The sequence below is a fragment of the Caballeronia sp. 11_S32 genome (genome assembly GCF_056930355.1).
On record NZ_JBXOWH010000003.1, the window covers coordinates 2884277 to 2995935 of the forward strand.

Annotated in this window: 109 protein-coding genes, 1 tRNA gene, 2 pseudogenes and 1 riboswitch (1 of these 113 cut by a window edge); of the genes and pseudogenes, 45 read left to right on the plus strand and 67 right to left on the minus strand. The window is 64.1% G+C overall.

Annotation, left to right across the window (positions count from 1 at the left end; translation table 11 throughout):
* The first annotated feature begins 157 nt into the window (after window positions 1-157).
* Window positions 158-820 carry an adenylate kinase gene (gene adk / locus AC1Z32_RS25180; protein ID WP_483481460.1) on the plus strand — a complete coding sequence of 221 codons (663 nt, stop codon included), beginning with the start codon at window positions 158-160 and terminating at the stop codon, window positions 818-820.
* Window positions 821-1019: 199 nt separating this feature from the next.
* Complete coding sequence (locus AC1Z32_RS25185) at window positions 1020-1778, plus strand: 3-hydroxyacyl-CoA dehydrogenase (RefSeq protein ID WP_483481461.1); 759 nt, start codon at window positions 1020-1022, stop codon at window positions 1776-1778.
* Between the two features lie 51 nt (window positions 1779-1829).
* Here AC1Z32_RS25185 and AC1Z32_RS25190 read toward each other — a convergent pair whose 3' ends face one another.
* A complete protein-coding gene (locus tag AC1Z32_RS25190) occupies window positions 1830-2675 on the minus strand; it encodes a SirB1 family protein (RefSeq protein ID WP_483481462.1) in 846 nt (281 codons plus the stop codon).
* Window positions 2675-4225 (minus strand): murein biosynthesis integral membrane protein MurJ, encoded by a 1551-nt coding sequence (gene murJ, locus AC1Z32_RS25195; protein ID WP_483481463.1) that lies wholly within the window; start codon window positions 4223-4225, stop codon window positions 2675-2677. The genes AC1Z32_RS25190 and murJ overlap by 1 nt, the downstream gene beginning before the upstream one ends.
* Window positions 4226-4581: 356 nt before the next feature.
* Between murJ and rpsT the strand changes: the two genes are divergently transcribed.
* Window positions 4582-4860: a 30S ribosomal protein S20 gene (gene rpsT / locus AC1Z32_RS25200; RefSeq protein WP_483481464.1), complete on the plus strand. Its 279-nt coding sequence runs from the start codon at window positions 4582-4584 to the stop codon at window positions 4858-4860.
* A gap of 137 nt (window positions 4861-4997) precedes the next feature.
* Here the strand turns inward: rpsT and AC1Z32_RS25205 are convergent, their stop codons facing one another.
* Window positions 4998-5333 (minus strand): DUF3579 domain-containing protein, encoded by a 336-nt coding sequence (locus AC1Z32_RS25205; RefSeq protein WP_483481465.1) that lies wholly within the window; start codon window positions 5331-5333, stop codon window positions 4998-5000.
* A 519-nt stretch (window positions 5334-5852) separates the two neighbouring features.
* Between AC1Z32_RS25205 and argF the strand changes: the two genes are divergently transcribed.
* Window positions 5853-6782, plus strand: a complete 930-nt coding sequence (gene argF, locus AC1Z32_RS25210) for an ornithine carbamoyltransferase (protein WP_483481466.1) — start codon at window positions 5853-5855, stop codon at window positions 6780-6782.
* A 173-nt stretch (window positions 6783-6955) separates the two neighbouring features.
* Window positions 6956-8185: an argininosuccinate synthase gene (locus AC1Z32_RS25215; protein WP_483481467.1), complete on the plus strand. Its 1230-nt coding sequence runs from the start codon at window positions 6956-6958 to the stop codon at window positions 8183-8185.
* Window positions 8186-8278: 93 nt separating this feature from the next.
* Here AC1Z32_RS25215 and murB read toward each other — a convergent pair whose 3' ends face one another.
* Window positions 8279-9295, minus strand: coding sequence for a UDP-N-acetylmuramate dehydrogenase (gene murB / locus AC1Z32_RS25220; protein ID WP_483481468.1), 1017 nt, complete (start codon window positions 9293-9295; stop codon window positions 8279-8281).
* A gap of 98 nt (window positions 9296-9393) precedes the next feature.
* Between murB and AC1Z32_RS25225 the strand changes: the two genes are divergently transcribed.
* Entirely contained in the window at window positions 9394-9879 is a 486-nt protein-coding gene (locus AC1Z32_RS25225) for a YajQ family cyclic di-GMP-binding protein (protein WP_008342740.1), read from the plus strand.
* 60 nt (window positions 9880-9939) lie between these two features.
* Here the strand turns inward: AC1Z32_RS25225 and plsY are convergent, their stop codons facing one another.
* The 5 genes from plsY to queG all read right to left on the minus strand — a co-directional run bounded on the left by plsY (window position 9940) and on the right by queG (window position 13866).
* Window positions 9940-10566, minus strand: coding sequence for a glycerol-3-phosphate 1-O-acyltransferase PlsY (plsY, locus tag AC1Z32_RS25230; protein ID WP_483481469.1), 627 nt, complete (start codon window positions 10564-10566; stop codon window positions 9940-9942).
* A gap of 36 nt (window positions 10567-10602) precedes the next feature.
* The gene (ybaK, locus tag AC1Z32_RS25235) at window positions 10603-11094 is read right to left on the minus strand and encodes a Cys-tRNA(Pro) deacylase (RefSeq protein WP_483481470.1); all 492 of its coding nucleotides are present in this window, start codon (window positions 11092-11094) and stop codon (window positions 10603-10605) included.
* A gap of 131 nt (window positions 11095-11225) precedes the next feature.
* The gene (gene xerD, locus AC1Z32_RS25240; protein WP_483481471.1) at window positions 11226-12155 is read right to left on the minus strand and encodes a site-specific tyrosine recombinase XerD; all 930 of its coding nucleotides are present in this window, start codon (window positions 12153-12155) and stop codon (window positions 11226-11228) included.
* Entirely contained in the window at window positions 12152-12628 is a 477-nt protein-coding gene (locus tag AC1Z32_RS25245) for a methylated-DNA--[protein]-cysteine S-methyltransferase (RefSeq protein ID WP_483481472.1), read from the minus strand. Before AC1Z32_RS25245 ends, xerD begins: the two co-directional genes overlap by 4 nt.
* A complete protein-coding gene (gene queG / locus AC1Z32_RS25250) occupies window positions 12625-13866 on the minus strand; it encodes a tRNA epoxyqueuosine(34) reductase QueG (protein ID WP_483481473.1) in 1242 nt (413 codons plus the stop codon). The genes AC1Z32_RS25245 and queG overlap by 4 nt, the downstream gene beginning before the upstream one ends.
* A gap of 18 nt (window positions 13867-13884) precedes the next feature.
* Here queG and tsaE point away from each other — a divergent pair, with 18 nt between their 5' ends.
* Window positions 13885-14463 carry a tRNA (adenosine(37)-N6)-threonylcarbamoyltransferase complex ATPase subunit type 1 TsaE gene (gene tsaE / locus AC1Z32_RS25255; protein WP_483481474.1) on the plus strand — a complete coding sequence of 193 codons (579 nt, stop codon included), beginning with the start codon at window positions 13885-13887 and terminating at the stop codon, window positions 14461-14463.
* Window positions 14445-15965, plus strand: a complete 1521-nt coding sequence (locus AC1Z32_RS25260) for an N-acetylmuramoyl-L-alanine amidase (protein WP_483481475.1) — start codon at window positions 14445-14447, stop codon at window positions 15963-15965. The genes tsaE and AC1Z32_RS25260 overlap by 19 nt, the downstream gene beginning before the upstream one ends.
* Before the next feature lie 18 nt (window positions 15966-15983).
* On the opposite strand, the gene AC1Z32_RS25265 is transcribed toward AC1Z32_RS25260, so the two are convergent.
* Both AC1Z32_RS25265 and AC1Z32_RS25270 read right to left on the minus strand, forming a co-directional pair.
* Window positions 15984-16865 carry an EamA family transporter gene (locus AC1Z32_RS25265; protein WP_483481476.1) on the minus strand — a complete coding sequence of 294 codons (882 nt, stop codon included), beginning with the start codon at window positions 16863-16865 and terminating at the stop codon, window positions 15984-15986.
* Window positions 16866-17040: 175 nt separating this feature from the next.
* A complete protein-coding gene (locus AC1Z32_RS25270) occupies window positions 17041-17310 on the minus strand; it encodes a hypothetical protein (RefSeq protein WP_483481477.1) in 270 nt (89 codons plus the stop codon).
* A gap of 180 nt (window positions 17311-17490) precedes the next feature.
* On the opposite strand from AC1Z32_RS25270, the gene AC1Z32_RS25275 reads away from it, so the two are divergent.
* Window positions 17491-18390 (plus strand): pirin family protein, encoded by a 900-nt coding sequence (locus AC1Z32_RS25275; protein ID WP_483481478.1) that lies wholly within the window; start codon window positions 17491-17493, stop codon window positions 18388-18390.
* 78 nt (window positions 18391-18468) lie between these two features.
* Window positions 18469-19317: a thioredoxin gene (trxA, locus tag AC1Z32_RS25280; RefSeq protein ID WP_483481479.1), complete on the plus strand. Its 849-nt coding sequence runs from the start codon at window positions 18469-18471 to the stop codon at window positions 19315-19317.
* A 52-nt stretch (window positions 19318-19369) separates the two neighbouring features.
* Here the strand turns inward: trxA and AC1Z32_RS25285 are convergent, their stop codons facing one another.
* The gene (locus AC1Z32_RS25285) at window positions 19370-20212 is read right to left on the minus strand and encodes a tRNA threonylcarbamoyladenosine dehydratase (protein ID WP_483481480.1); all 843 of its coding nucleotides are present in this window, start codon (window positions 20210-20212) and stop codon (window positions 19370-19372) included.
* Window positions 20213-20525: 313 nt separating this feature from the next.
* On the opposite strand from AC1Z32_RS25285, the gene pdxH reads away from it, so the two are divergent.
* The 3 genes and pseudogenes from pdxH (at window position 20526) to AC1Z32_RS25300 (ending at window position 23575) form a co-directional block, all read left to right on the plus strand.
* Entirely contained in the window at window positions 20526-21167 is a 642-nt protein-coding gene (gene pdxH, locus AC1Z32_RS25290; protein WP_483481481.1) for a pyridoxamine 5'-phosphate oxidase, read from the plus strand.
* A gap of 106 nt (window positions 21168-21273) precedes the next feature.
* The gene (locus AC1Z32_RS25295; RefSeq protein WP_483481482.1) at window positions 21274-22488 is read left to right on the plus strand and encodes a class I SAM-dependent methyltransferase; all 1215 of its coding nucleotides are present in this window, start codon (window positions 21274-21276) and stop codon (window positions 22486-22488) included.
* Window positions 22485-23575, plus strand: a pseudogene (locus AC1Z32_RS25300) (DUF72 domain-containing protein). The gene AC1Z32_RS25295 and the pseudogene AC1Z32_RS25300 overlap by 4 nt, the downstream one beginning before the upstream one ends.
* A 7-nt stretch (window positions 23576-23582) precedes the next feature.
* Here the strand turns inward: AC1Z32_RS25300 and msrA are convergent.
* On the minus strand, window positions 23583-24152 hold the full coding sequence (gene msrA / locus AC1Z32_RS25305) for a peptide-methionine (S)-S-oxide reductase MsrA (RefSeq protein ID WP_483481483.1): 570 nt from the start codon (window positions 24150-24152) through the stop codon (window positions 23583-23585).
* A 335-nt stretch (window positions 24153-24487) separates the two neighbouring features.
* Here msrA and AC1Z32_RS25310 point away from each other — a divergent pair, with 335 nt between their 5' ends.
* Window positions 24488-25000: a flavin reductase family protein gene (locus AC1Z32_RS25310; protein ID WP_483481484.1), complete on the plus strand. Its 513-nt coding sequence runs from the start codon at window positions 24488-24490 to the stop codon at window positions 24998-25000.
* Window positions 25001-25016: 16 nt separating this feature from the next.
* Here AC1Z32_RS25310 and AC1Z32_RS25315 read toward each other — a convergent pair whose 3' ends face one another.
* Entirely contained in the window at window positions 25017-25520 is a 504-nt protein-coding gene (locus AC1Z32_RS25315) for an Lrp/AsnC family transcriptional regulator (RefSeq protein WP_483481485.1), read from the minus strand.
* A 133-nt stretch (window positions 25521-25653) separates the two neighbouring features.
* On the opposite strand from AC1Z32_RS25315, the gene kynB reads away from it, so the two are divergent.
* Genes kynB through kynA form a run of 3 tightly spaced genes read left to right on the plus strand, consistent with a single transcriptional unit; the run spans window position 25654 to window position 28456 of the window.
* Window positions 25654-26280, plus strand: a complete 627-nt coding sequence (gene kynB / locus AC1Z32_RS25320; RefSeq protein WP_483481486.1) for an arylformamidase — start codon at window positions 25654-25656, stop codon at window positions 26278-26280.
* Between the two features lie 26 nt (window positions 26281-26306).
* Window positions 26307-27566 carry a kynureninase gene (gene kynU / locus AC1Z32_RS25325; protein ID WP_483481487.1) on the plus strand — a complete coding sequence of 420 codons (1260 nt, stop codon included), beginning with the start codon at window positions 26307-26309 and terminating at the stop codon, window positions 27564-27566.
* 14 nt (window positions 27567-27580) lie between these two features.
* A complete protein-coding gene (gene kynA, locus AC1Z32_RS25330; protein WP_483481488.1) occupies window positions 27581-28456 on the plus strand; it encodes a tryptophan 2,3-dioxygenase in 876 nt (291 codons plus the stop codon).
* A gap of 6 nt (window positions 28457-28462) precedes the next feature.
* On the opposite strand, the gene AC1Z32_RS25335 is transcribed toward kynA, so the two are convergent.
* Complete coding sequence (locus AC1Z32_RS25335; protein WP_483481489.1) at window positions 28463-29263, minus strand: IclR family transcriptional regulator; 801 nt, start codon at window positions 29261-29263, stop codon at window positions 28463-28465.
* Between the two features lie 145 nt (window positions 29264-29408).
* Between AC1Z32_RS25335 and AC1Z32_RS25340 the strand changes: the two genes are divergently transcribed.
* The 4 genes from AC1Z32_RS25340 to AC1Z32_RS25355 all read left to right on the plus strand — a co-directional run bounded on the left by AC1Z32_RS25340 (window position 29409) and on the right by AC1Z32_RS25355 (window position 32271).
* Window positions 29409-30599: an acyl-CoA dehydrogenase gene (locus AC1Z32_RS25340; RefSeq protein ID WP_483481490.1), complete on the plus strand. Its 1191-nt coding sequence runs from the start codon at window positions 29409-29411 to the stop codon at window positions 30597-30599.
* A 291-nt stretch (window positions 30600-30890) separates the two neighbouring features.
* A complete protein-coding gene (locus AC1Z32_RS25345; RefSeq protein ID WP_483481491.1) occupies window positions 30891-31193 on the plus strand; it encodes an ElaB/YgaM/YqjD family protein in 303 nt (100 codons plus the stop codon).
* Between the two features lie 182 nt (window positions 31194-31375).
* A complete protein-coding gene (locus tag AC1Z32_RS25350) occupies window positions 31376-31756 on the plus strand; it encodes a phage holin family protein (protein ID WP_483481492.1) in 381 nt (126 codons plus the stop codon).
* A 20-nt stretch (window positions 31757-31776) separates the two neighbouring features.
* Entirely contained in the window at window positions 31777-32271 is a 495-nt protein-coding gene (locus AC1Z32_RS25355) for a DUF3318 domain-containing protein (protein WP_483481493.1), read from the plus strand.
* An 8-nt stretch (window positions 32272-32279) separates the two neighbouring features.
* Here the strand turns inward: AC1Z32_RS25355 and AC1Z32_RS25360 are convergent, their stop codons facing one another.
* The 7 genes from AC1Z32_RS25360 to glyA all read right to left on the minus strand — a co-directional run bounded on the left by AC1Z32_RS25360 (window position 32280) and on the right by glyA (window position 36872).
* Window positions 32280-32747 (minus strand): type IV pilin protein, encoded by a 468-nt coding sequence (locus AC1Z32_RS25360; protein ID WP_483481494.1) that lies wholly within the window; start codon window positions 32745-32747, stop codon window positions 32280-32282.
* A gap of 9 nt (window positions 32748-32756) precedes the next feature.
* Window positions 32757-33209: a pilus assembly PilX family protein gene (locus tag AC1Z32_RS25365; protein WP_483481495.1), complete on the minus strand. Its 453-nt coding sequence runs from the start codon at window positions 33207-33209 to the stop codon at window positions 32757-32759.
* 29 nt (window positions 33210-33238) lie between these two features.
* Window positions 33239-34027: a PilW family protein gene (locus tag AC1Z32_RS25370; RefSeq protein WP_483481496.1), complete on the minus strand. Its 789-nt coding sequence runs from the start codon at window positions 34025-34027 to the stop codon at window positions 33239-33241.
* Window positions 34024-34419 carry a type IV pilus modification PilV family protein gene (locus AC1Z32_RS25375; protein WP_483481497.1) on the minus strand — a complete coding sequence of 132 codons (396 nt, stop codon included), beginning with the start codon at window positions 34417-34419 and terminating at the stop codon, window positions 34024-34026. Before AC1Z32_RS25375 ends, AC1Z32_RS25370 begins: the two co-directional genes overlap by 4 nt.
* On the minus strand, window positions 34416-34964 hold the full coding sequence (locus tag AC1Z32_RS25380; protein WP_483481498.1) for a GspH/FimT family pseudopilin: 549 nt from the start codon (window positions 34962-34964) through the stop codon (window positions 34416-34418). The genes AC1Z32_RS25375 and AC1Z32_RS25380 overlap by 4 nt, the downstream gene beginning before the upstream one ends.
* A 159-nt stretch (window positions 34965-35123) precedes the next feature.
* Window positions 35124-35606, minus strand: a complete 483-nt coding sequence (gene nrdR, locus AC1Z32_RS25385) for a transcriptional regulator NrdR (protein ID WP_062605329.1) — start codon at window positions 35604-35606, stop codon at window positions 35124-35126.
* 18 nt (window positions 35607-35624) lie between these two features.
* The gene (gene glyA, locus AC1Z32_RS25390) at window positions 35625-36872 is read right to left on the minus strand and encodes a serine hydroxymethyltransferase (protein WP_483481499.1); all 1248 of its coding nucleotides are present in this window, start codon (window positions 36870-36872) and stop codon (window positions 35625-35627) included.
* A 166-nt stretch (window positions 36873-37038) separates the two neighbouring features.
* A riboswitch (ZMP/ZTP riboswitch) is annotated at window positions 37039-37137 on the minus strand.
* Between the two features lie 194 nt (window positions 37138-37331).
* On the opposite strand from glyA, the gene ydfG reads away from it, so the two are divergent.
* From ydfG to AC1Z32_RS25445, 11 genes are all read left to right on the plus strand, one after another.
* Window positions 37332-38078, plus strand: a complete 747-nt coding sequence (gene ydfG / locus AC1Z32_RS25395) for a bifunctional NADP-dependent 3-hydroxy acid dehydrogenase/3-hydroxypropionate dehydrogenase YdfG (RefSeq protein WP_483481500.1) — start codon at window positions 37332-37334, stop codon at window positions 38076-38078.
* 127 nt (window positions 38079-38205) lie between these two features.
* A complete protein-coding gene (ybgC, locus tag AC1Z32_RS25400) occupies window positions 38206-38664 on the plus strand; it encodes a tol-pal system-associated acyl-CoA thioesterase (RefSeq protein ID WP_483481501.1) in 459 nt (152 codons plus the stop codon).
* A 164-nt stretch (window positions 38665-38828) separates the two neighbouring features.
* A complete protein-coding gene (tolQ, locus tag AC1Z32_RS25405) occupies window positions 38829-39506 on the plus strand; it encodes a protein TolQ (RefSeq protein ID WP_008342801.1) in 678 nt (225 codons plus the stop codon).
* A gap of 16 nt (window positions 39507-39522) precedes the next feature.
* The gene (tolR, locus tag AC1Z32_RS25410; protein WP_483481502.1) at window positions 39523-39966 is read left to right on the plus strand and encodes a protein TolR; all 444 of its coding nucleotides are present in this window, start codon (window positions 39523-39525) and stop codon (window positions 39964-39966) included.
* Entirely contained in the window at window positions 39963-41066 is a 1104-nt protein-coding gene (tolA, locus tag AC1Z32_RS25415; RefSeq protein ID WP_483481503.1) for a cell envelope integrity protein TolA, read from the plus strand. The genes tolR and tolA overlap by 4 nt, the downstream gene beginning before the upstream one ends.
* Before the next feature lie 137 nt (window positions 41067-41203).
* Window positions 41204-42496, plus strand: a complete 1293-nt coding sequence (gene tolB / locus AC1Z32_RS25420; protein ID WP_062605318.1) for a Tol-Pal system beta propeller repeat protein TolB — start codon at window positions 41204-41206, stop codon at window positions 42494-42496.
* Window positions 42497-42551: 55 nt separating this feature from the next.
* Complete coding sequence (gene pal, locus AC1Z32_RS25425; protein ID WP_062605315.1) at window positions 42552-43058, plus strand: peptidoglycan-associated lipoprotein Pal; 507 nt, start codon at window positions 42552-42554, stop codon at window positions 43056-43058.
* 27 nt (window positions 43059-43085) lie between these two features.
* Window positions 43086-43835, plus strand: coding sequence for a tol-pal system protein YbgF (ybgF, locus tag AC1Z32_RS25430; protein WP_483481504.1), 750 nt, complete (start codon window positions 43086-43088; stop codon window positions 43833-43835).
* A 149-nt stretch (window positions 43836-43984) separates the two neighbouring features.
* A tRNA-Lys gene (locus tag AC1Z32_RS25435) sits at window positions 43985-44060 on the plus strand.
* A gap of 399 nt (window positions 44061-44459) precedes the next feature.
* A complete protein-coding gene (locus AC1Z32_RS25440; protein WP_483481505.1) occupies window positions 44460-45533 on the plus strand; it encodes a helix-turn-helix transcriptional regulator in 1074 nt (357 codons plus the stop codon).
* On the plus strand, window positions 45530-46345 hold the full coding sequence (locus AC1Z32_RS25445) for an SIR2 family NAD-dependent protein deacylase (RefSeq protein WP_483481506.1): 816 nt from the start codon (window positions 45530-45532) through the stop codon (window positions 46343-46345). The genes AC1Z32_RS25440 and AC1Z32_RS25445 overlap by 4 nt, the downstream gene beginning before the upstream one ends.
* 6 nt (window positions 46346-46351) lie before the next feature.
* Here AC1Z32_RS25445 and AC1Z32_RS25450 read toward each other — a convergent pair whose 3' ends face one another.
* Both AC1Z32_RS25450 and AC1Z32_RS25455 read right to left on the minus strand, forming a co-directional pair.
* Window positions 46352-49813, minus strand: a complete 3462-nt coding sequence (locus AC1Z32_RS25450) for an ATP-binding protein (protein ID WP_483481507.1) — start codon at window positions 49811-49813, stop codon at window positions 46352-46354.
* Window positions 49814-49816: 3 nt separating this feature from the next.
* Window positions 49817-51073, minus strand: a complete 1257-nt coding sequence (locus AC1Z32_RS25455; protein WP_483481508.1) for a metallophosphoesterase family protein — start codon at window positions 51071-51073, stop codon at window positions 49817-49819.
* Between the two features lie 173 nt (window positions 51074-51246).
* Between AC1Z32_RS25455 and AC1Z32_RS25460 the strand changes: the two genes are divergently transcribed.
* On the plus strand, window positions 51247-51501 hold the full coding sequence (locus AC1Z32_RS25460; RefSeq protein ID WP_483481509.1) for a hypothetical protein: 255 nt from the start codon (window positions 51247-51249) through the stop codon (window positions 51499-51501).
* On the opposite strand, the gene rsmA is transcribed toward AC1Z32_RS25460, so the two are convergent.
* From rsmA to AC1Z32_RS25480, 4 genes are all read right to left on the minus strand, one after another.
* On the minus strand, window positions 51483-52298 hold the full coding sequence (gene rsmA / locus AC1Z32_RS25465) for a 16S rRNA (adenine(1518)-N(6)/adenine(1519)-N(6))-dimethyltransferase RsmA (RefSeq protein ID WP_062605298.1): 816 nt from the start codon (window positions 52296-52298) through the stop codon (window positions 51483-51485). The genes AC1Z32_RS25460 and rsmA overlap by 19 nt on opposite strands.
* 26 nt (window positions 52299-52324) lie before the next feature.
* On the minus strand, window positions 52325-53308 hold the full coding sequence (gene pdxA / locus AC1Z32_RS25470; protein WP_483481510.1) for a 4-hydroxythreonine-4-phosphate dehydrogenase PdxA: 984 nt from the start codon (window positions 53306-53308) through the stop codon (window positions 52325-52327).
* A gap of 7 nt (window positions 53309-53315) precedes the next feature.
* Window positions 53316-54677, minus strand: a complete 1362-nt coding sequence (locus AC1Z32_RS25475) for a peptidylprolyl isomerase (protein WP_483481511.1) — start codon at window positions 54675-54677, stop codon at window positions 53316-53318.
* 127 nt (window positions 54678-54804) lie between these two features.
* Window positions 54805-57195, minus strand: a complete 2391-nt coding sequence (locus AC1Z32_RS25480) for an LPS-assembly protein LptD (RefSeq protein ID WP_483481512.1) — start codon at window positions 57193-57195, stop codon at window positions 54805-54807.
* 227 nt (window positions 57196-57422) lie between these two features.
* On the opposite strand from AC1Z32_RS25480, the gene AC1Z32_RS25485 reads away from it, so the two are divergent.
* The 3 genes from AC1Z32_RS25485 to purB all read left to right on the plus strand — a co-directional run bounded on the left by AC1Z32_RS25485 (window position 57423) and on the right by purB (window position 60619).
* A complete protein-coding gene (locus AC1Z32_RS25485) occupies window positions 57423-58448 on the plus strand; it encodes an aminoglycoside phosphotransferase family protein (RefSeq protein WP_483481513.1) in 1026 nt (341 codons plus the stop codon).
* Between the two features lie 6 nt (window positions 58449-58454).
* Window positions 58455-59156, plus strand: a complete 702-nt coding sequence (gene murU / locus AC1Z32_RS25490; protein ID WP_483481514.1) for an N-acetylmuramate alpha-1-phosphate uridylyltransferase MurU — start codon at window positions 58455-58457, stop codon at window positions 59154-59156.
* A gap of 74 nt (window positions 59157-59230) precedes the next feature.
* Complete coding sequence (gene purB, locus AC1Z32_RS25495; RefSeq protein WP_483481515.1) at window positions 59231-60619, plus strand: adenylosuccinate lyase; 1389 nt, start codon at window positions 59231-59233, stop codon at window positions 60617-60619.
* Window positions 60620-60696: 77 nt separating this feature from the next.
* Here the strand turns inward: purB and AC1Z32_RS25500 are convergent, their stop codons facing one another.
* The 7 genes and pseudogenes from AC1Z32_RS25500 to edd form a co-directional block, all read right to left on the minus strand.
* Window positions 60697-61194, minus strand: a complete 498-nt coding sequence (locus tag AC1Z32_RS25500) for a gluconokinase (protein WP_062605291.1) — start codon at window positions 61192-61194, stop codon at window positions 60697-60699.
* A 10-nt stretch (window positions 61195-61204) separates the two neighbouring features.
* Window positions 61205-62569, minus strand: coding sequence for a GntP family permease (locus AC1Z32_RS25505; protein WP_062605290.1), 1365 nt, complete (start codon window positions 62567-62569; stop codon window positions 61205-61207).
* Window positions 62570-63136: 567 nt separating this feature from the next.
* Window positions 63137-64258 (minus strand): annotated as a pseudogene (locus AC1Z32_RS25510) (DUF2827 family protein).
* Between the two features lie 54 nt (window positions 64259-64312).
* Window positions 64313-65464 (minus strand): DUF2827 domain-containing protein, encoded by a 1152-nt coding sequence (locus AC1Z32_RS25515; protein WP_483481516.1) that lies wholly within the window; start codon window positions 65462-65464, stop codon window positions 64313-64315.
* A complete protein-coding gene (locus tag AC1Z32_RS25520; RefSeq protein ID WP_483481517.1) occupies window positions 65461-66618 on the minus strand; it encodes a DUF2827 domain-containing protein in 1158 nt (385 codons plus the stop codon). Before AC1Z32_RS25520 ends, AC1Z32_RS25515 begins: the two co-directional genes overlap by 4 nt.
* A 612-nt stretch (window positions 66619-67230) precedes the next feature.
* Entirely contained in the window at window positions 67231-67863 is a 633-nt protein-coding gene (eda, locus tag AC1Z32_RS25525; protein WP_062605285.1) for a bifunctional 4-hydroxy-2-oxoglutarate aldolase/2-dehydro-3-deoxy-phosphogluconate aldolase, read from the minus strand.
* 79 nt (window positions 67864-67942) lie between these two features.
* Entirely contained in the window at window positions 67943-69892 is a 1950-nt protein-coding gene (gene edd / locus AC1Z32_RS25530; protein ID WP_062605284.1) for a phosphogluconate dehydratase, read from the minus strand.
* 314 nt (window positions 69893-70206) lie between these two features.
* On the opposite strand from edd, the gene AC1Z32_RS25535 reads away from it, so the two are divergent.
* Window positions 70207-71046, plus strand: coding sequence for a MurR/RpiR family transcriptional regulator (locus tag AC1Z32_RS25535; RefSeq protein ID WP_062605283.1), 840 nt, complete (start codon window positions 70207-70209; stop codon window positions 71044-71046).
* A gap of 53 nt (window positions 71047-71099) precedes the next feature.
* Here the strand turns inward: AC1Z32_RS25535 and AC1Z32_RS25540 are convergent, their stop codons facing one another.
* The 9 genes from AC1Z32_RS25540 to AC1Z32_RS25580 form a co-directional block, all read right to left on the minus strand.
* Entirely contained in the window at window positions 71100-71516 is a 417-nt protein-coding gene (locus AC1Z32_RS25540) for a CopD family protein (protein WP_062605282.1), read from the minus strand.
* A 32-nt stretch (window positions 71517-71548) separates the two neighbouring features.
* Window positions 71549-72820 (minus strand): glutamate-5-semialdehyde dehydrogenase, encoded by a 1272-nt coding sequence (locus AC1Z32_RS25545; RefSeq protein WP_483481518.1) that lies wholly within the window; start codon window positions 72818-72820, stop codon window positions 71549-71551.
* A gap of 97 nt (window positions 72821-72917) precedes the next feature.
* Complete coding sequence (gene holA, locus AC1Z32_RS25550) at window positions 72918-74009, minus strand: DNA polymerase III subunit delta (RefSeq protein WP_062605280.1); 1092 nt, start codon at window positions 74007-74009, stop codon at window positions 72918-72920.
* Window positions 74010-74031: 22 nt separating this feature from the next.
* Window positions 74032-74634, minus strand: a complete 603-nt coding sequence (locus AC1Z32_RS25555; protein WP_483481519.1) for an LPS-assembly lipoprotein LptE — start codon at window positions 74632-74634, stop codon at window positions 74032-74034.
* Window positions 74634-77228 (minus strand): leucine--tRNA ligase, encoded by a 2595-nt coding sequence (gene leuS, locus AC1Z32_RS25560; RefSeq protein ID WP_483481520.1) that lies wholly within the window; start codon window positions 77226-77228, stop codon window positions 74634-74636. The genes AC1Z32_RS25555 and leuS overlap by 1 nt, the downstream gene beginning before the upstream one ends.
* Window positions 77229-77524: 296 nt before the next feature.
* A complete protein-coding gene (locus AC1Z32_RS25565; RefSeq protein ID WP_483481521.1) occupies window positions 77525-77968 on the minus strand; it encodes an ExbD/TolR family protein in 444 nt (147 codons plus the stop codon).
* 10 nt (window positions 77969-77978) lie between these two features.
* Window positions 77979-78644, minus strand: a complete 666-nt coding sequence (locus AC1Z32_RS25570; RefSeq protein WP_483481522.1) for a MotA/TolQ/ExbB proton channel family protein — start codon at window positions 78642-78644, stop codon at window positions 77979-77981.
* A 14-nt stretch (window positions 78645-78658) separates the two neighbouring features.
* Complete coding sequence (gene dapB, locus AC1Z32_RS25575; protein ID WP_483481523.1) at window positions 78659-79456, minus strand: 4-hydroxy-tetrahydrodipicolinate reductase; 798 nt, start codon at window positions 79454-79456, stop codon at window positions 78659-78661.
* Window positions 79457-79576: 120 nt separating this feature from the next.
* Complete coding sequence (locus AC1Z32_RS25580) at window positions 79577-80377, minus strand: outer membrane protein assembly factor BamE (protein ID WP_483481524.1); 801 nt, start codon at window positions 80375-80377, stop codon at window positions 79577-79579.
* Window positions 80378-80552: 175 nt separating this feature from the next.
* On the opposite strand from AC1Z32_RS25580, the gene fur reads away from it, so the two are divergent.
* Complete coding sequence (gene fur, locus AC1Z32_RS25585) at window positions 80553-80981, plus strand: ferric iron uptake transcriptional regulator (protein ID WP_483481525.1); 429 nt, start codon at window positions 80553-80555, stop codon at window positions 80979-80981.
* Window positions 80982-81126: 145 nt separating this feature from the next.
* Here the strand turns inward: fur and AC1Z32_RS25590 are convergent, their stop codons facing one another.
* Genes AC1Z32_RS25590 through AC1Z32_RS25600 form a run of 3 tightly spaced genes read right to left on the minus strand, consistent with a single transcriptional unit; the run spans window position 81127 to window position 84029 of the window.
* Window positions 81127-81636 carry an ureidoglycolate lyase gene (locus AC1Z32_RS25590; protein ID WP_483481526.1) on the minus strand — a complete coding sequence of 170 codons (510 nt, stop codon included), beginning with the start codon at window positions 81634-81636 and terminating at the stop codon, window positions 81127-81129.
* An 8-nt stretch (window positions 81637-81644) separates the two neighbouring features.
* Window positions 81645-82655 (minus strand): allantoicase, encoded by a 1011-nt coding sequence (alc, locus tag AC1Z32_RS25595; protein WP_483481527.1) that lies wholly within the window; start codon window positions 82653-82655, stop codon window positions 81645-81647.
* Between the two features lie 48 nt (window positions 82656-82703).
* Window positions 82704-84029, minus strand: coding sequence for a C4-dicarboxylate transporter DctA (locus tag AC1Z32_RS25600; RefSeq protein ID WP_483481528.1), 1326 nt, complete (start codon window positions 84027-84029; stop codon window positions 82704-82706).
* Between the two features lie 228 nt (window positions 84030-84257).
* On the opposite strand from AC1Z32_RS25600, the gene AC1Z32_RS25605 reads away from it, so the two are divergent.
* On the plus strand, window positions 84258-84950 hold the full coding sequence (locus tag AC1Z32_RS25605) for a FadR/GntR family transcriptional regulator (protein WP_062605269.1): 693 nt from the start codon (window positions 84258-84260) through the stop codon (window positions 84948-84950).
* A 111-nt stretch (window positions 84951-85061) separates the two neighbouring features.
* Window positions 85062-85451, plus strand: a complete 390-nt coding sequence (locus tag AC1Z32_RS25610) for a hypothetical protein (RefSeq protein ID WP_483481529.1) — start codon at window positions 85062-85064, stop codon at window positions 85449-85451.
* An 82-nt stretch (window positions 85452-85533) separates the two neighbouring features.
* On the opposite strand, the gene gap is transcribed toward AC1Z32_RS25610, so the two are convergent.
* From gap to AC1Z32_RS25625, 3 genes are all read right to left on the minus strand, one after another.
* Window positions 85534-86544: a type I glyceraldehyde-3-phosphate dehydrogenase gene (gene gap, locus AC1Z32_RS25615; protein WP_483481530.1), complete on the minus strand. Its 1011-nt coding sequence runs from the start codon at window positions 86542-86544 to the stop codon at window positions 85534-85536.
* A gap of 48 nt (window positions 86545-86592) precedes the next feature.
* Window positions 86593-88644 (minus strand): transketolase, encoded by a 2052-nt coding sequence (gene tkt, locus AC1Z32_RS25620; protein ID WP_483481531.1) that lies wholly within the window; start codon window positions 88642-88644, stop codon window positions 86593-86595.
* 286 nt (window positions 88645-88930) lie between these two features.
* Complete coding sequence (locus AC1Z32_RS25625; RefSeq protein ID WP_483481532.1) at window positions 88931-89113, minus strand: hypothetical protein; 183 nt, start codon at window positions 89111-89113, stop codon at window positions 88931-88933.
* Here AC1Z32_RS25625 and AC1Z32_RS25630 point away from each other — a divergent pair.
* Complete coding sequence (locus tag AC1Z32_RS25630) at window positions 89113-89526, plus strand: VOC family protein (protein WP_483481533.1); 414 nt, start codon at window positions 89113-89115, stop codon at window positions 89524-89526. The genes AC1Z32_RS25625 and AC1Z32_RS25630 overlap by 1 nt on opposite strands.
* 63 nt (window positions 89527-89589) lie before the next feature.
* A complete protein-coding gene (locus AC1Z32_RS25635; protein ID WP_483481534.1) occupies window positions 89590-90327 on the plus strand; it encodes a 16S rRNA (uracil(1498)-N(3))-methyltransferase in 738 nt (245 codons plus the stop codon).
* Window positions 90328-90431: 104 nt separating this feature from the next.
* On the opposite strand, the gene AC1Z32_RS25640 is transcribed toward AC1Z32_RS25635, so the two are convergent.
* From AC1Z32_RS25640 to AC1Z32_RS25650, 3 genes are all read right to left on the minus strand, one after another.
* Window positions 90432-90995 carry a barstar family protein gene (locus AC1Z32_RS25640; RefSeq protein WP_062605263.1) on the minus strand — a complete coding sequence of 188 codons (564 nt, stop codon included), beginning with the start codon at window positions 90993-90995 and terminating at the stop codon, window positions 90432-90434.
* Between the two features lie 16 nt (window positions 90996-91011).
* A complete protein-coding gene (locus AC1Z32_RS25645) occupies window positions 91012-91494 on the minus strand; it encodes a guanyl-specific ribonuclease (protein ID WP_483481535.1) in 483 nt (160 codons plus the stop codon).
* Window positions 91495-91912: 418 nt separating this feature from the next.
* Window positions 91913-94210, minus strand: coding sequence for an NADP-dependent malic enzyme (locus AC1Z32_RS25650; RefSeq protein ID WP_483481537.1), 2298 nt, complete (start codon window positions 94208-94210; stop codon window positions 91913-91915).
* 254 nt (window positions 94211-94464) lie between these two features.
* Between AC1Z32_RS25650 and thiL the strand changes: the two genes are divergently transcribed.
* From thiL to AC1Z32_RS25665, 3 genes are read left to right on the plus strand one after another with little or no spacing between them, the layout of a single operon-like run.
* Window positions 94465-95463, plus strand: a complete 999-nt coding sequence (thiL, locus tag AC1Z32_RS25655; RefSeq protein ID WP_483481739.1) for a thiamine-phosphate kinase — start codon at window positions 94465-94467, stop codon at window positions 95461-95463.
* Complete coding sequence (locus AC1Z32_RS25660; protein ID WP_483481538.1) at window positions 95453-95986, plus strand: phosphatidylglycerophosphatase A family protein; 534 nt, start codon at window positions 95453-95455, stop codon at window positions 95984-95986. Before thiL ends, AC1Z32_RS25660 begins: the two co-directional genes overlap by 11 nt.
* Before the next feature lie 31 nt (window positions 95987-96017).
* On the plus strand, window positions 96018-96518 hold the full coding sequence (locus AC1Z32_RS25665) for a CinA family protein (protein WP_483481539.1): 501 nt from the start codon (window positions 96018-96020) through the stop codon (window positions 96516-96518).
* A gap of 63 nt (window positions 96519-96581) precedes the next feature.
* Here the strand turns inward: AC1Z32_RS25665 and pyrF are convergent, their stop codons facing one another.
* The 14 genes from pyrF to AC1Z32_RS25735 form a co-directional block, all read right to left on the minus strand.
* Window positions 96582-97394: an orotidine-5'-phosphate decarboxylase gene (gene pyrF / locus AC1Z32_RS25670; RefSeq protein WP_062605258.1), complete on the minus strand. Its 813-nt coding sequence runs from the start codon at window positions 97392-97394 to the stop codon at window positions 96582-96584.
* A gap of 69 nt (window positions 97395-97463) precedes the next feature.
* On the minus strand, window positions 97464-98567 hold the full coding sequence (locus tag AC1Z32_RS25675) for an aldose 1-epimerase (protein ID WP_483481540.1): 1104 nt from the start codon (window positions 98565-98567) through the stop codon (window positions 97464-97466).
* 90 nt (window positions 98568-98657) lie between these two features.
* Complete coding sequence (locus tag AC1Z32_RS25680) at window positions 98658-99545, minus strand: SMP-30/gluconolactonase/LRE family protein (protein WP_483481541.1); 888 nt, start codon at window positions 99543-99545, stop codon at window positions 98658-98660.
* Window positions 99536-100324, minus strand: coding sequence for an SDR family NAD(P)-dependent oxidoreductase (locus tag AC1Z32_RS25685; RefSeq protein WP_483481542.1), 789 nt, complete (start codon window positions 100322-100324; stop codon window positions 99536-99538). Before AC1Z32_RS25685 ends, AC1Z32_RS25680 begins: the two co-directional genes overlap by 10 nt.
* 923 nt (window positions 100325-101247) lie before the next feature.
* Window positions 101248-102264 carry an L-arabinose ABC transporter permease AraH gene (gene araH / locus AC1Z32_RS25690; protein ID WP_483481543.1) on the minus strand — a complete coding sequence of 339 codons (1017 nt, stop codon included), beginning with the start codon at window positions 102262-102264 and terminating at the stop codon, window positions 101248-101250.
* A 17-nt stretch (window positions 102265-102281) separates the two neighbouring features.
* Window positions 102282-103796, minus strand: a complete 1515-nt coding sequence (gene araG / locus AC1Z32_RS25695) for an L-arabinose ABC transporter ATP-binding protein AraG (protein ID WP_483481544.1) — start codon at window positions 103794-103796, stop codon at window positions 102282-102284.
* Between the two features lie 57 nt (window positions 103797-103853).
* A complete protein-coding gene (locus AC1Z32_RS25700; RefSeq protein WP_483481545.1) occupies window positions 103854-104861 on the minus strand; it encodes an arabinose ABC transporter substrate-binding protein in 1008 nt (335 codons plus the stop codon).
* Window positions 104862-104981: 120 nt separating this feature from the next.
* Window positions 104982-105761, minus strand: coding sequence for an SDR family oxidoreductase (locus AC1Z32_RS25705; RefSeq protein ID WP_483481546.1), 780 nt, complete (start codon window positions 105759-105761; stop codon window positions 104982-104984).
* Window positions 105758-106435 (minus strand): 2-dehydro-3-deoxy-6-phosphogalactonate aldolase, encoded by a 678-nt coding sequence (locus tag AC1Z32_RS25710; protein WP_483481547.1) that lies wholly within the window; start codon window positions 106433-106435, stop codon window positions 105758-105760. The genes AC1Z32_RS25705 and AC1Z32_RS25710 overlap by 4 nt, the downstream gene beginning before the upstream one ends.
* A 15-nt stretch (window positions 106436-106450) precedes the next feature.
* Entirely contained in the window at window positions 106451-107449 is a 999-nt protein-coding gene (locus AC1Z32_RS25715; RefSeq protein WP_483481548.1) for a 2-dehydro-3-deoxygalactonokinase, read from the minus strand.
* Complete coding sequence (locus AC1Z32_RS25720; protein WP_483481549.1) at window positions 107446-108390, minus strand: IclR family transcriptional regulator; 945 nt, start codon at window positions 108388-108390, stop codon at window positions 107446-107448. The genes AC1Z32_RS25715 and AC1Z32_RS25720 overlap by 4 nt, the downstream gene beginning before the upstream one ends.
* Before the next feature lie 363 nt (window positions 108391-108753).
* Window positions 108754-109503: a monofunctional biosynthetic peptidoglycan transglycosylase gene (gene mtgA, locus AC1Z32_RS25725; RefSeq protein WP_483481550.1), complete on the minus strand. Its 750-nt coding sequence runs from the start codon at window positions 109501-109503 to the stop codon at window positions 108754-108756.
* Window positions 109503-110351 carry a shikimate dehydrogenase gene (gene aroE, locus AC1Z32_RS25730; protein WP_483481551.1) on the minus strand — a complete coding sequence of 283 codons (849 nt, stop codon included), beginning with the start codon at window positions 110349-110351 and terminating at the stop codon, window positions 109503-109505. Before aroE ends, mtgA begins: the two co-directional genes overlap by 1 nt.
* Window positions 110348-111659, minus strand: partial view of a ribonuclease catalytic domain-containing protein gene (locus AC1Z32_RS25735; RefSeq protein WP_483481552.1) — the 3' portion only. Its footprint extends 764 nt past the window's final position; the window shows 1312 of its 2076 coding nt (coding positions 765-2076); its start codon lies beyond the right edge, outside the window; it ends in the stop codon at window positions 110348-110350. Before AC1Z32_RS25735 ends, aroE begins: the two co-directional genes overlap by 4 nt.

Below are 111659 nucleotides of genomic sequence, written 5' to 3' on the forward strand. Positions count from 1 at the left end.
GGTCAGCGCCACGCTCAACGTTGCGCCGCTGTCCGCAGGTGCCCGCCGTCTCCTTTCGGCTGCGCGCCCTGTCGTCGACGCCGCACGAGCCAGGTCACCGGATGTCAAATCAGCCTCGCGGCTTGAAGCGGTTTCTAGACGATTCGGAGAGATCACCATGCGTTTGATCCTGTTGGGCGCACCCGGTGCGGGCAAGGGCACCCAGGCAAACTTCATCAAGGAGAAATTTGGCATTCCGCAGATTTCGACCGGCGACATGCTGCGCGCGGCCGTCAAGGCAGGCTCGCCGCTCGGCGTCGAGGCGAAGCGCTACATGGACGCGGGCGAGCTGGTGCCGGATTCGCTCATCATCAATCTCGTGAAGGAACGCCTTCTCGCCGACGACTGCAAGAACGGCTATCTCTTCGATGGCTTCCCGCGCACCCTGCCGCAGGCCGAGGCCATGAAAGACGCGGGCGTCGCGATCGACTACGTGCTCGAGATCGATGTCCCCTTCGACGAAATCATCTCCCGCATGAGCGGCCGCCGCGTGCATGCGGCATCGGGTCGCACGTATCACGTCAAGTTCAATCCGCCGAAGGTCGAGATGACCGACGACGTCACCGGCGAGCCGCTGATCCAGCGCGACGACGACAAGGAAGAGACCGTGAAGAAGCGTCTCGACGTGTATGTCGCACAGACCAAGCCGCTGATCGCGTACTACAACGACTGGGCGCAGAACGGTGTGTCGAATGGCCTGAAGGCGCCGGAGTATCGCAAGATCTCGGGCCTCGGCACCGTCGATGAAATCCGCGCGCGCGTGTTCGACGCGCTGAAGTAAAGCGCGCTCCGGCTTCGCTCGAGACAGAAACCCGCTCACCACGAGCGGGTTTTTTTATGCCGTGAATTCGCATGACCATCGTGCGAATTTGCAGCGAGCGGCTTCGCTACAATCGACGCGTTTCCCACAAGGACAGTCATCGGCGCGAGCGGCCTTACCCCGCCCTCGCGCGCACGAATCACACAAAAGGAGAAGAGACATGGAGATGCAAGGTAACGTCGTTCTGATCACCGGCGGCGCATCGGGACTCGGCGCGGCGACCGCGCGGCTCGTCGCAGCGCAAGGCGGAAAGGTCGTGCTCGCCGACATGAACGAGGCCGCCGGAGAAGCGCTCGCGAAGGAACTGTCCGGCGCGTTCGTGAAATGCGACGTGAGCCAGGAAAGCGACGGCCAACGCGCCGTCGATGCCGCTCTGAGCCTCGGCACGCTGCGCGGCCTCGTGAACTGCGCGGGCATCGCGCCAGCGGCGAAGACGGTCGGACGCGACGGCCCGCACGCGCTCGATCTCTTCTCGAAGGTGATCTCGGTGAATCTCATCGGCACGTTCAACATGATCCGGCTCGCGGCAAACGTGATGTCGAACAACGAAGCGAACGATGCGGGCGAGCGCGGCGTGATCGTGAACACGGCATCGGTGGCGGCGTACGACGGGCAAATCGGCCAGGCGGCGTATGCGGCGTCGAAGAGCGGCGTCGCGGGCATGACGCTGCCGATCGCGCGCGATCTGAGCAAGAGCGGCATCCGCGTGATGACGATCGCGCCGGGCCTCTTCGAAACGCCGATGCTGCTCGGCATGCCGAAGGAAGTGCAGGATGCGCTCGGCGCGATGGTGCCGTTCCCGTCGCGCCTCGGCAAGCCGGACGAATACGCGATGCTCGTCAAGCAGATCTTCGACAACCCGATGCTGAACGGCGAAGTGATCCGCCTCGACGGCGCGATCCGCATGCAGCCGAAGTAACGCCTCACAGGTGAAAACGGCGGGCTTCTTCTCGAAGTCCGCCGTTTTCTTTTAATCGCCGTTGTGCTGGGTGCGCTGCCGCAACTCGTGCAGTTCGGTTTCGACGACCGTAGCGTCCTCGGCATCGGGACGAATCTCGATGTAACGCTGCAAATCTTCGAGCGCCGGGCGCAGATAATCGAGCCGCGCATAGGCGAAGCCGCGATCGCGCACCTCCTCGATGCTGTTCGGCAGCGCGATCACGAGCCGCTGCTGAACCGCGAGCAGACGCTGCCAGCGCTCCGTTTGCAGATAAATGCCCTTGAGATTGCGCAGCATGCGCGCAACGATCTCGCGCCGCGTCGCGGGCTGCAAAAGCACGCGCAGTGCACTGCCGATCGATTCGCCCACGCGCTGCACATAGGGCTCCAGCATCTCGACCATCTGCGCTTCGGAGAGCGTCTGACCGGTCGTCGGATCGAGCATGAGATCCTGGCCGGGTGTCGCGACACGCAACAGGAAATGCCCGGGAAACGACACGCCGCGCACCGGCAAGCCGAGTTGCTCGGCCATTTCCAGATAGACCACCGCGAGCGAGATCGGAATGCCGCGCCGGCGCCGCAGCACGACATTCAGATGGCTGTTGTCCGGATCGTAGTAATCGTTGAGGTTGCTGGAGAAACCCAGCTCGCGGAAGAAATAACGATTGAGCGCATCGACCTTCTGCTTTACGTCCGCTTCGTCCCGCACGCGGCGGCGGGCGCGCACGACGAGTTCGTCGATTTCCGCGAGAGCCGCCTGCATGTCGAGATCGGGGTACGCGTCCTGCGCGAGCGACAAGGCCGCTTCCGTGAGCGGAAGCGTGTCGTCCTCCGCCATCAGCGAAGAGAAGTAATCGAGGATACGCGTTGTCGTCATCAAAGCGTGCGTCTCTTGAAATAGGCGTACTTGAAGCCCATCGCGGACAGAATACCGAAATATAGCGCCGCGAACACGACCAGGCTTGCGCCCAGCAGCGCGATGCGCAGCATCGGCGTCGCGCGCATGCCGATCCAGTCGAAGTTGATCGCGACCCAATGCATCGTGCCGGCAAGAGCCAGGCACGCGCCGATCAGCTGCACGAAAAAGCGCAGCCAGCCCGGCGACGGCCGATAGATCTTGCGGCGGCGCAGACCGGCGAACAACAGCAATGCGTTGGTGAGCGCGCCGAGGCCGATGGAAAGCGTCAGGCCCGCGTGAGAGAAGATCGGCACGAAGACGTAGTTGCTCACCTGCGTCATGATCAGCACGAACACCGCGATCTTCACCGGCGTCTTGATGTCCTGCTTCGCGTAAAAGCCGGGCGCGAGAATCTTGATGAGGATGAGGCCGACCAGCCCGATGCCGTATGCCGACAGCGCGCGGCCGACCATCACGACGGAATGGTTGTCGAACTTGCCGTAGTGAAAGAGCGTCGCCGTTAGCGGCTCGGCGAAGAAAAACAGCGCGATCGCGCTCGGCGCGGCCAGCAGGAACGTGATGCGCAGGCCCCAGTCGAGCAGCGCGGAGTATTCGACGTTGTCCGCATCGACGTGCGCTTTCGAGAGGCTCGGCAGCAGGATCGTGCCGAGCGCCGCGCCCAGCAGCGCGGTGGGAAATTCCATCAGACGGTCGGCGTAATTGATCCACGACACCGCGCCCTGCCCGATGTTCGACGCGATATTCGTATTGATGATGAGGCTCAGCTGCCCGACCGACACCGCGAACATCGCCGGCACCATCTTCAGCAGCACGCGCTTGACGCCCGGATGCGCGAGCGCGCGCCGGAAGTTCAGCCCGATGCGCGGCGTCATGTCGATCTTCTTCAGGCCGGGCAGTTGCACGAGCAACTGCAGAACGCCGCCGGCGATCACCGCATACGCGAGCGCATAGACCGGCACCTTCAGATGCGGCGCCACGAACACCGCCGCGAAAATGAACGACACGTTCAGCAGCACCGGCGCGAACGCGGGCAGCGAGAACTGCTTGTACGTGTTGAGCACGCCCGAGGCGAGCGTCGTCATCGAAATGAGGACGATGTACGGGAACATGATGCGCGTCATCTCGACCGCGAGCGCGTAGCCGATGCCCTCGTGCCGCAGCCCCGATGCGACCGCATAGACCACCCAGCTCGCGCCCAGCATGCCGAGCACCGAAAGCACGATGAGGAACCACGTGAGCACGGTCGACATCGCATCGACGAGCGCCTTGGTCGGATCGTGGCCCTTGCTGTTCTTGAACTCGGCGAGGATCGGCACGAACGCCTGCGCGAACGCGCCCTCGGCGGACAGACGCCGCAGCAGGTTGGGTATGCGGAACGCGACGTAGAACGCGTCGGTGTAAAGACTGGCGCCGAAAGCTCGGGCGATCAGCGTTTCGCGGATCAGGCCGGTCACGCGCGACAGCAGCGTGAAGCCGCTGACCGTCAGGAGGGCTCGGAATAGATTCATGGGGCGCTTATTATACGGGGCGCGTGCTGCGCGCCCACCAGACACGGCTCATTGCTGGCGGGCAACGGCGCAAGATTGACTGATTGCATCAAATCGTTGTCCACCGGCGCGCCCGACGCCGCGCTTGTCACGTCTCATATTCCCTTGCTATAATCGCGGGTTTCGAAGCTCCGCTTTGCGCTGCTTCTCGTCTTTTCCGGTTCCGGCCGGCGATGTATCAAGGTTCTCGGGCAATCGCTCCCGAGATTTCAGATTAAAGGCAGCGCGCATCAGTCACCGCTTCCGGGCTCGTTCCGGTCGAGACGGTGAAGCCCGCTCCTGACAAGTAACAGCAGAAACAGGACAAGGAAACCGTCATGGCAAATTCCGCACAAGCTCGCAAGCGCGCCCGTCAGGCCGCCAAAGCCAACTCGCACAACTCGGCGCTGCGCTCGAAGTTCCGCACGGCCATCAAGGCTGTTCGCAAGGCTATCGAAGCCGGCGATCAGGCCAAGGCCGCCGAAGTGTTCAAGTCGTCGGTCAAGACGATGGACATCATCGCGGACAAGAAGATCATCCACAAGAACAAGGCCGCTCGTCACAAGAGCCGCCTGGCTGCAGCCGTCAAGGGCCTGCAAGCCCCCGCTGCCCAGTAATTCCGGCTCGCTTCAGGCGAGCGCTTTTGATCGCACGGTCGGGCGCTTGCCGAAGCAGCTTCCTGTTTCCGCTGCGCAGTAACGAAAAAGCCCGCTTCGGCGGGCTTTTTTGCGTCTGCGCTTCCTGTTTTACAGCGTCAGGACTGCTGTTGCGTCTGTGTACCGTGATGCGGCGGCAGCTCGCACGCTTCGGTCACGACGAGATCGTTATCTTTCGCGAAATTGAGCACGAAGTCGAATGCCATCGGTTCGATGTCGCGCAGGCGCGAATCGACGATCACGACCTTGATGTCGCCGATCATCGTCGGACGCACGTAGATGGAATATTGGAGGCGCGCGTTCGGCCCTTTCGCTTTGGGCCCGAAGCCCGACATCACGCCGCACAGACGCTCGGACCAATCGCTCGGCCGAAATTTCCTCCCGCTCTTGGTGATGCCTTGTATGAAGTATTCGGTAGGGGATGATTCAGCCATGTAGCAATACCTTTTGACGGCCGGTGACGCGCACCGGAACGCACATGCCTGACACGGGGAACCGCAAGGGCCGGCGCAGCGAAGGCGCCGGGGCGGTCTTGCGCGGGCCGATTCTGCGAGAACCGTCCGCGCCCGCGACAGAAATGGCGGACTCGACAGCACTGGGCAATCCACCGCGGAATCGGAACGCACGAAGTCACGCCGACCGGATTCTTGCGAACCCCTCGCCGCAGATGCGCGTGAAACGGTGCTGAATGTTGCAGAACTGTTGAAACGAGCGACCGTAATTATACAGCAGCGGTCTCCATTCCGCAGCGCACACGGACATCGGGCGCGTCCATTGGGGACATTCCGAAGCCGCTGGCCGGGCTCGCGCGCGCCCGATCGTGCTTTTGGCCAGCCTCGTCAAACATCGCAAAATCCTTTATGCTCAAATGCGATACCACTCACGACGGCGGCGCCGTCCGGCCCTGACGCTTCCAGCGCAGCGCGCCGGTTCGTAGCCGCCGCTTGCGTTTCATGACCGCCAAGAAAATTCGCCACTATCTTCAGTTCAAGGATTTTTCGCTCGACGACTACGAGTACGTGCTCGAACGCGCGCGCATCCTGAAGCGCAAGTTCAAGAACTACGAGACCTATCATCCGCTGCACGACCGCACGCTCGCGATGATCTTCGAGAAGAGCTCGACGCGCACGCGCCTCTCCTTCGAGGCGGGCATCTTTCAGCTCGGCGGCCACGCGGTGTTCATGAACACGCGCGACACGCAGCTCGGGCGCGGCGAGCCCATCGAGGATTCGGCGCAGGTCATCTCGCGCATGGTCGACATCATCATGATCCGCACGTTCGGCCAAGACATCATCCGGCGCTTTGCCGAAAGCTCGCGCGTGCCGGTCATCAACGGGCTGACGAACGAATATCACCCGTGCCAGGTGCTCGCGGACATCTTCACGTTCTACGAGCATCGCGGGCCGATTCACGGCAAGACCGTCGCGTGGGTCGGCGACGCGAACAACATGCTCTACACGTGGATCGAGGCCGCGCACATTCTCGGATTCAAGCTGCGCCTGTCTACGCCGCTGGGCTACAAGCTCGACCCCGCGCTGGTCGCCGAGGAAAGCAAGCCGTTCTACGAAGAGTTCGACGATCCGAACGAAGCCTGCGCGGGCGCGGATCTCGTCACCACGGACGTCTGGACCAGCATGGGCTTCGAGGCCGAGAACGAAGCGCGCATGAAAGCGTTCGCAGACTATTGCGTCGATGCCGAGATGATGGCGCGCGCCAATCCCGATGCGCTTTTCATGCACTGCCTGCCCGCGCATCGCGGCGAGGAAGTGAGCGCGGAGGTCATCGACGGTCCGCAGAGCGTGGTCTGGGACGAGGCGGAGAACCGTCTGCACGTCCAGAAGGCGCTGATGGAGTATCTCCTGCTCGGCAAGCTCAATCACTGAGCGAATACGAGCGAATCGGCACCGTGCACGAGCCGCGCATCCCAAATTTTCGGAAACGCGGCTTTTTAATGTCAAAATAGTGTCCTTTCCGCGCACTTCATGCCCGTCACGCGCCCGGCGGACGCGAAGCGGCGCACAACCGCCGCACCGGCTTTTCAGCACACAAGTTCATCATGAGCGACATCAAGAAAGTCGTGCTCGCCTATTCGGGCGGCCTCGACACCTCCGTCATCCTGAAGTGGTTGCAGGACAACTACGACGCCGAAGTCGTCACCTTCACGGCCGACATCGGGCAGGGCGAAGAACTGGAGCCCGCGCGCAAGAAGGCGCTCCAGCTCGGCATCAAGCAGGAAAACATCTTCATCGAAGACCTGCGTGAAGAGTTCGTCCGCGATTTCGTGTTCCCGATGTTCCGCGCGAACACCATCTATGAAGGCGAGTATCTGCTAGGCACGTCGATCGCGCGTCCGCTGATCGCGAAGCGCCAGATCGAGATCGCGCGAGCGTCCGGCGCGCAGGCCGTCTCGCACGGCGCGACTGGCAAGGGCAACGACCAGGTGCGCTTCGAGCTCGGCTATTACGCGCTCGAACCCGGCATCAAGGTGATCGCGCCGTGGCGCGAATGGGACCTGCTCTCGCGCGAAAAGCTGCTCGCGTACGCCGAGAAGGCTGGCATTCCGATCGAAATGAAGCACAAGCAAGGCGGCGCGCCCTACTCGATGGACGCGAACCTGCTGCACATTTCGTTCGAAGGCCGCCATCTTGAAGACCCGAAAGCCGAGGCCGAAGCCGAAATGTGGCGCTGGACCGTATCGCCGGAAGCGGCGCCGGATCAGCCGGAATACATCGATATCGAATATGAGCATGGCGACCCGGTCGCGCTGAACGGCAAGCGCCTGTCGCCGGCCGAGATGCTGACCGAGCTGAACCGCCTCGGCGGTAAGCACGGCATCGGCCGTCTGGATCTGGTCGAGAACCGCTATGTCGGCATGAAGTCGCGCGGCTGCTATGAAACGCCGGGCGGCACGATCATGCTGAAGGCGCACCGCGGCATCGAGTCGATCACGCTCGATCGCGAAGTGGCGCACCTGAAGGACGATCTGATGGCCCGCTACGCGTCGCTGATCTACAACGGCTACTGGTGGAGCCCGGAGCGCCGCGCGCTGCAAGTGCTGATCGACCACACGCAGGAAAAGGTCAACGGCTGGGTGCGCGTGAAGCTGTACAAGGGCAGCGTGTCGGTCGTCGCGCGCGATTCGAAGGAAACGCTGTTCGACAAGACCATCGCGACCTTCGACGACGACGGCGGCGCCTACAACCAGGCCGACGCCGGCGGCTTCATCAAGCTCAACGCGTTGCGCATGCGTATCGCGGAGAACGCACGCCGCACGCGCGGTTCGTAATTCGCGCTTCTGATTCCGCTGCGAGCGCAAAAAAACCCGCCGGACTTCGGTTCGGCGGGTTTTTGCTTTTTGCGGCCTGCGTTCGCGATCAATTCAGAGGCAGACCGGCTCCATCTCCAGTTCGACTTCAAAGCGCGCGAGCACGTCCCGCTTGATGGCCTCGGCCAGTTCGAGCACTTGGGCGCCCGTAGCGCCGCCGCGATTCACTAGCACGAGCGCCTGCCGGTCGTGCACCGCCGCGCCGCCGATGCCGCGCCCTTTCCAGCCGCATCGGTCGATGAGCCAGCCCGCCGCGAGCTTCACTTGCCCGTCCGTCTGCGGGTACGACACGACGCCGGGTTCGCGAGCCTTCAACGCCTCGAACGCCTGCGCGCTCACAACCGGATTCTTGAAGAAGCTGCCCGCGTTGCCGAGCACGGTCCAGTCGGGCAGCTTGGCGCGCCGCACGGCGACGACCGCGTCGAAAATCGCCTGCGCGTCGGGCGTGGCGGCGCCGTCGAGCGCGCGCGCGACATCGGCGTATTCGGCGCGCGGCGTCCACGCCTTCGGCAGCCTGAACACCACCGACGTGATCATGAAGCGCCCGCGCCCTGCCCGCTTGAAAAAGCTGTCGCGATAACCGAACGCGCATGCGGCGCGATCGAATTCCACGCGTTCGCCGGTTGCGAGTTCGACCGCGCTCAGGCGCTCGAAGCGCTCGCCCATTTCGAGCCCGTATGCGCCGATGTTCTGAATCGGGGCCGCGCCGACCGTGCCCGGAATCAGCGCGAGATTCTCCAGCCCCGGCATGCCGTGTGCGAGCGTCCAGGCGACGAAATCGTGCCAGTTCTCGCCCGCGCCGGCCTCGACGAGCCACGCGTCGCCGGTCTCGCCGATCACGCGCCTGGCCGACATGCCGACGATGAGCGCGACACCGTCGAAATCGCGCGTCAGCACGATATTGCTGCCGCCGCCGAGCACGAGCCGCGGCATGTTCGCAATGCGCGCATCGGACGGGAGCGCGACGGCCGCATCGACGGAATCGATGTGCATGGCGTAACGCGCACGCACGTCGAAACCGAACGTGTTGCGGGGAAGCAGCGAGAAATCAGTGAGAAGCTGAAGCGACATGAAGGAAGCGCGTCGGTAGAATGACGTCAGGTCCGTGATTATAGCGATTGCGCGAGCCGCGTCCGAGGCGCGCTCGCATCAATGAAGGAGAAAGACAGATGCCATCGTTTGACGTCGTCAGCGAAGCAAACATGATCGAAGTGAAGAACGCGATTGAACAATCGAACAAGGAAATTTCCACGCGCTTCGACTTCAAGGGTTCGGATTCACGCGTCGAGCAGAAGGAGCGCGAACTCACGCTCTACGCCGACGACGATTTCAAGCTCGGCCAGGTGAAGGACGTTCTACTGAACAAGATGGCCAAGCGCGGCGTCGACGTGCGCTTCCTCGACTACGGCAAGCAGGAGAAAATCGGCGGCGACAAGCTGAAGCAGGTCGTCACGGTGAAGAAAGGCGTGTCGGGCGATCTGGCGAAGAAGATCGTCAAGATCGTGAAGGACAGCAAGATCAAGGTGCAGGCGAGCATTCAGGGCGACGCGGTGCGCGTGCAGGGCGCGAAGCGTGACGATCTGCAGAGCGCCATCGCGCTCCTGAAGAAGGAAGTCACCGATACGCCACTCGACTTCAACAACTTCCGCGACTGATCCATCGTCGCCTGAGATGCTGAAAAGCCGTTCCGGCCAGCGCCGGAACGGCTTTTTGCATTATTCGACCGCCTTCTTCTTCTCGCCGATGCGGCTTTCCTTGCCTGCCAGCAACTTCGAGATATTCGCGCGATGCCGCCAGATGAGCAGAAGGCTCATCGCCAGCACGGCGAGCGAGATGCGGCTCGGTCCGAACAGGAACACCTGGAAGAACGGCGCGAACACGGCAGCGACGAGCGCTGCCAGGGACGAATAGCGGAAAAAGAACGCGATGATGATCCAGGTGAGCAGCGTCGCGAGACCGAGCGCCGGATGGATCGCGAGCAGCACGCCCGCTGCCGTCGCGACGCCCTTGCCGCCCTGGAACCGGAAGAAGACCGGATACAGATGCCCGAGGAACACGGCAATTGCCGCAAGCGCCGTGGCCGTGTTGACGCCGGCCTGATCCCAGCCGAAGCTCGCACCGTATTGCGCGACGATCCACACGGGCAGCCAGCCCTTGAACGCGTCGCCGATGAGCGTCAGGATCGCAGCCTTCTTGTTGCCGGTTCGCAGCACGTTGGTCGCGCCGGGATTGCCCGAGCCGTATGAACGCGGGTCGGCCAGGCCCATCGCGTGACTCACGACGACGGCGAATGAAATCGAGCCGATCAGATAGGACACGACGGCGACGATCAGAAAGATCATGGTGTTTTTTCAGTTATAGCGAGAGCGGAACGCATTCTAATCGACGCTCGCGCACTGCACGGGTTTTGCGTTCAGCAACTCGGTCAGCACCATCGGCTTCAGGCTCACGAGATATCCGCGCCGCCCGCCGTTCAGATAGATCAGGTCGAGATCGAGAATGCTCGATTCGACATACACCGGCATGGCTTTCTTCGTGCCGAACGGCGACGTCCCGCCCACGAGAAAACCCGAATGACGGTTCGCGACTTCCGGCCTGCACGGCTCGACGCGCTTCGCGCCCGTCTGCCGCGCGAGGTTCTTAGTCGACACGGTGCGATCGCCGTGCATGAGCACGATGAGCGGCTTCGCGTGCTCGTCTTCCATCACCAGCGTCTTGACGACGCTGTGCTCGTCCACGCCGAGCTGCCGCGCGGACTCCTCCGTGCCGCCGTGCTCGACGTAATCGTAGGGATGCTCGCCGAATTCGACTTTGTGGCGGCGCAGGAATTGCGTCGCGGGCGTTTCGGACACGTGTTTGATTTTCGACATGGACGCATTGTAGCGGCGCGTCCTTCGCCTCACCATCGGCCATTCGGCCGAGTGTGTAAGGGCGCGCCGCCGTGGCACGATCGTTCGCAACATCGCGCGTGGTTGCTGCGCGAGACCGCAGATCTCAAGCGCTAACCGCGCGGATGATGCTCGCGATGCAGCGTGTGCAAACGCTCGCGCGCGACGTGCGTGTAGATCTGCGTCGTCGAGATGTCCGAGTGGCCGAGCAGCAATTGCACGACGCGCAGGTCTGCGCCGTGATTGAGCAGATGCGTCGCGAACGCGTGGCGCAGCGTGTGCGGCGAGAGCGGCGCGTGCACGCCGCCGTTCATCGCATGGCGCTTGATGATGTTCCAGAACTGCTGGCGCGTCATGCCTTCGCCGCGCGTTGTGACGAAGAGCGCATCGGCGGAACGCGGACCGAGCAGCGCCGGGCGCGAATTGCGCAGATAGCGTTCGAGCCAGTCGTGCGCCGTCTCGCCGAACGGAATCAGGCGTTCTTTCGAGCCCTTGCCCATCACGCGCACGACGCCTTCATTCAGCCCGAGCTCGACTGTCTTCAGCGTGACCAGCTCCGTCACGCGCAAGCCGCTTGCGTACATCAGCTCGAGCATCGTGCGGTCGCGCAGGCCGAGCGGCGTTTCGATATCGGGCGCGCCGAGCAGCGCTTCGACTTGCGCCTCGTTGAGCGTCGACGGAAAGCGCGGCGGCTGCTTGGCGGAGCGCAGCTTGAGCGTCGGATCGGCGGTCGTGCGGTGCTCGCGCAAAGCCCACGCGTAGTAGCGTCGAAACACGGACAAGCGCCGGTTCGCGGATGTCGCCTTGTCGCCGCGGCGCGCGGCCATGTAGCCGTTCATGTCGGCTTCGCTGGCGGCGTCGAGCGGCGCGCCGCGCATCTTGCCGAGCCATTCGGCGAAGAGCTTCAGGTCGCGCCGGTACGCTTCGAGGGAATTCTTCGCGAGCCCGTGCTCCAGCCAGAGCGCGTCGCAAAAGAGATCGATGGAGTCGTGGCTCGCGGCGAGTCCCGGCGTTTCTATTTGTTCGGTCGTTGCGCTCGTCATGCGATCGATACACCTTCGTGCGCCAGCAGCCAGCGCTTCACGTTGCGATAAAAACCCTCGCCGGGATGATGCGCGAAGCCGCCGATCCCGCCCGATGCCACTACCCGGTGGCACGGTATCACGATCGGCAGCGGATTGGAGCCGCACGCCTGCCCGACCGCGCGCGGCACGCTGCCGATCGCGCGCGCGAGCTGGCCATAGGTCCACACGCTTCCCGGCGCGATGCCGCTGATACCCTGCCACACGCGCTGCTGAAACGCCGTGCCGTGGATCGCGAGCGGCAGATCGAAGCGCATCGACGGCGTCTCGAAGTATTCGCGGATCTGCGCGGCGGCCTCTATCGCCAACGGATTCTCCGGCTCGATGCCCGGCGTATCGCCCGGCAAGTACACGATCTCGCGCACGCACTGCTGGTCGGCGCGAATGCCGACCTTGCCGAACGGCGCGTCGATGACGGCATCGAATGCACTCATGTCTGACTCCGTTGCGCGAGCGCCCATTGCACATGCTCGCGAACCAGCGCGGACGCGTCGTCCACGCGCGCTTCCAGTGCCTCGACGATCGCCTCGCGTTCGCTCGCATCCAGCTCGGAAGAACGCAACGCATTGCCCATCGCCACCGCGATATTGCGCAGCCACCGCTCGTGCCCGATGCGGCGGATCGCGCTGCCCTGCATGCGCGTATCGAAATCCTCGGCGCTCCACGCGAACAGCTCGACGAGCGTCGCGCGATCGAGCCCGTGCCGCACATCGAAATCCGCGACGGGCGCGGCCTGCGCGAACTTGTTCCACGGACAGACGAGCTGACAATCGTCGCAGCCATACACACGATTGCCGATCAGCGGACGCATCTCCGCGGGAATGCTGCCATGCAGTTCGATCGTCAGATACGAGATGCAGCGCCGCGCATCGACACGATACGGCGCGACGATCGCGCCCGTCGGACACGCACCGATGCAGCGCGTGCACTGGCCGCAATGCGCGCCTTCGTGCTCGGGATGCGGATCGACGGGCAGCGGCACATCGACGAATATTTCGCCGAGGAAGAAGAGCGAACCGGCGTCGCGATCGAGCAGCAAGGTGTGCTTGCCGCGCCAGCCGTTGCCCGCTTTCTGCGCGAGCGCGACTTCGAGAACGGGCGCGGAATCCGTGAAGGCGCGATGCCCGAACGGCCCGATTGCCTTCTCGATGCGCTCGGCCAGTTGCTGCAGACGATTGCGCATGACCTTGTGATAATCGCGACCGCGCGCGTAGATCGAGACCAGCGCCTGCTCCGGCTTCGCGAGCCGCTTCCATTCGATCGCGCGCCAGTCGTTCTTCTGACCATCGGCTGTCGCGACACTTTCATCGCCCTTTTTCGCGAGCGTCGCGGCGGGCAGATAGGCCATGCGCGCGGTGATGACGCGTCGCGTTCCGGCCACAAGCTCGGCCGGTCTTGCGCGTTTCATCCCATGTTTCGCCATATAATCCATTTCGCCGTGATAGCCTGCTTCGAGCCAGTCAGTCAGGCCTTTCTCGGCATCCGTCAGGTCGATATCGCTGATGCCGACCGCACCGAACCCCAGTTCGCGCCCCCACACCTTGATGCGTTGCGCGAGTTCCGCCAGCGCGTTTTCATCGAGTTCGATGACGCGAGACTCTGAGACGGACTCAGCGGCGGCGTCGCTGGACGCGGTCGTGATTTCAACGGAATGTTCCGGCAATCGGTTCATCACGACATTTTACGAGCAATGCCCGAAAGCCCCGCACGAACGACGCAAGACTTAACCCCCGCGCTTCTCGAACGCCGCTTCGACCTGCGCGACGAAGCCGCGACGCTCGCCTTCGGAAAACGCTTCGCGCTTGCCATCGACGCAACCCGGAAACACGCTTCATCTGAACGATTTCACGGTCTGCAAGTCCAGTTGATCGGAGATCTGGGCGCGGGCAAGACCACGCTCGTGCGCGCTACGCTGCGCGCGCTCGGCCACGAAGGCCGCGTGAAGAGTCCGACTTACACGCTCGTCGAGCCGTACTCGCTCGTCATCGAAAGCGGTCCGCTCGACGTTTACCATTTCGATCTCTATCGCTTCGCCGATCCGGCCGAATGGGCCGATGCCGGCTTCCGCGAATACTTCGATGCGGGCGCGGTGTGCCTCGTCGAGTGGCCGCAACAGGCGGGCGGCCTGCTCGGCGTGCCCGACCTCGTGTTCCAGCTATCGCTGCCGAACGAGCACGGCTCGCCAGGCGATTCGAACGAAGAAGAAGGCCGCGTCCTGACCGCGCGGGCGTTCAGCGAAACAGGAAAGTCATGTCTCGAAAGATGTTGATCAAGCCATTTGCGTCGATTGAAGCGGGCGCCACCGCGCCGCACAACTGGCGCCGCCGCCAGGTGTTGCGCGCCGGCGCTTCGACGCTCGTGCTCGCGCTCGCCGGACCGAAGCTCGCATATGCGGGCAGCGTGCTCGGCGTGCGCGTGTGGCCCGCACGCGATTACACCCGCGTGACGATCGAATCGGATCAGCCGCTTCAGAACAGCAACCAGATGCTGCAGGGACCGGACCGCCTCGTCGTCGATCTCTCCGGCATCGACCTCGATCAGGCGCTGCGGGAGCTCGTCTCGAAGATCGCGCCGAACGACCCGCAGATTCAGGCGGTGCGCATCGGGCAATATCAGCCGCACGTCGTGCGGATGGTTTTCGACCTGAAGGGCTCGGTGAAGCCGCAGGTGTTCACGCTGGGGCCCATCGGCAGCTACAAGTACCGGCTCGTGTTCGACCTGTACCCGGCCGTCGCACCCGATCCGCTGATGGAGCTGCTCGCGCAGACCGAGCGCAAGCAGGAAGCGCTCGACCGCGCGAATCCGAATCCGTCCGCGCCACCGCCCGCGACGCTTTCCGGTCCGACGACCGCGCAAAAGCCGACGACCCCCGATTCCACCGACGAGTTCTTTCAGAAGTACGCGCAGAACGATGCGCCGGTCCAAGTGGCACCGTCAGCGCCGTCCGCACCCGTTGCAAAGCCCGCCGCGAAGCCGCACGTCCCGCCCGCGCCGCCGGTCATCGCGAAGAAGGATGACGACGACCAGTACACCTTCTCCACGCCCAAGCAAGCCGGCACGACGCGCCTGCTCACCGTCGCGATCGATCCGGGTCACGGCGGCGAAGATCCGGGCGCGATCGGCGGCCAGGGCACGTACGAGAAGCACGTCGCGCTCGACATCGCAAAGAAGCTGCGCGCGAAGATCGACGCCCAGCCGAACATGCGCGCGATGATGACGCGCGACGCCGATTTCTTCGTGCCGCTCAACGTGCGCGTGCAGAAGGCGCAGCGCGTCTCGGCGGACCTGTTCGTGTCGATTCACGCGGATGCGTTCACCTCGCCCGATGCGCGCGGCTCGTCGGTGTTCGCCCTGTCGGAGCATGGCGCGTCGAGCGCGGCCGCGCGCTGGATGGCGGCCAAGGAGAACTCGTCGGATCAGGTCGGCGGCATCAACGTGAAGTCGCAGGACGCGAGCGTGAATCGCGCGCTCTTCGACATGTCGACGACCGCGCAGATCCGCGATTCGATGCGCTACGGCAGCTTCGTGCTGAATGAGATCGGCGGCATCAACAAGCTGCACAAGGGCTCGGTCGAGCAGGCGGGCTTCGCCGTGCTGAAGGCGCCGGACATTCCGTCGATCCTGGTGGAGACCGCGTTCATCAGCAACCCGGAAGAGGAAGCGCGCCTGAACGACGACGCCTATCGCGACAAGATGGCCAACGCGATCATGAAGGGCATCAAGCGCTACTTCGCGGCGAACCCACCGCTCGCGAAGAGCCGCATGACGTAAGAACGCGGACGCGAACGTTCAGCGCGCCGTAGGCAGGATGTGCCGCACGAGCCGTCCGCCGAACACGTTGACCACGAGTCCCGCCATCACGAGCGCCGCGCCCGCCACTTGCGCGGCGCTCAGTCCCTCGCCGAGAAACGCCGCCGCCGACGCGAGCCCGATCACCGGGACGAGCAGCGAAAACGGCGCGACGCTCCCCGCCGGATAGCGCGCGAGCAACTTCCCCCACAAGCTGTAACCGACGATCGTCGCGACGAACGAGAGGTACAGAATCGCGAACACCGACACGAGCGGAATGTGCGCGAGACTCGCTTCGATGCGCGCCGGGCCTTCGAAGATCAGCGACAGCGCAAGGAACGGCAGCGGCGGAATCAGGCTGCCCCACACGACGAGCGAAAGCAGATCGACCTTGCCCATGCGCTTCGTCACGACATTGCCGAGCGCCCACATCGCGGAGGCCGCGAGCGTGAAGAGAAAACCGGTGATGGTCATCGCCTGGCCGCCGCGCACGCCGATCAGCGCGAGTCCCGCCGCCGCGATCACGAGCCCGGCGACATTCGCCGCGCGGATGCGCTCGCCGAGGATCATCGCAGCGAAGACGAGCGTGAAGAACGCCTGCGCCTGCAGCACGAGCGACGCAAGCCCGGCCGGCATGCCGACATACATGCCGTAGAAGAGCAGCGCGAACTGCCCGAGGGAAATGGTGAGGCCGTAGGCGAACAGCCAGCGCATCGGGATCTGCGGGCGCTTGACGAAAATGGCCGGCAGCGCGGCGAGCGCGAAGCGCAGCGCGCCGAGCAGCATCGGCGGGACGCCATGCAGCCCCAGCTTGATGACGACGAAATTCACGCCCCACGCGAAAATGACCACGGTTGCGATCAGCAAGTCCTTTGGCGACATCGCCCTTCCCCTTCTTTCGTGCACGTTGTTGGCGAGTCGGAAAGTGTAGCGGAGGGCGATGCGGCAGGCTTGTCAAATGCTACGCCACACGAATGCGCCACATGAGCACGACGCAAAAAAAAGCGCCCGCGCCGTTCGGACGGCGCGAGCGCGTCTTGCCGGAAAACCGGCGCGCTTACTTGCTCTGTCCCGATTCAGCCGCCGGGTTGTTGCCCGTTTCCGCGTCCGGCGTCTTCTTGCCCGCTGAAGGATGCGCCGTGTGCTTGTGCGTCTTGTGCTTCTTGGTCGTCGTGGTACCTGCCGAATTGTCCGAGGTCGCCGCCGCGGTATCGTTGCCCATCGCCGCCGACGAGTTGCCCGACGAAGTTTGCGCGAGCGCGCCCGTCGCGGCGGTGGCGATGAAAAGGCCGGCGGTGATGGCGATCAACAGCGTGTTCTTGCTCATTTTTCAAACTCCTATCAAGGTTGCGAAAGTTGCGCGAAGCGCCGCGCATGACAACGCGCGCGGCGACGTAAAAAACGAGGGCCGGGGCGGCGGGCGGTCTGCGGCGCGCGGCATCGGCCGGTAGAATCGACAGATCCACGCGCGCCATTCCGGCGCCCGATCATCCCTACGGAACCCGCCATGCCCTCGACGATCCGCGACCTCCTCAAGCCTCACCAACATGACGTCGGCGGCCTCATGGTGCGGCGGGTGTTACCCGCACTCGCGGCGCGCACCGTCGGACCCTTCATTTTTTTCGACCACATCGGTCCCGCAACGCTCGTGCCCGGCAAGGGGCTCGACGTGCGCCCGCATCCGCATATCGGGCTCGCGACGGTCACTTATCTGTTCGAAGGCGCGATCATGCATCGCGACAGCGTCGGCTCGGTGCAGAAGATCGTTCCCGGCGACGTCAACTGGATGACCGCGGGCCGCGGCATCGTCCATTCGGAGCGCACGCCCGATGAAGAGCGCGCCTCCGGCCAGGCGATGCACGGCATCCAGACCTGGGTTGCGCTGCCGGTGGCGAGCGAGGAGACCGAGCCGGCGTTCGAGCATCACGCGGCAGCCGCCTTGCCGCAGATCGAGCGCGGCGGCGTGACCTTGCGCGTGATCGCGGGCACGGCATTCGGAGCCAAGGCGCCGACGCGCACGTTCTCGCCCACGCTCTATGTCGCCGCGCAGTTCGCGGCCGGCAGCGGGATCACGCTCGACACCGAGCACGAGCAACGCGGCGTCTACCTCGTGAGCGGCGATCTGACCATCGACGGCGAGCCCTTGCCCGAACAGCAGATGGCCGTGCTCACGCCGGGCGCGGACGTGAAGCTGCAAAGCGCGAACGGCGCCGTCGCGATGCTGCTCGGCGGCGCGCCGCTCGATGGTCCGCGCTTCATCGAATGGAACTTCGTGTCGAGTTCGCGCGAGAAGATCGATGCCGCGAAGACCGCGTGGAGCGAGCAGCGCATGGGACACGTGCCCGGCGAGACGGAGTTCATTCCGCTGCCGCCGCCGCGTCGCGAGAATCGCACGCCCGAGGCATGAAGCGTGCGTCCGCGCTTGAGAGTTGCGCGGATCGCCCCTATCTGGTTGAGATAGACCACAAGCATTAGGAGAAAACGCATGGATACGACCCTCGCCACTTTCGAGAACGACGTGATCAACGCGTCGATGCTCGCGCCCGTTCTGGTCGATTTCTGGGCGCCCTGGTGCGGCCCCTGCAAGACGCTCGGCCCGATGCTCGAAAAGCTCGAAGACGAAGCAGCGGGCAAGTGGAAGCTCGTGAAGGTGAACGTCGACGAAAATCAGGAGCTCGCCGCTCATTTCCAGGTGCGCAGCATTCCGCACGTGATTGCATTCGCGGATGGCCGTCCCGTCGATCAGTTCGTCGGCGTGCTGCCGGAAGGCGAGTTGCGCGCATTTCTGGATCGCCTCGTGCCCGATGGCGCCGATGCCGAGCGCCAGGCCGCGCAGAACGCGTGGGCCGCGGGCCACCGCAAGCAGGCGATCGACACGATCAAGGCCGCGCTCGCGCTCGATCCGGGCTATGACGACGCGCGCCTCGATCTGATCGAGTGGCTGATCGCGGAGCGCCGCATCGACGAGGCGAAGGAAGAGGACAAGCTGCTTTCGCCGAAGACGACGCAAGGTATCGACGCGCGCTACAACGCGTTGAAAACGGAGCTGGACGCTGCCGATGCCGCAGCGGATCTGCCGCCCGCCGATGACTTGATCGGCGCGGTGAACGCGAACCCCGAGGATCTCGACGCGCGCTTCGCGCTCGCCAATCGCTTGATCGCGGGGCGCGATTACGCGGGCGCGCTGGAGCATCTGCTCGCGATCGTCGTGCGCGACCGCGCCTTCATGGACGATGTCGGCCGCAAGACGATGCTTTCCGTCTTCGACCTCGCCGCGAATCAGCCCGATCTCGTGTCGCAATGGCGGCGCAAGCTGAGCGCGGCACTCAACTGATCGGTAAGCGTGATGGAGAAACGGCCAGCTCTCGAAGCTGGCCGTTTTCGTTTTATGCCGCGCGTTTCGCCAGTTCGCGCAAGACATGCGCGGCCGCCGCGAAGCCGAAGCTCGCCGTCACGCACACGCTCGATCCGAAACCCGCGCAATTGAGCCCGACCGGCCCGGCATAGCCCGCGCCGGTTTCGAGGTGTTCCGCGCCTTCGCTGATATCGCATGCGGGCGCTTCCGGATAGATGAGCGGCTCGTCCGAATACACCGCGCTCACCTTGAAGCGCGCCTTCGGCCCGCGCGGAAAGCCATGCAGCTTGCGCAACTGGCCGCGCACCTTCGACAACAGCGGGTCCTGAATCGTGAGCGCGAGATCGTCGATACGGATGCGCGTTGGATCCAGTTGCCCGCCCGCCCCGCCCACGGTGATGAGCGCCTGCTTGCGCGCCACGCACCACGCGATGAGCGCGGTTTTCGTACGCACGCTGTCGATTGCGTCGACCACATAATCGAAACCGACGCCAAGCGTCGCGTCGAAATTGCCGGGCTCGACGAAGTCCTCGATCTGCCGCACATCGCACGCGGGATCGATCAGCCTGATGCGCTCGGCCATGGCCGCGACCTTCGCCTTGCCGTAGTTGCCGTCGAGCGCGTGGATCTGCCGGTTCGTGTTGCTTTCGGCGACGTTATCGAGATCGATCAGCGTCAGCTTGCCGACAGCGCTTCTCGCGAGCGCTTCAGCGACCCACGAGCCCACGCCGCCGATGCCGATTACCGCGACATGCGCCCTCTCGAAAGCAGCGAGCGCGGGTGCACCATACAGGCGCGCGATGCCGCCGAAGCGGCGCTCGCGGTCGGCGTCATCGACGGAAGGCGTTGCGGCGGTTTCGGATGAAGCGTTCATGTCGTGCGTGGATGAAGTCGGGATCGTTCAAGCCGATCCGTTGAAAGCGAGTCCGTTGAAAGCTAATCAAAAGCCACGAAAAACGCAGCGTCGTTGTGCGGCGTCAATCATCGCTTACGGACGGCTGTCGGGTTTGCAAACTTGGGTGTCCGATCATGCAAAATGCGATCGAATTGCGTATTCTGCCTTATCGAAACCCCGAATGTGATAGTCGCGCGCGTCATGTCCAGTCAGCGCACAGACGTCCGCCGGCAATCAGGGCAAGATCGTTTCACCTTGGCTATACTGACGCGACTGTAGCGCACGCATAAAAATGACGACCTTAGCAGACCTTCGCAGAAACTATTCGCGCGGTGCGCTCGATACCGCCGATGTCAATCCGAACCCGGTGCGCCAATTCGAAGCGTGGTTCGCCCAGGCGCTCGATGCGAAGCTGCCCGAACCGAATGCCATGACCCTTGCGACCGTTGACGCGCAAGGCCGCCCGTCCGCGCGCATCGTGCTCATCAAGGGCGTCGACGAGCGCGGGTTCGTCTTCTTCACCAATTACGAAAGCCGCAAGGGCCGCGAACTCGCCGTCAATCCCGCGGCGAGCCTGCTGTTTCACTGGATCGAGCTCGAGCGCCAGGTGCGCATCGAGGGCCGCGTCGAAAAGACGAGCGATGAGGAGAGCGACGCATATTACGCATCGCGACCGCTCGGCTCGCGCATCGGCGCGTGGGCTTCGGATCAGAGTCAGCCGCTCGAAAGCCGCGAGGCGCTGGAAGCGCGCGAACGCGAGATGGTCGCGAAGTATGGCGACGCGCCGCCGCGCCCGCCGCACTGGGGCGGATATCGCCTCGTGCCCGATACCGTCGAGTTCTGGCAGGGACGCCCCTCGCGGCTGCACGACCGCATCGTCTATACGCGTGACAGCGCGGGCGATCCGTGGCGCATCGCGAGGCTCGCGCCGTAAGCGGATCGAGCGCGCATCACGCCGGGCATTGTCGAGGCGAAGCGGCTGGCAACACGAACATGGAGGCGCAAGCCCCCTTGATTTCATCTAGCGCGGAGAAACAAGCATGTTCTGGGAGAAGAAGCTGACGCAGTGGGTTGAAGAAGTGCGCGCCCGGGCCAACCTGCCCGCGCGTCTCGTGCTGTGGGATGGTCAGCAGCACGATTTCGGCCAGTTCGCCGCGCCTCAGGTGACGCTACACGTGAAGAGCGCGACCGCGCTGCCCTATCTGCTCGAACCGAGTCTCGACAACCTCGGCGAAGCCTACGTGAAGGGCAAGATCGACATCGAGGGCAAGCTCTCCGACATCATCAACATCAGCTATTCGCTCGCGAAGAGCACGGTGACGAGCGCGAGCAAGCTCGCCCGCGTGCGACGCTACTTCAGCCACTCGAAGACGTCTGACAAGAAGGCCATTCAGTACCACTACGACGTGTCGAACGAGTTCTACAAGCTCTGGCTCGACAAGAACATGGTGTACTCCTGCGCGTACTTCGAGAACGGCGACGAGGACATCGACACCGCGCAGCTCAAGAAGATCGACCACATTCTCACGAAGATCCAGGTTCAGCCGGGACACACGCTGCTCGATATCGGCTGCGGCTGGGGCGCGCTCGTCATTCGCGCGGCGCAGAAGTTCGGCGCGAAATGCGTGGGCGTCACGCTCTCCGAGAACCAGTTCAAGCTCGCGACCGAGCGCGTGAAGGCGGCGGGACTCGAAGACCGGATCGAGATCCGGCTGCAGGATTACCGCGACATTCCGGGGCAGTTCGACCGTATCACGAGCGTCGGCATGTTCGAACACGTCGGGCGCAAGAACCTGCCTGACTACTTCGCGAAGATCCGCGATCTGCTCGTCGATGACGGCATCGCGATGAATCACGGCATCACGTCTTCGGACGCCGACAGCGGCGAAACCGCCTTCGGCGGCGGCGAATTCATCGACAAATACGTGTTCCCCGATGGCGAGCTGCCGCACATCGGCCTCGCGCTCGAATGCATGCAGCGCGGCGGGCTGGAAGCGGTCGACGTCGAGAGTCTGCGGCGGCACTACGCGCATACGCTCGATGCCTGGGCAGAACGTTTCGAGGCGCACGCCGAGGAAGCGAAGAAGCTCGTCGACGACGAACACTTCCGCATCTGGCGCGTGTATCTGGCGGGTTGCGCGTATGCGTTCGAGAACGACGACGTGTCGATCTATCAGGTGGTCTGCCGGAAGGCGGGGCGTAGTGCCAAGACGCTGCCGTGGTCGCGGCGGTATATCTACGAGAAGGCGCTCTGAATCACGATTCGACTCCTCTCGAAGCGGGCGACGCTGAAGACCAGTTCGATCTCTTCGGCGAGCTGCGCCTGCCCCGCCCGAGCCCGCGAAGCCGCAAAAGCCGGCCAGGCAGCCGAAAGCGCGCGGCGTGCTGCCCGCGCCTTTGCAACCCGAACTCGAAGCGCTGGCGCGGCGCCTGCCCGAAGCGATCCATCTCGGCACGTCGACGTGGTCGTTTCCCGGCTGGCGCAACATTGTCTACGGCGACGAGTATTCGAATACCAAACTCTCCCGCGACGGCCTCAGCGCCTACGGCGCGCATCCGCTCCTGAAGAGCGTGTCGATCGACCGCTCGTTCTACGCGCCGCTGTCGCTCGCGCAATACGCGCGCTACGCGTCGCAAGTGCCTGCGCATTTCCGCTTCATCGTGAAAGCGCCCGCCTCCGTCACCGATGCCTTCGTGCGCGGCGAGCGCGGCACGCCGGACGCGGAAAACCCCGCGTTCCTGAACGCGCAAATCGCCATCGACGAGTTCGTGACGCCGTGCATCGGCGGACTCGGCGCGAAAGCGGGCGCGCTCGTGTTCCAGTTCTCGCCGCTGCCCGACGCGATGGTCGTCGAGCCGGCGTGCTTCATCGAGCGGCTGTCGGCGTTTCTGAAGGCGCTGCCGCCGCTCGAAGGCGCGTCGTGCTACGCCGTCGAAATCCGCGACGCCGTCATGCTCACGCCGCGCTTCATCCGCGCATTGCGCGACGCGAACGTGCGCTACTGCATCGGCGTGCACGCGCGCATGCCGGATGTGCGCCGTCAGGCGAAGGCGCTCGCGTTGCTGGATGAAGAAGGGATGGGACCGCTCGTCGTGCGCTGGAGCCTGCACAGCGGCTTTCGCTATGAACAGGCGAAGGCGAAGTACGAGCCGTTCGACAAAATCGTCGATGAAGACCGCGACACGCGCGACGCGCTCGCCGAACTGGCCGCGCGTTACGCGATTGCGGGCCAGCCGGTGGTGATCGCGGCGAACAACAAGGCGGAAGGCTCCGCGCCGCTCACGTGTTTCGAGCTCGCGCGCGGCATCGTTGCGGAGATCGACCGCGCACGAGACAGCTAGAAGCGCATCATGCCTTCAGCCGATGCACGAACTTCTTGCGGAACTTGGCCACCTTCGGACCGACGACCGCCGCGCAATAGCCCTGATTCGGATGCTGCGCGAAATAGTTCTGGTGATACGCCTCGGCCGGATAATAGTCGTTGGCGAGCGGCACGACCTGCGTCACGATCTTGCCGCCGTAGACATCCTCGCGCTGCAATTCGTCGATGACTTCGAGCGTGGTCTTGCGCTGCTCGTCCGAATGCGTGAACACAGCCGATCGATACTGCGTGCCGACATCGTTGCCCTGCCGGTTGAGCTGGGTCGGATCATGTGTCGCGAAGAAGATCTCCAGAATCTCGCGATAACCGATAACGGACGGATCGAACACGACCTTCACCACCTCGGCATGACCGGTGCCGCCTTCGCAGACCTGCTCGTAAGACGGATTCGTCACCTTCCCGCCCGCATAGCCCGATTCGACCGACTCCACGCCCTGCACCGCGAGAAAAACGGCTTCGGTGCACCAGAAACATCCGCCGCCGAGCGTCGCGGTTTCAAGTCTCGCCTGCTCGTTCTGCTGGTTAGGTTGGGTCATAAGGCGCAACTCCTCATCAAGTGCATGCGGCGATGCCGCGGATCATGCATATGGATGCGTCCGGCCGCTTCTTCAACTTCCGTGACGCGAACGCCGGCGCGATCAATCGAGCTTACTGGGTTTGCCCGATCCGCGCAGAAAGCCCCGGGCGGCCGAAATCTTGCTGCATCGGTGCGCTCATTTGACGGCTGGCGACCGCCGATTCCGCTAAAATCGAGACAAATCTCCAGCTTTTACATGACTTCTGAAAAGGTTCTTCCGACTGAAGCGCGACGCGCGGCCGGCTCGGCAGCACACGACAGATTCGACCGCCCATTTGCCTGCTCATCTGCCAAATGACACGCGCCAAAACCCCGAATTTCGACCCGACCGCGTTTCGCGCCGCGCTCGGCCAGTTTGCAACCGGCGTCACGGTCATCACGACGCGCACCGAGTCCGGCCAGCTGATCGGCATCACCGCGAGCTCGTTCAACTCGGTGTCGCTCCATCCGCCGCTCGTGCTGTGGAGCCTCGCGACGAAATCAGCGTCGATGCCGGTGTTCCGCACCAACACCCACTACGTGATCAACGTGCTCGCGGCGTCGCAGCTCGACCTGTGCCGACGCTTCGCGACCGTCAAGGGCGACCGCTTCGCGGGCGTCTCCCACGCGGCCGGCGACACCGGCATGCCCGTGCTCGACGGCGCGCTCGCGTGGTTCGAATGCCACAACCGCAGCCGCTACGACGAAGGCGATCACGTGATCTTCGTCGGCGAAGTGGAGCGTTGCGGCGTGCGTGAAGACGCGTCGGAGATCGCGCCGCTCGTCTTTCAGGCGGGCGGCTTCCATACGCTGGGGCCGCTGGAGTAAGCGGTCAAGCGCCCGCTCAGGGCGCGTGGCCGCGCCCCGGCTGCTCGATCAGCGCGACCGGCACGCCCGCGTCGTCCTTCATCGTCTGAAGCACGATATTCGAGCGGATGTCGATGACGCCGGGCGCCTTGTAGAGCTTCGAAAGAATGAAATCTGAATAGTGCTTGAGGTTGTGCGCGAGCACCCGCAGCACGTAATGCGTGTCGCCGGTGACGACGAACGCGCCCACCACTTCGGGCCATTCGCGCACGGCGGCGGCGAACTTCTCGTGCCAGTTTTCCTGGTCGTTGCGCATCGAGACGTGGACGAACGCCTCCAGTTCGATGCCCAGCCGCTCGCGGTCGAGGCACGCGCGATAGCTCGCGATCACCCCTTCCTCTTCGAGCAGCCGCATTCGGCGCAGACACGCCGACGGCGAGAGCGAGATGCGCTCCGCCAGGTCCAGGTTACTGATCCGTCCATCTTCCTGCAGTACCGCCAGAATTCGGCAATCCGTTGCATCGAGCGTGAAGCCGGTCATTTTTGAGTCCCCTAGCCCGTTTCATCGAATTATGTTCTAAGCGCGACAGTTTTGGGTGGTTATTTCGCAAGCACCTTTCGAGATAACGCGACTATGATTTGACGCATCTCCACGCTTTCTGCTAGGGCGCGTCATGACGCTTCTGGACATTTCCCCGCCGATCGACACCGCGACGCCCGTATGGCCGGGCGACACGCCGGTCGGCATCGAGCGCGTGTGGCGCATGGAGGCGGGCTCGCCCGTCAACGTCGCGCGACTCACGCTTTCGCCGCACACCGGCGCCCACGCCGACGCGCCGCTTCATTACGACGAGCACGGCGCGCCGATCGGCGAAGTCGCGCTCGACACGTACATCGGTGCGTGCCGGGTCGTGCACTGCATCGGCGCGGCGCCGCTCGTGATGCCCGGGCACGTCGCCGCGCACCTCACCGACGTTCCGGCGCGCGTCCTGCTTCGCACTTATACGAACGCGCCGCTCGACGCGTGGGACAGCAGTTTTACCGCGGTCGCGCCCGAAACCATCGCGTTGCTGGCCGAGAAAGGCGTGAAGCTCATCGGCATCGATACGCCCTCGCTCGATCCGCAGGACTCGAAGACGATGGACGCCCACAAGCGCATCCGCGCGCATGGCATGGCGATCCTCGAGGGCCTCGTGCTCGATGCCGTCGCGCCCGGCGATTACGAACTCATCGCCCTGCCGCTCAAATTCTCGACGCTCGATGCGAGCCCGGTTCGCGCCGTCCTGCGTCCGCTTTCCTGATGATCTTCAAATATATGGACTTTTCGATGAAATATCGTGACGAAGCCGCGGCGCTCGACCGCGACGATCCGCTGCGCGCCCTGCGCGACCAGTTCGCACTCGCCGATGACGCGAAGCGCGTGATCTACCTCGACGGCAACTCGCTCGGCGTGCCGCCCAAAGCCGCCGCCGCGCGCGCGGCCGAGGTCATCGGCGCAGAATGGGGCGAAGGGCTGATCCGCAGCTGGAACACGGCCGGCTGGTTCGCGCTGCCCAAGCGCCTCGGCAACAAGCTCGCACCGCTGATCGGCGCGGGCGAGGACGAAGTCGTCGTGACGGACACGATCTCCGCGAATCTCTTCAAGATCCTGTCGGCGGCGCTGAAGCTCGCGAACGAACGCGATCCGAAGCGCCGCGTGATCGTCTCCGAACGTTCGAACTTTCCGACCGATCTGTATATCGCGCAGGGTTTGATCGAGCAGCTGGATCGCGGCTACGAGTTGCGTCTCGTGGACGATCCGTCTGAGCTTGCATCGGCCATCGACGAAAACACCGCGATCGCGATGATCACGCACGTCAACTACCGCAGCGGCTACATGCACGACATGGCCGCGCTCACGCAGATGATTCATCGCGCGGGCGCGCTCGCCGTCTGGGATCTCGCGCATTCGGCGGGCGCGGTGCCGGTCGATCTGAACGGCGTGGGCGCGGATTACGCGGTGGGCTGCACGTACAAGTATCTGAACGGCGGACCGGGATCGCCCGCGTTCGTCTGGGTGCCGAAGCGCCATCAGAACGCGTTCTCGCAGCCGCTCTCCGGCTGGTGGGGGCACAAGAAGCCGTTCGAGATGGAGCCGGTGTATCGCCCGGACGACGGCATCGGCCGATTCCTCTGCGGCACGCAGCCGATGGTGTCGATGTCGCTCGTCGAATGCGGACTCGACGTGTTCCTGCAAACCGACATGCAGACGCTGCGCCGTAAATCGCTCGCTTTGGGCGATCTGTTCATCGCGCTGGTCGAGGAACGCTGCGGCGATTTTCCGCTTTCGCTCGCAACGCCGCGCGAGCACGCGCAACGCGGCTCGCAGGTGAGCTTCGAGCATCCGCACGGCTATGAAGTGATGCAGGCGCTGATCGCGCGCGGCGTGATCGGCGATTATCGCGAGCCGCGCATCCTGCGTTTCGGCTTCACGCCGCTCTATACGCGTTTCGTCGATGTCTGGGACGCTGTCGAAACCCTGCGCGACGTGCTCGCGACCGAAAGCTGGCGCGCGCCCGAGTTCGCCGAGCGCGCATCGGTGACCTGAGAGGAGCGTCGATCATGAGTGAAATCAAAGGCTGTCCGTTCGGACACGGCGCGCCGGAAACCGCGCAGGAAAAAGGCTGGCACGACGCCAAGCTCGATTTCTCCGATTCGATGAGCTACGGCGACTACCTCGGCCTCGATTCGATCCTCAACGCGCAGCATCCGCTCTCGCCGGACCACAACGAGATGCTGTTCATCGTGCAGCATCAGACGAGCGAGCTGTGGATGAAGCTCGCGCTGTACGAGCTGCGCGCGGCGCTCGCGGCGGTGCATCGCGACGAGCTGCCGCCCGCGTTCAAGATGCTCGCGCGCGTGTCGCGCATCTTCGAGCAGCTGGTGCAGGCGTGGAACGTCCTCGCGACGATGACGCCCTCCGAATACACCGCGATGCGTCCGTATCTCGGGCAATCGTCGGGGTTTCAGTCGCATCAGTATCGGCAGATCGAGTTCATGCTCGGCAACAAGAACGAGCAGATGTTGAAGCCGCACGCGCATCGACCGGAGATTCTCGCGCAGGTGCGCGAGACGCTGGAGGCGCCCTCCTTCTACGACGAAGTGATCCGCCTGCTCGCGCGGCGCGGCTTCGAGATCAACCCCGAGCGGCTGAACCGCGACTGGACGCAGCCGACCTTGCACGATCCATCGGTCGAGGCGGCCTGGCTCGCGGTGTATCGCGATCCGTCGCAGCACTGGGATCTCTACGAGATGGCGGAAGAGCTTGTCGATCTGGAGGACGCGTTCCGGCAATGGCGCTTCCGGCATGTGACGACGGTGGAGCGCATCATCGGCTTCAAGGGCGGCACGGGCGGCACCGCGGGCGCGTCGTATCTGCGCAAGATGCTCGATGTCGTGCTGTTTCCGGAGCTGTGGCACGTCCGCACGGTGCTTTGATTTCTTCTATGCGAGGCGCGCGGCCAGCGCCTTGAGCTTCGGTCCGATCGTCTCGCGGAAATACGCCTCGTCCATCGACGACGCCGGTCCGCTGCTCGACAGCACGAGCCAGCGGCCGTTGCGCAGATCGCGGAACGGCGCGGCGATCGCGTTGACGTCGTCGTGCCATTCGCGGAAAGAGTAGCAGCAGCCGTCGCGCGCGAAGTCTTCGACGGCGCGGCGAGCCGCATCGACCTTTTCGGCGTCTTCGCTCTTGCCGAGTTCATCGAACAGCGCCTCGCGCGCCGCCGGCTCCTGCACGGCGAGATAGGCGCGGCCCATCGAACTCGTGAGCATCGACAGGCGTGAGCCCGGCGCGAGCCCGAGCGTCAGCGCCGTCTCGCTGCGGATGGTTTCCAGATAGATCATGTCGAGCCCGTCGCGGCAGCCGAGCGACACCGCCGCGCCGATCTCCCGCGCAAGCTCGCGCATGTGCGGACGCGCGAGTTCGAGCGTGTCCGCACCCGCGAGCAGCGTGAAGCCGAGCGACAGCACGCCAGTGTCGAGCGCGTACTTGCCAGCGGGCTCGTCGAAGCGCAGGTAGCCGAGCGTCGTCAGCGTGTAGGCGAGACGGTTGACCGTCGCCTTCGGCAAACCGGTGCGTTCGACGAAATCGCGATTGCCCAGCAGCGTTTCGCCGGGACGGAAGGCGCGCAGCAGATCGAGCCCGCGCGCGAGCGCGACGACGAACTTGCGCTCGTCGATGTCCTCGGACAACACATGGCGCGATGAAATCAGCGCGGAATTTCGGTTGGAATCGGCTGCCATCGGGTGCTAAACTCGGGACTTGATTTGCAAAACATTGTTTCGCTTAGCGGAACTCATGTCAAGCGCCGCGCGCCGGCCGGTCGCAACACGCTTTTCGAAACCGGCTCACTTCCGGCGCTTTTCGATGAAATCAGGAGACACGCACATGGCCGACGCCGCCCGCTTCAACTGGGAAGATCCGCTTTTGCTGGATCAGCAACTGACCGAAGACGAACGCATGGTGCGCGACGCCGCCCGCGCCTACGCGCAGGACAAGCTGCAACCGCGCGTCATGCAGGCGTTTCGCGAGGAAAAGACCGATCCGGCGATCTTCCGCGAAATGGGGGAACTCGGCCTGCTCGGCCCGACGATTCCCGAGCAATACGGCGGCCCCGGCCTCAATTACGTGTGCTACGGCCTGATCGCGCGTGAAGTGGAGCGCGTGGATTCGGGCTATCGCTCGATGATGTCGGTGCAGTCATCGCTCGTGATGGTGCCAATCAACACCTTCGGCAGCGACGCGCAAAAGGAAAAGTACCTGCCGAAGCTCGCGCGCGGCGAATGGATCGGCTGCTTCGGCCTGACCGAGCCGAACGCGGGCTCCGATCCGGCCAGCATGACAACGCGCGCGAAGAAGGTGCAGAACGGCTATTCGCTGTCCGGCACGAAGATGTGGATCTCGAATTCGCCTATCGCGGACGTGTTCGTCGTCTGGGCGAAGCTGGAGGAAGACGGCCGCGACGAGATTCGCGGCTTCATCCTCGAGAAAGGCTGGAAGGGTCTGTCTGCGCCCGCGATTCACGGCAAGGTCGGGCTGCGCGCATCGATCACCGGCGAGATCGTGATGGACGAAGTGTTCGTCCCCGAAGAGAACATGCTGCCGGACGTGCGCGGCCTGAAGGGTCCGTTCACCTGCCTGAACTCGGCGCGTTACGGCATCTCGTGGGGCGCGCTCGGCGCCGCCGAAGCCTGCTGGCATACGGCGCGGCAATACACGCTGGATCGCAAGCAGTTCGGCCGGCCGCTCGCGGCGAATCAGTTGATCCAGAAGAAGCTCGCCGACATGCAGACCGAAATCACGCTCGGGCTGCAAGGCGTACTGCGCCTCGGACGCATGAAGGACGAAGGCACGGCTGCCGTCGAGATCACGTCGATCATGAAGCGCAATTCGTGCGGCAAGGCGCTCGACATCGCGCGGCTCGCGCGCGACATGCTCGGTGGCAACGGCATCTCCGATGAATTCGGCGTCGCGCGTCACCTCGTGAATCTCGAGGTCGTGAATACATACGAAGGCACGCACGATATCCACGCGTTGATCCTGGGTCGTGCTCAGACGGGCATTCAGGCGTTTTTCTAAGAGCTTCGTTCAATCGACAAAGGGCCGGCGCGTGCGTCGGCCCTTTTGCGTTTCGGTCGCTGAATCTCTCCGAAGCTGTGTAACTTTCGATAAGCGCCTGAAACTTTTACGGGTCAGATCGTATCAATCCCAAACGGTGTCGATGCATTGACGAGGCATCGGCCTACAGCGCGCAAGCTCGCGCGACTGGAACGGAATCTGCGTCAATCCGCCCGGCAAGGGAAAAGGCCTCCTCGTCAGCGATCTCATCTTTGGTTACGATGCGCGTAGCCTCACCGATTGGAGCCTTTAATGTCAGAAATCAACAAGGAGCGATTCATGTCGGATATCAAAACCGTACTCGCTGACGCCGAAGATCTTTTGAAGCAAGCGGCTACCGCCACGGGTGAGCGCGCTTCCGAACTGCGCGAGTCCGCGCTCGCGCGTCTGAAGCAGGCGAAGGAAAAAGCCGCCGACGCGCAAGTCGTCGTTATCGAGCGAGGCAAGAAGGCGGCGCGCGCCACCGACGACTATGTGCACGAGCATCCGTGGGCGTCCATTGGTATCGCGGCGGGCATCGGCATGGTGATCGGCCTTCTGATCAACCGCAAGTAAGCGGCTGTCTTCTCTCATCAATGGCCCGCAGATTGCTAACCTGCTTTCCATCGCGGTCCACGTTGGATTGAACCGCGAGCGCCCTCCCCGGGCGCGCGGCTCGACACTCGCGCCGGCCGGCTGCTTCATGCGCCGACCGGACCCATAAAAAGCGGCACCAACGCGCTTCTCGCATTCAAGCCATGACGACAGAACGGTCAACGCAGCAATCGTCTCCCGGACCACTGCGACGAATTCTGAGCTCTGCCTTCGCCATCTTCGAGACGCGCCTTGAACTCATCGGCATCGAGCTTCAGGAGGAGAAGGAGCGGCTCATCGGCGTGCTGTTCCTCGGGCTCGCCGCCATGATGCTCGCGATGATGGCGCTCATCTCGCTCACGGTGCTGATCGCCATTTTCTTCTGGGACACGTATCGCTGGCAGGCGCTCGGCGGCATTACGCTGCTGTACGCACTGATCGCGCTTGCATGCGGCCTGCGCGCGCGCAGCAACTTGCGCGACGCGCCGAACATGTTCGACGACACGCTCGCCGAATTCCGCAAGGACCGCGACACGTTCCGCTGATCCCGCGCCCACTCAAAGCCATGAGCCAACACGACGACACCTTCAAGACGCCCAGGCGCCACAAGATGCAGAAGCTGCGCACGCCGCATATGCGTGCGCTGCGCAAGGAACTGTTGATCGCACGCGCGGATGTCGAGCGCATGGAACTGCGGCAGGCCACTTACGATCTGCGCGCGTCCGTCACGCACTTCAGTTTCCTGCGCTTCCTGATGCCGGGCGGCGGATCGCGCCGCTGGGGCAAGCGCCGCGCCTCGGGCGGCATCGGCGGCATCCTCGGCACGCTGCTGGGCTCGGGCAATATGGGCGTGCTGCTCAAGCAATATCCGATCATCGGCTCGGCGGTCTCGCTCCTGCTCACCAAGCCAGTGCGAACGAAGCTGCTGCGCGGCGCGAAACCCGTGCTCAAATGGGGCGGTCTCGCGCTCGCCGGATGGGAAGGCTGGCGCATTTATCAGCAGATGAAGAGCGCCGCGCCCGAAACCTCCAACGACGCTGTCGATCCCACGGTGTTCTGACTTCGCCATCAGGCCTTCCCCGCCCAGCAGGCCGCCGACTGTGCCGCATCGAGCGGCGCGGTCGAGCCGGCCGGATGATTCCAGCGCAGCCCGGTCGCATCGATGACGAACGTGCCGCAGGCATCGTCCTGCATCGCGCCGGGCGCGGCGGGCACGGCTTCGATCGCATAACCGCCGTTCGTCGGCGATTCCGCCAGCATCGTGACGCGATACACCGCCGCACCGCCCGGCGGCGCCTGATCGAGACCGGTGCCGAGCGTGATGCCCTCACTGCTTTCCGATGACTGCGCGAGCCGCGCCGTTTCGACGAATTGGACCGCACGCGTCAAAGCGGACGCGGCATCGAGGCGATGCGCCTTCGCCACGTGCGTTCGATATGCCGGAATGGCGAATGCCGCGATGATCGCGGCGACACCCAGCGCGATCATCAATTCAAGCAGGCTGAAGGCGTGTTCGTTCTTGCGCTCGTTCTTCATCAAGATTCCTCAAAATGGCCCGGCGACGACGCGCCGCCAGTGTTGCGTGCTCGCGCCATCGGCGACATCGATCCGAAGCTGGAGCCATGCTTCGGAATCCGCGGTCGCGCCGAAGCCTCGCGCGGTGACGAGATACGACGCGCCCGCCCACGCTTCGATCAGACACTGCGGTGCGCGCCGCGCATAGGGCCATGCCGAGAACGGCGCGATCGCGGCGGCGGACGGTCCTTCGAACGATGTCTTCAGGCGCCAGCGCGACGGCTCGTCCGTCGGCGATTGGCTCGTCGCGGGCAGCGCGAGCGAAAGCATCCGGCTGCATCGAATGAGCGCGCTGTCCGCCGCATGGAACGCCTGCACGCGCTCGCGCGCAGCGACCGTCGCGCGCACCGCCACGAGCGATGTCTGCAACCATGCGCTCGCGGTGACGAGCATCATCGCGGCGAGGATTAGGACTATCGGCAACGTGGCGCCCCGTGAACGTGAACGTCGCTTCACTGCGCACCTCCGGATGTCGCCGACGGCGAATTGCGTATCGCGACGCGCCGCCAGAACGCCTGGCGAACGCGGCCGTCCTCGGCATAGGCGAGCGCGCCGGTGCAATCGACGTAATTCGCTCGGTGTTTGGCCTGCGGGTTGAAGCCGCGCACGACAACGCAAATGTCAGCGGCGTAGGCATCGCGCCAGCGTTCGCGCGCGACTGCCGAAGCATCCAGCGCCGATGGAGCCCCCGTCAGCCAGTACAGCACGCGAAGCCGTTCGATGCCTTCGACGATCGGTTGCGCCTGTTTGCCGCCGCCTTCGCAGTAGAGCTCGGGTTCGCCGGTCGAACTGCTGGCCTTCGCGTAGAAGCGGTTCGTGACGAAGGCGTCGGAGACCGCCTGGCCGAGGCAGTCGGTCGGCACGCCGCCGGTCGACGGCCAGGTCGAAACGGCGTCGGCGGAATGGCGAATCTGCACGCCATCCGAGCGGCTCGTGAGCGGCTCACACGAAACAGCCGTATCCGCGCCGACGACGCGCCCTTGAGCGCAGCCGAATATCGACGCTTCGACGTTCACGGTCTGGCTCCAGTTGAGTCCGGCCATCTGGATCTGCTGGCCGAGCATGTCGAGCGCGGCCGATCCGGCATCGTGAATGCGCGCGGCATCGGCGGCGCGATCGAACGCGGCGCGCTGCGCGCGATAGAGCGACAGCGACGCGCTCACGATCAGCGTGCCGAGCGCGAGCGCGATCGTCAGTTCGAGCAACGTGTGGCCGCGCGAGGAAAGAATGCGTGGAGTCATCGCGCGAACGCCACCGCGATGCATGACGTGAGCGGCCTGGCCTGCGGCTCGGGACACGGGTCGGTGCGATCCTCCGCGCGCCAGCTTACCGTGGCGACACGCACGCCATCGGCGCGATCGGACACGGCGACATCGCCCGCGGGCAGCATCGTCGACGCCCTCGCCTGCCATTGCGACACGATCGCCGCGCGGTCCGCATCGCCGCGAATGCCTTCCGCGACCGAATCCGCGATGAGCGCCGCGCGCTCGCGCAGCAACGCCGCCCGCTCGCCGCGCGCAAGCGCACTCTGCACCGCGACGAGCCCGAGCGCGGTGACTGCCGTGAGGGAAAGCGCAATCATCACTTCGATCAGCGAGTCACCGCGCTGGATGTTCAAGAGCGCGCGCTTCATGCCGACGCTCCGCAGCCGCCCGTCGTGATGCGCGCCCGGCCGCCCGCCGCGAGCCGGATGCATCGGCGCGACGCCGCGTTCGCGGCTGGATCTGCGCCGCGCGGGGCGAAATCGAAGCTGCGGAATCCGCCGATCACTTGCCCGGAGGGCGGCGTGAATGAAAGCTCGGTCGATGTCCCGGCGATCGAAACCGACGTCATCGCCGGCTGCATGCGCAGGAGCGTCGCCGTGCCATCGCGATCGACGAACAAGCCCCAGCCGCACGACCAGTCCGTGACACCGTTGTCGCAGCTTCGTCCGGCGGCGAGGCAATGGCGCGACGCGTCGATCCGGCAGAGCGTGACGCGGGCGCCGCGCCGCACGGCTTCGGCACGCGCGAGCGAAAGCGTGGAAAAAAGCGCGCGCGAGCGCGCATCGACCTGATCGCGCGTCTGCCACGCGACGAACGACGGCGCGGCGAAGGTCGCGAGAATTGCCATCACGGCGAGCACCACGCACAGTTCGACGAGCGTGAAACCTTGATTTGAAACGCGGATCATCTGCATCCCTTATCGATCGAATCGAGCCGAAAAGCTCAATCTAGCGAGAAGGCACGCGCGCCGCCATTAGCCGAATGGACGAGTGTTCACGCAGTTCGCGGCGCGGCACACTGCGCGAGCGAACGGTAAACGATCAGGCTTGGGAGGGAAACGATGCGAAACGGATCAGCGCTTGCGCGAACTCGATTTCTTCGGCGCGGCACGCCGAAATTCATCGAGCACGTCTTCGAATTCAGAAACGTCTTCGAAGCGCTTATAGACGGAAGCGAAGCGCACGTAGGCGATGGTATCGAGCTGTCGCAGCTCGTTCATCACGAGCTCGCCGAGACGCTCGCTCTGCACTTCGCGCTCGCCGCTGCCGAGCAACTGATACTCGATGCGCGACGCGGCGGCATCGATCGCATCGGCTGCGACCGGGCGCTTTCTCAGCGCAAGCTGCATGCTCGCGACGATCTTGCGGCGGTCGAACTCGGTGCGGCTGCCGTCCTTCTTGACGACGCTCGGCAGCGCCAGTTCGACGCGCTCATACGTGGTGAAACGCTTGTCGCACGCGGGACAGCGCCGCCGCCGCCGGATGGCCGCGCCATCCTCCGACACGCGAGAATCCACGACCTGGGTATCTTCGTGTCGGCAGAATGGGCAGCGCATAGGCGTCGGGCTCGCGGGTTAGCGGTAGACCGGGAAACGCTTGGTCAGATCGGCCACTTGCACGCGCACGCGCTCGATGGTCGCCTGGTCTTCCGGGTTGTCGAGCACGTCGGCGATCAGGTTGCCGACGATCTCCGCTTCCTTCGTGCCGAAGCCGCGCGTGGTCATGGCGGGCGAACCGAGACGCACGCCGCTCGTGACGAACGGCTTTTCCGGATCGTTCGGAATCGCGTTCTTGTTGACCGTGATATGCGCGGCGCCCAGCACGGCTTCCGCGGCCTTGCCGGTGATGTTCTTCGCGCGCAGATCGACCAGCATCACGTGGCTTTCAGTGCGGCCCGACACGATGCGCAGACCGCGCTTCACCAGCGTTTCGGCGAGCACGCGCGCGTTGTCGATCACGCCTTGCTGATACGTCTTGAACTCCGGCGCCAGCGCTTCCTTGAACGCGACGGCCTTCGCGGCGATCACGTGCATGAGCGGACCGCCCTGAATACCCGGGAAGATGGCCGAGTTGATCTGCTTCTCGAACTCCGCTTTCATCAGGATGACGCCGCCGCGCGGGCCGCGCAGGCTCTTGTGCGTCGTCGTGGTGACGAAATCCGCGTGCGGAACCGGGTTCGGGTACAGGCCAGCCGCGACGAGGCCGGCGTAGTGCGCCATGTCGACCATGAAGTACGCGCCGACGCTCTTCGCGATCTTCGAGAGACGCTCGAAGTCGATGCGCAGCGCGAACGCCGACGCGCCCGCCACGATCAGCTTCGGCTTGTGTTCCTTGGCAAGCGCTTCGGTCTTTTCGTAGTCGATGTCTTCGGCCGCGTTCAGGCCGTAGCTCACGACGTTGAACCACTTGCCCGACATGTTGACGGGCGAGCCGTGCGTCAGGTGACCGCCTTCGGCGAGGCTCATGCCCATGATCGTGTCGCCCGGCTTGAGCACGGCGAAGAACACGCCCTGGTTGGCCTGCGAACCCGAGTTCGGCTGAACGTTCGCGGCTTCGGCGCCGAACAGTTGCTTCACGCGGTCGATCGCGAGCTGCTCGACGATGTCCACGTATTCGCAGCCGCCGTAATAGCGCTTGCCCGGATAGCCTTCGGCGTACTTGTTCGTGAGTTGCGAGCCTTGCGCGGCCATCACGGCGGGCGAGGTGTAGTTTTCCGACGCGATCAGCTCGATGTGATCTTCCTGACGGCGGTTTTCCTGCTCGATCGCCTTGAGCAATTCGGGATCGACGTTGGCGAGGGTACTTTCGGCTCTGTCAAACATACGTTTTCCGTGAGATCAAAACAGGTTGACCGGATCGCGCGTGCACGGCACGTCGGACGGACGCAAAGGACGCTGGAAACCGATGGAGTCCAGGCGCGACGGATGAAGGATGAATCCGGTTTCGCGGAACGGACAGCCACCGGCAACGCAGCGACGGCGCGCGGATCTCAGCTGCCCAGGCGAACGGCAAAACGACGCTCCGCGCTTCCTGGTGGGTTGCTCCACCTTGAATCCGAAGATTCTATCGCCAGTCACGCGGGGTTTGAGCGTTGTAGTGTAATGGGCGGCCATGCTTTAGGCAACCGGCTTCCCGAGCAATTCCACGGCCATGCCGACATGCTTAAAGCACGATCGTTCGCGCCCGAGATTGCTTGCCGCGCCGCATCAATGGAAGTACCCTTTGCGCCGTTGCCGGATGCGCTCCGGCTCTACTCATCGCAATTCATTCGGAGTCCGCTCATGATCGTTTTCGTCACCGGCGCGTCGGCCGGATTCGGCGCCGCCATCGCCCGCACTTTCGTCAGGGGCGGACATCGCGTGATCGCGGCCGCGCGCCGCAAGGAGCGCCTCGTCGCGCTGTCGAACGAGCTCGGCGACGCGCTCTTGCCGGTCGAGCTCGACGTGCGCGACGAAAGCGCGGTCAGGAATGCCATCGCCGCGCTGCCGGAGGCGTTCGCGCAAATCGACGTGCTCGTGAACAACGCGGGCCTCGCGCTCGGCCTCGAGCCAGCGCAACGCGCGAATCTCGATGACTGGAAAAGCATGATCGAGACGAATTGCACGGGTCTCGTGACCGTCACACATGCGATCCTGCCGGGCATGGTCGAGCGCAATCGCGGGCACGTGTTCAACATCGGATCGGTGGCGGGCACGTATCCGTACTCGGGCGGCAATGTGTATGGCGCGACCAAGGCGTTCGTGCGGCAGTTCAGCCTGAATCTGCGCGCCGACGTCGCCGGCACCGCGCTGCGCGTGACCGATATCGAGCCGGGGCTCGTCGGGGGCACCGAGTTCTCCAACGTGCGCTTCAAGGGCGACGACACGAAGGCGGCGACTGTATATAAGGACACGCAGGCGCTCACGCCCGAGGACATCGCCGATGCGATCTACTGGATCGCCACGCGCCCGGCGCACGTGAACATCAACGCAATCGAGATGATGCCGATCGCGCAGACGTTCGCACCGTTGCAAATTCACCGCGGCTGATTCCGATATCTGCCTAAGGATTTGGCGGTCGTGCTTCCGGTTCCGGTAAAATGCCGCCGATGAATATTTGTCAAAAAGCGAGCCGGAGCGGGTTTGAGAGCCTCCGCGCGAGCGGAGCGGCGCAAAGGTGAGTGATTCGTTGATTTTCGAGTGGCCGGTTCGGGTGTATTACGAGGACACCGACGCCGGCGGCATCGTCTTCTATGCGAACTACCTGAAGTTCTTCGAGCGGGCGCGCACCGAATGGCTGCGCGCGTGCGGCATCGACCAGCAGCGTCTCGCGGATTCGAACGGCATCGTGTTCGTCGTGAGACGCACGGCTGTCGAATATACGTCGCCGGCGCGCCTCGATGACGTCATTCGTGTCGTGAGCCGCATCGGCCGGCTTGGCCGCGCGTCGGTGGATTTTCATCAGGAAGCGTGGCGCGACGGCGTGCTGCTCGCGACCGGCGACATCCGCGTCGCCTCGGTGGATCGCGCGTCGATCCGCCCGGCAGCCATCCCCGACGCAGTGCTCGACGGATTGAAACGCGGCCCGCACGCGCCCGCCAGCGCATCATGCGGCGCAAACCCTGATCGAGTCTGACCGATGAGCACATCGCACCCCGAAGCGAAACTGGCATCGGGAACAGAGAAAGCATTAACGAGCATGAGCCGGGCACGGCGCGGCTTTCGTTTGATTCACATTCCTTTCACGAAAGCATGACGCTTTGACCGGACGCCCTCTTCGGGACGTAACAGCGGACCTTTATGAACAATACACAAGACCTGTCGATCATTTCTCTCGTCGTTCACGCGAGCCTGCTCGCGCAGGCCGTGATGGCGCTGCTCCTGCTGCTGTCGCTCCTGTCGTGGACTTTCATCTTCCGCAAGTGGTTCGCCATTCGCCGCGCACGAGCGCAAACCGAGCGCTTCGAGCGCGATTTCTGGTCGGGCGGCGATTTGCAGGCGCTTTACCAGAGCGCGGCGAACAATCGCCACACCATCGGCGCGCTGGAGCGTATCTTTGAATCCGGCATGCGCGAATTCCTGAAGGGCAAGGAGCGCCGCATCACCGATCCGGGCGCGATCCTCGACGGCTCCCGCCGCGCGATGCGCGCCGCCTTCCAGCGCGAGATGGACGTGCTCGAAGCGAATCTCGCGTTTCTCGCATCGGTCGGCTCGGTCAGTCCGTATATCGGTCTCTTCGGCACGGTCTGGGGGATCATGAATTCATTCCGCGGCCTGGCCAACGTCCAGCAGGCAACGCTCGCGAACGTGGCGCCGGGCATCGCCGAGGCGCTCGTCGCCACCGCGATCGGCCTCTTCGCCGCGATTCCGGCGGTGGTCGCGTACAACCGCTACGCGCACGATATCGATCGCCTGGCGATCCGCTTCGAGACCTTCATCGAAGAGTTCTCCAACATCCTGCAGCGCCAGGCGCACTAAGAGAAAGGAGTCCGCGATGGCAGGCCCCATTCGTTCCAGCATGCGCGGCAGTTCGCGCCGCGCGATGTCCGACATCAACGTCGTGCCGTATATCGACGTGATGCTCGTGCTGCTCGTCATTTTCATGGTGACGGCGCCGCTCGTTTCGCCGTCCATCATCAATCTGCCGACGGTCGGCAACGCGCAGCCGCAGGAGCAGCAGCCGCCGCTCGTCATCAACATCAAGGCGGACGGCAGCATGAACGTCCGCTACAAGGAAGAAGGCGGCGCGACGCAGGAGCAGAAAATGTCGAAGGACGAGCTCAACACCTTCGTGCTCAATCGTCAGGAGTCGCATCCGGATCAGCCCGTCGTGATCGCGGCGGACAAGACCGTGAAGTATGAAGTCGTGATGAACGTGATGTCCGATATGAAGGCGCGCGGCGTGAAGCGCGTCGGATTGCTCGTCAAATCGCAATGACCCTCTTGCACAGGCAGACACGCGCATCGTCCGCGCGACCGATCCGCCCGCCGCGCGAGCGCGGCACGGGCAAGGCGTTCGCGCTCGCGGCGTTGATGCACCTGCTGCTCGGCTGGCTGCTGTACCACGGCATCAACTGGCAGAACAACACGCCGGCGGGCGCGGAAGCCGAAATCTGGACCGAGATTCCCGATACGTCGACGCCGACGCCCCGCCCTGCCCCGCCGCCGCCGGCGCCGGTCAAGGTGCAGCCCGCCCCGCCGCCCGCGAAGGACGAGGAAGCGGACATCGCGTTGCAGGAAAAGAAGCGCAAGCAGCAGGAAGCGGCCGCGCGTGAAGCCCAGCTCGCGGAACAGCGCCGCCAGCAGGAGCAGGCTCGCCAGGAAGCGGAAGAAAAGCGCCAGCAGCAACTCGCGGCGCAGGCCGCGCAGCAGAAGGCGATGCAGGAAAAGCAGAAGCAGATCGAGCAGCAGCGTCAGGCCGAACTGCAAAAGCAGCAGCAACAGAAGGCGCAGCAGGACAAGCAGCGTCAGCAGCAAGCCGAAGCGCAGAAGCAGGAGCAGTTGAAAGAGCAGAAAGAGAAGGAAAAGGAACAGCAGGAAGCCAAGGCGAAGGCCGACGCGCAAGCCAAGGCCAAGGCTGAAGCCGACGCGAAGGCGAAAGCTGCCGCGCAGGCGAAAGCCAAGGCCGACGCGGAAGCGAAGGCCAAGCTCGATGCCGAGCGCAAGGCGCGTCTCTCCGCGCTGCAAGGTCAGTTGGGCGGCGGCACGGCCGGCAGCGGCGAAGGCCTCGCGAAGAGCGGCACCGGCAAGGGCGCGGGCGGCAATGCGACCTCGCCCGGCTATGCCGAGAAGGTGCAGCGGCGCGTGCGGCCGAACATCGTGTGGGCGGGCGAAACCGCCGGACTCGAGACCGTGGTGTCGGTCCGCTGCTCGCCAACCGGCACGCTGCTTTCTGCGAATATCACCCGCTCCAGCGGCAACGAGCAGTGGGATCAGGCTGCGTTGCGCGCGGTGCAGCGTTCGGATCCGATGCCGGTGGATATCGACGGCAAGGCGCCCGATCGCTTCACGATCACGCTGCGTCCGGCGGGTGGTTGATCGCCCGAATCCTGCGGAGTCCGGGCAAAAATGGCAGTGAAAGCGGCCATTAAGCAGCGGGAACGAATTGTGCGACCGCGGGTCTTTTCTGAAGTCCGCGGACACCTGAAAACGCTTTTATCTGGAACCTATACAGCATGAGTTTGATGACGAAGCTTGGCCTGAAAACGCTGGTCGCGTCCTGCCTGATCGCAGCCGGCACCGCCGCACACGCCCAGTTGAACGTACTCGTGACCGGCGTCGGTTCGACCCAGTTTCCGATCGCGACGGCCAATTTCGCCAACGAAGCGAGTTCGGCGCAGCAGGTCAGCGCGATCATTCGCCAGGATCTGCAGAGAAGCGGCAAGTTCACGAATATCGACGCGGGCGGCACGCCCGTCGCCGAAGGCGATTCGGTCGATCTCGGCGCGTGGAAGGCGAAAGGCGCCGACGCGTTCGTGTCGGGCAGCGTGAACAAGCTGCCGAACGGCCAGTACGAAGTGCGCTTCCGTCTCTACGACACCGTCAAGCAGCAGAACCTCGGCGGCCTGTCGCTCGTCAGCGCCGAAAGCGGCCTGCGCATGAGCGCGCACAAGATCGCGGACTACATCTACGCGAAGCTGCTCGGCGGCCGCGGCGTTTTCGCGACGCGCCTGTCCTACGTCATTCAGACGGGCGGCCGTTATCAATTGCAGATTTCGGACTCGGACGGCCAGGACGCGAAGATCGCCCTCTCCAGCCCGGAGCCGATCATCTCGCCGGCATGGTCGCCGGACGGCACGAAGGTCGCGTACGTCTCCTTCGAGAAGAAGAAGCCGGTGGTCTACATCCACGATCTGCCTACGGGCCGTCGCGTCGTCGTGTCGAACCAGAAGGGCAACAACAGTGCGCCGGCGTGGTCGCCTGACGGCCGCAAGCTCGCGGTCGCGCTCTCGCGCACCGGCAACACGCAGATTTTCGAAGTCAACGCAGACGGCTCCGGCCTGCGCCGTCTCACACAAGGCAGTTCCATCGATACCGAGCCGGCCTTCTCGCCCGATGGCAACTCCATCTACTTCACGAGCGATCGCGGCGGCCAACCGCAGATCTACAAGATGCCGGCGGCGGGGGAAAGCGCCGGCGCGGCCCAGCGGGTCACGTTTGCGGGCAGCTACAACACGAGCCCGCGCGTGAGCCCGGACGGCAAGCAACTCGCGTACATTTCGCGCACTGGCGGCGGCTTCAAGCTGTATCTGCAGGACCTTTCGTCCGGCACGGCGACGGGGCTGACCGACACGACGCATGACGAATCGCCGAGCTTCGCGGCGAATGGTCAGTACATCCTCTACGCCACCCAAGTGAACGGACGTGGCGTGTTGGCAGCCGTTTCGACCGACGGTCGTACGCGGCAAGTCTTGTCTGTTCAGGGCGGTGTGGTGCGCGAGCCGTCCTGGGGTCCGTTCATGCAATAAGTTCAGCAATAACGTTTCAAAGACAACGTTCAGCTACAACACAAGGAGAGGTACCATGATGTCGAAACTTCGTATCGGCCTGGCAGTTGCGATGGTCGGCGCATTGGCGGCGTGTCACTCGGGCGTGAAGCTCGACGAAGGCCAGAACAAGGGTGCAGTCGGCACGCAGCCGAACCCGACGGACGTGAAGCAGGTCAACATCGATCCGCTGAACGACCCGAACAGCCCGCTCGCCAAGCGCAGCATCTATTTCGACTTCGACAGCTACGCCGTGAAGGACGACTATCAGCCGCTGCTGCAGCAACACTCGTCGTACCTGAAGAGCCATCCGGAGCGTCACGTCCTGATCCAGGGCAACACCGACGAGCGTGGCACGAGCGAGTACAACCTCGCGCTCGGCCAAAAGCGTGCGGAAGCCGTGCGTCGCGCAATGTCGCTGATGGGTGTGGCCGATACGCAGATGGAAGCCGTGAGCCTCGGCAAGGAAAAGCCGATGGCGACGGGTCACGACGAATCGTCGTGGGCGCAGAATCGCCGCGCCGACCTCGTCTATCAACAGTAACGTAACCAGACACGGGTGAGTCGCCCTATGTTGTATCGCTTCCCCTTGCTGCGCGTGGCCGCAGCCGCATGCGTGCTCGGTTCGACGATGCTGAGCGTGCCCGCGCACGCCGGCGTCTTCGACGACAACGAGGCACGCAAAGCCGTGCTCGATCTGCGCACGAAGACTGATAGCCTGTCCAATCAGTTGCAGGCCGCGCAGCGAACGATCCTCGATCAGCAAAATCGTATCGACCAGCTCAATCAGCAGGTCGCCACGGTTCGCGGCCAGAACGAGGATCTGGCCAATCAGGTCGCGACGCTGCAGAAGCAGCAGAAGGACTACTACGCCGATCTCGACTCGCGCATGAAGAAATTCGAGCCGCAGCAGGAGACGATCGACGGCATGACCGGTTCGGTGCAGCCTGGCGAGACGGAAGCGTTCAACGCAGCGTCGACTCAATTCCGTAACGGTGACTACAAGAACGCCGCGGCCTCATTCAAGGCGTTCGTGGCGAAGTATCCGCAGAGCCCGTATCAGCCCACGGCGCGGTACTGGCTCGGCAATGCCTTGTACGCTCAGCGTGACTACAAGGGATCGACGGCGATCTGGCAGGACCTGGTGAAGCAGTATCCGACGCATCCGCGAGCGCCCGAGGCGTTGCTCGCTATCGCGAACAACCAGATCGAGCAAGGCCAGAAGGCGGCTGCAAAGCAGACGCTGCAGCAGATCATCTCGCAGTACGGCGGTACGGAAGTCGCGCAGACCGCGCAGAGCAAGATGTCGCAGGTGAAGTAAGCGGTGTGTCCGGCGCCTGTGTTTCGCGCCTCTCGAAGAGAATGCCCGCGGGCAATGAAAGCTGCGGGCGTTTTCTCTCGAAGTTTCGGCTGTTCTTCGGCGAAGGGTTGACAAAACTCCGAACCGCCGATTATAATTTTGCCTCTTTCGGGTCGTTAGCTCAGCTGGTAGAGCAGCGGACTTTTAATCCGTTGGTCACAGGTTCGAATCCCGTACGGCCTACCAAAAGAAACAAGTAGAAAGCCCAGTCATCGCGACTGGGCTTTTTGCTTTGTGGATTTCTTGTAGACAACCGATTAACGATGGCCGGCTTGCTTAGCGCCATATCTTCAGTAGCCGCCCGCACGCATCGGTGCGCCCTGCGCCACCGACGCTTTTCCTCAGTCCGACGTTCCCATTGCGCGCCGCACCTGCGGTTCTCAATCAATTCAATCGGCATCTAAGACGTGCCACCTTCCGCAGACGTCTAGAAAAGGCGGATAAACCACTCGCATCCACTATTACTACGGATTCCCTAGCGTCATAGCCGGATAAAAGCAGCGCGATTCACCTCCTGTGCCATCAAGACACCTTCTGTCTCGATCGTCCCTATAATCGAGATCGACACTCTTCTTTCCGAGCCCCATGACCTCCAGCCTCGACGAAGCCATCCTCCGCGTGCTGCCTACCGAACGGGACGCGACTGCCTGGCTTTCGACGCCCGAAGTGCGCCGGCGGCTTGAAGAGCGCGGCCATCGCGTCGGCTATACGAAGAAGGTGCAGCGCCACCTGAGCGCGCTCGAAGCTGACGCGCGTGTCGTGTCGATGATCAACGGGCGCGAGCTGCTCTGGCAGCGCAAGCCATGGCTGCACGGCTTGCAGGAAGGCGTGAGCGGCCTGATGAGCGCGTCGGAGGCGGTCGCGTTTCACATCCTGCAGCGCTTCGCGGGCAACAAGCTGCCGAACGCCGTCACGCGCGACATCGATCCGCTCTTCAAGGCGGCCGAAGCGCGGCTGTCGCAGGAAAAGGCCGACAGCCGCATCTACCGGGCATGGGCGGACAAGATCGATTCCGTCGATGGCGCCTTCACGCTGATTCGGCCGAAGCTGCGTCCGGAGATCTTCCAGACCGTCGCGACCGCCACCTTCTTCGAGCGCGAACTGCTCGTGCAATACCGCGCCGCCTACAAGAGCGAGCCAGGCAACGAGCCGAGAACGAGGACGCTCTGGCCGCTCGCGCTCGTCGAATCGGCCGGCGTGATGTACATGGTCGCGCAAGACCCGAATCGCGCACCGCGTCCGGAAAAGGGCGAAACGGAGTGGATGCGCACGCTCTACCGGCTCGACCGCATCCGCTCGGTGACGGAATCCGGCGCTTCGTTCACGTACCCGGAAGACTTCAAGCTGCGCAAATACATCGAAACGCAGCAGGTGTTCGACTTCCTGCCCGAGCCGCCGGTGCGTCTCGAACTCGCTTTCGACGGCAACGCCGGCAATCAGTTACGCGAATCGCCGATGTCGAAGGATCAGCAAATCGACATGCTTCCCGATGGCCGCATGAAGGTCACAGGCACCGTGACGCCGAGTCTCAAGCTGCGCTGGTGGCTGCGCGCGCTCGGCGCGGGTGTCGAGATTCTCGCGCCTCACGGTTTGCGCGACGAATTCGCCGAAGACTATCGGAAGCTCGCGCGGCGCTATGGTCAGGGCGACGCGCAATGAACCAAGCCGCGATCTTCGAGCAGGCCGCCGAATGGCTCCGCGAAGCCGATGGCTTGCTGATCACCGCCGGCGCGGGCATGGGCGTCGACTCCGGGCTGCCGGCTTTTCGCGGCCCTGAAGGGTTCTGGCGCGCCTATCCGGCGCTGCGGCATCACGGCTTTTCGTTCGAGGAAATGGCGAACCCTGAAGGCTTCGTGCGTCATCCGCGGCTCGCGTGGGGTTTTTATGGGCATCGGCTTGCGCTGTATCGCTCGATCTCGCCGCATGACGGCTTTCATGTGCTGAAGCGCTGGGCTGCGCGCATGCCGCGCGGCGCGTTCGTCTTCACGAGCAATGTCGACGGCCAGTTCCAGCGTGCGGGCTTCGCGCCCGAGCGCGTGGCCGAGTGTCACGGCGCGATCGACGCGCTGCAATGCATCGACGCCTGCATGAACGACATCTGGCCCGCCGACGGTTTCGATCCCATCGTCGACGAGCGCCGCTGCGAGCTCGTCAACGCGATGCCGCGCTGTCCGCATTGCCACGCGCTCGCGCGTCCGAACATCCTCATGTTCGGCGACTGGAGCTGGATCGAGACGCGCTCGGCGCGGCAGGCGCAGCGGCTCGACGCGTGGCTCGATGGCGTCGCAAGGCTCGTCGTCGTGGAGCTCGGCGCCGGCCGCACGCTGCCCACGGTGAGGCGCTTCAGTGAGCGCAACGGGCCGCGCGTCATCCGCATCAATCCGCGCGAGCATGCGATTGCGCCGGGCGTCGGCATCGCGGGCGGCGCGCGCGAAACCTTGCTGCGCCTCGACGGCATGCTGCGCGCCTGAAGCGTGTCAGCCCATGTAGCGCACGTTGACTTCGGGTCCGAACACGTCGCGAACGATATCGACCAGATGATCGTGGTGGCTCAGAAAGATCACCTGCGTGCGTCTTGCGATGTGCGCGAGCACGCGCAGCCCGGCGCGCGCGCGGCCATCGTCGAAATTGATGAAGAGATCGTCGGCGACGAACGGCAGCGCCGACGCCTTCTCGCCATGCTCCTCCAGCGCCGCCAGCCGCAGCGCGAGATAAAGCTGATCGCGCGTGCCTTCGCTCATGCCCGCGATCTCGACGTGCTCGCCGCTGGCGCGGATCGCGGACAGCGCCATCGGCTGACGGTCGTAATCGACGACGAGGCGTGAGAACGTGCCGAGCGTGAGTTCCGAGAAGATCGTGCTCGCGCGCGAGAGCATCGGGCCCTGACGACGCTCGCGATAACGGTCGATCGCCCACTTCAGCAGCGTCGATGCCGTCTCGACCTTCACGAAGCGCTCGGCGGCATCGGCCATGACGGCGAGCGCTTCCTGGCGCTTCGCTTCGGCGCGCGCGGCGTTCGCTTCGCCTGCGATCGCGTCGAGTTCGCGGCGCGCGGTGCCGAGCGCGGCCGCGCTTTCGCTCGCGATTCTCACCGACTCGGACAGCGCAGCGCCGATGCGCGAAAGCTCGGCCTGCACGTTCGGCATGTCGGCGTCCTCGACTTCCGCGACGAGCTCGTCGAGCGTCAGGCCGTCGCCGCCCTTGATGAGCGCGGCGCGCGCGTCGTCGACGGCGGCGGTCAGCTCGCGCTTTTTCTGCGATTGCGCGATCAGGACCGCGAGCGCGTCGGGCGCATCGACACGGGCCCGTTCGTAGAGCGGACGCAGCGTTGCGTTCGCCTCTTCGACGTCCGCACGGGCTTGGCTCACCTGCTCCGTCGCCTGTGCGTGTCGTTTCTTCAGGCGCTCCAGCTCGGTTTGCGCGGCGCACGCGCGATCCAGGCGCGCCGACAATTCCGTCGCGATCGCGTGCGCGCCGAGCGTGGCGAGGGATTCGTCGAGTTCGCGCGCAAGCTGTGACGCATCGGCGTCGAGCGCGGCGAGCGCCGCGCGCATCGTGTCGATCTGGCCGCTGCGCATCGCGTCGATCTGTGTCAGCTGCTCGCCGATCTTCTTCGCGATGTCGATGGCCGCTTCGGCCGCCGCCTGCGAATCCGCCGCGTTCGCGAGACCCGCCTTCGCGATCGCCGCCGACCACTCGCGCTGCCAGCGCTCGAATGCTTCGCGAGCCGCTTTCGCCGCGCCTTGCCGCGCGATGCGCTCGGCGTGCGCTTCGTCGAGCTGCGTCGCGACGTGGCGCCGCGTCACAGCTGCCTCGTCGATTGCGCCGATATGGGCTTCGGCCCCGTCGCACAGCATGCCGAGACCGGCGTCCGCGTCGATGCGCGCGCCCGCTTCTTCCAGATGCCGCGCGAGCTCGCTGCGGCGCGCGTCGGCATCGGCGGATTCGCGCGCGAATTCTTCCGTGCGTGCATCAAGCGTCTGCGCCGCCGCCAGCGCCTTGTCGCGCGATGCGAGCCACGACGGCGCATCGTCCAGCGACATCTCTGCGAGCTGCGTTTGTGCCGCGAGCGCGCGCCACGCTTCGTCGAACACCGTCAACGACGACTCGGCTTCGCGCACGCTTTCTTCGCGCCGCGCGAGCGTCGATTGCTCGCTCGCGATACGCCGCTTCAACGCCGCGAGCTGCGTCGCGTGGCCGACCGAGCCAAGCTGGCGATCCGCCAGGCCATCCGCCGCGTGCATCGCATGCTCGAAGCCGGGCGCGCCTTCACCGGGCGCCACGTCGCCGGATTTGATCGCGCGCCATGCCGCATCGCGTGTGGCGCGTGCATCGCGCACCTGATCGCCGGTCACGACATCGTGCGCTTCGACGAGATCGTCGAGTTCCGCGCGCGTCGCGTGGAGCGTGTCCTGCGCCTCCCTCGCACGGTCCGCCGCGAGCGTCACCCGCGACATCAGATCCAGCCGTTCCGTGCGCAACGCGGCGATGCGCTCCGCTGCCGGCAGCGTCATCGCCTTCAGCTCGGCGATCGGCCGCGACCATCGACCGAGCGACGCAATCGCTGCTTCGAGCATGTGCGCCGCGTCACGCTTCGCGTCGTCGAGGCGCTGCTTCGCCGCGCCCGCGTCGCGATACTTCTGCGCGGCACGCAACGCCGCGCGCAGGCCCGGCGATACGTCCCCGCTCGCGATCGCCGCGAGCTTCGCTTTCAGCGCGTCGATCTGCGCCGCACATGCTTCGGCTGCCTGCTCCGCGTTGCGTGCCGCGAGTTCCAGTTCGCCGCGTTCGAGCATCAGGCTCGTGACCGTCTGGAGCGCGAGCGCGCCGGGCATCGCGCGCCGCGCGCCCGCTTCGTCTTGCGGCCAGCCGAGTTGCGCGCCGTCCTGCGCGATCTGCCGCAGGCGCAGCGCGACTTCCTGTTCGAGCCGGGCGATGTCGTTCGCGTGATTCGCGCAGCGCTGTCGCATCCCGTCGAGCGCCCGAATGCGCGCTTCTGCCGCCAGCAACGCGCGATCGACGCGCACCGCCGCCAGATCCGTCTGCAATTGCTCCGCGGTTTTCGCGTGCACATCGAGCGCGCCTTGCGCCGTCGCGAGCCGCGTCAGCGCGTTTTGCAACGTCGCTTCGGCGTTCGCGGGCAGATCGACGACGTCGCCCAGTTCGCGCAGCTCCGCCGCCTTCTCGCGCCACACGTTCAGATAAGGCGCGACGCGCCTCACCCGCTCCAGCTTGCCGCGCTGCGCTTCGAGTTCCACGCGGCGCGTTTCTTGCTCGCGGCTCTTCTCCTCCGCCTCTTCAACGGCCCCATGCGCGCGACGCCACTGCGTCGTTCTCACGCTCGCGGTCTTCAGCTCGGCGGTGGCTTCGTCGTATTGCTTCAGGCCGATGTAGTACGCGCGGTCGCCCGACTTGCGCTTCGCCCAGAGCTTGTCGGCCTCGTCCGCGAGACGCTGACGCACGTCACCGAGACTCGCGATGCCCGCCGCCGACTGGAACAGCACCTGCCCGACATCGCTCGACGCATCGAGAATGGCCTCGCCGCCGCGGCGAAGCGCCTCGTGATTGAGGCAGTACATCTGCTCGAAGAAGCTCTTGTCGGCCGCGCCGAGAAACGTGGCCAGGGCATCGGCGGGCAGCGCATCGCCGTTCAGCGCACTGAGCGATGATTTGCGGCTCTTGGTGCGATGAAACGCGAACGTCTCGCCGCCCGCTTCGATCGACGCGCCGAGACGCAAATCGCTCTGCGGATGCACGAACGCGAGCGGCGAGCTGTGCGGCATGCCGAACAGCAGTTCCGATATCGCGTTCTTGATGGTCGACTTGCCGGCCTCGTTCGGACCGACGACGAAGTGGAAATCGAGCTCCGCCGTTGGAAACTCGACGGCGTGATCGGTGAACTTGCCGTAGCGGATGAGTTCGAGCTTACCGATACGCATGGCCTACTCCGCGTCCGCGAGTTGCGCGATCAGGCCCGAACGCACCTCGCTCACGAGCTTCGCGAGTTCGCCGTTGCGCACGTGGTCGAGTTCGGGCACGGACTTCTGCAATTCGCTCGGCGCCTGTGACGCCAACGCAAAGAGTCTTTCCTTCAGCATGCTCAGAAACTCCGGGTCGGATTCGGCCTCGATCAAGAGGCCATGAAGATCGGCGAGCGCATCGATGCGCCCGGTTGCCGGTTCGCTGTGCGCGAGCGGCTCGGTCGCGATCTTCACTTTTTCGAGCCAGAGGCGGTCGTGGCTGATCGCTGCGATCTGCCCGAGCACTTCGGCGCGCAGTTGCGTTGCCAGGCCGAACAGTTCGCCATGCGCCTGCGTCGCGCCAGTGATCGTCACGCGCACCGCGTGCGGCACCGGCGACGCCGCCGACTCGACGAGCGCTTCGAGCTCACGCCCGATGGCGAGCGCCACTTCATCGAGCGTGCTCGCCTGCGACGCATCCACGGTGACCGACTCCCAGCGCAGCACGTCGATGAAAAGCCGCTCGACGCTCACCTCTTCCGTGTCCGACACCGTGACGAGCACCGCGCCGCGCCGGCCCGTCTCGCGGATGTTGCGTCCTTGCAGATTGCCCGGAAACACGATGGTCGACGCTTCCTGCCAGATGGCGTAATCGTGGACGTGGCCGAGCGCCCAGTAGTGATATTCCTTCGCGTGTAGTTCGGCGACCGAGCACGGCGCGTAGCTCGCGTGCATCGAGCCGCCTTCGAGCGCGGTATGCAGCACGCCGATGTTGAAGTAGCCCGCGACCGGCGACGGATATGCGGTGACGAGATTCGTCGTGACCGCCTTCTCCTTGAAGCTGTGGCCGTGCAGCGCGACCTTCAGCGTGTCGATGCGAAAGGTCTGCGGCTTGCGCGTCGAGAACGTGTGGACGTTGTCGGGCAATTGAAGCTGGCTCGTCATTTCGCTTTCGGCGTCGTGATTGCCGAAGAGCACGTAGACAGCAATGCCCGCGCGGCGCAGCCGTCCCATCTCGCGGCAGAAGAAGATGCCCGTGTTGTGATCGCGCCAGGTGCCGTCATAGAGATCGCCTGCGATCACCATGAAATCGACCTGCTCGTCGACGGCCACCGACACGAGCTTCGAGAAGGCCTCGCGCGTGGCGTTGCGCAGCATGTCGGCAGGTGCGTCCGCGTAGGCGGAAAGGCCGTGCAACGGGCTGTCGAGATGAATATCCGCCGCGTGTATGAAGCGCATGCGCTGTCTCCCTTGAAGGATGTCTTTCTGCCCCGCATCGATGCGGACGACGATCATAGCAGCCGTTTCGGACACATCGCGTCCCGGTTTCGCCCGACGCTTCGAGACGTGAAATGTCCCGCCTCGCTCCCAGAATTCATCGCTCGGATTCAACGCGACACGAGGCCAGAACGATGAACGAAACACTCGAGCGAGACGCCACGATCACGAGCCCGTACACGCCCAGGAATATCGATGCCGCGATCGGGCATCTGGAGCGCGTGCTGTCGGCGGAAGGCGCGAATTCGCTGTTCGGGCAGACCTATTGGCGCACGCGCGTGCGGCAGGTGAGCGCGACGCGCGGCTTGCAGCGCGACCAGCGCGCGCGGCTGGAACGGTTGATGAAACTGCTCGCGGATTCCGGCTGCGTTCAGGCTTTCGAGCGCTGAACCGCCTGCGCCAGCGCGACGAATTCCGCGACCGGCACTTCCTCGGCGCGGCGCGCGAGATCGAAGCCGAGCGCATCGAAATCGATCGTGTCGCGGTACGCGCTCAGGTTGTTGCGCAGCACCTTGCGACGCTGCGCGAACGCGGCCTTCACCACGTCCGAAAGCACGGTGTCATCGACTTCGGGCAGCTCGTGCGGCGCGAACGGAATCATCCGCACGATCGCGGAATTCACCTTCGGCGGCGGATTGAACGACTCGGGCGGCACGTCGATCAGCTTGTCCATCACGTAGCGGTATTGCAGCATCACCGAAAGACGCCCGTAGTCCTTGCTCGCGGGCTCCGCGATCATGCGTTCGACCACTTCGTCCTGCAGCATGAAGTGCTGGTCGACAACCTTGTGCGCGAACGTCGTCAGGTGGAAAAGCAGCGGGCTCGAAATGTTGTACGGCAGATTCCCGACGATGCGCAGCGTGGGCTTCTCACCTTCGAGCGCGAGCACGCCGAAATCGAAGTCGAGCGCGTCCGCCGAATGCACGACGAGCCTGTCACCGAAGCGCTTCTCTAGCCGTCCGATCAGATCGCGGTCCAGTTCCACGGCATGCAGCGGCGATTCGGGCGTGGCAAGACGCTCGATCAGCGGCTCGGTGAGCGCGGCGAGCCCCGGCCCGATCTCGACCATGCGCTCGCCGCGCTTCGGCGAGATCGCATCGACGATGGAATCGATCACACCTTGATCGACGAGAAAGTTCTGCCCGAAGCGCTTGCGCGCGAAATGGCCTTGATGTTTGGTCGACATACTGATTCGAATGAATGCGCGCGAGTTCAGGCGCTGCGCTTGTGCCGCGCCATCGTGACGGCGGCGTCGATCGCGGCGATCATGCTGCCCGGATCGGCGCGGCCCGTGCCCGCGAGATCGAGCGCGGTGCCGTGATCCACCGACGTGCGGATGATCGGCAAGCCGAGCGTCACGTTGATGCCTTCGCCGAAGGTCGCGTATTTCAGCACCGGCAAGCCCTGATCGTGGAACATGGCGAGCACGCAATCGGCGTCTTTCAGATAGCGCGGCTGGAACAGCGTATCGGCGGGATACGGACCCGGCGCATCGATGCCGAGCGCGCGGGCGCGTTCCAGCGCGGGCGTGATGACGTCGATTTCCTCGCGGCCCAGATAGCCGTTTTCGCCCGCGTGCGGATTGAGCCCGGTCACGAGAATGCGCGGCGCGGGCAAGCCGAAATGCGCGCGCAGATCGTGATCGATGATGGTGAGCGTTTCGACGAGGCCGTCGATGCTGAGCGCCGCGGACACATCCTTCAGCGGCAGATGCGTGGTCGCGAGCGCGACGCGCAACGGACGCTCGCTCGAACCCGCGAGCATCATCACGACGCGCGGCGTATGCGTGCGCTCGGCGAGATATTCGGTGTGGCCGGTGAAGGGAACACCGGCATCGTTGATCGTGCTCTTTTGCAGCGGCGCGGTGACGATGGCGTCGAAGCGGCCCGAAACCGCGCCGTCGATCGCGGCATCGAGCAGACCGAGCACGTAGCGCCCGTTCGCCGCATTCAGCTTGCCCGGCTCGGCGGGCACGGCAAGCGCGTGATGCTCGATTTCGATGACATCGCCCACGGCGGGCCACGCACCGCCTGCGCGCGACGTCAGCAAGTCACGATCGCCGAGCACCGTGAAGCGCGCCGACGGCCAGCGCTCGCGCGCCTCTCTGAGCGCCGCCGCCGTCAGTTCCGGGCCGACACCGGCAGGCTCGCCAGTCGTAATGGCGATGTGAAGCGGTCGGGTGTCGACGGCACTCATGTTATTGCTATTGCGGCTGCTGGGCCGCGATGCCCTTGTACTGCACGTACGCGGTGTCGCGCAGTTCGCGCAGCCAGTCGGAATACGCCTGCTCGGCCTTGCGCTGGCCGATGGCCTGACGCGCGATATCGAGCTGCTTCGTCGCCGAGCCTTCCGCGTCGCGACGGCCGAGCACCTGGATCAGGTGATAACCGTATTCGCTTCGCACGGGATCGCTGACGGCGTTGTCCTGAAGATTGTTCATCGCGCGCTCGAACTCCGGCACCGTTTCGCCCGGGCTGATCCAGCCGAGATCGCCGCCTTGCGACGCCGAGCCGTCCTGCGAGTACGTGCGCGCGAAATTGGCGAAATCGCCGCCTGCGATCACTTGCTGCTTGATGTCGAGCAACTTTTGACGCGCGGTCTGTTCCGACATGCCGTCCGACACACGCAGCAGGATATGGCGCACGTGCGTCTGCACGAGCTTGGGCGCATCGGCGGCCGTGCCCTGACTCGCGCGGCGATCCACCAGCTTGATGATCTCAAAGCCACCGTCGGTGCGCAGAAGCGTGGGCACGACCTGACCCGGACGCAGCGTCGATACCGCATTCACGATGCCCGCAGGCAGCGAGGCCGGCGCGCGGAAGCCGAGATCGCCGCCCTTGCCTGCATCGGTGTCCTGCGAGTTCTGCTTGGCGAGCTTGCTGAAATCCTCGCCGCCTTGCGCCTGCTTGAGCACGGCGTCGGCCTGGGCCTGGACCTTCGCGACGTCGCTTTCCGGCGCATTCGGCGCGAGCTTGAACATGATGTGCTGAAGATGCAGATCGCTCGTGTTGCGCGCGCCCGGACCGCGCTGGCTCGCGATGTAGTTCGCGACTTCGCCGTCGGACACGGTGACCTTGCTGTCCACTTCCTTCTCGCGCAGCTTGGAGAGCGTGAGTTCCGTGCGCGCGTCGCGCATGAAGGTGGACCAGGGCACGCCCTGCGCCTCGATGCGTGCGCGATAGACTTCGAGCGTCATCTGATTTTGCTGCGCGAGACGCTGGAGCGTGCGGTTCACGGTCGCGTCGTCGATGTTGATGCCGTCTTCCTTCGCACGCTGGAGCTGGATGCGCTCGAGGACCATCTGATCGAGCACCTGCTGCTGCATCTGGGCCGCGGGCGGCACCGGCGCGTTCTGCTGCTGCAGACGCTTGGCGATGAGCGCGGTGCGGTCTTCGAGTTCGCGCTGCGTGATGACGCCGTCGTTCACCACCGCGACGACGGAATCGGCGACTTGCGCATTGCGATTCGACAACGCCTGCGCACCGGCCGGCGAATTCAGGATCAGCGCGGCAGCGAGCACGCCCGCTGCGATTGCCGTCGATCGAAACATATTCACGTTTGCCACAGATACTCCATCAAATACGGGCTGCACCCGATCGTGTCCTACTTGTGTGTTCCACCCTGCGTGCGGCGCCGGGGCCGCCATTCACTGCCTGTCACATTGGATACCGCGCGCGGGCGAGCGTTGCGGCTTACTCGTAATCGCTGTACCGGGCGAGCGGAGGCGCGGCCGGAGGCGGCGGCTGATAACCCTGGACGCTCGCGCGGAATGCGCTGACGAGGCCGTTGTCGACATTCGACAAGCCCTTGAACGTCAATTGCGCGAGCACGCGCGTGCCCGACGAAGGCTGGCCCTGCGTATTCACGCCGTTGGCGTAACGCTGCATGCCGAAGCCGAACGCCCAGCAGTCGGCATCGTACTGGAAGCCCAGCAGCCCGTCGACGAGACGATGGCTCGCGAGATCATAGTTTACGCGGCCGACGGCGTAGAGGCGGTTCGTGAGCGGCCACTCGCCGGACAACAGAATCTGGTTGATCGGCTCGTTCACCAGGGTGGTCTGGTTCGAACGCGTGTAGCGGTAACCGACGTTGATCACCCTGCGCTCGCCCGGACTGAACGCGAAACCGATGCTCGAGCGCACGAGCTGGTTGTTGTCGACATTATATTGGAACGCCGTCTCCGAGGCGAAACCGGCTCCGAGCTTGATAGCCGCGCCCGCGATCAGGTCGGAGTGCTTCGCCTGCTCGGGCAGTTGGCCCGGCGTGATCGTGACGCGCTGACTCTGGAAATAATACTGCTGCGCGATGACGAAACGCGCACGCTCGTCGCCCGTCGCCGGGTTGATGAAGCGCGTCGTCAGGCCCGCGGTGATGCGGTTCGCGTCGGCGATCCGGTCGTTGCCGACGAACGTGTTCGGCGTGTAGATCTCGGCCAGGCCGAAGTCGGCTTCGGCAGTATCGAAGATCGGCGCGAAGTCCTGATTGTGATACGGCGTGTAGACGTAGTAGAGCCGCGGCTCCAGCGTCTGGATGTAATCCTGCCCGAAAAGCCGCACCGAGCGGTCGAACACGAGACCCGTGTCGAAGCTGATGGTCGGAATCGATTCGGTGAAATTCTTGGGCTGCCCCGTCACCGGCGGCGACGAACCCGCCACCTGCGTCGTCGCGATATGGCTCAGGTCGTACGACGCGAAGTGCCACTGCACCTTCGGCGTGACGAAGTAGCCCGGCGCATTGATCCCGTAGCTGAGGTACGGATTGAAGTACAGCCGGTTGCCGTCGGTCGCGCCGTCGGTGGTGATCGTGAAGCGCGTCGCGTCCAGTTCCGCGCCGTAATCGAAGCCGCCGACGTTGTACTTGTTGTACTGAACGTTCACCTGCGGCTCGCGCGCGTACGGCGGAACCGACGGTTGCAGCGTCTGCCAGCGTTGCTCGCGCGCGAGCACCGACCACGGGCCGTTGTTGTAAGTGAGCCCCGCTTCCTGCTGATACAGCAGTTGCGTGCCATTCAGGAACTGGTTCGACGCGTTGCCCAGGTCTTCCGGATACTGATCGTCCGAAACCTTGTTGTAATTGATGTAGCCGCCGAACCCGTTGCCGAAATTCTGGCGATGCTGCCAGAAGATCGCATAACGGTTCGTGTGCGTCTCGCGGTCGTTCGGCAGAAAGTCGCCGGTGAACGAGCCCGAGTAAGTGGGCGACAGATAGCGGAAGGTCGCTTCGCCCAGCACGCCGCGCCGCGTCATGATGCGCGGCGTGACGGTCAGATCGCGATTCGGCGCGATGTTGAAATAGTACGGAATCGTCGCTTCGAAGCCGGTCGTCGAGCTGAGCGAGAAGGTCGGCGGCAACAGGCCGCTGCGACGATCGCCGGTGAGCGGAAACGACAGCCACGGGCTTCCGAAAACCGGCACGCCCTGGAAGAACAGCACGCCGTTATGCGCGATGCCCTCTTCGGCGCCGGTGTCGAAATCGAACGATGAGCCCTTGATGTACCAGGCCGGATCGGATTCGCACTGGCAGGCCGTGTACGTGCCGTGATCGATGCGCGCCCGCTCGTTGTCGATCATGTCGGCGCGCTCGGCGCTGCCCGATCCGCCCGTCAGGTTGAAGTGGTACTTCGGGGTGGTCATGAACCCTTCGTTCGCCTCCACCTTCAGATGCGCCTCAGGACCGACGAACGACACGCCGTTGTTGATCAGCCTGACATTGCCGAAAGCATCGGCCATGTCCGTATCCTGGTCGTAATGCAGCGCGTCGCCCTTGATGACCGTCACCGTGCGCCTGATCTCCGCCGAGCCCTTCGCCGCCATGTCCTCGTCGGTGGTGCCGGTGGCCTTGTCGCTCAGAAGGAATGTCGAAGGCTGCTGGCCGTTTTGCAGCGGGCGTTCTTCCAGTTGCGGCGCGAGGCGCAGGCTGCCGGGGCCGTCGAGCGGCTGCGGATAAGCGGCGTCGCCCCCGAGCTGGGCGTGCGCGAGAGCGGGCATCAGACCCGGAACGGACAGAAGCGCGACGACGAGCCGCCGCCTGCGTGGCTGAGCGTCGCCTTGGATTTTCGATACGGGAAACTGTCGTGGCGGCATGTATGGGTGGCGGTTCGATCCCGTTCGCGTCCCACGCGCCCGATGCCGCCGGGCAGGCGGCCGCGCCCTTCCCACAGTCACGAACTTGACGGTCCTTGCCAAGCGGGAACGACACTCCATCGAACGGTGACGCTCACAGTCGTCGGGGGCCTGGCGCCAGGCGTGAAACGGATCGCTTAAAAAAGTCGTGGGGTATTATATGGCAAGATGTTTGGCCCCTCGAATTTATGACGCACATTCCTTCCGACGCCCGCCTGAACCAACTCCGCTCGTGGCTCGACAATTTCACCGGACACTACCGGCTGAACCTCGTGAGTCTCGCTCCCGCCTCCGCCGATGCAAGCTTTCGCCGCTATTTCCGGCTGGAAAGCGATTCGACGTTCGGCAAGACCCTCATCGCCGTCGATGCGCCGCCGCCGGAAAAGTGCCGGGAGTTCGTGCAAGTCGCAGGTCTGCTCGAAGCGGCGAACGTGCACGTGCCAAAAATTCTCGAAGCCGATTTCGACGCCGGCTTCATGCTCGTGACCGATCTCGGCACGACGACTTACATTTCCGTTCTCGACGAGAAAAACGCGCGTCCTTTGATGCGCTCCGCGATCGACACGCTGATCCAATTCCAGCAAACCGCGCGCGAAGGCGTGCTGCCGGTCTTCGACCAAGCGTTTCTGCGCCGCGAGATGGAACTGCTGCCCGAGTGGTTCATCGGCCGCCATCTGGGCCGGGAAGTCACCGCCGACGAGCGCAAGACGCTCGACGAAACGTTCGCGCTGCTCGTGCAGAGCGCGCTCGCGCAGCCGCAAACCTTCATGCTGCGTGACTACATGCCGCGCAATCTGATGGTGTGCGAGCCAAATCCCGGCGTGCTGGACTTCCAGGACGCGGTGTACGGCCCGATCACCTACGACATGGCGTCGTTGATGCGCGACGCGTTCATCAGCTGGGACGAAGAGTTTCAGCTCGATTGCGTCGCCTATTACTGGGAGCGCGCGAAGAAAGCCGGGCTTCCGGTCGATCCGGATTTCGGCGAGTTCTACCGCCAGCTCGAATGGATGGGCCTGCAGCGCCATATCAAGGTGCTCGGTCTTTTCGCGCGCATTCACTATCGCGACGGCAAGCCGCGTTATCTCGCCGATCTGCCGCGCTTCATCGGCTATGCGCGCAAGGTCGCCGAGCGCTATGCGCCGCTGTGGCCGTTCGCGCGGCTGCTCGATTCGCTGGAAGGCCGCGCGGTCGAAGTCGGCTATACCTTTTAAATCACGATGACGCACGCTTTGAAAACGGCGATGATCTTCGCCGCCGGACGCGGCGAACGCATGCGCCCGCTCACCGATACCTGTCCGAAACCGTTGCTCGAAGCCGGTGGCAAGCCGCTCATCGTGTGGCAGATCGAGCGCCTCGCGGCGGCAGGCGTGCAAACGATCGTCATCAATCATGCGTGGCTCGGCGAGCAGATGGAAAAGGCGCTCGGGCGTGGCTCGCGTTGGGGCGTCGAATTGCGCTATTCGCCCGAGACCGAGGCGCTGGAAACGGCGGGCGGCATCGCGCAGGCGCTGCATCTGATCGGGGATGGCGTGTTCATCGCGGTGAGCGGCGACGTCTTCTGCGATTTCGATTACGCGACCTTGCGTGACCGCGCCACAGCGCTGGAAACACGCGACGAACCCGGCATGCATCTCGTGATGGTGCCGAACCCGCCGTTTCATCCCAAAGGCGATTTCGCTTTGCACGACGGCACGCTCGCGCTCGATGGCGAGCCGCGCTTCACCTTCGGCAACATCGGCCTCTACGACACGCGCATGTTTCGCGATCTCGCACCCGGCACGCGCCGCGCGCTCACGCCTTACTACCGCGCAGCCGTCGCGGCGGGACGCGCGAGCGGCGAGCTTTACACAGGCCGCTGGGAGAATGTCGGCACGCCCGCGCAGCTGGAAGCACTCGACCGAGAACAGCGCAGCCGCTGAGCGCCCGGGAATGGGACGCATCCGATGGTAAAATGCGCGGTTCTCCCGTCTTTTCCTTCCTGCGGCACGCAATCATGTCCGATACCCGTCCCGATACCCTCTTTGCGCTCACCGCGCTCTCGCCGCTCGACGGCCGCTACGCCGCCAAGACCGAAGCCCTGCGCGACTGGCTCTCCGAAGCCGCATTCATGCGTCATCGCGTGACGGTCGAAATTCACTGGCTGATCGCGCTGTCGCGTGCGGGCTTCGCGGAAGTGCCGCGCTTTTCCGAAGCGTCCGAGCAGTTCCTGCTGAGCCTCGCCGAGCGCTTCACCGCGCACGACGCCGCGCGCATCAAGGACATCGAGCGCGTCACGAATCACGATGTGAAGGCCGTCGAATACTGGCTCAAGGAGTCGGTCAAGGGCCAGCCGGAACTCGAACGCGCCAGCGAGTTCATCCACTTCGCGTGCACGTCGGAAGACATCAACAACACATCGCACGGACTGATGCTCGCCGGCGCGCGCGAGCGCGTGATCCTGCCCGCGCTGCGCTCGGTGCATGAACGCCTCGTGAAGCTCGCGCATGCGCACGCCGAGCAGCCGATGCTCTCGCGCACGCACGGCCAGCCCGCCAGCCCCACGACGCTCGGCAAGGAAATCGCCAACGTCGGCGCGCGTCTCGCGCGTGCGATCCAGCGCATCGAGAAAGTCGAGCTGCTCGGCAAGATGAACGGCGCGGTCGGCAACTTCAACGCGCATCTGTCGGCGTATCCGGAGTTCGACTGGGAAGCGTTCTCGAAGGATGTCGTCGAGAATCGCCTGAAGCTCACGTTCAATCCATACACGATCCAGATCGAGCCGCACGACTACATGGCCGAACTGTTCGACGCCGTCGCGCGCGCAAATACGATCCTGCTCGACCTCGATCGCGATGTCTGGGGCTATATCTCGCTCGGCTACTTCAAGCAAAAGACGAAGGCCGGTGAGATCGGTTCGTCGACGATGCCGCACAAGGTCAATCCGATCGATTTCGAAAACTCCGAAGGCAACCTCGGCCTCGCGAACGCGACGCTGCGCCATCTCTCGGAAAAGCTGCCGGTGTCGCGCTGGCAACGCGATCTGACGGATTCGACCGTGCTGCGCAACATCGGCGTGGCGTTCGGCTATTCGCTGCTTGCGTACGACGCGCTGATCCGCGGCCTCGACAAGCTGGAAGTGAACGCGGCTCGCCTGAACGAAGACCTCGACAACACGTGGGAAGTGCTCGCGGAGCCGGTTCAGACGGTGATGCGCCGCTATGGCATCGAGAATCCGTATGAGCAATTGAAGGAGCTCACGCGCGGCAAAGGCATCACGCGCGAGGCACTGCAGACTTTCATCGGCGGACTGGCGATTCCGGCCGATGCGAAGAAGCTGCTGCTTGAGATGACGCCCGGCTCGTATATCGGCAAGGCCGTCGAACTGGCGAAGCGCATCGCTTAAAGATCGCGCGGCATCGCACCAATGAGAAAGGCCCCGCGTCTCGCGACGCGGGGCCTTTTTCTTGATCGAAGCGCCAATCAGTCGCGCGTCTTGAGTTCCTCAATCACGATATCGACGATCTCCTCGGGCGTATGCTCGATGCTCACGATGATCGCCTCGTCCTCACCCGGTGGTTCGAGCGTATCGAGCTGGCTCTGCAGCAGCGACGGTTCGAAGAAGTGGCCCGTGCGCGATCCAAGCCGCTCGTGCAAAACCTCGAACGTGCCTTCGAGATAGACGAAGCACACGTCCTTGTCGCCCTCGCGCAGGATGTCGCGATACGAACGTTTCAGCGACGAACACGTGAACACGGCTGTCTCACCCGCGCGCTGCTTTTCCTCGATCGCGGCGCGAATCGTCCTCAGCCACGGCCAACGGTCGTCGTCCGTCAAAGGGATGCCCTTGTGCATCTTTTCCTTATTCGCGGCGCTGTGAAACGCGTCGCCATCGGTGAACGAACATTGCAAGCGTTCCGCCAGCAGTTCGCCGATCAAAGACTTGCCGGCGCCCGACACGCCCATCGCGATCAAAATCATCTGATTCTCCTTAGACGAACGCCGCAAGCACGAAGGTCAAACCGAGGCCCATCAGGGAAATGATGGTCTCGAGCAACGACCACGTCTTGAACGTTTGTCCGACCGTCATCCCGAAATACTCTTTGATCAGCCAGAAGCCGCCATCGTTCACGTGCGAAAAAATCAGCGAGCCGGAGCCGGTGGCGAGCACCAGCAGTTCCGGACTCGTGTGGCCGCCGGCCGCGGCGGCGATCGGCGCGACAATGCCGCAGGCGGTGGTCATCGCGACGGTCGCCGAGCCGGTGGCCAGGCGGATCAGCGCGGCGACGAACCAGCCGAGCAAGAGCGGCGACAAGTTCGCCTGCGACGCGGTGGCGACAATCTGCTGGGAGATGCCGCTATCGCGCAGAACCTGGCCGAAACCGCCGCCCGCGCCGACGATCAGCGTGATGCCCGCGATCGGCGCGAGACATTCGCCGCAGAACTTCTGGATCTGCTCGCGATTGAAGCCGCGTGCCGCGCCGAAGGTCCAGAAGCTGACCAGCACGGCGATCAGGAGCGCCATGTCCGATTGTCCGATGAAGCGCAGCAGATCGTTCGGCAGCGTCTTCGGCGCGAAGACCAGATCCGCCCAGCTTCCGACCAGCATCAGAATGACCGGCAGCAGAATGGTGAACAGCGTGATGCCGAAGCTCGGCAGATCGCGCTTCGTCTGCGTATCACCGTGCTTTTCGGTGAACTGGTCGGCGAGCGCGTTCGCATCCGGCAGCTTGATGTATTTGTGGATCAGGAGCGCGAACAGCGGACCCGCGACGATCGCTGTCGGCACGCCGACGATCAGGCCGTAGGCAATCGTCTTGCCGATATCGGCGTGATATTGCTGCACCGCGAGCAGCGCGGCCGGGTGCGGCGGAATCAGGCCATGGACGACCGAGAGGCCGGCGACCATCGGCAGGCCGATCAACAGCAGCGATTTGCCGGTGCGTTTGGCGACGTTGAACGCGATCGGAATCAGCAGCACGAAGCCGACTTCGAAGAACACCGGCAAGCCGACGATGATCGCGACGACCATCATCGCCCAGTGGATGTTCTTTTCGCCGAACAGATGGATCAGCGTATTCGCGATGCGCTCGGCGCCGCCCGATTCGGCCATCATCTTGCCGAGCATCGTACCCAGACCGACCACGACCGCAATGTGACCGAGCGTGTTGCCGTTGCCGGTTTCGAACGACTTCACGATTTTGTCCATCGGCATGCCGACCGCGAGGGCCAGCAGCACGGACACGATCATGAGAACGAGGAACGGGTAAACCTTGTAGCGCGCGATCATCAGAATTAGAACCGCGATCGCGATCACTGCGTAGAGCAGCAGCATGCTCCCGTGGACAGCCGGCATGATGCCTCCTTTGATTTCGTTGAGATTTTTTTGCGCAGGGAATGCGTTTGCCGTCGCTGCACTGCACATCTACAACGTCCGGCAAGCGCAATCACGGCGCTGGGCAACGGAATTTTACTTGTAAGCGTGGAAGTCGACTCGAAAACGCGCGCGGGGAGCGAAAGTTTCGGATGTAAGAAAGCCGACGCCCGGTTGAGACGTCGGCCCGACTTGCACAAACCGTGATGATTGTCTACGCGCCTAGCCTGGAGCCCGCGGCTGCCGGAGCGCATCGGAAGGTTATGTCGCGCGGGTTGTTGCGGCCCTGATCGCCCTGCACGCCATCGACTGCCTGGAGGAGTACGACTTGTCGATCCTTGCAGACTCGCGCGGCCGCGGCCATGCACGAGCGTTGCGATTCGAACAGGCCCGGGCACGTGCCGCGATAGGCCTCGGCGTGCCCTGCGATGTTGACTTGGCGGGTCGTGTAGGTCAAACCCACATCGGTCGAACATGCGGAGAGCACGCCGATCGCAACTGGCCGCGTCCGTGCATTGAAACTAGGATTGGGAGAAATCCGAGGAGGACTTACCGAAGAGGCTTCAAGACGAGCGATTCCAGCAAACCACCATACGCGTTCACCAACTCCGCGTTTTGAGGCAAATTGCGGTCAATCGGTACACGCTGCGCATCCCGATATTGCGCCAGTTGCGAATCGTGATTTTCTATCCCGTCAACCACGCGCCGGGCACCAGCCTTCACATCGTTATTGGCGTAGTAATAGCCGAGATCCGTGCGCAACGTAGCGTTATGCACGAGCGGATAACCTTGCCGGCACACCTCGAGGTAAAAATAGCTCACGGGTTTTCCCCCTAATGCGAAACGATGACGTCCGTGCGCTCTGCAAAGAAGGTCGCGTGTCGAATCTTCCGAGAAAAACGGCCTTTCGCTGATGAACGATATCGAGCTGGTTCATCAGCGCGATGAACTCCTTGCAGTGGGTCACTAGGTGCTGCGCATTCGTCACCTGCAACAATTCGATCATCTCTGGCCGTTCGCGAAAGGCGAGTTCCGCGATGATCGCCGAATAGAGACAGAACAGGACCACGTTGGTGATCGGCTCCATCAGCTCAGTCGCCTGCGACCGTTACGCGGCTGATACTCGCCCGAGTGCGGCAATGCAGCCGTTCGCGCGTTCAGAAACACGGGGCTCCAGATAAAGGGCACGACCTGCGCGGCCGACCTCCGCAGCACTTCGAAATACGGCTGGCTGGTGTTCTCGACCTGCGGAATTATCCAGATATCCTCGTAGCGCTGATTGGAAAAGGTCTTCGCCGGCGCTCAGGCGATCGAAGAGAATGAACTCCATCGCATGGACATATTCGAAGCCGCAGCAATACGAAACGAGATGCACGCCGCGCTGCTTGAGATACTCGGAGGCCATCGGATCGACGTGCCCGCCTAGTTCGATCAGCACGTCGAGATCGTCCTTTGCTTCCTGAAAGGTCCGGGTAGGCCAGCGATTCAGGTCCACGGCAACTTGTCGGTAATCGGAACGTGCGTGGTGTTCATGAGCACCACGCTCTGCACGTTCGGGCAATTTTTGAGTGCTTTTGCCAGAAACACGGCGCTTTGCTTGATGCCGTTGTTCCACAGCGTCTCGGCCTCATGGTGGAGACCGATTACGATACCGATACGCAGCTTCTTCATTGCACTACACTCCATTACCCTGTTGCCCGATCACTGATTCGCCGAATGTCGTCGTCATGCTCTTACGTAGACGGCTTCGATTGCTTCCGTGTACTTCCGCACGTTCTCCTCGTTCTCGGGATCGAGCGTTCTCAGGAACGACTTCGCGGTCGCGCGATAGCTTTCGAGGTTCTGATCGTGTTGCACGAACACACGCTGCAACACCCGGCCACCCTCTTCGCAATCGAAATCGTGATACCGGTACCCGCAATCGCCGATGAGGCGCGAGTTGTGGATCAGCGGGTAGCCGCCGTAGAGCGCCTCGTAATAGATGTAGTTCTGCGGGTTCTCCCATTGGTGGCTCACGACGGCGTCCACTGATATAGGAACGATCTGAGCAAACGGGAAGCGCCCCTCGAACGACCCGAGTCCATGCTTCACGATGTCGAGGCTGTTCGCGAACCCCGCGAACGCCGCGTGATCCTTGAGCTTGAACGTGTTGTACGCATACATGCGCTCGATCATGTCCGGATTCTCCCGATGCGCCACTTCGCAACACAGCATCGGGATATAGCTCGTCTTCACCATGCAGACGTTCGGCTCGAAGATGCCGATACGCCAGCGGCGGCGCCCGGGCTGATAGCCGAACTTCTGCCCTTCCTGCAATTTCGCGACCTCACGGTCGAGCACCACCGGGCTCCGCAAATGCGGCATGAGCTTGACCGGCGCTCGGAACAGCGTCTCGAAATACGGTGCGCAACTGTTTTCGTACTCGGGGAGCGTCCAGACTTCGTCGTAAGGCGCGCCAGAAATCAGCAGCGCGTGCTGCAGGTTGAACACCATGCGCTCGATATCAATCACATAGTCGTTGCCCACGCGCATCGTGATGACCTTGCCTCCGCGCTCGCGGAACTTGATCGACCATTCGCGGTTGAGCTGGGCGCTCATCTCGATCATCACGTCGAGCTTCGTCATGGCCGTTTTCATGTCGATGAGCGGCGCGGGAGAATCGACGAGAAAGCGTTTCGCGTCTTCCGGGCCGCCATCGCCGCTGCCGGCCACGAGATACGTGGATTTGACGCGCGGCGAGTGCTTCAGCAGCATGACCAGGTACAGGCAGTTCTGAAAGATGCCGTTTTCCCAGAGCGATTGCTCGCCCTTGCGAATAAAGATCGATACGCCGACATTCAGCCGCTCCGGCATACGGCTACTGGATTGCTTGTTCATACGCCGAGCTTCGCCCCACTGCGATGACAGAGATGCAGCAACCGGTCCGCGAAGGCGTGCAGGTTGGCTTGATTGAACGGATTGACCGCATCGATGACGCGCTGTGGACGCTGGCGATAAACGGCGAGCGACGCGTCGTGTTCACGCGCGGCGCGCAGCAACTGGCGACCGCCTTCCTGCGCGTTGAAACCGGGGTAGTAGTAGCCCGCGTCCAGCCACTGTGAGTTGTGCACGAGCGGATAGCCGCCGTAGAGCACGTCGAGATACAGATAGTTCTGGTCGTTGCCCCACTGATGCGATACCACCGCGTCGGCGAATTGCGCCATGAAGCCGGCGATGTCATTGCGGCCGTGAAACGTCGCCTTGCTGTCCTTGACGATATTCAGCGAGATGGCCATGTAGGTGAGCGTCGGGTGATCCTTCATGTGCAGCGTATTGAGCACGTGCATATGCGAAACGCTCGAAGGATCGGCGCGATACGCCTCTTCGCAAACGAGCATCGGAATGCTGGACGTTTTGACGACTGAAATGTTGGGTTCGAACATGGCCACGCGGAAACCTTGAGTGTGCGGCGGCCCCTGCAACGCGACATCGGTTCGTTTCTGATAGCCGTACGTGAGTCCAAGCTCATTGACTTCGGCGATGCGCCGTTCGAGAAGCTGCGGATGCCAGATGAACGGAATCAGGTGCACGTCGCAACGATGCAGCGTGCGCATCATCGGGACGGAGAGGCGATCCTTCGGCATCAGCCACACTTCGTCGTAACGCTCCGGTCGCATGAAGTGGACGGGCTTGTCGAACACCGGCGCCTCCACCAGTCCGACATACGGCTGACCGCAGCAGTAATACACCACCTTCTTGCCCCGGGCGCGCATGAGATCGAGCCATTGCGTGTCGAGTGCGCCGCCCATTTCGAATACGACTTCCACTGCGTCGGTCGCTTCCTGAATGCGCATGATGTGCAAACCTTTCGACGCCGTAGCGACTTGCGGTGGCATGGCGTTCTGATCGCCGACATCGATCAGCGAAACGCTTTCCACGAATGGAAGTTTCTGCAGTACTTCAGCAAAAAAGATCACATTCTGACCAAGACCGTTTTGCCAGATGTTCTGACCGTGATGCGTGACGACTGAAATTCCGACTCGAATAGTCACCGGATTTATATCCCAAAAATACGATGATGCGCTTGTAGAAAAGCCGCTGCTTCAATCCTTAGCGATCCGCATCATGCTGCAGCACGCGCGCCGGAGCGGCGCGCTACGATCGCTTCAAAGCCATGCCAGAGAGACGAGAGGGCGATAAGGGTAGCGGCTGCGCCCCTGTATGCATCTTCGATGAGATCAAGTACATAGAATAATCTCTAAATTTAACAATCTTTGAGATTTAATGAGATTAGTCTTATCGCGATGGTGGGCGCAATAAATTGAAGTGGCGTTCACTATTTCGATTCGATTATCAATGTGCTTCAAAAGCTGAATCGAACGGCATCGAAATGCCGTGGACGCCAAATCAATGATCGCAGCATGCGTCTTACAGCAGACATTCAATAAGACGCGCATCTGAATGCATGATGCGGTGAACCGTCAACGCTGGGGAAATGATTCGGCTCGAGGCCAGGCGACGATGAACGTGACGCGATCGACGGCGACCGACTGGTCCGGCGATGCGAAGGATGGGAGCGGAGATGGATCAAGCCGTCCGCAGACGGCGGTTGCCGGAAAACGGCGATGAAAGCGCGACGCGTGGCGTCGCGCTTTCGCGAAGCTTCAGTTGTGCGGCGCGAGTTCGCTCGCGGCACGCGCGAGCCGCGTGACTTCTTCCCAATTCTGCGCCGCCAGCGCGGCTTTCGGCGTCAGCCATGAACCGCCGACGCACACCACGTTGGGCTGCGCAAGGAAGCTCGTCGCGGTCTCCGCCGTGATGCCGCCCGTCGGACAGAATTTCAGATTCGGGAACGGTCCGTAGAACGCCTGCAACATCGGAATTCCGCCCGCCTGCTGCGCCGGGAAGAACTTGACGATCTCGTAGCCCAATTCCATCGCCGTGATGATGTCGCTCGGCGTCATCACGCCCGGGAGGAGCGGCAGACCGGCATCCTGCGCGGCTTTGTGCATGTCCCTGGTGAGACCGGGCGACACGCCGAACTGCGCACCCGCCTTCTTTGCCTGGGCGCAGTGCTCGGGCTTCGTGATGGTGCCTACACCGACGACGATATCGTCCGCCAGCTCGCTCGCGCGCTCGATCGCGCCGATGCCCGCCGGCGTTCGCAGCGTGATCTCCAGCACCTTCACGCCGCCCGCGTGCAGCGCGCGCGACACGTGTTCGCCCTGCTCGACCGTTTCGAAAGCGAGGACCGGAATCACCGGCCCGAGACGCACGATTTCACTCACCGTTTTCATTTGTTGCGACTCCTGGTCTTTGATGCGGCACCTGTTCCATCGGTCCGCGGGTTTCTCTCAGATTCGAGCGCGTGCGCACTCAATGCGCGGCGTGCGCCTTGTTCAGCGCCGACGCCGCCGCGCGCGCGTTGTCGCGAAGCGCGTTTCTTTCCTGCGTGTTCGCCGCGCCGTTCGCCTGCCCGTCCTGGCCGGCCGATGCGCCGATCAGCGCGCCGAACACCGAAGCGCCCTCTTCCGCCGGCAGCGCCGCGCTACGGAACACGCCGAACAACTCGCGCCCGAAGCCTGCTTCGTTCTCCGCCTGGTTCCGCGGCGCTTCGACCACGCGCGCTTCCCACTCGCTCGCGCCGATCTCGATGTCGAGCACGCCCGCGGGCGCGTCGATGACGAGCATGTCGCCGGTGCGCACCTTGCCGAGCGGACCTTGCAGCAGCGCTTCAGGCGACACGTGAATAACAGCCGGCACCTTGCCCGACGCACCCGACATGCGACCGTCCGTCACCAGCGCGACATGGAAGCCCTGATCCTGCAACACGCCGAGAAGCGGCGTCAACCGATGCAGCTCCGGCATCCCGTTCGCGCGCGCGCCCTGGAAACGCACGACGGCGACGAAATCGCGCTTCAGTTCGCCCTTGTCGAACGCTTCCTGCACTTCTTCCTGCGAATTGAAGACGATGGCCGGCGCCTTCACCACGCGATGCTCCGGCGCCACCGCCGAGATCTTGATCACGCCGCGACCGAGCTTGCCCTGCATCAGACGCAGTCCGCCGTCCGGCTGGAAAGGCTCGCCGATGCCGCGCAGCACCTTGGTGTCGTGGCTTTCCTCAGCGCCGTCGACCCATTGCAGCTTGCCGTCGATGAGCTTCGGCTCCTTCGTGTAATGCGACAGACCACGGCCGACGACCGTCTGCACGTCCTCATGCAGCAAGCCGCCTTCGAGCAGGTTGCGCACGAGGAACGCGACGCCGCCCGCCGCGTGGAAGTGGTTCACGTCGGCCTTGCCGTTCGGGTAGATCTTCGCGAGCAGCGGCACCGCTTGCGAGAGTTCGTCGAAATCGTTCCAGTCGATGACGATGCCCGCCGCACGCGCGATCGCCACGAGATGCAGCGTGTGATTGGTCGAGCCGCCCGTCGCCAGCAGCGCGACGATGCCGTTCACGATGGCCTTTTCATCGACGACATGGCCGATCGGCGTGTAGTTGCCGCGTTCGAATGTGAGATCGAGCACCCGGCGCGCCGCCTCGGCGGTGAGCGCATCGCGCAACGGCGTGTGCGGATGCACGAAAGCCGCGCTCGGCAGATGCAGGCCCATCACCTCCATCAGCATCTGGTTGCTGTTGGCCGTGCCGTAGAACGTGCACGTGCCGTGACTGTGATAGGCCGCCGCTTCCGCTTCGAGCAGCGCGCCGCGGTCGCACTTGCCGGTGGCGAACTCCTGACGCACTTTGGCCTTTTCGTCGTTGGTGAGGCCGCTCGTCATCGGGCCGGCGGGCACGAAGATCGTGGGCAGATGGCCGAATTGCAGCGCGCCGATCGCGAGCCCCGGCACGATCTTGTCGCAGACGCCCAGGCACAGCGCCGCATCGAACATGTTGTGCGTCAGCGCGACGGCCGTGCTCATCGCGATGACTTCGCGCGAGAAAAGCGACAGCTCCATGCCCGCGTTGCCCTGCGTGATGCCGTCGCACATGGCCGGCACGCCGCCCGCGAACTGCGCGATGCCGCCGTGCTCGCGCGCCGCCTGCTTGATGATGTCCGGAAAGCTCTTGTAGGGCGCATGCGCCGAGAGCATCTCGTTGTACGACGACACGATGCCGATATTCGGCTCGCGCACCGCCTTGATCGCGAACTTTTCCTGGCCCTCGAGACCGGCGAAACCGTGAGCGAGGTTCGCGCACGACAGCGCACCGCGAGCCGGAAAATGACCTTGCGCGGCGTCGATGCGCGCGAGATACGCCGCGCGCGTGGCCTTGCTGCGCTCGATGACGCGATCGGTGACTTTTTTGAGTTGCGGATGCGGGGAAACCATCGAAGCTCCTTCGTCTCACTCCCGGCGCGCCTGCCGTCGAGGATTGGGTTTTGGATAGTGCGAGGACCGGCGGTTGACTCTTGTTCTTGATGCTCGTTCCGTGTGCTCGCCGCGCAACGAAATACTAGTAGAAAAACTACATGCTGACAACGGGCTAGGGCATCTATCTGCTCAACCAGCGTTCAAATATCTAGGTTAGCCAGCGGGGCGCCCAGGGAAAACACTGAGAATGTACTACCTAAACATGTAGTATTTGTACAAAGCGGATCATCCGCTATAGTCCGAAGCAATTTTCAGCATAGGCGAGATTTCCGATGTTGCTGTCCCAAGTCGAAGCGATGCGCGAGCAGTTGCGGCCGTCCGAGCGCAAGCTCGCGGATTACGTGCTCGAGGCGCCGCGCGAAGTGCTCGATCTGTCGATGACCGATTTCGCCGCGCGCGCGGGCGTGAGCCAGCCGACCATCGCCCGATTCTGTCAGGCGCTCGGCTTTTCAGGGTTTCGCGAATTCAAGATCCGCCTTGCGCAGAGCGTAGCAGCGGACGTTCCCACCGTTTATCGCGATGTGCGCAGCGACGAGCCGCCGGCGGGCGTCGCGGCGAAGGTGCTCGACCGGACCATCGGAGCGCTGATCCAGGTGCGCAACAGTCTGTCGACGGACAGCGTAGCCGCGGCGATCGAGATTCTGAGCGCCGCGCGGCGTATTGAGTTCTATGGCGCGGGCGGCTCGGGCATTGCGGCGCTCGACATGCAGCACAAGTTCTTTCGGCTGGGCGTGCCGTCGGTCGCCTACGCGGACCCGCATACCTATACGACGTCCGCCGCGCTGCTGGGCGCGAACGATGTTGTCGTCGCGATATCCAACACCGGCCGCACCCGCGACATTCTCGACGCGTGCCGATCCGCGCTGAACGGCGGAGCGAAAGTCATCGCGATCACGCACGGGAATTCGCCGCTTGCGCGCCTCGCGACGGTCGGATTGTTCGCCAATGTCGATGAAGACACCGACATCTTTTCACCCATGACGTCACGCGTTTCGCACCTCGCGATCGGCGATATTCTGGCGGTCGGACTAGCGCTCGCGCGCGGGCCGGAACTGGCGGAGAAGCTCGCCGATGCGAAAGGCGTGCTGGAAAGACGGCGGGTCGGGATTTAGCGGCCGCGCGTCGATCTGGCGAATGCTCGCGCCGCGCAGTGAATCGGGCGCTATCAGAACGGCTTGATCACGACCAGCAGCGTCGCGCCGAGCAGCCCGAGCACCGGCAGCTCATTGAACATCCGGTACCACTTGTCCGAGCGCCTGTTCTCACCGCGCTGGAACGTGTGCAGCAAACGCCCGCAATACGCGTGATAGGCGATCAGCAACACGACGATCGTCAGCTTCGCGTGCAGCCAGCCCTGCCCCGCGCCGATTCCGGCGACGAGCCACAGCCACAGCCCGCACGCGAGCGCGGGCACCGCGATGAACGTCATGAAGCGAAACAGCTTGCGCGCCATCAGCAGCAGGCGCGCGGTGGCTGCGGGGTCCGTCTCCATCGCGAGGTTCACGAAGATGCGTGGGAGATAGAAAAGCCCCGCGAACCACGAGGCGACCAGCACGATATGCAGCGATTTGATCCAGAGCATCGTTCTTCTTGCTTCTTCTCGTCCGATCGCGCTTATTGACGCACTTCGCCGCGCCCGAGCACCACATACTTGAGCGACGTCAGTCCTTCCAGCCCCACCGGGCCGCGCGCGTGCAACTTGTCGTTCGAAATGCCGATTTCCGCGCCGAGCCCGAATTCGAAGCCATCGGCGAAGCGCGTCGAAGCGTTCACCATCACGCTCGCCGAATCCACTTCGCGCAGGAAGCGCATTGCGCGGTCGTGATCTTCGGTGACGATGGCATCGGTGTGATGCGATCCGTAGGTATTGATATGGTCGACGGCTTCATCGAGACCGCCGACGATCTTGATCGCGAGCACCGGCGCGAGGTATTCCGTGCTCCAGTCTTCCTCGGTCGCATCGACGAGCGCGCCGATGTTCGCCGCTTCGAGCACGCCGCGCGCTTGCCCATCGACGCGCAGTTCCACGTCTTTCGCCTGGTACGCGCGCGCGAGCATCGGCAGCGCTTCCTTCGCGATGCCGCGCGCGACGAGCAGCGTTTCCATCGTGTTGCAGGTGCCGTAACGATGCGTCTTCGCGTTGTCGCAAATGACCGCCGCCTTCGCGAGATCCGCGCGGTCGTCGACGTAGACGTGGCAAATGCCGTCGAGATGCTTGATCATCGGCACGCGCGATTCTTCCATCAGGCGCGCGATCAGGCTCTTGCCGCCACGCGGCACGATCACGTCGACGAACTCGGTCATCGTGATGAGCTTGCCGACCGCCGCGCGATCCGCCGTCTCGACGACCTGCACCGCGTCCTGCGGCAAGCCCGCGGCTTCCAGCCCGACGCCGATCAGCTTCGCGAGCGCCGTGTTGCATTCGAGCGCCTCGGAGCCGCCCCGCAGAATGGTCGCGTTGCCGGATTTGAGGCAGAGCGCGGCGGCGTCGATGGTCACATTCGGCCGCGATTCGTAGATGATGCCGATCACGCCGAGCGGCACGCGCATCTGCCCGACCTGAATGCCGCTCGGCCGAAACTTGAGCCCGCTGATTTCGCCGATGGGATCGGCAAGTGCGGCCACCTGACGCAAGCCTTCGACCATCGTGTTCAGCGCCTTGTCGGAGAGCGTGAGACGGTCGATGAACGCAGCGTCGTGACCCTTTTCGCGTGCGCGGGCGAGGTCGCGCTCGTTCGCCTGCTTCAGCGCTTCGCGCTCGCGCTCGATGGCTTCCGCGACCGCGAAGAGCGCCGCGTTCTTCGCCGCCGTCGACGCCCGCGCCATGGCGCGCGACGCCGTGCGTGCGCGGCGGCCGAGGTCGGTCATGTATTGATCGATGTTCATCGTGAGTCTCTATGTGGCCGCATTCGCAAGGAGCCGAACGCTCAAACGATCATTCTAAGCCGTTGCACGGATTGCAACAGCGCGTAACAGAAGCGCCCTAGCGACGCGGTCGTGGCGCTGGCGCCGCCTGCGCCGGCTTGCCGCCGTGCGCGACCGCCATCGCCAGTTCGAACATGCCGGCCCACGGGTCCGGCGGCGGCTCGCTGCCGCGCTTGCCCGTGCTGCCCGAGAGCCCCTTCACCTGACGGTCGAGCCGCGCCGCGAGCGACAGCGCCTTCTCCAACGCTTCGTCCGTCACCCGCGAGAGCGCCGGGCCGATCAACCGCTCGCGCGGTCCCCACACGCGGTTCTCACGCATGAGCGTGGCGAGTGGCTTGCCCGCCGCGACACCGCGCTTGATGCGCAACAGCGTGCGCACTTCCTCGACGAGCGCCCACAGCACGAGCACGGCGGCTTCGCCTTCGCCCTTCAGACCGTCGAGCATGCGCGCGAGCCGCCCGACATCGCCGGTGAGCATCGCCTCGTTGAGCTTGAACACGTCATAGCGCGCGACGTTCAGCACGGCGTCGTGAATCTGCTCGAAAGTGAGCACGCCCTCGGGATACAACAGGCCGAGTTTCTGAATTTCCTGATGCGCGGCAAGCAGATTGCCTTCCACCCGTTCCGCGATGAACGACAGCGCGCGCCGCCCTTCCTCGCCGGGCGCGACGCGCTGGCCTTGCTGCGCGAGCCGCTGGCCGACCCACATCGGCAATTGCGCGCGCTCGATCGGATCGATCTTCAGCGCGACGCCCGCGCCGAGCAAGGCCGTGAACCAGGCAGACTTCTGCGTCGCGCTGTCGAGGCGCGGCAGCGTGACGAGCGTCACGACGTCGGGATTGTCGGCGCCGGCGAGAGCTTTCAGTGATTCCGCGCCTTCCTTGCCGGGCTTGCCGGTGGGAATGCGCAGCTCGATCAGTTGACGGTCGCCGAAGAGCGACATCGACTGCGTCGCGCCGATGAGCGCGCTCCAGTCGAAGCCGCGCTCGACCGTGAACACCGTGCGATCAGTAAAGCCGCCCGCCCGCGCGGCTGCACGAATGCGGTCGCACGCTTCCTGCGCGAGCAAATGCTCGTCGCCGTAGACGACATACAGACCTTTCAGGCCTTTCGCGAGGTGCGCTTCGAGCGCGTCGAGCTTCAGTTGCATGATGCAGGGCGAGCGCGAACGGTCACAGCGGCGGCACGGGCAACGGCGCGCGCGGCGCGACGCCCGGCGTCCGCTCACCCGGCGCCGGATGCAGCGAGCGCACCGTCGCGAGCCGGCGCGTCAACTGGTCGACGGCGTCATTGCGCATGTCGTTGTAGAGCAGCGTCGATTCCTGAGCCTTTGCGAGCGTGTACTGATCGCTATAGGTCATCGAGCGGTTCAGCGCGATAACGCTCGGCGGGATCAGCAAGGTGCCGTCCGCGCCCAGCAGCGAATAGTTCAGGCTGTAGACGAGCTCGTACTCCTGCACCACGCCCGCCGCGTTCAGGCTCAGCGTGCGCAAGCCAGTGCCTTCGGACAGATTGAGCGTCGCGTCCGGCTTCTCGAACGGCTTGACGATCACCGTATCGCTGCCGCCCTGAACCATGCGCTCGAGGCGCGCGACCATCTGCGGCGTGCCGCCCGTGACCGCGAGCCGCTTGAACGCGTAGTCCTGCTGGCCGCGCAGCTGAAAACCGCACGCCGACAGCGCCACCGCGCCGCCGAGGAGCGCGAGGAACGAACGCCTGCTTACGCCATTTTCGGCGGCTTTCCCGGTCACATCGACTCCTCTGGTTTTGCGCATCAGACGACCACGTTGACGAGACGCCCCGGCACCACGATCACCTTCTTCGGCGCGCGGCCTTCCGCGAACTTCTCGAACATCTCGTGCGCGACCGCGGCCTTTTCGATGGCTTCGCGCGACGCGTCCTTCGCGACCGTCAGCGCGCCGCGCACCTTGCCGTTCACCTGCAGCACGAGTTCGATTTCCGATTGCTCGAGCGCGGCTTCGTCGACCTTCGGCCAGGGCGCGTCGAGCAGCGGACCGAACTCGCCTTCGTAGCCGAGTTCCGACCACAACTGGAACGCGATGTGCGGCACCACCGGATACAGCACGCGCAGCAGCACGCCGAAGGTCTCGTTCAACACGCCGACGCCTGCGCTCTTCGCGCCGTCGAGCGCGTTGAGCATCTTCATCGCGGCGGAAACGACCGTGTTGTACTGCAGGCGGCCGTAGTCGAAGTCGGCCTGCTTGAGCACCGTGTAGATCTCGCGGCGCAGCGTTTTATCGGCGTCGTTGAGCTTCGATGCATCGAGCTTCGCGTGCTGGCGCAGCGCATCGGCGTTGTCGTGCGCGAAGTGCCACACGCGGCGCAGGAAGCGGCTCGCGCCTTCCACGCCCGCGCCCGACCATTCGAGCGACTGCTCCGGCGGCGCCGCGAACATCACGAAGAGACGCGCGGTATCGGCGCCGTACTGATCGATCAACGTCTGCGGATCGACGCCGTTGTTCTTCGACTTCGACATCTTCTCGACACCGCCGAGCACGACAGGCTGGCCGTCGGCGTTCAGCGTGGCGCCGGTCGGGCGGCCCTTGTCGTCGTGCGCGACGGTGACTTCGAGCGGGTTGTACCAGGTCTTCTTGCCCGATGCGTCCTCGCGGTAGAACGTTTCGTTGAGCACCATGCCCTGCGTGAGCAGGTTCTTCGCGGGCTCGCCGAACTTGATGAGGCCCATGTCGCGCATGACCTTGGTCCAGAAGCGCGAGTACAAGAGGTGAAGAATCGCGTGTTCGATGCCGCCGATGTACTGATCCATCGGCATCCAGTAATCGGTACGCTCGTCGACCATCGTGGTCGCGTCCGGCGCGCTGTAGCGCGAGAAGTACCAGGAGGAATCGACGAAAGTGTCCATCGTGTCGGTTTCGCGCTTCGCCGCCGCGCCGCACTTCGGGCACGTGCAATTCAGGAACGCCTCCGACTTCGCGAGCGGATTGCCCGAGCCGTCCGGCACGAGGTCTTCCGGCAGCACGACGGGCAGATCCTTCTCCGGCACCGGCACGTCGCCGCAACTCGGGCAGTGGATGATCGGAATCGGCGTGCCCCAGTAGCGCTGGCGCGAAATGCCCCAGTCGCGCAGACGCCACGTGACCTGCTTGTCGCCGAGATCTTTCGCTTTCAGGTCGGCGGCGATCGCGTCGATGGCCTGCTCGGTCGTCATGCCGTCGTACTTGCCGCTGTTGACGAGCTTGCCCGCGGTCTTGTCGCCGTACCACTCTTCCCAGGCGTCGGTCGAATAGGTCTTGCCCTCGACGTCGATCACCTGATTGATCGGCAAGCCGTATTTCTTCGCGAAGGCGAAATCGCGTTCGTCGTGCGACGGCACGCCCATCACCGCGCCTTCGCCGTAGGACATCAGCACATAGTTGCCGATCCACACTTCGACCTGCGCGCCCGTCAGCGGATGCGTGATGAAAAAGCCCGTGGGCACGCCCTTCTTTTCCATCGTGGCGACATCGGCTTCCGCCACGCCGCCGCGCTTGCATTCGTCGATGAACGCCTGAAGGTCCGCGTTGTCGCGCGCGAGACGCGTGGCGAGCGGATGCTCCGCCGCGACCGCCGCGAAGGTGACGCCCATGATGGTATCGGCGCGCGTGGTGAACACGCGCAGGAGCTTCGCCTCGCCGTCGATCTCGTACGGGAAGCCGAAGTTCACGCCGAAGCTCTTGCCGATCCAGTTCTGCTGCATGACCTTGACGCGCTCGGGCCAGCCGAGGCCTTCGAGATCGTCGAGGAGCTGATCCGCGTAATCGGTGATGCGCAGGTAGTACATCGGAATCTCGCGCTTTTCGACGAGCGCGCCCGAGCGCCAGCCGCGCCCGTCGATGACCTGCTCGTTCGCGAGCACCGTCTGGTCAACCGGGTCCCAGTTCACGGTGCCGGTCTTCTTGTACGCGATGCCCTTTTCCAGCATCTTGAGGAACAGCCACTGGTTCCACTTGTAGTAATCCGGCGAGCACGTGGCGACTTCGCGCGACCAGTCGATGGCGAGGCCCATCGACTGCATCTGCTTCTTCATGTACGCGATGTTCTCGTATGTCCACTTCGCCGGCGGCACGTTGTTCGCCATCGCGGCGTTCTCGGCGGGCATGCCGAACGCGTCCCAGCCCATCGGCATCAGCGTGTTGTGGCCGTTCATGCGCAGATAACGGTACATCACGTCGTTGATGGTGTAGTTGCGCACGTGCCCCATGTGCAGCTTGCCCGACGGATACGGCAGCATCGAGACGCAGTAGAACTTGGGCTTGGCCGACGTCTCGGTCGTCCGGTAGACGTCGTTCGCGCGCCAGTTGCTCTGCGCGGCGGATTCGACGTCGGCGGGTACGTATTTATCGTGCATGGTGTGGTTTGGCTTTCGGCAAATGCTGGGAACGGACCTCGGAACCGGCCGCTTTCGCTGTGAGCGGCGAGTCCTTGCGCGGCGCTATCGTCATGACCCTGAGCGCTGACACCGCGCGGCGTTGGAATTCGGGCCTGCTGGCTCCTGCAAGGCCCGCCGAACGGGGAAATGGCGATTATACCGTCCCGTTTACTCACGCTGTCGCGTGGTCCGGCCTTCAGAACGCAGTTTCCGCACGAACACGAACATTGGCAATTCGGCCATTCGGCATAGGCCGAATCTGAGCGCAACGAGCGTCAGCGTGCCGGCTGCGCGCCCGCGGCCGGCTGCGTGACGAAGCCGATGCGCTCGAGCCCCGCCTGCTGGGCCGCGGCCATCACCTGCGCGATGACGTCGTAGCGGGTCGCGCTCGATGCGCGCAGATGCAGTTCGGGCTTGCTGTTCGGATCGGCGGCCTTGCCCGCGTCGGTGAAGCGCGCGCGCATCTGCTCGAAACTGACGGGCGTATCGTTCCAGAACAGCTTGCCGGCGTCGTCGATGGAAAGCGTGATGGTTTGCGGCGTCTCGCGCGCTGGCTGCGACGCGACCTTCGGCAAGTCCAGCCGGATCGCGTGCGTGAACAGCGGCGCCGTGATGATGAAGATGACGAGCAGCACGAGCATGACGTCGATCAGCGGCGTCATGTTGATGTCGGCCATGGGCGAGCCGTTGGGCTTCTTTTCGAGTCCGCCGAAGGCCATCGCCGCGCTCCTATTCGGCCGGGCCGCAGACGAACGTGTGCAGATCGTGCGCGAAGCCGTCGAGCTCCTCGGAAATCTGCCGCACGTAGCGGCCGAGAATGTTGTACGCGAGCACGGCGGGAATCGCCACGACGAGCCCGAACGCCGTCATGATGAGCGCCTCGCCGACAGGCCCGGCGACGTTTTCGATCATCGCCTGTCCGCTCGACGCGATGCTCGAAAGCGCGTGATAAATGCCCCACACGGTGCCGAGCAGCCCGACGAAAGGCGCCGTGCTGCCCACCGATGCGAGCAGAACCTGTCCGAATTCGAGTCTTCGTTGCGAACGGAGCAACGCCTGGCGCAGCGCGCGCAGGACACGCTCGCTATGTTCGACGCGCGCGAGCATCGCGCCGGGCATGTCGGCTTCGGACGCGCGCCACGCGGCTTCCGCGAGCGGCAGGAAAACGCGCTCGCGATCTTCGCGCTGCAAAGCGCCGATGCCATCTTTCAAGCTCGCTGCTTGCCAGAAACGCTGCAACGCGCGCGGCCCTTGCCATTTGGCGCGCGCAAGAATCCACGCCTTCACGAGCAGAAAGCACCAGCTCGCGAGCGACATCGCGAGCAGCAGGCCCGCGACCGCGTGCGTGACGGCATCGCCGGATTGCAGGTAATGGATGACGCCTGTTTCTGCCATCGTCGAAGAAACGATCAGCGCAGGCCGAGCACGTCCTGCATGTCGAAGAAGCCTTTGTCGTGCCCTTGCAGGAAGCGCGCGGCGCGCAGCGCGCCTTGCGCGTAGGACAGACGGCTCGCCGACTTGTGCGTGATCTCGACGCGCTCGCCGATGCCCGCGAACAGCACCGTGTGATCGCCGACGATATCGCCGCCGCGAATCGCTGAAAAGCCGATGGTCGACGGATCGCGCTCGCCCGTCACGCCTTCGCGCGCGTACACGGCGCAGTCCTTCAGGTCGCGGCCGAGCGCCTTGGCGAGCACTTCGCCCATCGCGAGCGCGGTGCCCGAGGGCGCGTCGACCTTGTGCCGGTGATGCGCTTCGATGACTTCGATGTCGTAACCCGTCGCGAAATGCTTCGCGGCGAATTCGAGCAGCTTCAACGTGACGTTCACGCCGACGCTCATGTTCGGCGCGAACACGACGCCGATCTTCTCGCCGGCCTTCTGCAACCGCGCCTTCTGCTCGTCGGAGAAACCGGTCGTGCCGATGATCATCTTCACGTCATGGCGCAGCGCCGCGTCGAGATGCGTCATCGTGCCTTCGGGGCGCGTGAAGTCGATCAGGTACTCGGCGTCGGCGAACACGCGCTCGATATCGTCGGTCAGGAGGACGCCCGTGGTCTTGCCGAGGAACGCGCCCGCGTCCTGCCCGAGCTGCGGCACGCCAGGCCGGTCGAGCGCGCCGACGAGCTGTGCGTCCGGATCGTTGAGAACGGTTTCGATCAGCATCCGGCCCATGCGGCCCGATGCCCCGGCGATGGCGATCTTCATGGCAGTCTCGTGTTGAACCGCGCGCCGAACGCGCGATGGAATGATACGGATGGCTGTGCGGCCGAAGCGGCGCCCGGTCGGGAAACCCGGCGCGGCTTCGGCCGCAAACGGCTGAACTGCTTACTGACTCTGCTGCGGCAGATAGAACTGCGCCTGGCCGCCCGCGTTGGCCGGCGCCGGCGAGGTGCCCGCTGGGCCCACCGCGCTGCTGTCCGGAATGTTGATCGTCTGCGGCCGGCGCTGCAATTGAATCTGCGAATTGCCGCCGCTCTGGGCGCTCGACCCAGGCGCACCGCCCGCGCTCTGCGGCACGTTCACGCGCACCGACGACTGACTGCGGCCCGTGGGCATCTCGACCTGCGCCGTTGCGCGGTTGGCGGCCTGCGCAGCTTCCTGATTGGCGTCGCCCGCGAATGCGGCCGCCGTGTTCGGCTGCGTCGACGGCTCGCCGACGGGCGCGGTCACCGCCGCGGTCGACGCCACCGGCGCCGATGCCGCCGCGGTCGCGACAGGCTTCGCGACCTTGACGCCCTTGTCGCCGTCGATTTCCGCGAGCAGTTCCAGGTTCGACGGCAGATTCTCGCCGCCCGACCAGCTCACGACGCGATCGCTCGCGAAGTTCACCACGAAGTCACGCTGCTGCACGATGGAAGTCGACCCGCGCTTGAAATAGAACACGTAGTCCCAGCGATCGGCGTGGAACATGTCGGTCAGAAGCGGCGTGCCCAAAAGTTGTTTCACCTGATCGCGCGACATGCCGACCTGCATCTGATTCGCCGCTTCCTGAGAAACGAAGTTGCCTTGCACGACCGTGATTCGATACGGTGTGATGCTTTGCGCGATCTTCTGCGTGACGCTGTCGTACGTCGTGCAGCCGGCGAGCAATGCGGCCAAGGTTGCTGCGATGACGGTACCCCGCATGCGACGGCTCTCCCTGCAATTCGATAAAGATTTTGAAAACATGTCACCTTTCACGCGAGGCGCTCCAAGGCCGCGCTTTATTCGCCCGACTCGCCCCGGAACCGCCCGGGATGTCGGGAATCGTAAAAACGCATTACTATGAGAACCTTGAATTGTACTCTAGGGATGCCTAGCCATGACCAATCCCGCCGATCTCAAGAATATCGGGCTCAAGGCGACCCTGCCCCGCCTCAAGATTCTCGAAATTTTCCAGCACAGCGCGGTGCGCCACCTGACCGCCGAAGACGTGTATCGAAGCCTGCTCAACGAAGAGCTGGATATCGGTCTCGCGACGGTGTATCGGGTGCTCACGCAATTCGAGCAGGCCGGCCTGCTCACGCGTAGCAATTTCGAATCGGGCAAGGCCGTGTTCGAGCTCAACGAGGGGTCGCACCACGATCATCTCGTGTGTATCGACTGCGGCCGCGTCGAGGAGTTCTTCGACGCGGAGATCGAACGCCGCCAGCAGTCCATCGCGAAGGAACGCGGCTTCAAGCTCCACGAGCATGCGCTCGCGCTGTACGGCACATGCACGAAGGAAAACTGTCCGCACCGCAAGCACTGAGTTGCGCGTGACCTCGCGCCGGCTTTGAGGCGCGCCGAAGAAAAAACCGCCGTCCATCGGCTTCGATGGACGGCGGTTTCGTTTCGCCTGCACATTTCAGAATTCGCCTCAGCGACCGGTTCGCGGTCGCATGCCGATTCGCTCTTTATGCAGCGCGGGCGGACGGCTCGATCAGCGTATATCGTTCGGGCAAGTCGATCTCGTCGCAATTTGGCAGATCGCCGCCGCGATCCACGACGATGAAATCGCCCGCCTTGTCGAGCACGATGAGCGGGTGATGCCACACGCCGCGCGCATAGTTCACGCCTTGCCAGCCGCGCGCGAAAAACGCCCGCAGGCCGGAAGGATCGAACTCGCCCGCCGGCGCGACGACCACCAGATAACGCACATCGCCGAGCGGCACGAACGCCTGCGAGCCGAGCGGATGCCGCTCCATCATCGAGATCACGACCGGCTGCGGGCGCGGCTGGCCGCGAAACACGTTGATGAGCGGCCGCCCGCCGCTCTCGAAGCCGACGTCCACCTTCGCGAGATCGTGAAAGCGCTCGGTCGTGCCCGCGTTGATCGGGAAGTGGCGCGCGCCTTCGAGTTCGATCACATCCCCGAACGGGGCGAAGGCTTCGCGCGTCAGCGGTTCGAGCGTCAGCGTTTTCATTCGCGAGTTCATTCGATTTCCCCGAAGATGCGCAGCCGCGACACGCCGCCATCCGGATAGATGTTGAAGCGCACGTGCGTCACCGGTCCCAGCGCCGCGATTTCCTTCTCGAAGCGATGCACGTTGTCCATCGAGAGTTTCTGCTCGTCGAGCAGCACGGGCCAGAACATCGCCTGCGTGACGAGCGATTCATCCGTGCCGCCTTCCACGCGCGCCGCCTGCAGCGAGCAGCGGTCGGGATAGTTGCCCTTGAAGTGCGCGGTATCGACTTCGATCGCGCGGATCACGCCGGGATTCGCCAGCGCGACGATCGCCCAGTCGTTGCCCGGCTCGCGACGCCGGCGCGTTTCCCAGCCGTCGCCCATGTTCACGCCGCGCCCCGGCATCAGCATTTGCGACGCCGGCCCAAAGTGCTGATTGTTCGCCGCGACGAGATACGCGCCGTTTTCGATCGCCGCGAGATCCAGCAGCGTGCCCCGCTCGACGCGCGAAAAATCCGTCTTCGGCTGGCCATAGACCCGCAGCCGCGCGATGCCGCCATCGGGATAAATGTTCACGCGCAGATGCGTGTAGGCGCGCGTGTCGCTGATCTCGAGATAGTGGTGGTGATTGCCCTGGAGCGTCGTCGACGGCACGATCTCGCGCCAGTCGCCGTCTTGCTGCGGATTGGCGCTTTCGCTGTAGCACGCTTCGATCGACGCCGCCGGCGGAAAATTGCCCGTGAAGTGACTCGTGTCGATGTCGATGCCGTGAATCACGCCCGCGCGCGCCAGCTTGACGATGCAGTAGTCATAGCCCGTCGTGCGCTTGCGGCGCGTCTCCCAGCCGTCCATCCACTTGCCGTGCTCGTCGTATTTGCCGGGGATGAACACCGCCGGCTGCGGCTCCAGCATGCGCTCCTTCGGCGCGAAGAATTCGTCGGTGGCGAAGAGCGCCTGCGCACCGAGCCGCGGATCCGCGAGGTTCATGTAGCGGCGGGCGAAAGCGGGAGCGTCTGCGTCGAGAATCGGGTTGGCCATTTCAGTTTCCTTCGGTTGAACGTGGTTTGCTGTGTGGTGTGCCGTGAATCAGAGTGCGTGCGCGCCTTCATGACCGTGCGTGTGCGAGGGTTCCGGCGCGGCGGGCACGAAGCGGTATTCGGCGTCCTGGTCGAGCACACGCTTGGCGCGCGCCCGGTCGATATCGTTCTCCCACACGGCCACGACCACCGTCGCCACGCAGTTGCCGATCAGATTCGTGACAGCCCGCGCGATGCCGACGAACCAGTCCACCGGCAGGATCAGCACGAGGCCGAGCACGGGAATCGCGGGAATGGCGGAGAGCGTAGCGGCGAGAATCACGATGGCTGAGCCCGGAATACCGTGCGCGCCCTTCGACGTCACCAGCGAAACGAGCACGACGACGATCAGGTCATGCATCGACAGCGGCGTGTTGGTCGCCTGCGCGATGAAGATCACGGCGAGCGTCAGATAGATCGAGAAGCCGTCGAGGTTGAACGAGTAGCCGGTGGGAATCACGAGACCGACGGTCGAATCCTTCACGCCCATCCATTCGAGCTTGCGCATGATCTGCGGCAGCACGGCATCGGAAGAAGCGGTGCCGAGCACGATCGACAGTTCCTCACGCAGATAGCGCACGAGCTTGAAGATCGAGAAGCCTGCGAGCCGCATCACGACCGCCAGCACGACGAACACGAACAGGAAGCAGCTCGCGTAGAACACGATCACGAGCAGACCCAGTTGCTTGAGCGACGCGACGCCGTACTGGCCGGTCGTGAACGCGATGGCGCCGAGCACGCCGAGCGGCGCGAGCTTGATGATGAACGCCATGATGCGGAAGAACACGTTCGACAGCTCTTCGATGAAGACAGTCACGCGCTGCGCCTTTTCGCCGAGCATCGAAAGCGCCGCGCCGAACAGGATGGCGAACACGAGCACCTGCAGGATGTCGCCCTTCGCGAAAGCATCGATCGCGGTGTCGGGGATGATCTTCAGCAGAAAGCCCGCGGTGTCCTTCAGGCTCTTCGCGTGCTCCGTGTAGGTGGCGAGCGAAGCGGCATTGAGCGTATGCAGATCGATGTTCATGCCGACGCCCGGACGCGTGACCCACGCGAGGATCGCGCCGATCACGAGTGCAAGCGTGGTCATGATCTCGAAGTAGATGACGGCCTTAAGCCCGACGCGCCCCACTTTCTTCAGATCGCCCGCGCTCGCCATGCCGCTCACGACGACACAAAACACGATCGGTCCGATCACCATCTTGATGAGCTTCAGGAAGCCGTCGCCCAATGGCCGCAACGACTGGCCGAAATGCGGAAATAGCGCGCCCACCACGATGCCGATGACCAGCGCAATCATTACCCTGCCGAACAGCGAATTCAGAAATCTCGACACGACCGTCTCCTCGTGTAATGTCTCAGGACCCGAGCAACTGTTCCGACTGGTCGGACCAGTGCTGTGATGGGGAATATTAGAAAGTCGATATACGCCCGTCAAGGAAGACCGCGTACCGGTTTACCCTGTTTCGAGCAGGCACGGAAATCGATGCAGCATGGTCGTTCACACGCGCGCGCGGCACGCGCATACAATGGCGGTCAGACCGGCCAATACTGTTTTCCTCCTATGAAAAACGTCCCGCACACCGTGACCGACGCCGCGATCGCGACCATTCGCGAGCGCATAGAATCGAGCATGTATCCGGTGGGGAGCCTGCTGCCGGCGCAGCGGCAACTATCGGAGGAACTGGCGATCAGCCGGGCGTCGCTGCGCGAGGCGCTCTCGACGCTCGAGGCGCTCGGCATGCTGCATATCCGGCCGGGCAAAGGCGTGTATGTCAGCAGCGCGCAGGCGAGCAATGCGCATCCGTGGCGTTTCGCGGATCAGGCTTCGTTGCCGGACACGTATCAGATGCGCTTCGCGCTGGAGGGCTTCGTCGCGCGGCTCGCGGCGCATTCGATCGGCGATGCGGATATCGACTGGCTCGACGACAACCTCGATTCGCTGCACGGCGCGCTGATGGAATCCGCGCTTGAAGAAGCCGCTCAGCTCGACTTCGCATTCCACATGCGTATCGTGAGTCTCGCGGGCAACGCGGCGATCGAATCGATCCTGCGCGGCAGCGCCGACATCATGAAGGAAAGCCAGCGCCTGCCGTTTTACCGGCGCGAACTGGTGTTGTCGACGTATCACGAGCACGCGGTGATCATCGAAGCGTTGAAAGCGCGCGACGGCGAAAAAGCCGGCAAGGCGATCGAAGGCCACATCGTCAACGCGGCGCAGCGCGCGGGCGTGCATTTTCCGATTCCGCACAAGTAAGGCGCGGCACTTCTTGCGAGGTTCGCGGTCTCAGCAAGGGCCGTGAGTGCAGAAAATTTCTATCCGCTTGCGCTGCCCTGCATTTATCGAACATCAAGAGGAGCAGCGTCGATGGACATGCAACAACTCGTTTCAGAATTTCTCTCGTCCGAGCACGGCGCGCAAGCGACGCAAGCGCTGACCGACCAGGGCTTCAGTCCCGAAGACAGCCAGCAGATGCTCGGCACCGCCGCGGAAACCGCGCACGCTCACGCCGAAGAGCAAAACCAGGGCTTGCTCGGGGACCATCCCGGCAAGAGCTTCTTCGCCGCGTTCGCGGCCGGGCTCGTGCGAGGCGACGGTTTTCTGAAATCGATGGAGGAAGGCGGCGAAGGCATACTCACCGGGCGCGTCGCCGAATCGCTTGCGGCGCGCATGGGACTGGATCCGGCGACGGCATCGACAGTCGCGGCAGCCGCCACGCCTTACGTCGTGTCGTTCTTGCGCGAGAAACTCGCCTAAGACATACCTAAGCACCAAAAAACAAAGCCGCTCCGAAGAGCGGCTTTGTTCATGTCGAAACGCTCGCGAAGCTTACTTCGCCTTATTTCGCATTGGCCAGAGCAACCGCCGTATCCAGCATGCGGTTCGAGAAGCCCCACTCATTGTCGTACCAGCTCGACACCTTCACGAGACGGCCCGACACCTTGGTCAGCGTCGAGTCGAACGTCGACGAAGCCGGATTGTGGTTGTAGTCGATCGACACCAGCGGCGCGTCGTTGTAGCCGAGCACGCCCTTCAGTTCGCCTTCCGACGCTTCCTTCATGATCTTGTTGATTTCCTCGACCGTCGTGTCGCGCGCGGCGATGAACGACAGATCGACCACCGACACGTTGATCGTCGGGACGCGGATCGCGTAGCCATCCAGCTTGCCGTTCAGTTCCGGCAGCACGAGGCCGACCGCCGATGCTGCACCGGTCTTCGTCGGGATCTGGCTGTGCGTGGCCGAGCGCGCGCGGCGCAGATCTTCGTGATAAACGTCCGTCAGAACCTGGTCGTTCGTGTACGCGTGGATCGTGGTCATCAGACCGTTCACCAGACCGATCTTGTCGTTCAGCGGCTTGACGAGCGGCGCGAGGCAGTTCGTCGTGCACGATGCGTTCGAGATGACCGTGTCGGAAGCCTTCAGCACGTTATGGTTCACGCCGTACACGACGGTCGCGTCCACGTCCTTGCCGCCCGGCGCCGAAATGATGACCTTCTTCGCACCGCCCTTGATGTGTGCGCTCGCCTTTTCCTTCGTCGTGAAGAAGCCCGTGCACTCCATCACCACGTCGACCTTCAGCTCGCCCCACGGCAGTTCGGCCGGGTTGCGGTTCGCGAGCACGCGGATCTTGTCGCCATTGACGACGAGGTAGTCGCCGTCCACCGACACTTCGCCCGGGAACTTGCCGTGCGCCGTGTCGTATTGCGTCAGGTGCGCATTGGTCTTGGCATCGCCCAAGTCGTTGATGGCGACGATCTCGATGTCGTGCTTCTTGCCGTTCTCGTACAAGGCGCGCAGCGTGTTGCGGCCGATCCGGCCGTAGCCGTTGATTGCAACGCGAATCGTCATGGTCTATCTCCTGTGGCTAAAAAAACCTTGCTTCGCTGACGTCAGTGCTCACGCCGCCAGAACGGACTTCGCCGTCTTGACGACGTTCTCCACCGTGAAGCCGAAATGCTTGAACAGCGCGCCCGCCGGCGCCGACTCGCCGAACGTGTCGATGCCGACCACGCCGCCTTCCAGGCCCACGTACTTGTGCCAGAAATCGGTCACGCCCGCCTCGATCGCCACGCGCGCCACGCCCTTCGGCAGCACGCGCTCGCGGTATTCGGCGTCCTGCTTGTCGAAGACGTTCGTGCAGGGCATCGACACGACGCGCGCGCCGATGCCTTCCTTCGCCAGCGCCTCGACTGCTTCCATCGCGAGCTGCACTTCCGAGCCGGTCGCGATGAGGATGATCTTGCGCGCGGGAATGTCGTCGTTCCAGTCGCGCAGCACGTAGCCGCCCTTCGCGATGTTGGCGATCTGAATGTCGTTGCGCGCCGAGAATTGCAGGTTCTGGCGGCTGAAAATCAGCGTCGACGGGCCGTTGTGCGCGATCGCATGCGTCCACGCGACGGCCGTTTCGACGGTGTCCGCCGGGCGCCACGTCTGCAGATTCGGGATGAGCCGCAGGCTCGACACGTGTTCGATCGACTGGTGCGTCGGGCCGTCTTCGCCGAGGCCGATGGAATCGTGCGTGAACACGAAGATCGAGCGCGACTTCATCAGCGCGGCGACGCGGATCGCGTTGCGGCTGTAGTCCGAGAACGTCAGGAACGTGCCGCCGAACGGACGATAGCCGCCATGCAGCGCAATGCCGTTGATCGCCGCGGACATGCCGAACTCGCGCACGCCGTAGTTGATGTGGTTGCCCCACTGGATGCCCGCGTGATCCGGGTTCGCGTTCTCCGCGTCGCCCGCCGCGCGCACCGGCTTCGATGCCTTCCAGTTGGTGAGGTTCGAGCCGGTCAGGTCGGCGGAACCGCCGAGCAGTTCCGGCAGCGCTGCCGCGAGACCTTCGATGGTGTTCTGCGATGCCTTGCGCGTCGCGACGGTTTCGGCCTTCTGGTTCGCGTCCTCGATGATCTTCGCCGCCGCCTGCGCCCAGTTCGCGGGCAGCTCGCCGTTCATGCGGCGCGTGAATTCGGCTGCTTGCGCAGCGTACTTCGCCTTGTATGCGTCGAACGCCTTGTTCCACTCGCCTTCGGCGTGCGTGCCTTGCTCCTTCGCGTTCCACGCTGCATACACTTCCTGCGGAATCTCGAACGGACCGAAGTTCCAGCCGATAGCCTCGCGCGTCGCCGCGATTTCCTTGTCGCCGAGCGGCGCGCCGTGCGCGTCGTGGCCGCCGGCCTTGGTCGGCGCGCCCTTGCCGATCACGGTGCGGCAGCAGATCAGCGTCGGCTTGTCCGACTTCTTCGCGGCGGCGATGGCGGCATCGACTGCATCGACGTTATGGCCGTCCACGCCGCGCACGACGTTCCAGCCGTACGCTTCGAAGCGCTTCGGCGTGTCGTCGTGGAACCAGTGCTCGACGTGGCCGTCGATCGAAATGCCGTTGTCGTCCCACAGCGCGATCAGCTTGTTCAGCTTGAGCGTGCCCGCGAGCGAGCAGGCTTCATGCGAGATGCCTTCCATCAGGCAGCCGTCGCCGAGGAACGCATACGTGTAGTGATCGACGATCTTCGCGTCAGCCTTGTTGAATTCGGCGGCGAGCAGCGCTTCGGCGAGCGCCATGCCGACCGCGTTGCCGATGCCCTGGCCGAGCGGACCGGTGGTCGTCTCGACGCCCGCCGTGATGCCGTATTCCGGATGGCCCGGCGTCTTCGAATGCAGCTGGCGGAAATTCTTGAGCTCGCTCATCGGCAGGTCGTAGCCGGTGAGGTGCAGGAGCGAGTACAGCAACATCGAGCCGTGACCGTTCGACAAAACGAAACGGTCGCGCTCAAACCAGTGCGGGTTCAGCGGGTTGTGCTTCAGGTGGCGCGACCACAGCGCGACGCCGATTTCCGCCATGCCCATCGGCATGCCCGGATGACCGGAGTTGGCTTGTTGAACGGCGTCCATGGCAAGCGCGCGGATTGCGTTGGCCATGAGGGCGGTCTGGCTGGAGGTCGGGGTCGTCATTGTCGAGTCTGGGGCAGGTCCTGAAATGATCCGCGGTGCTTCTCATGCAGTACTTCTCACTCGAGCCGGACCCGCGGGGCACAACGTTTTCAGGACCGGAACGACGAGAAACGACGAGGATCGGGAGGCCGTCATTCTAACAGACCGGTCCGATTGACACGTGCCTGTAAGGCGCGCGCCCAGTGCCGCCGGCAGTCCCGGCGCGCGGGCATGTTCCGTGCAAAAGACGGGCGGCGATTCGCGGGAACAACGCGGCGCCGCGTGCGTCGCATGCGTTACAGCAGTGTCACGACATCGTGACAACACGTGACGTTACACGGTAATACGCGCCGTCGACGGACGTTCTCCCGGCGAAATCCGACCGGAGCCCCGCCTGATGTGCAAATTCCTTGCCGGTCCATTGATCGTACGGCTTCATGGCAAAATGTTCTTCAATCCGCAGCAGCAAGGTTTCAAGGAGTGCTTTCAATGACCGACCCTCGCCCCGCCGATGTGCCCTGGCTGACTCCGTATCTCACGGTGCGCGACGCGCGCGTGAGCATCGCGTTTTACGAAAAGGCGCTTGGCTTCGCGGTGCGCGACAGCGTGAACGACGACGGCACGATCATCCATGTCGAGATGACGTATCGCGGGCAGTTGATCGTGATGTTCGCGCCCGAAGGTGCGTACGGTTCGCAGGCGCGCACGCCGAAGAGCGCCGGTCTGATGGCGCCGCAATCGTTCTATTTGTATGTCGATGACGTCGACACGATCTTCCGGCAGGCGCTGGCCGTCGGCGCGAAGCCGCTCATCGAGCCGCAGGACCAGTTCTGGGGCGACCGTTTCGCGCAGATCGAAGACCCGGACGGCTATCGCTGGGCGATCGCCCGGCATCTGAGCTGAAGCACCGCATCGCCGTCAGGCATCACCACTATCCGCGGGCAGGACGTCCGCGATCGATCACTCATGCCACGCTTTCATGTCGACGGTCCGCTTTTCGTGGGCCAAACCCTCCCCCTCCCCGACGACGTCGTGCGCCATGTGCACGTCTTGCGCCTGCAAACCGGCGATTCGATCACGCTCTTCGATGGCCGCGGCGGCGAATATCGCGGCGAGCTCGTCGATATCGCGAAGCGCGCGGCGACGGCGCGCATCGACGAACACGGCGATCGCGAAGCGGAGCCGCCTTATCGCGTGACGCTTGCGCAAGGTGTCGCGGGCGGTGACAAGATGGACTGGCTGATCGAAAAGGCGGTGGAACTCGGTGTGGCGGGCATCGCGCCGATTACCGCCGAGCGCGGCGTCGTGCGCCTCGCCGGCGAGCGCGCGCTGCGGCGTCAGGCGCATTGGCAGGCGCTCACGCGCGCCGCCTGCGAGCAGTGCGGACGCAATCGCGTGCCCGATGTCGCGCCGCCGCGCGATCTCCACGCCTGGCTCGCCGACCTGCCCGCCGCCACCGGTGACGAATTGCGCCTCCTGCTCTCGCCGCGCGCCGAAGTGAGCTTCGCGTCGCTGCCCGCCGATGCCCCGCGCGGTCCGGTCACGCTGTTGATCGGACCCGAAGCGGGCTTCTCGCCTGCCGAGGAAAGCGCCATCATCGATGCGGGATTCGCCGCGCTCGGGCTCGGCCCGCGCGTGTTGCGTACGGAAACGGCGGGCATCGCGGTGCTCGCGGCGCTGGCCGCGCGTTGGGGCGGCTGGTGATTTCCCGGACGCACCAACGAAAACAGCCCGATGGCCGCGCCTTTCGGCTACGCCCATCGGGCTGTTGCATATTTTGACCGGCGCGCCGCGCCAGCCACGCTGATTCAGACGAACGAATAGAACACGCGGAACGCCACTTTCCGTTCGGCCCAGAATTCCGCCGCGTCACGGAAAACGTCCAGCAGCACTTCGCGGCCTTCCTTGTCGAACTTCTGCGCGATCGGCAGTTGCTCGAGCACGATCACGAAACCCGGCTGCGAGCCGGCCTTGTGAACGAGATCGGTGAGCGAATCGTAGAGCGCATCGTAGTTCTTGCCGAAATGCTTGGGAAACAGGAACGAGAGAGCGATCGTCTCGAGCACTTCCTGCTTGCTCTGCGCCTGGCCGAGATAGGCGTAGAGAAAATGCTGCCCGAGACGATTGGCTTCGTCCGCGAGATCCTGCACGCGGAACGCGCGGATCGACTGCACGATATTCGGCCGCACGGTCGCGAACAGCGCTTCGTCACCCTCTTGCGGATGGAACTCCTCAGGCCTGGTCTCGTCGTCGGGTCTGTTGTCGTGTTCTGTCATGCGTAGCCGCAATACTCGCTGGAACAGGTTGCCATCGCCGGTGGCGAAAAGATCACTCGCGACGCTGTGGTCGTGCGCGTAGATGTTGTCGCTCATGCCGTTAATCCCGTAGTTAATCCGCAATACGCCTGAAACTGGTGTAGTGGTCGTCTGTGTAGTAGCAATCGCCGGTCTGCCTCTTCGGACCGCCGCATACGATCCGGCGCGCGCCGCGGTCCCTCGCGCGAGGTGTGGGAACGGTGTATTCGTGGTAATAGCCGCGTGGGTGCCGCGGAAGCAAACGCTCGCGATTGCCGAACACGACGCCGTCCTTCTCGAAAGGGAAAGGGCCGCCCGCCTCGATCAGCCGCAATGTCGCGACCGCCTGCCTGGGCAACTGGCCAATGTGGACGGTGGCCAGCCCGTCACGCTCCTGCGCGCTCGTCGCGTCCGGCTGCCGTGCCTGCGCCTCTTGAACCGCTTCCGCCGGCGCGACCGATGCGGGACTCGCCGCAGCAACCGGTTCCTGCACGCCGCCATGAGGTTCGTCCTTGCCGCACGCGCCCAGCAGGACGCCCAAGGCGACGATGAAGGAGAGAACCCTCGCGCGTATCACCAAACGGTTAACCTCGCGTACACCAAATTCCGACGACCATGAAAGATGTAAGGGTATCGCTAATGACAGGACGAAGCAACGTTACGCGGAAATTCGGAATTTTTTTCTCAGTTTGATGGAGTCGTGCAATTCCTGGCGGGCGTCCGTCCTTAAAATTAGCCCAAATCTGAGAGATTTTTATCCCGAACAGGATAATACTTTGCTCGTGGGATCTTGAAGCCCTTGGACAGGTTGCCTCACCTGTCGCCAGCTTCACGGCAACGCGCTCTGCCGCCGATTCCGCATTTGTAGGCAAAGGCAACCTCTCTCGTTGCCTTTTTTCTCGGGCGTGCCGCTGACCCGCGGCACGCCATTTTTTTGCCTCGAATAAAAAACGCGGCGGAGAACCGCCGCGTTTCCTTGTTGCCGGAAGCCGCTATCAGCGCGCCGCCGATGCGTCCGCCACCAGCAACGCCGTCATATTCACGATGCGCCGCACCGTCGCCGATGCGGTCAGCACGTGCACCGGCTGTGCCGCGCCGAGCAGGATCGGCCCGATCGCGATATTGTTGCCCGCCGCCGTCTTCAGCAGGTTATACGAGATGTTCGCGGCATCGATGTTCGGCAGGATCAGCAGGTTCGCGTCGCCTTCGAGGGTCGATTCGGGCAGCACGCCCTTGCGCAGACGCGCATCCAGCGCGACGTCGCCGTGCATTTCGCCGTCGACGTCCAGATCCGGCGCGCGCTCTTTCAGGATCGCGAGCACGTCGCGCATCTTCTGGGCGCTCGGCGCGTTGCTCGTGCCGAAGTTCGAATGCGACAGGAGCGCGATCTTCGGCATGATGCCGAAGCGCTTCACCTCTTCCGCCGCCATGATCGTGATTTCGGCGAGCTGCTCGGGCGTCGGATCCACGTTGACGTGCGTGTCGACCAGGAAAATCTGGCGGCCCGGCAGCACGAGCGCGTTCATCGCCGCGTACACCTTAGCGCCTTCCTTCTTGCCGATGACCTGATCGATGAAGTGCAGATGGCGATGCGTCGTGCTCACCGTGCCGCAGATCATGCCGTCGGCTTCGCCCTTCTTGACGAGCATCGAGCCGATCAGCGTCGTGCGGCGGCGCATTTCGAGCTTGGCCATCTGCTCGCTGATGCCCTTCCGCGCCATCATCTTGTAATAGGTCTGCCAGAAATCGCGATAGCGCTCGTCGTGATCCGTGTCGACGACCGTGAAGTCGGTGCCCGGATTGAGGCGCAGGCCGAACTTCTGGATGCGCTGCTCGATGACCGCCGGCCGGCCGATGAGAATCGGCTTGGCGATCTTTTCGTCGACGGCGATCTGCACCGCGCGCAGCACGCGCTCTTCCTCGCCTTCCGCGAACACAATGCGCTTCTTCTCCGGCTCCACGCTGCGCGCGAGCTGGAACACCGGCTTCATCGTCGTGCCGCTGTGGTAGACGAACTGCTGCAAGTGCTGCTCGTACGCTTCCATGTCTTCGATAGGACGCGTGGCGACGCCGCAATCCATAGCAGCCTTCGCGACGGCCGGCGCGATCTTCACGATCAGACGCGGATCGAAGGGCTTCGGAATCAGATACTCCGGACCGAAGGACAAGTCCTGAATGCCATAGGCCGTTGCGACGATATCGCTCTGCTCCTGACGCGCGAGCTCGGCGATTGCGTTCACCGCCGCGATTTCCATTTCCTTCGTGATGACGGTCGCGCCGACATCGAGCGCGCCGCGGAAGATGAACGGGAAGCAGAGAACGTTGTTGACCTGGTTCGGGTAATCCGTGCGGCCAGTGGCGAGCACCGCGTCCGGACGCACTTCGAGCGCCAGTTCCGGCAGGATTTCCGGCGTCGGATTCGCGAGCGCGAGGATCAGCGGCTTCGCGGCCATCTGCTTGACCATGTCCTGCTTGAGCACGCCGCCTGCCGACAAGCCGAGGAACACGTCCGCCCCTTCGATCACTTCGGCGAGCGTGCGCGCGCTGGTTTCGCGAGCGAACAGTTCCTTGTCCGGGTCCATCAGTTCCGTGCGGCCCTTGTAGACCACACCGGCCAGATCCGTCACATAGATGTTCTCGCGCTTCATGCCGAGATCGACCAGCAGGTTCAGGCAGGCGAGCGCCGCCGCGCCCGCGCCCGACGCGACGAGCTTCACTTCGCCGATGTCCTTGCCGACCACTTTGAGGCCGTTGGTGATCGCCGCCGCGACGACGATGGCCGTGCCGTGCTGGTCATCGTGAAAGACCGGAATCTTCATGCGCTTGCGGCACTCGCGCTCGACGATGAAGCAGTCCGGCGCCTTGATGTCTTCCAGATTGATGCCGCCGAAAGTCGGCTCGAGCGCGGCGATCACATCGACGAGCTTGTGCGGATCGTTTTCGTTCAGCTCGATATCGAACACGTCGATGCCGGCGAACTTCTTGAACAGCACGGCCTTGCCTTCCATCACCGGCTTCGACGCGAGCGGCCCGATGTTGCCGAGGCCCAGCACGGCCGTGCCATTCGACACGACGCCCACCAGATTGCTGCGCGCGGTGAAGCGCGCGGCGTTCAGCGGATCTTCAACGATCGCTTCACACGCGAACGCAACGCCCGGCGAGTACGCGAGCGCCAGGTCGCGCTGGTTGATCATCTGCTTCGTGGGCGCGATCTGGATCTTTCCGGGAACGGGGAATTCGTGATAGTCGAGCGCGGCTTCGCGCAACTTGGTATTGGCGTCGGAGGTCGTCATAAGGCGGGCTAGCAGTGCGGGATTTAGAATGGATATTCGAACGCATTGTAGCGCCAATCAGCGTCAGTTTCGGACCGGTCTCCATGCATTTCGGCTACAAGTGCCGTGACTGGAAAACGTCTGATTGCACGGCGGGGCAAGGCTCGCCGCGCGTCGTTCGTTATTTTTCGAGACAGGAAGCGAATGCTTTCGCGGTCCTTGCCGCACGCAATGCCGTTATCTTGCAGTGCACAAAACCACAACCATTGCCGACGATGCTCTCCGAGTTCTCCCTGATCGACCGCTTCTTCGCACGCCGCGCCAAGGCGCCATCGCCACGTCATGACGACGAAGCCGCGACGCCGCTCGGCATCGGCGACGACTGCGCGCTCATCGCGCCGCCGCCGAAGTATCAGCTCGCCATTTCGACGGACATGCTCGTCGAAGGCCGGCACTTCTTTCCCGATGTCGATCCTCACGCGCTCGGGCACAAGGCGCTCGCGGTGAATCTGTCGGATCTCGCGGCGATGGGCGCGAAGCCGCACGCGTTCACGCTCGCGCTCGCCCTGCCGCGCGCCGACGAAGCGTGGCTCGAAGCCTTCAGCGACGGCCTCTTCGTGCTCGCCGAACGCCACGACTGCGCGCTCGTCGGCGGCGATACGACGAGCGGGCCGCTCAACATCTGCATTACCGTGTTCGGCGACGTGCCGCATGGTGCGGCATTGCGTCGCGACGCCGCGAAGCCCGGCGACGACATCTGGGTATCCGGCACCCTGGGCGAGGCCCGCGCGGGCCTCGGCGCGCTGCGCGGCGAATGGCGCGCGCCGGACGATGCCGTCGCGGCGTGCTGGCGGCGCGCGCTGGAGCGGCCCGAACCGCGCGTCGCGCTGGGCCTCGCGTTGCGCGGCGTCGCCCATGCGGCGCTCGATATCTCCGATGGCCTCGCGGGCGATCTCATGCACATCCTGAAGCGCTCGGGCGTGCGCGCCATCGTCGACGCCGATGCCGTGCCGTGCTCGGACGCCGTGCGCGCGCTGCCCGGCGCCGCGCGGCGCCAGTGCACGCTCGCCGGCGGCGACGACTACGAGCTCTGCTTCACCGCGCCGCCCTCGGCGCGCGGCGCGCTCGCGGATATCGCGGCGAGCGTGAATGTGCCGCTGACACGCATCGGTACAATCGAATCATCCGGGGCGCCCGCAATCGCCTGGCGCGATGCCGCGGGCGCCCCGCTCTCCCTGACGTTGCAAGGCTTCGATCATTTTCATGCAGACTGACCCGACTCTCGCGGGCGATGCCAACGCGCCGCGTGCCAAGCCGCGCAAGGCGAGCGCGCGCTTCATGCTCACGCATCCGCTTCACATTCTCTCGCTCGGCTGCGGCAGCGGGCTGTCGCCCATCGCGCCCGGCACGGTCGGCACCCTGTTCGCGTGGGTGTCGTTCGTCGTGTTCAATCAACACCTGACGGTCGCGGAATGGGGCGCGCTGATCGCCGCCGGTTTCATCGCCGGATGCTGGTTCACCGGCTTCACCGCGAAGAAGATGGGCGTCGCGGACCCTTCGCCGGTGGTGTGGGATGAAATCGTCGCGTTCTGGCTCGTGCTGCTGCTCGTCACGCCCGCCACGTTCACCGGCCAGTTGTGGGCGTTCATCGTGTTCCGCTTCTTCGACATGGTGAAGCCGCCGCCGATCCGCTATTTCGACCGCCATTTGAAAGGCGGCTTCGGCATCATGTTCGATGACCTCGTCGCGGCGTTCTTCACGCTGCTCGTGATCGCGCTCTGGCGCATGACCATCTGAATTTCATCTCCATTCCTTTGAGAACACCGCCATGCCAACCGACACCGTCGTTCACCAACTCGCGATTCGCGTCGGCAACAAGCTGCGCGACGAACGGCTGATGCTCGCGACCGCCGAATCGTGCACGGGCGGCATGGTCGCGACCGCGATCACGGATATTTCGGGCAGCAGCGCGTGGTTCGAGCGCGGCTTCGTCACGTATTCGAATCTCGCGAAGACCGAGATGATCGGCGTGCCGGCCACATTGATCGAACAGCACGGCGCAGTGAGCGAGCCCGTCGCGAAGGCGATGGCCGAAGGCGCGCTGCGCAACAGCCGCGCGCAGGTTTCCATCGCGATCACGGGCGTCGCGGGCCCGGCGGGAGGCAGCGAGGCGAAGCCGGTCGGCACCGTGTCGTTCGGGTGGAGCAACCGGCTGCATACCGGCGTCGAGACGCAGCATTTCAAGGGCGACCGCGAGCAGGTCCGCACGCAGGCGGCCGCGCACGCGCTGCGCAAGCTGCTGGAGTTTCTGGATCAGCGCGAGCGGTGAGCCCGCGGATTCATCGGCGAGCTGTTCCGGCCGCTTCCGCTCAATTGAGCGGAAGCGGCGCGCTCAGCGATACTGATTGATCGAATCGCGCGTCTTCTTTGCCGCTTCCGCCGCGGCTTGCGCGTAGTCGTCGCCCTTGCCGGCGTAGATGATCGCGCGCGACGAGTTGATCAGCATGCCCGCGCCGTTCGCGGTGCGGCCCGCGCGCACGGTCGCTTCGACATCGCCACCCTGCGCGCCGATGCCCGGAATCAGCAGCGGCATATCGCCGACGATGCCCCGCACCGTTTCGATTTCCTTGGGAAACGTCGCGCCGACCACGAGCCCGAGCTGCCCGCTCGCGTTCCACTTCTGCGCCGCGAGCGTGGCGACGACCTGATACAGCGGCTTGCCGTCGGTCGTGAGAAATTGCAGGTCCGAGCCGCCCGCGTTCGACGTGCGGCACAACACGATCACGCCCTTGCCTTCATGCGCCAGATACGGCTCGATCGAATCGAAGCCCATGTATGGATTGACCGTCACCGCATCGGCCTGATAGCGCTCGAATGCTTCCTTCGCGTATTGCTCGGCCGTGCTGCCGATATCGCCGCGCTTCGCATCGAGAATCACGGGAATGCCGGCGTGCTTGTCGTGGATATGCGCGATCAGCGCTTCGAGCTGATCCTCCGCGCGATGCGCCGCGAAGTACGCGATCTGCGGCTTGAACGACGATGCATACGGCGCGGTCGCATCGACGATGGTCTTGCAGAATTCGAAGATCGAATCGGCGCGGCCTTTCAATGCGCCGGGAAATTTGGACGGCTCGGGATCGAGGCCGACGCACAGAAGCGATTGCGTGCGCGTCCACGCGGCGTTGAGAGATTCGATGAAGGACATGGCGGGAAGAAGTCTGAGAACGTCGATGCCATGCATTTTAACGTGCACGGCATCGCTTCCCTTGCCGCATCAGCGAGATGCGCTCCGCGCCCGCGCCTTCGCGCCCGCCCGCGTGCGCGGCCTTGCGCGCCGCGCGGCTTCCCCGGTGCGCTCGACAGTGAACCGAAACTCGCGCGACAACCGTTCCCCCGGCTCGAGCACCGTCATCCCGTTCGCCTCGCCGCCGCCCGGCAGATTCACGGCGTTGATCGGATGATCGACCGGCTCGAAGCAGAAAAAGCCCTCGCCGGGCGGCGCATACAGCACGTAGTAGTCGATATCGGCGGCGATCGTGAGCGACAGACGCCGCTTCGGCCACAGCACGCTCGTGCGGCCGCTCCATCCCGTGAACGCGTTGTTCACCATTTCCGATGGCATCGGATACGCGACGCCGAACTGCCATGCGGGCGGCGTCGGCACGTGCCGCACCGGAAGCCAGTCGTCGCCGCAGAGCCACACGCCGCCCGCCGCCGCCGACAGCTCCGTGTCCGCCTCGCGCATCAGAAACGGATGCAGTCCGAGGCCGAACGGCAGCGCTTCGCCGCCCGTGTTCTGCACGTCGAGGGTGACGATGAGCGTGGCGTCATCGAGCGCGTAAGTCTGCGCGGCGCGGAATGAATACGGCACGCCGTCGCTGCGGTCGAGCGTCAAACGCGCGCGCCCCGCTTCTTCCTCTTCGACTTCCCACGCGCCGAGCCAGCCGTCGCCGTGCAGCGGCAGCGGTTCGCCGGGGCGGTTGCACGGCACATCGACCGAACGTCCGGAGAACTGAAAACGCCCGTCGCCGATGCGGTTCGAATACGGCAAGAGCGGATAGCACGCGAGCTGGTTCGGATCGGTGTCGGGGCCTGGCTCGACGCACGGCCGGAAGATCGGCACCAGCGAACCTTCGTGACGCCAGTCGAAGCGCGTGATGCCGCCGCCGAGCGACGGCGCGAGTTCCAGCCGCAGATGCGCATTGGCGAGCGTGATGCAGCCTTCCGTCTCCCGTCCGCCGATGGCGACGACCGCCGTCGAAGGTCCTGGCCGGATGGGCGGCTCGGCCGCGGCGGCCAGCCTCGAACGGCGGGCGTTGGCCTGCGCCGTGGACGTCGATACGGAATTCGCTCTTTGCTCTGTGCGCGCGACTGCCATGACTCGTGCTCCATCGAGAGGCGAAAGACCCGGCGCGGCCGGGGCGTGTCGGGCGGTGCGTCGTTGCGCGCCGCCTCGGTGTTGTGTGCGTTACGCCTTGCCCGCGAATACGGCTTCCGCGATGCCGCGCGCGCCGGGCGTCGCGACGAACACGCCGCCTGCGTGCGCATCGCGCTTCAGCGTGTCGTCGTCGAGGCCGATGCGCGCGCTCGTCACATACAGCGTGCCGAAGTCCGCGCCGCCGAACGCGACGCAGCTCGGCTGCGCGGTGGGCACGTCGATGCGCGCCGTCTCGCGGCCATCGCGCCCGTAGCGCACCACGCGCGCGCCGCCCCACTGCGCATTCCACAGGCCGCCTTCGGCATCGACGATCGAGCCGTCGGGCACGCCGCCCGCATCCGTCAGCTCGACGAACACGCGGTCGTTCGCGAATGTCGGATAGTCGCACACGCGGATCTGGCGCGTCGGCGAATCGCAGTAATACATCGTGGCGCCGTCCGGCGTAAAGCCGATGCTGTTCGAAATCGCGCAATTGCCGAGCGGCAGCCGTTCGAGCGACAGATCGCGGTTCAGCCGATAAAACCCGCCGAGCGCTTGGGCATCGTCGACATCATGCTTCGTGCCGAACACGAAGCGGCCTTCGCGGTCGCAGCGGCCGTCGTTGAGACGCGTCGGCAGACCGGCTTCGACTTCCATGATCGTTTCGATGTTGCCCGTCGCGATCTCATAGAACGCGAGCCGCGACGCGAGACCGAGCAGCAGGAATCGCGCGTCGGCGCACGGCGTGAAGCAGGCGAGCCGCTCGGGCATCGGGAACGATTCGCTCTTTTGATCGCGTGGATCGAAGCGCCATAACTTCTTGCCTTCGATATCGGTCCACCAGAAGCGGCCACTCGCGGCGCACCACGTGGCGCCTTCGCCAAGCGAGCATTGGCTGTCGATCAGAAGCTGCGCGCGAGTCGAGTTCATCAGGCCCATCCTCCGTCGACGATCATGTCCTGCGCCGTGATCATGCTGCTGTCGTCCGAGGCGAGAAAGAGCGCCGCGCGCGCGAGATGCGCGGGGAGCAGTTCGCCGTCGATGCACTGGCCTTGCTTGATCGCTTCCTTGCCGGCGTCGTCGAGCCACAAACGTTTTTGCTTCTCGGTCATGACCCAGCCGGGCACGAGCGTATTCACGCGGATGCCGAACTTCCCGAGGTCGCGCGCGAGGCCGCGCGTCATGCCCTGCACCGCCGATTTCGATGTCGTGTAGACGGGAAAGTTGCCTTGCTTGAGCATCCAGCTGATCGAGCCCAGATTGATGATCGAGCCGCCGCCCAGTTGCTTCATGTCGGCGATCACGGCCTGCGCCGCGAAGAACTGATGGCGGATGTTGACCGCGATGCCCGCATCGTAGGACTCGGGCGTGACGTCTTCGATGGCATGGCGCTTGTCGTTGGCCGCGTTGTTGACGAGCACGCCGATCGGGCCGAGCGCGGCTCTTACGTCTGCGATGCCTTTTCTCAATGCGTCGATGTCGGTGAGGTCCACGTTGAGGAACATCGGGCGGGTCTGGTCCTGGCGCAACGCCGCGCCGAGGCGGTCGGCGAGTGCTTCGCCAGCATCGGTGTCGATGTCGAAGAAGGCGACTTTCGCGCCTTGATCGAAGAAGTGTTCGACGAAGCCCTCGCCGATGCCGGTTGCACCGCCGGTGATCAGTACCGTTTTGCCTTCCAGGCTGGGGTATCGGGCGAGGGTCTTCTCGATGGTTGCCATGTCTTTGTCTCTTTTGTTTCGCTTGCCTGCGTTTCTATGGGATCCTGCTTTCGTGTCGCTCTATTGGCTCTGCCCCTGTGCGGGGCGGCCTGCGTGCGTCCCTGCGTGCGGTTTCATGGAATCCTGTTTTCGCGTCGGTCTATTTGCTCTGCCCCTGTGCGGGGCGGCCTGCGTGCGGTTTCATGGAATCCTGTTTTCGCGTCGGTCTATTTGCTCTGCCCCTGTGCGGGGCGGCCTGCGTGCGGTTTCATGGAATCCTGTTTTCGCGTCGGTCTATTTGCTCTGCCCCTGTGCGGGGCGGCAGTCACTTTCTTTGCTGCTGCAAAGAAAGTAACCAAAGAAACAGCTATCCCCATCCAAAGTACTTCAGGCCGGCCCCGGCACAGAACTGCGCAAGTGGTCCGGCAGTAGCGAGTGCCCTCGTAGGCCTAACCGGGCTTGGATCGCGCACGGTCTGTCACATCTCGCCACTCAACTGACCGGTAAGGCGCGAAATAGCTCCAGCCCGCTGCGCGGCCGACCAGTCAATCGGGTCCGCGCGTGCTTCTTTACTAACACCTCCATCTCACTGCATTCGCGTTAGGTTGGTTTCCCTTGTAGACCCGGCGGCAGCGCGTAGCGCTGTGCCGGAGCTATTTGTGCTGAACCAGCGCGCCAAAACAACTAGCTAGTCAGACCGTGCGCGGTCCAAGCCCGGTTAGGCCTGTGAGGGCCCTCGCTACTGCCGGACCACGTGCGATCTTCTGTGCCGGGGCCGGCTTGAAGCACTTTGGATGGGACAAGCTGTTTCTTTGGTTACTTTCTTTGCAGCAGCAAAGAAAGTGACTGCCGCCCCGCACAGGGGCAGAGCAAATAGACCGACGCGAAACCGGGATCCGGCGAAGGCCCAAGCGCACCAACCCACAACCCAGCCTAGCCCAACCCTAATCCCGCGCTCCACGATTCTTCAACTGGTCGAGCAAGACAGCGGCAAGCAAGATAGCCCCTCGCACGAGGTACTGATAGAACGCGTCGATATTGAGCAGGTTCATCACGTTCTCAACCGTGCCCATGATCAAAACACCGATCACGACGCCGGAAATCGTCGCCCTCCCGCCGAGCAGCGAAACACCCCCCAACACGCAAGCCGAAATCACGTTCAGCTCGAAGCCCTGCGCCGCGTTCGGCTGCCCCGACGTGATACGCGAAGCGAGAATGACGCCGGCCAGCGCAGTCACCGCGCCTTGAATCAGGAAGATCCATACCCGCGTGCGCTCGACATTGATGCCAGCAAGCCGCGAGGCCTCCGGATTCCCACCGATCGCCAGCGTGTTACGCCCATAAACCGTCTGGTTGAGCAATACGCCAAAAACGATGAAACACGCAAGCGTGACCCAGATAGGCAGGGAAATCCCGAGCATCGACAAGCCGCCGAGCGCAATGAACGTATCCGACGACACCCCCACCGCCTGCCCGTGCGACACGATGAAGCCCAAACCACGCACGATCTCCATCGTCGCGAGCGTGGTGATCAGCGCGTTGATGCGCAGATACGCGATCACCGCGCCGTTCACGAAGCCGATCACCGCGCCCGCCGCCACCGCCGCGATGATCGCAATAAACGTGTTGTCGGTCGCGTTCAGCACCATCGCGCACAGCACGCCGGCGAACGCGATCGTCGAGCCGACCGAAAGATCGAAGTCCCGCGATGCAAGGCAGAACATCATCGTGCACGCGACCATGCCGATCTGCGAGATCGACAGCGCAAGGCCGAGCATGTTCTCGATCGAGAAGAAGTGATCGACCGTCAGCGACATCGTCAGGAACATCACGATGAAGATCACGATCAGGCTGTATTCCGTGATCTGCTGCCACCACTTCTGCTTGTCGCCCTTCTGCGGGATCAGCGCGTTCGCGACGGTTTCCGTCGCCTGCCCCACGATGTTTTCTCTTGCTTCCATGATTCGCTCCTCTTTTTTTACGCCGCCTGCGCGACGGTCTCCGCCTGCGGCAGCGCGAGACTCAGCACCGCCTGCTCGCTCGCCTTCTCGCGCGGCAACTCGCCCGCGATGCGCCCCTGCCGCATCACGACGATCCGGTCAGACACGCCGAGCACCTCCGGCAACTCCGACGAAATCATCACGATCGCGCAGCCGCGCTCGGCAAGCTGATAGATCACGTTGTAGATTTCATGCTTCGCGCCCACGTCGATGCCGCGCGTCGGCTCATCCAGAATCACGACTTTCAGATCCGGCTCCGCGAGCCAGCGCGACAGAATCGCCTTCTGCTGATTGCCGCCCGACAGAAAGCGGATGCGCTGCCTGCGGCTCGGCGTCTTGATCTTCAGGAGTTGAATGAAGCGCTCGGCCGTCTGCGCCTCCTTCTTGCGATCGAGAAAAATCCCGCCGCGCAGATAGTGGCGCCGGCACGAGATGTTGATGTTCTCAGCGACGGTCGCCATCGCGACGATGCCCTCTTCCTTGCGATCCTCCGGACACAGCACGATGCCGTGGCGGATCGCCTCGCCAGTGCTGCGGACCTTGATCGGCTGGCCATCGAGCGTGATGTCGCCACCCTTCTTCTTGTCCGCGCCATAGACGAGATGCATCAGCTCGCTGCGGCCCGCGCCGACGAGCCCGAAGAACCCGACGATCTCGCCACGCTTCACATTGAAGCTCGCGGGCGCGGAGAGCGCGTCGCCCTGAACGTTCTTCACGGAGAAGCGCACGTCGCCCAAAGGACGCGCGCGATAGTTGTAGATATCGCTGATCTCGCGGCCGACCATCTCCTGCACGAGCGTCTCGCGCGGCACGTCCGCGAGCGACAGATGCGACGCGATCTTGCGGCCATCGCGGAAGATCGTGCACGCGTCGCACAACTCGTAGATCTCGTCCATGCGATGCGAAATGTAGATCAACGCGCGGCTATCGGCCTTGAGATCGCGCACGAGCTTGAAGAGCACTTCCGTCTCGCGGTGCGAGAGCGAACTCGTCGGCTCGTCGAGCGCGATCACGCGCGCATTGCGCAACAGCGCCTTGCAGATCTCCACCATCTGCCGCTGCGCGATGGACAGCCTGCGCAGCTTCGCGTCCGGATCGAGATCGACGCCCATCGCCGCAAGCCTTTCGCGCACGTGCTTCTTCGCCGCGCGTTTGTCGACCCAGCCGAGCCGGTTCGGCAACGCGCCGAGCAGCAGGTTCTCGGACACGGTCAGGTCCGGCACGTACTGCAATTCCTGATGAATCACCGCGATGCCCGCCGCGATCGACGCGCCGGCACTCGCGAAATGCACTTCCTTGTCGTCGATGAGCACGCGCCCCGAATCGGGCTGATACTCGCCGCCGAGAATCTTGAGCAAGGTCGATTTGCCCGCGCCGTTCTCGCCCATCAATCCGTGAACTTCGCCGGCGTTGACGTCGAACGACACGCCGTCGAGCGCGCGCACGCCTGGAAACACCTTGCCGATATTGTCAAAACGCAGCGTCGCTGACACATCGCCTCCTATTTCCGCGCGGGCCGCGCTTCGTCGGCACGGCCCGCCAATTGCACTTTAGTTCGATGCCAGCCCCATCTGCTGACGCACCGACGCCACGTTGTCACGCGTGGCCAGCATGCCGGTCGTGAGCGTGAGCGCCGGCGGCGCCTTGCCGTCCTTGATCCACGCGTACATCAGCTCGGACGTCTCTTCGCCGTGGCGCTTCGGGCTGATGATCACGGTGCCGTAGAAGCCCGTCGGGTTCGGCTTCTTGAACTCGTTCAGCGCCGAATCCGATCCGCCGATACCGATGCCGATCATGTTGTCGGCCTTGAAGCCGCGGCCCTCGGCGGCGCGCACCGCACCGAGCACGGCTTCGTCGTTCAGGCCGTAGGCGACCCAGTGCTTGAACTGCGGATTCTTCGTGAGCGCGATGTTCGCGGCGTTGAACGCGTTCTCGGTGTCGGTCTTCGCTTGCGGCGCCGCGATGATGTTCGCTTTCGGGAAACCCGCGGCGACGAGCGCGTCGGTGGCGCCGGTGGTGCGGTCATGCGCGGTCGGCAACTGCTCGTAGGTCACGTCGATCGCGCCGACATCCTTCATGTCCCAGCCGCGCTTCTTGATCTCGGCTGCGATGCCGTCGCCCACCTGCTTGCCGATGTTGTAGGCGGAAATGCCCATGTGCGGCACGGACTCGATCGGCTTGCCCGAGCCGTCGACGAGGCGGTCATCGACCGTCATCATCTTCAGCTTGTCGGCCTTCGCCTTCGCGACGATACCCGGTCCGAGCTTCACGTCGGGCGTGCAGATGATGAAACCCTGCGCCTTCTGCGCGGCGAGGTTGTCGATCGCGCTCATCACCTTCTCGCCCGACGGCGCGCCGATCTTCACGAGCGTGAAGCCCTTGTTCTTCGCGGCGATTTCGGCGAACTTCCATTCGTCCTGGAACCACGGCTCTTCGGGCTGCTTCACGAGGAAGCCGATCTTGACGTCGTCGGCGGCCTGCGCTGCGGGCGCCGCGATCATGGACGCGCTCGTTGCCGTGGCGGCGGCGATCAGCGTGAGGAACAGTCTGCGTTTCATCTTTTGTCTCCCGACCTTATCCGTTATCTCAAAGTGCCCGCGCGCGGGCGGTACGAAGGTGTGTGGCCGCTTTCTTGTCGATTGATGCCGCACAGCGGCCAGTGCGTCATTCTTCTGTGTTCAGTCGTGATAAAGCGCCGAGCGCCCGCCATCCACGGTGATGCAGCTCGCATTGATGAACGGCGCCTCGTCCGATGCGAGGAACACCGCCGTCATCGCAACCTCCTCTGGCTGGCCGATGCGTTTCATCGGCTGGAGATCGAGCGTCGCCTGACGCGCCGCCTTCGGGTCGGCTTGCGACTTCCACCAGTCCAGCGTCAGTTGTGTTTCGATGTAACCCGGCGCGATCGCATTCACGCGCACATTGTTCGGCGCGTATTCGATGCCGAGCGCGCGCGTGAGGCCAATCACGCCGTGCTTCGCCACCGGATACGGAAAGCAGCCCGGAATGATCTTGAAGGCGTGCGTCGACGCGATGTTCACGATGCTTCCGCGCCCGCGCCCGACCATGCCCGGCAGCACCGCGCGGCAGCCGTTCCACACGCCGTCGAGATCGACGGCGAAGCAGCGCCGCCAGTCGTCGTCGGTCATCGTGAGCGGATCGCAGAACACGTTGATGCCCGCGTTGTTCACGAGGACGTCGAGCGGTCCGATGGAAGCTTCGATGTGCTCGACCGCCTGCTTCACCTGCGCGCTTTGCGTCACATCCGTTTGCACCGCAATCACGCGCGCGCCGCTTACTTCCGAACTGATGCGCTCCGCCGTTGCGTTCGCCGTGTCGATGTCGAGCTCCGCCAGCGCCACCGATGCGCCCTCGCGCGCGAACGCCAGCGCGATCGCCGCGCCGATGCCGCGTCCCGCGCCCGTGACCATCGCGACTTTGCCGGCGAGGCGGTTCATTGGCTTTCGCCTCGCGCGAGCGCAAGCCCGTCGATGAACGCCTTCGCATGCGACGCCGTCACCTCCGCGCGCTGCCCCGGCCGGTACAGCGCGGAGCCGAGGCCGAAGCCGTTCGCGCCCGCGGCGAGAAACGGCCCCATGTTGTCCGGCGCAATGCCGCCGACCGGCACGAGCGGCACGTCCTTCGCGATCACCGCGCGCCATGCCTTCGTGATCGCCGGGCCGAGCTGCTCGGCGGGGAACATCTTCAGCACGTCGGCGCCGCTCTTCAGCGCGAGAAACGCCTCGTTCGGCGTCGCGACGCCCGGCGCGCACGCGAGCCCTTGCGCCTTCGCGGCGCGCACGACATCGGCGTCGCTGTGCGGCATCACAATCAGTTCGCCGCCCGCAGCCTTCACGCTTTCGACGTAACTCGGATGCAGCACCGTTCCCGCGCCGACGATCGCATCGGCGGGCAGCGCCTGACGGATCGCCGCGATGCTGTCGAACGGTTGCGGCGAATTGAGCGGCACCTCGACGATGCGAAAGCCCGCTTCGTACAGCGCGCGGCCGTGATCGGCCGCTTCGGCCGGCGTGATGCCGCGCAGGATCGCGATCAGCGGGCACGCGGCGAACGCCTTCGCGAGACCGGCGTGCATGCCATACGGCGCAGGCAGATTGATGGGAGGCTGCATCGTTTTCGCTCCTTTTCAGGCGGCGTGCACGGGCGCGTGAGGTTGGGGGACGAGGCCGGCCTGTGCGGCGATTCGGTAAAGGCCGCGCTCGGTGGCATGAGCGACCGTCGCGGCATCGTGGCAGCCGAAGCGCGCGAGCGCGGCGCGATAGCGGTCGCAGAGCGCATCGTTGCCAATCAGCCGCAGCGTTCTGCCCGTGAGCGACGACTGCTGGCGTGCGAGCACTTCGTTCAGCCCGCGCAATTCATGGCCGATCAGAAGCCCCGACAGATAATCCGCCTGCTGCTCCGCCGATAGCTGGCCCGTCAGGCCGAGCGTGCGCGTGCTGAAGATCGTCGCGAGCACGCCGGGATGACCGGCATCGCGCGCGGTATCGACGCCTCGCTGGAATGCCGCCTCATCGTGCGTCGCGCTCGGATGCATCGTGCGGCCGAGAATCGTGTGATCGCGCAGCGCGCCGAAGGCCTCGCCCGTCATGAAGGTGTAGAAGCGCTCGATGCGCGCATCGCTCACGAATGCCCATTTCGCATGTGTGCCCGGCAAGCCGATCAGCGCGCCGCTTCCTTGCCCCTCTTGCTCCTGAAGCGATGCATCGCTCGCGAGCGCGCCGAAAATCTGCGTTTCCTCGCCGCGCATGACGTTGGGCAGCGTGCCGCGCTCCAGCACGCCCGGCACGACGTGCACCGTGACGCCGCGCGCGGTCTTCACCTTGACGATGCCCGCGACGAGCGCATCCGCGTCAGCGGGCGTTTCCACATACGGCGCTTCGATCCAGCCCTGCGCGCTGCCGACCATGCCCGCCGCAATGACGGCCAGTTGCGAATGCACATCGAGCCATGCGCCGCAGGTGTCCTCGAACGCCTGATCGAAGCCGCCCGCCGGCAGCTTCATGATGCCCGCCGGCGACTGCCGCGTATCGAGCGCGAGGCCGTCGGCGTCGAGCAGATAGGCGCGCAAAGAGGTCGTGCCCCAGTCGAGCGCGATCAGTGCCGGCGTGGATGCGGATGAGGTCATCGCTTGATCCTGCGCGATGCCTGCGGCGCGCGCCAGCCGAGTTCCTCGGAGATCGAGCGCGCCTCGCGCTGCACGACCGGAATCAGCTCTTCCATGCGCTCATGCGGCATATAGGGAATCGTGCTCGCCACCGATAACGCCGCGACGATCGCGCCCGACGCATCGCGCACGGGCGCGGCGACGCAGCGGATCGACGCTTCGTTCTCTTCGAGATCGAAGGTGAAGCCGCCCTGCGAATAGCGCGTCATGCGCTGCTGGAAGGTGTCGAAATCGGGACGGTTGTCCGGCTTGAAGCTCGTTTTCGCGAGCGCGCGGTGCGACGCTTCGAGCAGCTTCTTCCACGCGTTCGCTTCGAGGTCGAGCATCATCGCCTTGCCGATGCCGGTGGACGCGAGCGGCATGCGGTGGCCTACGCGCGAGCGCATCTCCAGCCCGCGCGTGCCGGGAATCTTGTCGATGTAGAGAACGTCATCGCCGTCGCGCACGCCGAGGTGAATGGTGTCGTGCGTGTGATCGGCGAGCGCCTGCAAGTGCGGGCGCGCGACCGCCGTGAGCGGCATCTGCTCCAGCGCGATCGTGCCCAGCTCGATCAGCTTCGGCCCGAGCAGATAGCCGCCCTGCACCTGCCGAAGATAGCGCGCCTGCACGAGCGAACTGACCAGCCGATGCGTCGTGCTGCGCGTCGTGCCGAGCGCCGCGCCGAACGAGCGCAGATCGCGCGCGCCGTTCGCGGCGGCTTCGAGAATCGCGAGGCCGCGCAGCAGCGTCTGCGTGCCGGCCTGCTGCGGCGTGATGTCGACGAGCGCGCTGGGCAATGCGATCGCGTCCGGATCGGGCGTGTGCTTCGAAGCCGTCGCGCCGTTGCTTTTCGCGCGCGGGCCGGCCGCGCGCGCGGATTGCGCTTCGGCGGCGTCCGTTTCGGGATTCTGGAGTTTGCTCATGGCACGGGCCTCCGGTCGGTCACGAGGCGCGCCGAAGAGCGCATGCGGACGCTGCCGCGCCTGTTTTCGAACCAGCGTGCGAATCGTGCGAATCGTGCAATGAGGCCCGCGAGCGCGGGCGAGCGATCGAATGCATCACGTGTCTCCATTGTTCTGGTCGTGCGCGCCGCGGGCTGTCTCGGTCATCACACGCATGTGCCGTTTTCCGGCTTGGTCGGATTGTAGTTCCGCCTCTCAAAATTATTCAATATGTGATCGCACTGTTCAGATAATGGGAGGAAACCTGACAGGCGACAGCATTCTGAAAACAAAAAAGCCCTGATAAATCAGGGCTTTGCATTGTTTAGTTTCGCAAACTAAATTTCATTGCGGCAGTTCCGCCGCCCCCATCCGGCGCGCGATGACACCCGCCCGCTGCGACAGATACGGCGCGTTGCGATGATCGTCGAAATACTTGGGCCGCGGCAGCATCACGGCGAGCCGCGCGCTCTGCCAGGCGGTCAGCTTCGCCGCCGAAGTCTTGTAGTAATAATGCGCGGCCGCTTCCGCGCCATAGACGCCGTTGCCCCACTCCACCGAATTCAGATAGATCTCGAAGATGCGTTCCTTGTCCATCCAGAATTCGAGCATGGCTGTGATGACGAGCTCCTGCGCCTTGCGGATATAACTCTTTTCGCGCGACAGGAAGAGATTGCGCGCGAGCTGCTGCGTGATGGTCGAACCGCCTCCGACGATCTTCCCGCGCGCCTTGTTCTTTTCCCACGCCTGAAGAATGGCGTCGGTTTCGTAGCCGTTGTTGTTGACGAAGTTCGAATCCTCGGACGCGATGATCGCGCGCTTCAGGTTGCGCGAAATCTGGTCGTACGGCACCCACGTGCGCTGCAGCGTGACGCCGGGATGCGTCTTCGCGAGCGTCCACGCGTCGGCGCGCATGAACGCGGTCGGGCCGGGATTCATGACCGTCCAGATGCCGATCTGCGCGAAGAACCAGATTTGCGTCGCGATGAACGCGATGCCGAGCACCGACACGCCATAGGCGATCCAGCGCGCCGGTCCGAGCCGCACCGCCTTGTGCACGCGCGGCGTGCGGCTCCCGATCGGCGCGGTCGTCATCAGGCTTTCGCGGCCAGCGTCTCGCGCAGTTCGCGCAGCACCGCGCCGCCGTCCGGACGCACGCCGCGCCAGATGAAGAACGATTCGGCGGCCTGCTCGACCAGCATGCCGAGACCGTCCGATGCGCGCGCGCCGAGCTTCGACGCATGCTGCATGAAGACGGTCGGCTGCGCGCCGTACATCATGTCGTAGGCGAGCGTGCCGGCGCCGAAGGCGCTGTCGTCGCAATCGGGCAAGGCGGCGTCGAGGCTGCCGGCGGTCGCGTTGACGATCACGTCGTAACGGCCCGGTTCGACGCTGTCCGCGCCGCCGCCCGAGAGGCGCACGCCGCATTCGGCTGCGTTGGGCGCGAACTGGTCGACGAGCTGATGCGCCTTCGCCGCCGTGCGATTGACGATGGTGAGCGCAGCCGGCGCGCGATCGAAGATCGGCAGCACGACGCCGCGCGCGGCGCCGCCCGCGCCGAGCAGCAGAATGCGCGCGCCCTTCAGGCTCACGCCGAGATTCACTTCGATGTCGCGCACGAGCCCGACGCCGTCGGTGTTGTCGCCGCGCACGCCGTCGGGCCCGAAAGCCAGCGTGTTCACCGCGCCCGCCGCCGCCGCGCGCGGCGACAGCGAATCGGCAAGCGCGTGCGCTTCGAGCTTGAACGGCACGGTGACGTTCATGCCGCGCCCGCCCGACGCGATGAACTGCTTCACTTCGCGCGTGAAGCCATCGAGCGGCCCGAGAATGCGTCCGTACTCGATCGGCTCACCGGTCTGCTCGGCGAACTTCGCGTGAATCCACGGCGATTTGCTGTGCTCGATCGGATTGCCGATCACCGCGTACTGGTCTTTCTGGCTCATGATCCGGTCGGCTCGGTGGATTGCTTCGCGTCGCCGGACTGCTCCGGCTGCTGTTCGGTGGACGCTTCGGTGGACGCTTCTGCCTGCGCTTCCGCTTCGCTTTCGGCGGAGAGATCGGTCGTCTCGATGATTTCCTCTTCCGCTTCGTCTTCTTCGGCCGGCGCGCTCGCCGAAGGCGCATCGATCACATGCAGCAGCCGGCAGGACGCTTCGACCGTCAGCTCGTCGATCGACACGACTTCGAGCATCAGGCGCGTGCCGCGCGCATGCACGCCCAAACCGGGCACGTGCAGGATCAGCGGAATTTCTTCCAGGCGAACGAGATCGTCCTTGATGACCGTCGCCGGAACCTGCTTCTTGTTCTCCTGCTTCAACCAGCGCAGGCACCAGAAATATTCCATGCGGCGCTGATGATCGGCGTAGGCGGTGTAGGTGTCGTCGAAACCCTGCACAACGGCGAAGAGATCCGCGTCCTTCGGCTTGAACGGCGCGGCGAGCTTGGCCGTCACGCCGTGCTGCACGCACGCGAGCAGTTGCCACTGATTGACGAGATCGACATACCGGCGCAGCGGCGAGGTGCTCCACGCATATTGCGCGACGCCCAGACCTTCGTGCGGCGCGGGCGTCGTCTGCATGCGCGTGCGTTTCGGGCCCGGGCCGCCGAAGCCGCGCTGCGAGCGATAGATGCCCGGCACGCCGTGATCGTTGAGGAACGCGCCCCACGACGAATTCGCGAGAATCGCGAGTTCCGCGACGATCAGATCGAGCGGCGATCCGCGACGGCGCGGCGTGATGGTGATGTGCTCGCCATCGACATAAAAGTTGAAGTCGTTGTTGCGCTGCACTTCGCGCTTCAGGCCGTAAGAGGCGCGTGCCTGCTGACGCTTCTCGAAGAGCGCCTGCGCGAGCGGCCACAGCACCGCGATGTCTTCCTTGTGCGGATACTCGCCCGTGCCGGCGGCGAGGCTTTCCTCGGTGACGTGCTCGTCGAGATGGTTGTGGCGCAGGTTGCTCTTCACGAACACGCGCTCGGCGCGCGTTTCGGTCGCGACGATGTCCTGCGTCTCGCGATTCACGATGATGTACAGCGACAGCGCCGGCCGCAGCCCGCCTTCGCCGAGCGTGAACACCTCGACGACGTTGTCGGGCAGCATCGTGATCTTGTCGCCGGGCATATAGACGGTCGACAGACGCCCGCGCGCGATCGCGTCGATGGCGTCGCCGCGCGCAATGCCGAGCGCCGGCGCCGCGATGTGGATGCCGATGCGCACGCGGCCATCGGAAAGATGCTCGACAGAGAAGGCGTCG

Excerpts from the sequence above, each read along its gene's own strand:
- adk (WP_483481460.1), top strand. The coding sequence starts at position 158 with ATGCGTTTGATCCTGTTGGGCGCACCCGGTGCGGGCAAGGGCACCCAG.
- AC1Z32_RS25185 (WP_483481461.1), top strand. The coding sequence starts at position 1,020 with ATGGAGATGCAAGGTAACGTCGTTCTGATCACCGGCGGCGCATCGGGA.
- AC1Z32_RS25190 (WP_483481462.1), bottom strand. The coding sequence starts at position 2,675 with ATGACGACAACGCGTATCCTCGATTACTTCTCTTCGCTGATGGCGGAG.
- murJ (WP_483481463.1), bottom strand. The coding sequence starts at position 4,225 with ATGAATCTATTCCGAGCCCTCCTGACGGTCAGCGGCTTCACGCTGCTG.
- rpsT (WP_483481464.1), top strand. The coding sequence starts at position 4,582 with ATGGCAAATTCCGCACAAGCTCGCAAGCGCGCCCGTCAGGCCGCCAAA.
- AC1Z32_RS25205 (WP_483481465.1), bottom strand. The coding sequence starts at position 5,333 with ATGGCTGAATCATCCCCTACCGAATACTTCATACAAGGCATCACCAAG.
- argF (WP_483481466.1), top strand. The coding sequence starts at position 5,853 with ATGACCGCCAAGAAAATTCGCCACTATCTTCAGTTCAAGGATTTTTCG.
- AC1Z32_RS25215 (WP_483481467.1), top strand. The coding sequence starts at position 6,956 with ATGAGCGACATCAAGAAAGTCGTGCTCGCCTATTCGGGCGGCCTCGAC.
- murB (WP_483481468.1), bottom strand. The coding sequence starts at position 9,295 with ATGTCGCTTCAGCTTCTCACTGATTTCTCGCTGCTTCCCCGCAACACG.
- AC1Z32_RS25225 (WP_008342740.1), top strand. The coding sequence starts at position 9,394 with ATGCCATCGTTTGACGTCGTCAGCGAAGCAAACATGATCGAAGTGAAG.
- plsY (WP_483481469.1), bottom strand. The coding sequence starts at position 10,566 with ATGATCTTTCTGATCGTCGCCGTCGTGTCCTATCTGATCGGCTCGATT.
- ybaK (WP_483481470.1), bottom strand. The coding sequence starts at position 11,094 with ATGTCGAAAATCAAACACGTGTCCGAAACGCCCGCGACGCAATTCCTG.
- xerD (WP_483481471.1), bottom strand. The coding sequence starts at position 12,155 with ATGACGAGCGCAACGACCGAACAAATAGAAACGCCGGGACTCGCCGCG.
- AC1Z32_RS25245 (WP_483481472.1), bottom strand. The coding sequence starts at position 12,628 with ATGAGTGCATTCGATGCCGTCATCGACGCGCCGTTCGGCAAGGTCGGC.
- queG (WP_483481473.1), bottom strand. The coding sequence starts at position 13,866 with ATGAACCGATTGCCGGAACATTCCGTTGAAATCACGACCGCGTCCAGC.
- tsaE (WP_483481474.1), top strand. The coding sequence starts at position 13,885 with ATGCCCGAAAGCCCCGCACGAACGACGCAAGACTTAACCCCCGCGCTT.
- AC1Z32_RS25260 (WP_483481475.1), top strand. The coding sequence starts at position 14,445 with ATGTCTCGAAAGATGTTGATCAAGCCATTTGCGTCGATTGAAGCGGGC.
- AC1Z32_RS25265 (WP_483481476.1), bottom strand. The coding sequence starts at position 16,865 with ATGTCGCCAAAGGACTTGCTGATCGCAACCGTGGTCATTTTCGCGTGG.
- AC1Z32_RS25270 (WP_483481477.1), bottom strand. The coding sequence starts at position 17,310 with ATGAGCAAGAACACGCTGTTGATCGCCATCACCGCCGGCCTTTTCATC.
- AC1Z32_RS25275 (WP_483481478.1), top strand. The coding sequence starts at position 17,491 with ATGCCCTCGACGATCCGCGACCTCCTCAAGCCTCACCAACATGACGTC.
- trxA (WP_483481479.1), top strand. The coding sequence starts at position 18,469 with ATGGATACGACCCTCGCCACTTTCGAGAACGACGTGATCAACGCGTCG.
- AC1Z32_RS25285 (WP_483481480.1), bottom strand. The coding sequence starts at position 20,212 with ATGAACGCTTCATCCGAAACCGCCGCAACGCCTTCCGTCGATGACGCC.
- pdxH (WP_483481481.1), top strand. The coding sequence starts at position 20,526 with ATGACGACCTTAGCAGACCTTCGCAGAAACTATTCGCGCGGTGCGCTC.
- AC1Z32_RS25295 (WP_483481482.1), top strand. The coding sequence starts at position 21,274 with ATGTTCTGGGAGAAGAAGCTGACGCAGTGGGTTGAAGAAGTGCGCGCC.
- msrA (WP_483481483.1), bottom strand. The coding sequence starts at position 24,152 with ATGACCCAACCTAACCAGCAGAACGAGCAGGCGAGACTTGAAACCGCG.
- AC1Z32_RS25310 (WP_483481484.1), top strand. The coding sequence starts at position 24,488 with ATGACACGCGCCAAAACCCCGAATTTCGACCCGACCGCGTTTCGCGCC.
- AC1Z32_RS25315 (WP_483481485.1), bottom strand. The coding sequence starts at position 25,520 with ATGACCGGCTTCACGCTCGATGCAACGGATTGCCGAATTCTGGCGGTA.
- kynB (WP_483481486.1), top strand. The coding sequence starts at position 25,654 with ATGACGCTTCTGGACATTTCCCCGCCGATCGACACCGCGACGCCCGTA.
- kynU (WP_483481487.1), top strand. The coding sequence starts at position 26,307 with ATGAAATATCGTGACGAAGCCGCGGCGCTCGACCGCGACGATCCGCTG.
- kynA (WP_483481488.1), top strand. The coding sequence starts at position 27,581 with ATGAGTGAAATCAAAGGCTGTCCGTTCGGACACGGCGCGCCGGAAACC.
- AC1Z32_RS25335 (WP_483481489.1), bottom strand. The coding sequence starts at position 29,263 with ATGGCAGCCGATTCCAACCGAAATTCCGCGCTGATTTCATCGCGCCAT.
- AC1Z32_RS25340 (WP_483481490.1), top strand. The coding sequence starts at position 29,409 with ATGGCCGACGCCGCCCGCTTCAACTGGGAAGATCCGCTTTTGCTGGAT.
- AC1Z32_RS25345 (WP_483481491.1), top strand. The coding sequence starts at position 30,891 with ATGTCAGAAATCAACAAGGAGCGATTCATGTCGGATATCAAAACCGTA.
- AC1Z32_RS25350 (WP_483481492.1), top strand. The coding sequence starts at position 31,376 with ATGACGACAGAACGGTCAACGCAGCAATCGTCTCCCGGACCACTGCGA.
- AC1Z32_RS25355 (WP_483481493.1), top strand. The coding sequence starts at position 31,777 with ATGAGCCAACACGACGACACCTTCAAGACGCCCAGGCGCCACAAGATG.
- AC1Z32_RS25360 (WP_483481494.1), bottom strand. The coding sequence starts at position 32,747 with ATGAAGAACGAGCGCAAGAACGAACACGCCTTCAGCCTGCTTGAATTG.
- AC1Z32_RS25370 (WP_483481496.1), bottom strand. The coding sequence starts at position 34,027 with ATGACTCCACGCATTCTTTCCTCGCGCGGCCACACGTTGCTCGAACTG.
- AC1Z32_RS25375 (WP_483481497.1), bottom strand. The coding sequence starts at position 34,419 with ATGAAGCGCGCGCTCTTGAACATCCAGCGCGGTGACTCGCTGATCGAA.
- AC1Z32_RS25380 (WP_483481498.1), bottom strand. The coding sequence starts at position 34,964 with ATGCAGATGATCCGCGTTTCAAATCAAGGTTTCACGCTCGTCGAACTG.
- nrdR (WP_062605329.1), bottom strand. The coding sequence starts at position 35,606 with ATGCGCTGCCCATTCTGCCGACACGAAGATACCCAGGTCGTGGATTCT.
- glyA (WP_483481499.1), bottom strand. The coding sequence starts at position 36,872 with ATGTTTGACAGAGCCGAAAGTACCCTCGCCAACGTCGATCCCGAATTG.
- ydfG (WP_483481500.1), top strand. The coding sequence starts at position 37,332 with ATGATCGTTTTCGTCACCGGCGCGTCGGCCGGATTCGGCGCCGCCATC.
- tolQ (WP_008342801.1), top strand. The coding sequence starts at position 38,829 with ATGAACAATACACAAGACCTGTCGATCATTTCTCTCGTCGTTCACGCG.
- tolR (WP_483481502.1), top strand. The coding sequence starts at position 39,523 with ATGGCAGGCCCCATTCGTTCCAGCATGCGCGGCAGTTCGCGCCGCGCG.
- tolA (WP_483481503.1), top strand. The coding sequence starts at position 39,963 with ATGACCCTCTTGCACAGGCAGACACGCGCATCGTCCGCGCGACCGATC.
- tolB (WP_062605318.1), top strand. The coding sequence starts at position 41,204 with ATGAGTTTGATGACGAAGCTTGGCCTGAAAACGCTGGTCGCGTCCTGC.
- pal (WP_062605315.1), top strand. The coding sequence starts at position 42,552 with ATGATGTCGAAACTTCGTATCGGCCTGGCAGTTGCGATGGTCGGCGCA.
- ybgF (WP_483481504.1), top strand. The coding sequence starts at position 43,086 with ATGTTGTATCGCTTCCCCTTGCTGCGCGTGGCCGCAGCCGCATGCGTG.
- AC1Z32_RS25440 (WP_483481505.1), top strand. The coding sequence starts at position 44,460 with ATGACCTCCAGCCTCGACGAAGCCATCCTCCGCGTGCTGCCTACCGAA.
- AC1Z32_RS25445 (WP_483481506.1), top strand. The coding sequence starts at position 45,530 with ATGAACCAAGCCGCGATCTTCGAGCAGGCCGCCGAATGGCTCCGCGAA.
- AC1Z32_RS25450 (WP_483481507.1), bottom strand. The coding sequence starts at position 49,813 with ATGCGTATCGGTAAGCTCGAACTCATCCGCTACGGCAAGTTCACCGAT.
- AC1Z32_RS25455 (WP_483481508.1), bottom strand. The coding sequence starts at position 51,073 with ATGCGCTTCATACACGCGGCGGATATTCATCTCGACAGCCCGTTGCAC.
- AC1Z32_RS25460 (WP_483481509.1), top strand. The coding sequence starts at position 51,247 with ATGAACGAAACACTCGAGCGAGACGCCACGATCACGAGCCCGTACACG.
- rsmA (WP_062605298.1), bottom strand. The coding sequence starts at position 52,298 with ATGTCGACCAAACATCAAGGCCATTTCGCGCGCAAGCGCTTCGGGCAG.
- pdxA (WP_483481510.1), bottom strand. The coding sequence starts at position 53,308 with ATGAGTGCCGTCGACACCCGACCGCTTCACATCGCCATTACGACTGGC.
- AC1Z32_RS25480 (WP_483481512.1), bottom strand. The coding sequence starts at position 57,195 with ATGCCGCCACGACAGTTTCCCGTATCGAAAATCCAAGGCGACGCTCAG.
- AC1Z32_RS25485 (WP_483481513.1), top strand. The coding sequence starts at position 57,423 with ATGACGCACATTCCTTCCGACGCCCGCCTGAACCAACTCCGCTCGTGG.
- murU (WP_483481514.1), top strand. The coding sequence starts at position 58,455 with ATGACGCACGCTTTGAAAACGGCGATGATCTTCGCCGCCGGACGCGGC.
- purB (WP_483481515.1), top strand. The coding sequence starts at position 59,231 with ATGTCCGATACCCGTCCCGATACCCTCTTTGCGCTCACCGCGCTCTCG.
- AC1Z32_RS25500 (WP_062605291.1), bottom strand. The coding sequence starts at position 61,194 with ATGATTTTGATCGCGATGGGCGTGTCGGGCGCCGGCAAGTCTTTGATC.
- AC1Z32_RS25505 (WP_062605290.1), bottom strand. The coding sequence starts at position 62,569 with ATGCCGGCTGTCCACGGGAGCATGCTGCTGCTCTACGCAGTGATCGCG.
- AC1Z32_RS25515 (WP_483481516.1), bottom strand. The coding sequence starts at position 65,464 with ATGAACAAGCAATCCAGTAGCCGTATGCCGGAGCGGCTGAATGTCGGC.
- eda (WP_062605285.1), bottom strand. The coding sequence starts at position 67,863 with ATGAAAACGGTGAGTGAAATCGTGCGTCTCGGGCCGGTGATTCCGGTC.
- edd (WP_062605284.1), bottom strand. The coding sequence starts at position 69,892 with ATGGTTTCCCCGCATCCGCAACTCAAAAAAGTCACCGATCGCGTCATC.
- AC1Z32_RS25535 (WP_062605283.1), top strand. The coding sequence starts at position 70,207 with ATGTTGCTGTCCCAAGTCGAAGCGATGCGCGAGCAGTTGCGGCCGTCC.
- AC1Z32_RS25540 (WP_062605282.1), bottom strand. The coding sequence starts at position 71,516 with ATGCTCTGGATCAAATCGCTGCATATCGTGCTGGTCGCCTCGTGGTTC.
- AC1Z32_RS25545 (WP_483481518.1), bottom strand. The coding sequence starts at position 72,820 with ATGAACATCGATCAATACATGACCGACCTCGGCCGCCGCGCACGCACG.
- holA (WP_062605280.1), bottom strand. The coding sequence starts at position 74,009 with ATGCAACTGAAGCTCGACGCGCTCGAAGCGCACCTCGCGAAAGGCCTG.
- AC1Z32_RS25555 (WP_483481519.1), bottom strand. The coding sequence starts at position 74,634 with ATGCGCAAAACCAGAGGAGTCGATGTGACCGGGAAAGCCGCCGAAAAT.
- leuS (WP_483481520.1), bottom strand. The coding sequence starts at position 77,228 with ATGCACGATAAATACGTACCCGCCGACGTCGAATCCGCCGCGCAGAGC.
- AC1Z32_RS25565 (WP_483481521.1), bottom strand. The coding sequence starts at position 77,968 with ATGGCCTTCGGCGGACTCGAAAAGAAGCCCAACGGCTCGCCCATGGCC.
- AC1Z32_RS25570 (WP_483481522.1), bottom strand. The coding sequence starts at position 78,644 with ATGGCAGAAACAGGCGTCATCCATTACCTGCAATCCGGCGATGCCGTC.
- dapB (WP_483481523.1), bottom strand. The coding sequence starts at position 79,456 with ATGAAGATCGCCATCGCCGGGGCATCGGGCCGCATGGGCCGGATGCTG.
- AC1Z32_RS25580 (WP_483481524.1), bottom strand. The coding sequence starts at position 80,377 with ATGCGGGGTACCGTCATCGCAGCAACCTTGGCCGCATTGCTCGCCGGC.
- fur (WP_483481525.1), top strand. The coding sequence starts at position 80,553 with ATGACCAATCCCGCCGATCTCAAGAATATCGGGCTCAAGGCGACCCTG.
- AC1Z32_RS25590 (WP_483481526.1), bottom strand. The coding sequence starts at position 81,636 with ATGAAAACGCTGACGCTCGAACCGCTGACGCGCGAAGCCTTCGCCCCG.
- alc (WP_483481527.1), bottom strand. The coding sequence starts at position 82,655 with ATGGCCAACCCGATTCTCGACGCAGACGCTCCCGCTTTCGCCCGCCGC.
- AC1Z32_RS25605 (WP_062605269.1), top strand. The coding sequence starts at position 84,258 with ATGAAAAACGTCCCGCACACCGTGACCGACGCCGCGATCGCGACCATT.
- AC1Z32_RS25610 (WP_483481529.1), top strand. The coding sequence starts at position 85,062 with ATGGACATGCAACAACTCGTTTCAGAATTTCTCTCGTCCGAGCACGGC.
- gap (WP_483481530.1), bottom strand. The coding sequence starts at position 86,544 with ATGACGATTCGCGTTGCAATCAACGGCTACGGCCGGATCGGCCGCAAC.
- tkt (WP_483481531.1), bottom strand. The coding sequence starts at position 88,644 with ATGACGACCCCGACCTCCAGCCAGACCGCCCTCATGGCCAACGCAATC.
- AC1Z32_RS25630 (WP_483481533.1), top strand. The coding sequence starts at position 89,113 with ATGACCGACCCTCGCCCCGCCGATGTGCCCTGGCTGACTCCGTATCTC.
- AC1Z32_RS25635 (WP_483481534.1), top strand. The coding sequence starts at position 89,590 with ATGCCACGCTTTCATGTCGACGGTCCGCTTTTCGTGGGCCAAACCCTC.
- AC1Z32_RS25640 (WP_062605263.1), bottom strand. The coding sequence starts at position 90,995 with ATGAGCGACAACATCTACGCGCACGACCACAGCGTCGCGAGTGATCTT.
- AC1Z32_RS25650 (WP_483481537.1), bottom strand. The coding sequence starts at position 94,210 with ATGACGACCTCCGACGCCAATACCAAGTTGCGCGAAGCCGCGCTCGAC.
- thiL (WP_483481739.1), top strand. The coding sequence starts at position 94,465 with ATGCTCTCCGAGTTCTCCCTGATCGACCGCTTCTTCGCACGCCGCGCC.
- AC1Z32_RS25660 (WP_483481538.1), top strand. The coding sequence starts at position 95,453 with ATGCAGACTGACCCGACTCTCGCGGGCGATGCCAACGCGCCGCGTGCC.
- AC1Z32_RS25665 (WP_483481539.1), top strand. The coding sequence starts at position 96,018 with ATGCCAACCGACACCGTCGTTCACCAACTCGCGATTCGCGTCGGCAAC.
- pyrF (WP_062605258.1), bottom strand. The coding sequence starts at position 97,394 with ATGTCCTTCATCGAATCTCTCAACGCCGCGTGGACGCGCACGCAATCG.
- AC1Z32_RS25675 (WP_483481540.1), bottom strand. The coding sequence starts at position 98,567 with ATGGCAGTCGCGCGCACAGAGCAAAGAGCGAATTCCGTATCGACGTCC.
- AC1Z32_RS25680 (WP_483481541.1), bottom strand. The coding sequence starts at position 99,545 with ATGGGCCTGATGAACTCGACTCGCGCGCAGCTTCTGATCGACAGCCAA.
- AC1Z32_RS25685 (WP_483481542.1), bottom strand. The coding sequence starts at position 100,324 with ATGGCAACCATCGAGAAGACCCTCGCCCGATACCCCAGCCTGGAAGGC.
- araH (WP_483481543.1), bottom strand. The coding sequence starts at position 102,264 with ATGGAAGCAAGAGAAAACATCGTGGGGCAGGCGACGGAAACCGTCGCG.
- AC1Z32_RS25700 (WP_483481545.1), bottom strand. The coding sequence starts at position 104,861 with ATGAAACGCAGACTGTTCCTCACGCTGATCGCCGCCGCCACGGCAACG.
- AC1Z32_RS25705 (WP_483481546.1), bottom strand. The coding sequence starts at position 105,761 with ATGAACCGCCTCGCCGGCAAAGTCGCGATGGTCACGGGCGCGGGACGC.
- AC1Z32_RS25710 (WP_483481547.1), bottom strand. The coding sequence starts at position 106,435 with ATGCAGCCTCCCATCAATCTGCCTGCGCCGTATGGCATGCACGCCGGT.
- AC1Z32_RS25715 (WP_483481548.1), bottom strand. The coding sequence starts at position 107,449 with ATGACCTCATCCGCATCCACGCCGGCACTGATCGCGCTCGACTGGGGC.
- AC1Z32_RS25720 (WP_483481549.1), bottom strand. The coding sequence starts at position 108,390 with ATGAGCAAACTCCAGAATCCCGAAACGGACGCCGCCGAAGCGCAATCC.
- mtgA (WP_483481550.1), bottom strand. The coding sequence starts at position 109,503 with ATGACGACCGCGCCGATCGGGAGCCGCACGCCGCGCGTGCACAAGGCG.
- aroE (WP_483481551.1), bottom strand. The coding sequence starts at position 110,351 with ATGAGCCAGAAAGACCAGTACGCGGTGATCGGCAATCCGATCGAGCAC.